Source organism: Dechloromonas denitrificans (assembly GCF_020510685.1).
Lineage (GTDB): Bacteria > Pseudomonadota > Gammaproteobacteria > Burkholderiales > Rhodocyclaceae > Azonexus > Azonexus denitrificans_A.
This window is the reverse complement of record NZ_CP075185.1, coordinates 3,233,957-3,344,476: the sequence shown is the minus strand read 5'-3', so window position 1 is coordinate 3,344,476 and position 110,520 is coordinate 3,233,957. Positions and strand designations below refer to the sequence as shown.

Here is a 110,520-nt window from a genome sequence, read left to right as displayed (position 1 = left end):
GCCGATCGCATGCTGCGCGAAGCCATGTCGAAGCTCTTCCGCGAGGAGCCGGATGTGCGCCAGGTGGTCAAGATGAAGGAAATCTACGAACTGCTCGAGTCGGTCAGCGATCGTTGCAAGGACGTCGCCGGCACGATAGAGGCCATCGTTCTAGAAAACTCCTGAGCGGGTAGCTCGGTATGGATACCGTACAAATCAGTCTCGGCGTCGTCGTTACGCTGGTCATCGTGGCTTTGCTGTTCGATTTCATGAATGGCTTTCACGATGCGGCCAATTCGATCGCCACCATTGTTTCAACCCGTGTTCTCAAGCCGTATCAGGCGGTAATCTGGGCCTCGGCCTTCAATTTTCTCGCCTACTTCCTGTTCAAGCTGACGGTGGCCACGACCATCGGCAAAGGCACCATCGACCCGAGCATCGTCGATCACTACGTGATTTTCGGTGCACTGGTCGGGGCGATCGTCTGGAACATCATCACCTGGTACTACGGCATTCCGTCGTCGTCCTCGCATGCCTTGGTCGGTGGCCTGGTCGGCGCGGCAATCGCCAAGGCCGGGCTGGGCGGCCTGATTTCGGCCGGCGTGCTGAAGATCATCGCGTTCATCTTCATTGCCCCGCTTCTTGGTTTCGTGATCGGCGGCAGTTTGATGGTGGCCGTCTCGTGGATCTGTCGAAACATGGCGCCGCGCAAGGTGGACAAGCATTTCCGCCGCTTTCAGCTGCTCTCGGCGGCGGCCTACAGTCTCGGGCACGGCGGCAATGACGCACAGAAGACGATCGGCATCATCTGGATGCTGCTGATCGCTGCCGGCATGTCGAAATCGACCGAGGCGATTCCGTCCTGGGTGGTCTTCTCCTGCTACACCGCCATGGGGCTTGGCACCATGTTTGGTGGCTGGCGCATCGTCAAGACGATGGGCAACCGCATCACCAAGCTCAATCAGCCGCGCGGTTTCTGTGCCAATACCGGCGGCGCGATTACCTTGTTCCTGGCGACGGCGCTCGGCATTCCCGTCTCGACGACGCATACCATCACCGGCGCCATTGCCGGCGTCGGCTCGACGCGCGGTGCGCGTCGCGTCCGCTGGGGGGTGGCGCGCGGCATCGTCTGGGCGTGGATCCTGACCATTCCGTGCAGTGCGGCGATGGCCGCGCTGGCCTGGTCCATCGGCCGGCAGGTTCTCTGATTTGAAGTTCCTGCGCTACCTGCTTCTGCTGGCGGTGCTGGCAGGGGTGGTCTGGCAGTTGCCGATACTCTGGGAGCTTGCCGTGGCGGCAGCCATCGGCGGCGTTTACTGGATTTTCTTTCGTCTTCCGCCGCCGGCCGACTAGGCTGGGATATCCGGCACCAGCATTGCTTCCAGCAAAAGAATGCGGTCTTTCAGTGCCAATTTGCGTTTCTTGATCCGGCGCACGAGCAGATCGTCGGGCGGCGGGTTTTCAACCAAGTGAGAAATGACCTGGTCGAGATCACGATGTTCGACCTGCAATTCCTGAAGCTGGTGACGGATATCTTCCTGCTCCTCGTCGGTCAATGTTTCAATGGCCATGGACTCTTCCTGACAGCATGCGATGTTTTGCTAGAATAACCCGAACAATTCATTGGAGGAGAGAGAAATGCAACATCATGTGATCGTGTCTTTTGGCCGCGACAGGGAATTCGATTTCAAGGTTTTCGGTGGCGCTCCGGCCGATGAGGCGCGGCAATGGTTTGACCACGAATTCACCGTGCTTGAGTGCGATGTGGCGACCCCGACCGGCAAGATCCTGGCGGTCGATCGTATCCTCAGTGTTGCAAAATACGCTGGCGAAGAGCGTTTTCGCGACCAGAAGATCTGGGCCGAACAGTTCGCCAAGAATACTGCCGCCATCCTTGGTCGCGACCTGATCCGGGTCGATGTCGAGCACTACAGTATCGGTTATTGATGAACAAGGCGTTTGTCCGGGAAAGTGACGGCGATGACGATGAGGAACTCGAACCATCGCTGAAGCTGCCCAGCGGAACGCGCAATTACATTACGCCGGGTGGTCATGCCCGGCTGAAGTCCGAACTCGAGCACCTCGTCAAGCGCGAACGACCGCAGGTCGTTGAAATCGTTGCCTGGGCCGCCTCGAATGGCGATCGTTCGGAAAATGGCGATTACATTTATGGCAAGCGGCGCCTGCGCGAAATCGATCGGCGCATCCGTTTCCTGACCAAGCGCCTCGAAATTGCCGAGATCGTCGACCCTCTGCGCCAGGGGAGCAACGACCAGGTATTTTTCGGGGCCCGCGTGACCGTCGCCGATGCCGACGGCGCTGAAAATACCTACACCATTGTCGGCGTGGACGAAGCCGACGTGGCGCACGGTCGAATCAGCTGGATTTCGCCGCTCGCCCGGGCGTTGATCAAGTCCCGCGAGGGCGACAGCGTGCGGTTCCAGAGCCCGGTCGGTATCCGGGAAATCGATATTGTCGAAGTCATCTACGAAACGCTCGATTGAGCCGGAAACGTTTCGGGGTGTCAGGTAGCGGCTGCCATGGATTGCCCATGCGGTGTGCCGGGCGGATTTTGCCGGACTCGTTCGACAATGTCTTAGAATCGTCTCTTCACTGATTTTTTCTCGGATAGATCGTTATGTTTGCTTTGAAAGTCCCCGTTCGCGCCTGGTTTGCTACCTTGTCACTGGGCTGTCTGGGTCTGGTCGCTGCAGGTATGGTGCTGCAGGATCTGTTTCGTCTGGCGCCGTGCCCGCTGTGTATTTTCCAACGCCTGCTCTATATCGTGATTGGCGGGCTGGCCCTGCTCGGGGTCTTGTGGCCGCTGGCTCGCCGTGGCTGGGCGGCGTTGATCGGCGGACTCGCCTTGCTTGGTGCGGGAGTGGCCGGCTACCAGACGTGGATGCAGGCTTTTCCGGAGTTGGCCACCGAGTGCGGCTATGCCGAGCCCAATGTGATTGAGCGTCTTGTCGACTGGCTGGGCATGCAATGGCCGTCGATGTTTCTGGCTACCGGCTTTTGTTCCAGCCGCGATTGGGTTTTCCTCGACCTGTCGATGGCCAACTGGTCGTTGCTGGTGTTTGCCGGCATCCTTGTTTACGCCGGTTTGTTGATCGTTCGCCGGCCCTAAAAAAACAAAACCCGCCGAAAGGCGGGTTTGTCGAAAGCTGGAGAAAGCCGAATTACTTCAGCTTCACTTCCTTGTAAGCAACGTGCTTACGGGCCTTCGGATCGTACTTGTTGAACTCCAGTTTGCCAGGCGTTGTGCGCTTGTTCTTGGAGGTGGTATAGAAGTGTCCGGTACCAGCTGTGGATTCCAGCTTGATTTTTTCGCGACCGCCTTTAGCCATTTTATTTATCCTTCCTTAATCAGACTTCGCCGCGGGCACGCAGATCGGCCAGGACGGTTTCGATGCCGTTCTTGTCGATAAGGCGCAGGCCGGCGTTGGAAACGCGCAGGCGGATGAAGCGGTTTTCACTTTCGACCCAGAAGCGGCGATACTGCAGATTCGGCAGGAAGCGACGCTTCGTTCTATTGTTGGCATGGGAAACTTTGTTCCCAACCATCGGGGCTTTACCCGTTACTTGGCAGACTCGCGCCATGATTGGTGCTCCAGAATTCGCTAGAAGAAAGCCCGTGAGTATAACCAAAACTCCCTAATCATTTCAAGGGGTTTCACTATTTTTATAGCAATCCCCGCTCGGCGAAGGAGAGCGGGGGGGTATTGCCGGCGACAATGAAGTGGTCGAGAACTTTGACATCGACCATGGCCAGCGCCTCTTTCAGCACGCGCGTGAGCATTTCGTCGGCCCGCGAGGGTTCGGCAACGCCGGACGGGTGGTTGTGCGCCAGGATGACCGCAGCGGCATTGTGGGAGAGGGCGGTCTTGACCACTTCGCGCGGGTAAACCGAGGTCTGCGTCAGTGTCCCGGTGAATAATTCGTCCGCTTTCAATAGGCGATTCTGGGCATCGAGCCAGAGCGCCATGAAGACTTCGTTCGGTCGCGTTGCCAGCTTCAGGCGTAGCCAGTCGCGTACCTTGCCGGGTGAGGAAAAAGTGTCGCGTGCCGACATTTCCTGGGCCAGGGCGCGGCGGGCCAGTTCAAAGCTGGCCTTGAGCTGCGCCGCCTTGGCCTGGCCGATGCCGGAGACACTGGCCAGTTCTTCCAGCGAGGCGTCGAGCAGCGTGCTTAGGCGGCCGTCGAACCGTTGCAGCAGATCGCGCGCCAGATCGACGGCGCTTTTGCCGCGGATGCCCACACGCAAATAGATAGCCAGCAATTCGGCATTGGAAAGGGCCGCCGGACCATGTGCCAGCAGCCGTTCGCGCGGTCGTTCGCCCTCCGGCCAGTCGGTGATCGCCATGCTATTTCCAGTAGAATGGATGAGCTCATATTCTAATGGCGATGACAATGGAATTACAGGGAAAGCGTATCGTTCTTGGCGTGACCGGCGGCATTGCCGCCTACAAGGCAGCCGAACTGGTTCGATTGCTTGGCAAGCAGGGCGCCGACGTGCAGGTGGCGATGACCGAAGGGGCAACCCATTTCGTGACCACCACCACTTTCCAGGCGCTCTCCGGCAAACCGGTGTTCACCGACCAGTGGGATGCCCGCATGCCGAACGCGATGGCGCATATCGATCTGTCGCGCCAAGCCGATCTGATTCTGGTTGCGCCGGCCTCGGCCGATTTTCTCGCCCGTATCGTGCATGGCCTGGCCGATGATCTGCTGGCGACCATGGTGTTGGCGCGCGATTGCCCGCTGCTGGTGGCCCCGGCGATGAATCGCCAGATGTGGGAGAACCCGGCAACGCAGCGCAATGTGGCGCAATTGAAGGCTGACGGCATTCAGATCCTCGGCCCGGCCAGTGGCGAGCAGGCCTGTGGCGAAGTCGGCGCCGGCCGCATGCTGGAACCGGCCGATATTCTTGAAGAAGTGATCGCCAGCTTTTCGCCCAAGCTGCTGCTCAGCAAAAAGGTGCTGATTACCGCCGGCCCGACATTCGAGGCCATTGACCCGGTGCGCGGCATTACCAATCTGTCGTCCGGCCGCATGGGCTATGCCGTGGCGCGCGCCGCCCGGCAGGCTGGGGCGAGTGTCACGCTGGTCTCCGGACCGGTCGGGTTATTGCCGCCCCAGGGTGTCGACCGGATCAATGTGCGCAGCGCGCTGGAAATGCATGCGGCGGTGATGGCCGAGGCGACCGCTGCCGATATTTTCATTGCCGTTGCCGCTGTGGCCGATTATCGGGTCGCCAGCGCAGCGGAACACAAGTTGAAGAAAGATACGGGCGGCATTCCGGCGCTTGAACTGATCGAGAATCCGGATATTCTGGCCGAGGTCGCCGCGTTGCCTGATGGCCCGTTCTGCGTCGGGTTCGCCGCGGAAAGCCGGAATCTGGAGGAGTATGCCCAGGCCAAGCGGCGCAAGAAGAATGTGCCGCTGATCGCCGGCAACCTGATCCAGGAAGGCTTTGGCGGTGAAGACAATCGTCTGGTGCTGTTCGACGATGCCGGTGTGCATCCGTTGACGCCCGCCCCGAAAGCCTTGCTGGCCAGGCAGCTGATTGAACATATTGCAAATTTGACAGGGAAAAGCTGATGCATCGTATTGATGTCAAAATCCTCGACAACCGCCTGCGCGAGAGTCCGCCGCATTACGCGACCCCGGGCTCGGCCGGCCTCGATCTGCGCGCCTGCATCGCGGCGCCGCTGCATCTGGCACCAGGCCAAACGGTGCTGGTTCCGACCGGGATGGCCATTCATCTGGCCGACCCGGGGCTGGCGGCGATCATCCTGCCGCGCTCCGGGCTGGGCCACAAGCACGGCATCGTGCTCGGCAATCTGGTCGGCCTGATCGATTCCGACTATCAGGGCGAGTTGATGGTGTCGACCTGGAATCGCAGTCACGAGAGCTTCACGCTGAATCCGCTGGATCGGATTGCCCAGTTGGTGGTGGTGCCGGTGCTGCAGGTCGCCTTCAATATTGTCGACGACTTCGATGCCAGTACGCGCGGCGAAGGCGGGTTCGGCAGTACCGGAAAGTCCTGAGTTCGCTCTGGCCGGGTCAGACCCGGTCAGAAGAGCTCGATATCGCCATCGCGGTTGTTGTTTGCCGCATTGCCTGATTTGACGGCATCGGCCTTGACGTGCGAATTGACCAGCAATTCGACCAGCCGCTGGCTGCGCTTGCGGAAGCGTTGTAGTCCATCCGTCTCGCCCTGGTCGTGATGCAGGCTGAGGAAGGCGTGCATGTATTCGCCGACGTTGGTGGTCCGCTGGCTAATCCGGCTGATCATTTGCGTCACGATGTCCTCGAACTGCATCGCCATGACCCCTTCCTGGGTCAGGTTGTGCATTTGCTCGGTGACTGCGGTGATGTGGCTCGAATGTTGGCGGGCCCGATCGGTTAGCTCCATCAATTCGCTGCCTAGTTCATGCAGCGTCGCCTGCGATTTCTCGGCAATGCTCATGTCGATATTGGCGGCTTCCGATATCCGAACGCCGACGTCGCGTAGCGAGTTCAGGATGTCGGCCAGCGCCTTGCGGATATCGACATTGAAATCGCCGGTGCGGGCCGCCAGGTTGCGCACTTCGTCGGCGACGACGGCGAAACCGCGGCCGGCTTCACCGGCCCGTGCGGCCTCGATCGCGGCGTTGAGCGCCAGCAGATCGGTTTGCTTGGTGATGCCGGCGACATCGTTGAGCGTCGTGTTGATCTGGCCGACCTGATTCTGCATCAGCTCGAAACTGTGGGCGACGCCCTGACTGGTGGCTCGCAACTGACTCATCTTGTTGACGAACTCGCCAATCAGCGCGTTGGTTTCGTCGAAAAAGCGCTGCAGGCCGGCTTGTTCCTGGATATGGCTGTCGTCCGAGCCGGTCATTTGCAGCATTTCATCGATCAGCGACCGCAGGATCTGACGTTGATCGGAAGACTGGGATTCGAGGCCGGTCAAGCTGCCGGAAAGCTTGTTGACTGACGTGCGGATGATTTCCTGCGCTTCCAGCGTGTCCTTTTCGAGCGAAGTGAACTGCAGTTCCGCATGGGCCATCGCCTCGTTGGAGAGGACATGGTATTCGGACATGACATTTTTCAGTTCGACGATATAAGCCTCCTGGCGACTTTTCCAGTGCTTTCGCTGGCCGAAGGAAAGGATGATGGCAAGGGCCGACAGGGCCGCGACGAGCAGGAAAAAATGCCCCGAAACCGGGCCGGCGATCAGGAACCAGAGCCACAGCCCGAGGCCGGTGGCGACCGACAGCCAGATCAGCAGGTCATCTATTCTTTGCATGGCGGGGTCCCTGAAACGTCTTAATCCGGCATTGTACGGTGGGGGATGCCCACCGTGACACGGATATTGCTGCTTTCGGCCTGCTGTGTGCAGCCTTACCCCATCGTCTTCAGATGCTGGATGATCTCGCCGGCCATCGGTTGGGCGTCGCCGTAGAGCATGCGGCAATTGTCGGTGTAGAACAGGGCATTCTCAACCCCGGAATAACCCGTACCCTTGCCGCGCTTGATCACGATGACGTTGTGCGCCTGATCGGCGTTGAGGATCGGCATGCCGTAGATCGGGCTGGCCTTGTCGGTGCGGGCGCTCGGATTGACCACGTCGTTGGCGCCGATGATCAGCGCGACGTCGGCCTGGCCGAACTCGCCGTTGATTTCCTCGAGATCGAAGATCTTGTCGTAGGGCACGCCGGCCTCGGCCAGCAGCACGTTCATGTGGCCCGGCATGCGCCCGGCCACCGGGTGGATGGCGAACTTCACCTCGACCCCGGCTTCCTCGAGGATCGAAGTCATTTCCCAGACCTTGTGCTGGGCATGCGCCACCGCCATGCCGTAACCGGGCACGATGATGACCTTGCCGGCGTAGCGCATCAGCGCCGCGGCATCGAGGGCGGAGAGTTCCTTCATCGTCCCTTCGATCGCTTCGCCACCGCCACTCGCCACCATCGGGGTGAACAGGATGTTGGAGATCGGCCGGTTCATCGCTTTGGCCATCAGCTGGGTGAGCAGCGTGCCGGCGGCGCCGACGACGATGCCGGCAATGATCAGCGCCGGGTTGCCGAGGACGTAGCCCTCGAAGCCGACGGCCAGGCCGGTAAAGGCATTGAACAGCGAGATCACCACCGGCATGTCGGCGCCGCCGATCGGCAGCGTGACGATCAGGCCGAGGACCAGCGCGACGGCGAAGAAGATGTAGATCAGCTCGGGGTTGGCCGGAGCCAGCGCGATCATCGCCGCGCCGAGGCCGAGGGCACTGAGGGCGAGGACGACATTGACGACGTTCTGGGCCGGCAGCCGGTAGGCTTTCTTCATCAGGCCCTGCAGCTTGGCGTAAGCGACACAGGAGCCGGTGAAGGAGACCGAGCCGATCAGCGCGCCGAGCACGGCCAGCGTCGTGGCGACCGGGCTATGCACGTCGCCCTTGGCGAACTCGATGGCGGCAATCGCCGCCGCCGCCCCGCCGCCCATGCCGTTGTAGATGGCGACCATCTGCGGCATGTCGGTCATCTTGACCCGTTTGCCGGAAATCCAGGCACTGGCGGCGCCGAGGCCGAGGGCCAGGGCCATCAGCGCGAGGTTCTGCAGGCCGGGCACGAGGAAGGTGCCGGCGATGGCGACGAGCATGCCGTAGCCGGCCCAGACGATGCCTTTCCGGGCACTGGCCGGGGAGCTCATGCCTTTCAGGCCGAGGATGAAGAGCAGTGCGCCGACAAACCAGGCGCCTTGGACGTAGATCGGGAGCGTCATGCTCAGGCTTCCTTTTTCTTGAACATGGCGAGCATGCGCTCGGTGACGACGTAGCCGCCGGCGGCATTGGCGGCGCCGAGGGCGACGGCGAAGAAGCCGATGGCCTGTTGCACGACAGTATCGGCGGTGCCGAGCATCAGCATGGCGCCGACGACGACGACGCCGTGGATGAAGTTGGAACCGGACATCAGCGGCGTGTGCAGGATGACCGGCACCTTGGCGATGATCTCGTAGCCGGTGAAGGCGGCGAGCATGAAGATGTATAAGGCGAGCAGGCCGTCCATCAGGCTTCTCCAAAAACTTGTTTGACGGTTGGATGAACGGTGACGCCGTCCTTGCAGAGCAGCGTGCCGGCGACGACTTCGTCTTCCCAGTCGAACGCCAGTTCGCCGTCCTTGATCCATGGCGAGAGGAAGTTGTAGAGGTTCTTGGCGTACAGCTCGGAGGCGTGGGTCGGCATGCGGGACGGCAGGTTCAAGGGGCCGTGGATGTTCACGTCGTTGGCGATGACGTGCTCGCCGGGCTGGGTCAGCGCGCAGTTGCCGCCGGATTCGGCGGCCATGTCGACGATGATGGCGCCGTATTTCATCCGGCCGATCATCTCGGTGGTGATGATGATCGGCGCTTTCTTGCCGGGGATGGCAGCGGTGCTGATCACCACGTCGGCGGCGGCGACGGCCTTGGCGAGTTTCTCGGTCTGCTGCGCCTTCTCCTCGGCGGTCAGGTCGCGGGCGTAGCCGCCGGCGCCGTCGGCCGAGACGCCGGTATCGACGAACTTGGCGCCGAGCGATTCGATCTGTTCCTTGGCGGCGGCGCGCACGTCATAGGCTTCGACCATCGCCCCGAGGCGCTTGCAGGTGGCGATCGCCTGCAGGCCGGCGACGCCGGCGCCGATCACCAGCACGCGGGCCGGCCGGATGGTGCCGGCGGCGGTGGTCAGCATCGGGAAGAACTTGGTACAGCGGGCAGCGGCGATCAGGCCGCATTGGTAGCCGGCACAGGCGCCCTGGCTGGACAGGGCGTCCATGCTCTGGGCGCGCGAGATGCGGGGGAGCAGTTCGAGGGAGAAGGCGGTGATCTTGCGGGCGTTGAGGGCGGCGAGGCGGGCCTTGTCTTCGAAGGGCTTGAGCAGGCCGATCAGCACCGCGCCTTCCGGCAGCGCGGCGATTTCGTCCGCCGACGGCGGCGTGACGCGCAGGATCAGTTGGGCCGGGCCGTAGGCTTCGGTTATGCCATTGACCAGGCTGACATCGGCATAGTCCGAGTCGAGGAAATGGCTGTCGGTGCCGGCGCTTTGTTCCATGCGCAGGCTGGCGCCGAGGGCGGCGAACTTCTTGGCTGTCTCGGGAACCAGGGCGACCCGGCTTTCGCCGGACGTTCGTTCCCGGGCGACCGCAATGTGCAGTGGCATGCTGTTTTCTCCAGATTGGTTTTTTTGCGATGCTATCCGGTATTTCGGATTTTTCTGATCACTTTGTTCAGTTCACATCCGGCGGGCTGTTGCAAAAGCGCAGTTCCTGCGGATAGGGAAAGAAATCCTCGACGTGGCCCTGCCGGATTTTTTGCTGGGCATCCTGCCAGAATTTGGCGGAGAGCAGGTCGGCATGGTAGTTGTGGAACACTTTGCGCAGCGTCGGCGAGGCGAGTAGGAAGGTGCTGAATTCTTCCGGGAAAACATCGTTCTTGCCGACGGCGTACCAGACTTCGCCGGACATTTCGGTCTCGAAGTCCGGGGCCGGCGGAATCTGGCGGAAATTGCAGTCGGTCATGTATTCGATTTCGTCGTAATCGTAGAAGACGACGCGACCGAAACGGGTGATGCCGAAATTCTTCCACAGCATGTCGCCCGGGAAGATATTGGCCTGGGCCAGTTCGCGGATGGCGCTGCCGTATTCCTTGATGGCGTGTTCCAGCGCCTCGATGTTGTTGGTCCGTTCGACGCGTTCGAGATGGATGTTGAGCGGTTCCATGCGGCGCTCGATGTAGAGGTGCTTGATGATCAGCGTTTCGCCATCGATTTCGAAGCAGGAGGGCGCCAGCGTTCGCAGTTCTTCCATCACCTCCTCGTCAAAACGCTTGAGCGGGAAGGCGGCGTTGGAGAATTCCAGCGTATCGGCCATCCGGCCGACGCGGTCGACCTGTTTGACCATCAGGAACTTCTTCTTGACGGTGGCGCGGTCCATGTTCTTGGCGGGACCAAAGACATCCTTGATGATCTTGAAGACGTAGGGGTAGGACGGCAGCGTGAACACCAGCATGACCATGCCGCGGATACCGGGGGCCATGATGAATTTGTCTTCCGAATGGTGCAGGTGATAGATGAAATCGCGGAAGAACATGGTTTTGCCCTGCTTGCCCAGGCCGAGCATGATGTACAGCTCGGAGCGCGGCTTGTTGGGCAGCACGGCGCGCAGGAACTGGACGTAGCCAGAAGGCACTTCCATGTCGACCATGAAGTAGGCGCGCGACAGCGAGAAGAGCAGGCCGATCCGCCAGGCATCGAGCAGTACTGTGTCGAGGTAGAGCTTGCCGTTTTCATCGTGCAGGACCGGGATGGCAAAGGGATATTCCGCGGCGCCGTTGATCGCCTTGCCTATGATGTAGGCCGCCTTGTTGCGGTAGAAGGCCGAGGCCAGCACCTGGATCTGGAAATTCACCTCGCGCGGCGGCATGCCTTTCAGAAAGGCGCGGATGGCGTGGTAAACATGATTGACGTCACGCTCGAGGTCGGCGAACGGACGGTGCCAGTTGAAGTCCTTGACGATCGCGGTGATGGCGCCGCGCACGCCGTCTTCCTTGGCGTAGTAACTGCGGTAGGTGGGATCGTTGTCGGCTTCGATATTTTCGGTGGACAAGGTCGGCCGGACGAAAATGAAATCGTTGCGGAAATAGTCGCGGTGCAGGATCCTGGTCGTCACCGAATTGAAGAAGGTCTCGGCCAGTTCGGGCTGCTTGTGGTTGAGCAGCAGGCCGATGTAGAGCAGCTTGATCTGCTGCCAGGTCGAGTCGTCGATGTGCTGGGCATCGAATTCGTCGCGCAGGCGTTCGACGCATTCGTCGACCCGGTCATCGTAAAAGCGGATGCGCTCCTTGACGGCCTTGTGTACGCCCAGCCAGTCGCCCTGTTCGAAGCGGGTCTTGGCCTGCTTGCTGGTTTCGCGGAAGAGTTTGTAGTGCTTGTTGAATCCCTGGATCAAGGCCAAAGCGATCTGGTGCGCATTGGTGCCGTAGAGGCCGACTGAGATCTTCATGCGATGTCTCTCCTGACTGGGACGGCCAGTTTAGCATTGGGCCGGGATGCACTAATGGCTGACAGGCTGGCCTCCTTTGCTTCATAATCGTGCACGCTACCGGTGGCAGGTAAGCCCTCATCCGGTAACCTGCAGAGGAGACATTCGACGCTAACCCAAGTCGTCCAATAACACGCATGGAGTGGATATGGCATCTCACATCACGGTTCCCCAAGGTGGTCAGAAAATCGTTCCGGGACAGGCTGTCCCGAACAATCCGATCATTCCCTTCATCGAGGGTGACGGCATTGGCATCGACATCACCCCGGTCATGATCAAGGTCATCGACGCCGCTGTGGCCAAGGCCTATGGCGGCGCCAAGAAAATTCACTGGATGGAAGTTTTCGCCGGCGAAAAGTCCACTCGCATCTACGGTCCGGATGAGTGGTTCCCGAAGGAAACCTTCGATGCGCTGAAGGAATACTCGGTCTCCATCAAGGGGCCGATGACGACGCCGGTCGGTGGCGGCATCCGCTCGCTGAACGTCGCCCTGCGCCAGGAGCTCGATCTCTACCAGTGCGTCCGTCCGGTGCAGTACTTCAAGGGCGTGCCATCGCCGCTCAAGCACCCGGAGCTGACCAACATGGTCATCTTCCGCGAGAACACCGAAGACATCTACGCTGGCATCGAATGGGCCGCCGAATCGGAAGGTGCCAAGAAGGTCATCGATTTCCTGCAGAAGGAAATGGGCGTCAAGAAAATCCGTTTTCCGGCGACTTCCGGCATCGGCATCAAGCCGATCTCCGTCGAAGGCACCACCCGTCTGGTCCGCGCCGCGCTCAAGTACGTCATCGCCAACGACCGCAAGTCGCTGACCATCGTGCACAAGGGCAACATCATGAAGTTCACGGAAGGCCTGTTCCGTGACACCGCCTACAAGGTGGCCCAGGAAGAGTTCGGCGCCGAGCTGGTCGATGGCGGTCCGTGGTGCAAGTTCCGCAATCCCAATTCCGGCCGCGAAGTGATCATCAAGGATTCGATCGCCGACGCCTTCCTGCAGCAGATCCTGCTGCGTCCGGCCGAGTACGACACCATCGTCACCACCAACCTGAACGGCGACTACATCTCCGACGCGCTGGCTGCACAGGTCGGCGGCATCGGCATTGCGCCGGGCGCCAACATCTCCGACCAGTACGCCTGCTTTGAAGCGACCCATGGCACCGCGCCGAAGTACGCCGGCCAGGACAAGGTCAACCCGGGTTCGCTGATTCTCTCGGCCGAAATGATGCTGCGCCATCTCGGTTGGGTCGAAGCCGCCAACTTGGTTATCAAGGCCATGGAAGCAGCGATCGGCGACAAGCAGGTGACCTATGATTTTGCCCGCCTGATGGATGGGGCCAATGAACTGTCCTGCTCGGCTTTTGGCGATGCCATGATCGAGCGCATGTGATTTTGGCGCAACAATGCTCGAGAGCAGCCCCCGCAAGGGGGCTTTTCACTTGAGGCCGGGAATTTTTGGTGCCTGGCTAGTGCCTGCAGGCCGTCCGGCTACGGCGGTACCTGATATGTTCAGCAGCTCGTTTTAGGCGTAATCGTGACGTTCAAGGATAGAAATCCCGGATTTTCAACGAAGCTGGCGCTGACGGTCGGTCTCTTGGTGGCGCTTGCCGTTGTCTTCGTGTTGTACGCCAGCGCCGAGAAACGTATCGATCGGGCCAACGAGCGGCGGCATGTTTCGATGCTGCTGGCCGATGAATTGCGTCACTCCTCGGACGATCTGACGCGCATGGCACGCACCTATGTCGTGACCGGCGACCCGGTGTACCGGCAGCGCTATCAGACTATTCTCGACATCCGCGATGGCAAGCAGCCGCGGCCGGCCGATTATCAGAATATCTATTGGGATCTGGTCGTCGGCGATCAGGTGCCGCCGGTGCCCGCCGGGAGTGCGACGATCGCGCTGCTCGACCTGATGCGGCAGGCCGAATTCGGCGCCGAGGAGTTCCGTCAACTGACGGAAGCCAAGGCAAACTCGGATCGCCTGACGGCGCTGGAAATCGAAGCGATGAATCTGGTCGAGACCGGCGGCCCCGCCGCCGAGGCCAATCGCGAAAAGGCCCGCCAGATGCTGCACGGCGCGTCCTATCATCAGGCCAAAGCCGGGATCATGCGGCCGCTGCATCAGTTCAATCTGCTGATGGGCAAACGCACGCTGGATATGGTTCAGTCGGCCGAAGTGCGGGCGACCATTTTTCGGCTGATCTTCGTCGCCTTTGGCCTCAGCGTCGTTACCATGCTGTGGCGGACCTATGTCGCCTTGCGCGAAACGCTCGGCGCTTCCGCCGAGGAAGTCCATGCCCAGATCGTCCGGCTTGGCCAGGGCGATTTTTCGCCGCCCGATCAGGTCTTGCCGACTGTTGAAGACAGCGTGATCGGCTGGCTGGCCGAGACCCGGCTCAAGCTGAACGAGCTGCAAACCGCCCAACGGCAGGCCGAGAGCGATCTGGCGCAACGGACTCGTGAATTGCTGCTGCACAATCAGGTGCTTCATCTGATCAGTAAAGGCGCGCCGCTGCCCGATGTGCTGCAAGGCTTGGCAAGTCGCGTCGAAGCCTTGCACCCGGGGGCCCTGTGCTCGATCCTGTTGCTCGATGAAGACGGTCGGCATCTGCGTCATGGCGCGGCGCCGAGCTTGCCCGACTTCTACAATCAGGCGATTGACGGCGTGGTCATCGGCGATGGCGTCGGCTCTTGCGGAACGGCGGCTTTCCGCGGCGAGCGGGTGATCGTCGAGGATATCCAGCAGCACCCGTTCTGGGCGCTTTACCGCGATCTGGCCGCCCAGGCCGGCGTCCAGTCGTGCTGGTCGCAACCGTTCAAGAACCGCGATGGGCGGGTCCTCGGCACCTTTGCCATCTATCACCAGCAAGCTACCTCTCCTTCGGCTACCGAAATCGGCCTAATCGAAGACTATGCCAGCTTGGCTGGCCTCGCTGTCGAGCGTGCCCGAACCGAAGAGGCGCTCGGCAAAAGTCAGCAACGCTATCGGCTGATTGCCGACAACAGCAGCGACGTGATCTGGCTGCTCGATCTTCCCGGCATGGAATTCTCTTATATCAGTCCGTCCGTCCAGCGCTTGCGCGGCTGGACGCCGGAGGAAATCATGGCCCAGCCGTTTGCCGCCGCCCTGACGCCGGAATCGTTGCGGCGGGTAGAGGCGGCCCTGGCGGATAGCCTCGAACGGCTCGCCCAGGGCGATCAAACGGCGCGCTCGGGAAATCTCGAGATCGAGCAACCCCACAAGGATGGCTTTGTCATATCGACCGAAGTGGTCACCACCATCCTGCTCGATGCGGCCGGCCAGCCGAAGCAGATCATGGGCATCACCCGCGACATCAGCGAGCGCAAGCAAGCCGAGGCGGAACTGGATCGGTATCGCCACCATCTGGAACGCATGGTCGAAGAGCGCACCGCTGCGCTGTCGGTCGCCAAGGAGGCGGCGGAAGCTGCCAACCGCGCCAAGAGCACGTTCCTGTCAAATATGAGTCATGAACTGCGGACGCCGATGAACGCCATCATGGGCATGACCGATCTGGTGCAGCGCCGGGCCAGCGATCCGAAACAAAGAGATCAGCTGGCAAAAGTCGCGCAGGCCTCGCGTCATCTGCTGGCCGTCATCAATGACATCCTCGATATCTCGAAGATCGAGGCGGAGCGCCTGAAGCTGGAGGTCGTCGCCTTCAAGCTGGGCGGCGTCATCGAAAATGTGCTCAGTCTGCATGCGCAGAAAGCGGCCGAAAAAGGCTTGCCGCTGCTTGTCGATATGGCGCCCGGCCTTGCCGAGCGTGAGGTGCAGGGTGATCCGATGCGCCTTGGCCAGATCCTGATCAACCTGACGACCAATGCCATCAAGTTTACCGAGACCGGAACGGTGACGATCCATGTGCGGCTGGTCGAGGAAAGTGCCGACGACGTACTGCTGCGCTTTGCCGTCAAGGACAGTGGCATCGGTATTTCGGCCGACGATCAGCAGCGCGTGTTCAGCGCCTTCGAGCAGGCCGATGGTTCGATGACCCGGCAATACGGTGGTACCGGCCTTGGCCTGGCGATCAGCAAGCGTCTGGCGCAACTGATGGGGGGCAGCATTGGGGTCGAAAGCGAACCCGGGGCCGGCAGCACCTTCTGGTTTACCGCTCGTTTGCGGCAAGGGCGCGGTCGCCTTGCCGGTTCGCCCGGTCAGCTCGAGTCGTTCGCCGAGCAGCGCATCCGCGCCGGCTATCGCGGCATTCATGTGCTGCTCGTCGAAGACGAGCCGATCAATCAGGAAGTGTCGCAGGCCTTGCTCGAAGAGGCCGGCTTTCTCGTCGATCTGGCCGGAAATGGCGAGGCCGCGGTCGCCGCGGTCAAGGCCGGCGATTACGATCTGGTGCTGATGGATGTGCAGATGCCGATCATGAACGGCATCGATGCCACCCGGCTGATTCGCGCGCTGCCCGGGCGGAGCACCCTGCCGATCATTGCCATGACCGCCAATGCCTTCGCCGAGGACCGGCAGCGTTGCCTTGACGCCGGGATGAACGATCACGTCGGCAAGCCGGTCGACCCGGCGGTGCTCTTCGAAACCTTGCTCAAATGGTTGCCGCCGCTTGAGCCGACGCGTTGAGTCCTTGCCGGGTCCGATTTTGAAGCCATTGAATCCCCATCCGATCGCCGTTTTCGATTCCGGCCTGGGCGGCCTGACGGTGTTGCATGCCCTGCGCGCCAGACTGCCGCAGGAAGATTTCTTTTACTTTGCCGATACCCGCTTTCTGCCTTACGGCGACCGGCCCGAAGCCTTCCTCAAGGAGCGTGGCGTGTTGATCGCCGAGGCGCTGGTCAGGCGCGGCATCAAGGCCCTGGTCATCGCCTGCAATACGGCCACGGCGACGGCGGCCGAAGCGATCCGGGCGGCGACCGCGTTGCCCATCGTCGCCCTCGAGCCTGGTGTCAAACCGGCGGCGGCGCTGACCAGGAGCGGGGTGATCGGCGTCCTGGCGACGACGCGAACCTTGCAGAGCGAGCGTTTCCAGCGACTGGTCGGCAACCACGCCCAGCACAGCAAGGTGGTGACGCAGGCCTGTCCCGGGCTGGCCGAAGCGATTGAAAACGGCGGCCCGGACAGCCCGGCGGTGGCCGCCTTGCTCGATGCCTTTGTCGCGCCGCTGGCGGCGGCGGGGGCGGATGTCGTGGTGCTCGGCTGCACCCACTACCCCTGGGTGGCCGAGGCCATCGCCCGGCGCATGCCGCCCGGCGTGGCGCTGCTTGATACCGGGGAACCGGTCGCCCGCCAGCTCGATCGACTGCTCGGTGCAGCCGGTCTGCTGGGCGGCGGGCATGGCCATCTGACGGTGGCGACCAGCGGTGCGCCGGCCAAGGTTAGCGCGACGGTCGACCGCCTGTGGGGGCAGCATCTGCCCGTCGAACACTGGGAACCTTGAGATCGGCGCAGGACAATGGCCGGCCCGGGTTGTCCGGTGGCAAAAAGTGCCGAACTGAAGGTCGATGGGGCGCTTTGAAAGCGCCCCGTCGGCTGGTCCTGCGGTGCTCCGTCAACGCGGAGCGGGCTGGGTCAGACGGTAAACTTGCCGATCAGCTGCTTGAGATTGGTGGCGATGACTTCCAGCTGGTGCGCCGTCTCGGCAGTGCCCCGGATCGTTGCCGTCGTTTCCTCGACCATGTTGGCAATCTGCTCGACGCGCTGGGCAATCGAGGTGCTGGCCGCGCTTTGTTCCTGCGTCGCGTCGGCCACTTCGCCCACCCGCTCCAGGGTGCGCCGGGCACCATCTTCAATGGCTTGCAGGGACTCGGAGGCCGAGGCCGACAGCTGCACCCCTTCCTGAACTTCCGGTAGCGCCGCGTCCATCGCGCCGACGGCACCGATGGTGTCGTTCTGGATGCCGTTGATCATCTGCTCGATTTCCAGCGTCGCGCTCGAGGTGCGCTCGGCCAGCTTGCGCACTTCGTCGGCAACCACCGCGAAGCCCCGGCCCTGTTCGCCGGCCCGCGCCGCTTCGATGGCCGCGTTGAGGGCGAGCAAATTGGTCTGGCCCGCAATGTCCTTGATCACGTTGGCGATCGACGAAATCTGGTTGGCCCGCTCTTCCAGCGCACGAATTCGCCCCGACGCATCGGATACCGTCGTGGAGATTTTCTGGATCGCCTGCGATGCCTGGTTTACCCGGCTGCTGCCCTGGCCGGCCAGTTCGACGGCATCCCGGGTTTCGCGTGAGGTTTCCCGGGCGCTGTCCGAAATATGGTTGGAGGTTACGGTCAGTTCCTCGATCGCTGCCGCCATCGCCGACGTCGCATCGGCTTGTTGCTCGGCTGCCTTGGCCACCTCGTCGGAGGCGCGGGCGATATCTTCCGCGTTGTTGACCAGGGTGTTGGCATCCTTGTTGATTGCGCCGACCAGCTGGCGGAGCGACCCAACCATGCTGCCCAGGGCATGGAGCAGGCTGCCGGCTGGCGCATTGTCGAGCTGCGCGGTCAGGTCGCCACCGGCGACGCGCTGCATGATTTCACTGGCGATCTGCGGCTCACCACCCAGCTGGCGCAGAATGCTTGAACTGACCTGCCAGCCGACCAGGCTGAGCAAGACCAGCAGGCCGAGCGAGATGCCGCCGAGCAGCATGGCGCCTTTCCGGTATTCGCGATCGACGTCGTCAATGTAGATGCCGGTGCCGATAGCCCAACCCCAGGGGGCAAACTCGCTGGCGTAGGACAGTTTTGGTTCCGGCACCTGCTGCCCCGGCTTGGCAAACCAGTAATCGACAAAACCGCCGCCGTTCCGGGCTGCTGCGGCAAGTTCCTTGATGATCAATTTGCCGTTCGTGTCTTTCATCTCGGCGGCGCTTTTTCCTTCAGCCTCCGGTTTGGGGGGCATCAGGACGTAGTTGAAATTGAAGTCGACGACAAAAAAGTAGTCGTTAGTGCCGTAGCGCAGCGTGCGCAAGACGCCCTTGGCCGCTTTCTTGGCTTCCTCATCGGAGAGCTTCCCGTCCTGGGCCAGTTTGTGATGGTGGGACAGCACGCCCACCGCCACTTCCACCAGGTTCTTGGTTTTGTCCTTGCGGTCTTCGAGCATGCTCGATTTGAGCTGGAACAAGGCGGTCAGACACAGGGCGATCAGTCCGATCAGCGTCAAGCCGATCAGAATCTGCATCCGTGTCGAAACGCGTAGCGAATTTATAGGATTCATGGTTTTCCCCCTGCGCAATGTTGACCGCCTTCATGAGCAGATCAGCAATTAATAATGTTCCTGGTGGATCATACACTAATGATAAATTTATCATTGGTCTGACCCGGCAGGAAATTATTTCAGGCGGAAACTGACCGGTAGCAGTGTCTCGCGTGGCGCATCGGCAGGCAGTGAGCGGAGTGATCGGACTGCCTGCAGCGCCGCCTCGTCGAGTATCCGGAAGCCGCTGCTTTGCTCAATACGGGCGGCTGTTACATGGCCATCGCGATCGAGGATCAGGAGCACCAAGGCTTCGCCTTGCAGGCCTTTTTCGATCGCTTCGGGCGGGTAGAAGAGTCCTTTGCCATGCAATTTTTGAAATTGCCGCCGGACTTCTTGCTGCCATGAATTTGGCGAATGTGCTGTAGTTAAATTTTTTATCGGTTTTGTGGTTTGCTTGGCGGTCTTCGGCTGCGCAGGCGCTTCATCGAGCCTCAGTGGTGCCTGCGGCGGTGGGGCCTGGACCGGTTGCAGGCTGGCCTGCATTGGCGGCGGGGGCGGCGGGGGTGATGGCGCGGGAATCCGTTCCGTAACAAACGGTGCCAGATGCAGCAGTAGTGATGCAGCCAAGGCCAGAGCCAGCCGGTAGCGGGTCCGGATCATGAGAAAATGCGGGCTGGCCTGAGGAGTGAGTGTGTTGATGAGACGAGCAATGAAGAGGTCGGTCGGAAGCAAACTGGCCGCCATGATAGTCGGGATAAGCCTTGGTTTACCGCTGGCGGCGCAACAGGCGGTGAGCTTGCCGACGCCGACGGCGTTTGTAAACAGCCTGGAAGTGGGCGACGTGGCCCAGGCCGAGGCTTGGCTGGCGGCCGGCCTGCCGCCTGATTTCATGGGCAGCCGGACCGGTTCCGGCCTGATGATCGGGGCCTGGGAAGGCAATATCGAATTGATGCGCTTGTTCATTTCGCGGGGCGCCGACATCAACAAGTTGAATGGCAACGGCGAAAGTGCGCTCGTTCTCGCCGCCTGGCGGGGTAACCTGGATGTCGTCCAATGGCTGGTCGACCGCGGGGCGCGTATCAATGCGCCGCGCCGGCAATGGTCGGCGCTGCATTACGCGGTGTTTGCCGGCCATGAAGCAGTGGTCGACTACCTGATGGCCCAGGGGGCCGATATCGATGCCTTGAGCACCAACGGTTCCAGCGTGCTGATGATGGCGATTTACGAGGGGCGGCAGGATCTGGCGCGCAAGCTGATCGAGAAGGGCGCCGACCGGACCCCGAAGAACGACTGGGGCGACGGGGCGCTGGAGTGGTCGATGCGCTACAACCATCTGAACATTGCCCGGATGCTGACCAATCCCGAGGAGTTCAATATTGCGGTCAGCCAGCCCAAGGAAAAATGGGGTGAGCCGAGCCGCTCCGTGCGGATGTCAAAGGAGCTTGAAACGCTGATCGACATGCGTGAGACGCTTGCCGTGCGGGGCATGTCGACCGCCAGCATCGACAAGCGGATTGCTGCCGAGCGGGTGCGTATCGTGCGTAGCGAACTGGATCGCCGCGATGCGCCAGCCCGGGCGTCGACGCTGGAAATAACGGCGAGTCGCAAAAAGCCGGATGAGCAGTCGGCGAAAATAATTTACGACGATCAGGGCAAGGCGGCCGGTTTCAAGGTTCCTGGCACGACCTATACCGGCAAGCCGAAAATGCCGCCCAAGGGGACGGTGAAGAACTACTGATCGAGCGGGCGGTTGCGTACTTCCGGCAGGAAGAACAAGCCGATCAGCGCCGCCAGTATCAGCAGCCCGGTCGGGTACCACAGGCCGGCCAGCGGGTCGCCAAAGTGCACGCCCAGCCAGCTCACCATGAACGGCGACATGCCGCCGATCCAGCCGGCCGACAGGTTGTGCGGCAGGGCAACGGCGGTGTAGCGGGTGCGGGCCGGGAACAGTTCGGGCAGCGTCGCCGTCTGCGGCCCGGTGATGCAGGCCAGCGGGATGACCAGGACGAGCAGGAGCAGCGTGATCATCATGGTGTCCGGCGTGGCTTGCTGGCCGTAATGCAGCAAGCCCTGAAACACCGGATAGATGGTGATGGCGCCACTGATCAGACCGGCCAGCAGCACCGGCCGCCGGCCGATCCGGTCGGACAGCCAGCCGCAGAACAGCGTCGCCGGGAACAGGGCGAGCGTCGACATCATCACCAGTGCGCCGGCTTGGGCGGCCGGCAGATTGACCACCGTCTTCAGGAAGACATTGGTATAGACCTGGGCCGAGAAGAAGAGCAGCGAGCCGCCGGCCGAGATGCAGAAGAACAGCAGGCCCATGCGGCCGAGCGTCTGGCGGTCGCGGAAGCAGTCGCGCAAGGGCGTCTTGGCCAGCCCGTTCTTCTCGCGCAAATGCCGGAAAACCGGCGATTCGTGCAGATTCATCCGGCTCTTGATCGAGACCACCAGCAGCAGCGCCGAGAGCAGGAAGGGGATGCGCCAGCCCCAGGCCTTGAAGTCGGCTTCGCTGAGGAAATACTGCAGGGCGATGATCTGCAGCGTCGACGCCATCATGCCGAGCGGTCCCATCAGTTGCAGTACGCTGGTGTACAAGCCGCGCCGGCCTTCCGGGGCGTGTTCGGTGAGGTAGACGGCGGCGCCGCCGATTTCACCGCCGACCGACAAGCCCTGCAGCATGCGCAACAGCAAGAGCAGGGCCGGGGCGAGCAGGCCGACCTGTTCGTAGGTCGGCAGCAGCCCGACGCAGACGGTGGAGACGCCCATCACGATGATGGTGACGAGGAAGATGGTGCGCCGGCCGTGGCGGTCGCCGAGCGAGCCGAACAGCGCGGCACCGAGCGGGCGGACGATCATGCCGACGCCGAAGGTGCCGAGACTGGCGAGCAGCGCGGCAACCGGGTCGCCGGACGGGAAGAAGAGGACGCTGAAGTAGATGGCCAGCGAAGCGAAGGTCAGGAAGTCGTACCACTCCAGGAAGGTGCCGAAACAGGCGGCGATGACCACTTTTTTCTGGATGGTTTGCTGGGTTTCGGGGCTGGACATGGGGCGGCGGCTGGACGAAAGGGCGCATTATCCCTTGCCGCAGGCTTTGCTCCAATTGCCAAGGCGGTTCGCCTGATGCAGACTGCGGCCAAATCGATCAGGAGAGGTTGGCATGCTTTACGTGGCACGAGACGGCGCTGGGCAGATTCGCGAGTTGCACCCGATGCCGCTGGGCGAGGCGCAGGAGGCCGTGGCGGCCGATAACCCGGAGGCTCTCCAGTTCATCCACGAACGCTGGCGGCAGAACGAACTTTCCGAACTCGACCGGGATTTCATCCGGGCGATCGAAGATACGATCGAACTGCTGATCGCCAAGGAAATAATCCTGTTCACCGACCTGCCGCCGCGGGTTCAGGAAAAGCTGCTGCGGCGCAAGGAAATCCGCGGCCAGACCCACTACGCCGGCAACTACGGCACGACCGACGACAGCGACATCATCCCGCTCTGAGTCGCCGGGGCACCGGTCAGCGACGACCGGCCAAGATCAATTGACGCTCATCACCGCCTTGACCAGTTCGGCCAGCGTGCGCACGCCCATTTTCTCCATGACCCGGGCGCGGTGGGCTTCGACGGTTTTCATGCTGATTTCCAGTTCGTCGGCGATTTGCTTGTTCAGCTTGCCGGCGACGACCAGGCGCATCACTTCGCTTTCCCGCTGGGTCAGTTGTTCGAGCCGGTGGGCGATGGCCCCGTCGCGCTCGCGGCGGGCGGCGAGCTGCTGGTCGAGGGCAAGGGCGCGCTCGATGCGCGACAGCAGTTCCTCGTTGTGGAAGGGTTTCTCGATGAAATCGCAGGCGCCGCGCTGGAGCGCCGAAACCGCCATCGGCACGTCGCCGTGGCCGGTGACGAAGATGATCGGCAAGCGCGAACCGAGGGCATCGAGTTTTTCCTGCAGTTCGAGGCCGCTCATTTCCGGCATCCGGACGTCGAGTACCAGGCAGCCGCGCATATCGTCATGCCGCTCGTGCAGGAAATTCTCGCCGGAAGCGAAACAGGCGACCCGGTAGCCTTCGCCTTCGAGCAGCCAGGTCATCGAGTCACGCATGGCCTCGTCGTCGTCGACAACAAAAATGGTCTGACTCAGCTCACTCATCTTCTTCCTCTATCGGAACGGTGAAACGGAATACGGTGCCGCCCTCGCGGCGCGGTTCGACCCACAACCGGCCCTGATGGAATTCGATGATCGAGCGGCAGATGGCCAGACCGATGCCCATGCCTTCCGGCTTGGTGGTGTAGAACGGGGCAAAAATCTTCTCGATATCGTCTTCGTTGAGACCGTGCCCCTGGTCGGCCACCGATATTTCGAGCATCCGCTCATCGACCGGTTTGGCCTGGATGGTCAGGCGGCGGCGCTCGAAGGGTACATCGTTCATCGCTTCAATGCCATTTTTCAGCAGATTGAGCAGGACCTGCTCGATCATGATGTGATCGACGACGATACGCGGCAGATTTTCGGGAATGTCGACGACGATCTGCGTACCGGTGCGTTGTGCCTCGATATCGGCAAAGGCGCGCGTCTCGTCAACTAGTTCCTCGAGCGAGATCGGCAGCCGGACCGGGTCGCTCTTCTTCACCATGTCGCGCATCCGGCGGATGATCTTGCCGGCCCGCTCGGCCTGTTCGGCCGCCTTCTGCATCGCGGCTAGCAGGTCGTCGAACTTGTAGTTGCCGGCCTGCATGCGCTTGACGCAGCCGGCGCAGTAGTTGGCGATCGCCGACAGCGGCTGGTTCAGTTCGTGGGCCAGCGAACTGGCCATTTCGCCCATGGTGATCAGCCGGGAGGTCTGCTCCAGGCGTTTCTGCTGTTGCAGGTTGACCTCGTCGATGTGCTTGCGATCGGTGATGTCGGCGGTGATCTGGACGCGTACCGTGCGTCCATCGACCCAGCGGATGGCCCGTTCGTGCAGGTGATACCAGTGGCCGGAGAGGGTGTGCTGGATTTCGCCATCGAACAGCTCGCAGGGCAATTCTTCGGCGCGCAGGACGGTCGGGTCGCAGTGCAGCGCTTCGGGCGGCGCCCGACAGGGGGCGGTCACCATGGCCGAGTCGCGACCGACGCTGTCGAAGCCGAAAATGTTCTGGAAGGCGCGATTGGCAAAGAGAATTTCGCCGGTTTGCACGTCGGCGACGTGTACCGCCGCATCGAGGCCGTCGATCACGGTTACGAAGCGCTCGTGGGCCCGTTCGAGTTCGACACGGATCCGTTTCGGTTCGGTGATGTCGTTCATCGAGGCCATCCAGCCGATCTGGGCGCCTTTGGTATCGATCAGCGGCGAGAAATAGAGCCGGACGTCGAAGCGCTCGCCGTTCTTGCGCATGATGCGCATCTCGAAGCCACGGGCCGGCGCCTCCCCGGCCAGCGCCTGGTCGATGTTGTGCTGTAGTTGGTCGAACTCCTCCGGCGGCCAGTAGGGGTAGGGCGGGGCGATGCCGACCAGCTCGCTTTCGTCGAAGCCGGTCATCCGGCAGAACGACGAGTTGACGAAAGTGATCCGGCCCTTGAGGTCGATGGCGCGCAGGCCGGTGACCATCGACTCCGACATGGCCTGGCGGAAGGCATAGGCGGCGCGCAGCTGTTCTTCGGTTCGCGCCCGGTGCTGGGCGTGGCGGCGCAACTGGATCAGCGTGATCGTCGCGATCACGGTGAGGATGATGATCAGCGCCGCGGGCAGGAGCGGCAACCAGGCGCCGCCGCCGCGATAGGCGATGATGTTGAGGCCGAGGCGATTGTTGGGCAGATCGAGACTGATCGCCCCGGAAACTTTCCGGTCGGTTGGTTTGATCGAGGAGTTGCTGAAAACTTCGCGATTCTCGGTGTCGACGATCGTCAGGCTGTAGCGCGCGGTAAACACCGCCGGCAGCGTCGAACGCAGCAGCGTTTCCAGCGACTGGACGGCGATGAAGGCGCCGATATCGGCACTGCCGCGCTGGACCGGGAAAATGATGTCATGGGCCGGCCGCTGGTAGGCATCCGGGTAATCGGGAGAGACCAGCTCACGGCGGATGCGCAAGGCTTCGCGCAGGGCGCTCAGGCGCTGGCCGGTCAGTTGTTCGCCGACGAAGGTGGCATTCGATTCGTTGGGTGCCACCCATTCCACCTTGCCGTCGGTATCGACCCAGATGATCGCGGCGATTTCCGGGGCGTCGCGGACATAGCGCGCCGCCCGCACCTGGAAGGATTCGTAGGTCAGTTGCTTGAATTCCTGTTCGCGGCCCAACTCGCCGAGAAAGTCGATGTGGGCGTGCAGCCGGCTCTCGATGGTCCGCTCGGCCCAGTGCATGTCGCCCTCCAGCGCAGAGCGGGCGGTATCCAGCTCGCGCCACTGGAGGAGCGCGGTAATGATCAGCATGGCCACGGCAAAAACGCCGATGGCGACATAAGGCGCGAGCCAGAGCCAGGTCTGTTTCGGGGTGGCGGGGGGCGGGCGAATGAACATGGGCTAATTCTTCGCCGCTACCCTGATCTCAGCCATAGGTACTTACCCTAAGCGCGCCTCAAGCCGCCGTCAGCCAGCCGGCGAGCAGCGGCACGAGCAGGGCAGTGAGGGCGCCGTTCAGGCCCATCGCCAGGGCGGCGAAGGCGCCGCTTTGCTCGTTGACCTGGAAGGCCCGTGCCGTGCCGATGCCGTGCGAGGCGATGCCGATGGCGAAGCCGCGGATCGCCGGGTCGCGCAACTTCATCGCATCGAAGACGTAACGGGCGCCGACCGCGCCGATGATGCCGGTGACGATGACCAGCACCGCCGTCAGCGACGGAATGCCGCCGATGCGCTCGGCAATGCCCATGGCGATCGGTGTGGTCACCGATTTGGGGGCCAGCGACAGTTGGGTAGACAGGCTGGCGCCGAACAGGCGGCCGACCAGGACGGCCGAGAGCACGGCGGTCAGGCTGCCGGCCAGCAGGCCGACGACGACCGGCAGCAGCATCGCCCGGACGCGGCGAAACTGCGTGTAGAGCGGGATGGCCAGCGCGACGGTGGCCGGGCCGAGCAGGAAGTGCACGAACTGGGCGCCGGCGAAGTAGGTTTCGTAACTGGTGGCGGTCAGCGTCAGAAAGCCGACCAGCGCGGTGACCGCGATCAGCACCGGGTTGGCCAGCGGATTGCTGCCGGACCGCTGGTAGATCCAGAAAGCGCCCTGATAGGCGAGCAGCGTGATGGTCAGGCCGAGCAGCGGCGAGGCCGAGAGATAGACCCAGATTTCGTTGATGCGCGGCGTCACTGGCTGTCTCCCGGGTGCGCTGCGCGCTGGCACAGCTTCATCGCAAGTGCCGTAACGACCAGCGTTGCCAGCGTGCTGATCAGCAAGGACAGCAGCAAGGCCGGCCATTCATCGGCGACGCGGTGCAGATGCACCATGATGCCGGTGCCGGCCGGCACGAAGAGCAGCGAAAGATGCTGCAGCAGGTTCTGGCCGGTCGTCCGTAGTCCGTCGCCGGGGCCGCCGCGCAGCAGCAGGGCAAGAAAGAGCAGCAGCATGCCGATCACCGGGCCGGGTACCGGCAGGTCCAGCGAACGGGCGAGCACTTCGCCGATCAGTTGGAAAATCAGCAGGACAGTAAGGGCAGAAATCACGGGCGGCCTCGGGAACAATTCACAATGCCGCCAGTGTATTGGCTCGGTTAAGTTTTGATAATGAGTGCCTGAGGCGATTTATCTTGTACGTTTGGTACAAGATAAATCCGCTCAGTACTCCTTGTTGTCGCTCCACATCGCCGGCGCGAAGCGGATCACCCGGTTGCGGCCCCGTTCCTTGGCCTGATACAGCGCCACGTCGGCAAACTTTACAGCCTGCCAGAAGGTGTCGCTGTCGGTCGGGAAATCGGAAATACCGATCGAGATGGTCTTCTGAATCACGATGCCGGACACCGGAACCTTCAGTTCCTCCACCGATAACCGGATGTTCTCGGCAACCTGCTCGGCCGCTTCGCCACCGCTGTCGATCAGGATGATCAGGAATTCCTCGCCACCGTAGCGAATGACCAGATCGGAGGCGCGAACCGCGCGCTTGAGCACCGTCGACAGCGCTTTCAGTACGGCATCGCCGGCATCGTGGCCGTAGGTATCGTTGACCATCTTGAAGTAGTCGAGGTCGAGCATCAGGATGGCGGCGCTGGTTCGCTTGCGCTGCACGCTGGCGACCAGCGTCTCGACATATTCCTCGAGGAAGCGGCGGTTGTTGAGGCCGGTCATCGGGTCGCGCAGCGTCGAGTCGCGCAGGCTTTCCATCAGGCGCTTGGTTTCCAGCACCGGGGCGGTTTCGCGCAGATAGACATTGATGAACGGGATCATGTCGAGCAGCTTGTCCTGCTCGTCCGGCGTCGTCAGCAGCTGGACGACGCTGCCGACCGAGCCGGACTGGTTCACCGGGAAGCAGATATGGCGGCGGGCACCCAGTTCGGCGGGTGGCCGGAAGGCATAGCAGATTTCCGGATTGGTCACGCCATCGACGATATGGCCGGTTCGGCGGACGCGGCAGGCCTCCGGGCGAATCAGGATTTCCGGATCGCACCAGCGGCAGGTATCGGCGGTTTTGCCATCGACCATGATGGTCCGGATCTGTTTCTTGTTGCTGCTGATCTCGTAGAGCGAAAACTCGTCGAGCCCGAACTCGCTGTGCAGGGTGCCAGCCAGGCGCTGGTAAATCTCGGTTTTCGACTCGTCTTCCTCGATCGCCTGCTTGAAATGAGCCGCCTTGGTCAGTCCTTCGACCATCTCGATGGTCGCCGTCAGCAAATTTTCGCCGGGCGCCGGCGTCCGTTCGGTGAGGCGGGCGACATTGCTGCCGATGCGGTTCAGGCCATCGTCGAGGAAGGTCAGCAGACGATTCATGTCGGTGGCGATCTGGCCGATTTCGTCGTTGGTCTTTTTCTCGACATGGCTCTTGAAGTCGCCGCGCAGGGCGCTCTGGACGGCCAGTTCGACGGCATTGGCCGTGTCCGAGATCGGGCGCAGCAGCCGGCGTAGCAGCAGAATCAGCAGCAGGACGAAGAAGGTCACCGCGCCGACGATGCCGGCCACGGTGTACAAGGCCTTTTCCTTGAGTCCCTCGATCGACATGGTCATATTGACCACCCCGAGCACGGCCCCCTCGCTGACCTGGTGGCACTGCAGGCAGTTCGGCGTGCCGTTGGCGGTCGCGATGTAGGGAATGGTGCCGCGAAAAACCGTCTCGCCGTCGCTGGTCTGGATGCCGAAATACGGCTTGCCTTCGGTGAGCACCCGGCGTTCGACGTCGTCGGCAGCCGATTCGACGCTCAAGCCCTGACCGAACTGCTTGATCACCTCGGGCGAGCGGACGACGCGGGCCGACTTCAGGCCCTGCACCTCGAGCATTCGCTTGAGGAAGCTTTCGCGCTTGTCGATGACGCCGTTGATCATCGATTCGGTCAGATGCACGCGGACGATTTCGCCGGCCGTGCGAATGTGCTCGGTGGCCGAGGCGATCGAAAAGCTGCGAAAGGCGTAGAGGCTGATGGCAATGAGCACCGCCAGCAAGACGGCGGCGATACTGACGAAGAAGAGCGTGACCTTGGCGTTCAGATTCACGTCGGGGCCTTCCGGAACACGGTTTCAGAAGTGGGGCATTATGTCCGAACATTTTTGCCCGGACCAAGTCAATCCGCCGGAAGTCGAAGGAGAAAGATAGTCATTTGATTAAGATCAAGTTTCCGCGTTTTTTTGGAGCAAATCGATAAATGCCCGCAGGCCGGCCGGGACCAGACGGCGACTCGGGTAATAGAGAAAAAATCCCGGTTCGGGTGGTCGCCAGTCGTCAAGTACCGTGACCAGCCGGCCGGCGGCCAGAGCCGATGCCGCCGATTGCTCATAAACGTAGGCCAAACCGACCCCATCCTCGGCGGCCCGCACCATCAGCCACATTTCGCCGACATCGAGCGGGCCTTCGACTTCGACTTCAATTTTTTCATCGCCACGGGAAAACTCCCAACGATAGATGCTGCCGTTGGGAAAGCGGATGCGAATGCAACGATGGGCCGATAGCTGCTGCGGCGCGGCGGGTTTGCCATGCTCGGCCAGGTAGGCTGGCGAAGCGACCACCACGAAACGCTGGGCCGGGCCGAAGGGCACGGCGATCATGTCCTGGGCCAGGCGTTCGCCGAAGCGCACGCCCGCATCGAAACCGGCGGCGACGATGTCGATCAGGCTGTCGTCGATGACGATTTCCAGGCGCATGCCGGGGTTTTCGCGCAGAAAGCGGCTGGCGAGGGGGGCCAGCACGTATTCGGCGGCGGCGCGCGGCACATTGAGACGCAGCGTGCCAACCGGCGAATCGCGAAAGCTGTTGATTTCGTCGAGCGCGTCGTCGAGTTCCTGCAGGGTCGGGGCAAGGCGGGCGAGCAGGCGCTGGCCGGCTTCGGTGGGGGACACGCTGCGCGTCGTGCGGTTAAGGAGGCGCACGCCGAGCCGGGTTTCCAGGCTGCGCAGCGTGTGGCTCAAGGCGGAAGGGGAAACGTGCAGCTCGCCGGCGGCGCGGCGAAAGCTGCGCAGCCGGGCGACGGTGGCGAAAGCCTGGAGGTCGGCGAGACTAGGGCGGTCCATATTGGTGAGAATTTTTCAGTAAGTCATCAAGCATTGTCCGGATTGTGGCACACCGACACTCCGCCTAATCTGATTCTTGGATTTTTACCAACCTTCAAGGAGACCCAACATGACACCTATTTCCGCCGATCTTGCCGGCCGCACCTATCTCGTGACTGGCGCTTCGTCCGGTATCGGGGCGGCGACCGCCTTGGCGCTCGGCCAAGCCGGCGCCAACGTGGCACTGGCAGCCCGGCGCAGCGCCGCCAGCGAAATTCTGGCCGGCGAAATCGAGGCAGCAGGCGGCAAGGCACTCGTGCTGCGCATGGATGTCGAAATCGAATCCGAGGTTCAGGCTGCCGTGGCCGCCACCGTTGCCCGCTTCGGCCGGCTCGATGGCGCCTTCAACAACGCTGGCCGGCTCGGCGTTGCGGCACCTCTGCACGAAATCGACACTGTCGATTTCGAGGCGGTGATGCGGACCAATGTTTCCGGCGTCTTCTGGTCGCTGAAATATGAAATCGCCGCGATGTTGGCCTCCGGCGGCGGTGCCATCGTCAACAATGCTTCCCTCGTCGCCCAGGTGGCTTTTCCCGGTCTGTCACCCTATACCGCCAGCAAGCATGCGGTACTCGGGCTGACTCGTACGGCAGCGCTGGAATACTACAAGCAGGGCATACGCATCAACGCGGTATGCCCGGGGCCGGTCGAAACGTCGATGGCGGCGCAGGGTTTCGGTAGTATCGAGAACCTCCATGTGGCGACGCTGGAGTATCCCGCTGGCTGTGTCGGGCAGCCCAGAGAAATCGCCCGTCCGGTGCTCTTCCTGCTGTCGGATGCGGCAAGTTACATCAGCGGCCAGGGTTTGATGATCGACGGCGGCTATACCGTTCAATAAGGAGCATGGATATGCAACAACGTACCCTCGGGGCCGGCGGTCCCACCATTTCAGCCATCGGCCTCGGCTGCATGGGGATGAGCGAGTTCTACGGGGCCAGTGACGATGAACAGTCGCTGGCGACGCTGGAACGGGCGCTCGAACTCGGTATCAATCTCTTCGATACTGCCGATACCTACGGCTTCGGCCATAACGAAAGCCTGCTTGGCCGCTTTCTCAAGCAAGGCGGGGCGGCCCGCCGGCCGCAGGTGGTGATCGCCAGCAAGTTCGGCATCGTTCGCCAGCCGGGTGTTTACGAGCGGCGTATCGACAACACCCCGGCCTACATCCAAAGTGCCTGCGAAGCGTCGTTGCGGCGCCTCGGTGTTGAAACCATCGATCTCTACTATTGCCATCGGCGCAATCCGGAAGTGCCGATCGAGGACATGGTCGGCGCCCTGGCCGACCTGGTGGCGGCCGGCAAAGTACGGCAGATCGGCCTTTCCGAAGTCTCGCCGGAAACCCTGCGGCGCGCCCATGCCGTGCATCCGGTGGCGGCGGTGCAAAGCGAATATTCCCTGTGGTCGCGCGACGCCGAGTCGGCCATGCTGCCGGCCTGCACCGAACTCGGCGTTTCCTTCGTCGCCTATAGTCCGCTCGGTCGCGCCTTCCTGACCGGCGCCGTGCATGGCGAAGAACTGGCCGAGGGTGATTTCCGCAAGCACAACCCGCGTTTCATCGGCGAGGCGGAAAGAATCAACCGTCAGCTAGTCGATGAATTGGGCAGCTTCGCCGCCGCCCGTGGGCTGACCAACGCCCAGGTGGCGCTCGCCTGGCTGCTCGGCAAGCATCCGCACGTTGTACCGATTCCCGGAACGCGACGCGTCGCCTATCTCGAACAGAATGCCCGGGCCGCCGAATTGACGCTGAGCGCCGCCGAGCTTGCCGAACTCGACCGGATGTTCGCCGTCGAGCGCGTCGCCGGCGCCCGCTATCCGGAGGCCGGCCTGGTCGGCATCGAGTAAGGGGAAAGCCAGGGCCTATGACATTGCCGCCGAACTGTATGTGAACGCTGCCGAGCAAGCCGCCGCGCTTGTCGCACTCGCCGCCGGCTTGTGCGAAGTACTGCGGTCGATCAAGTGCGCGTGGGCGCAGCGCGCTGATATTTTTCTTCCCGCCCGCTGTCCTCCATATTGGTTGTATCATGCAACCAATATGGAGGATGGGAGGGCCGGGATGGAGGCTTCTTCGCAAAGGCTGGCGCAAATCCGCCGCGCCTCGCGCCAACTGGTGCGCGAACTGGGTTTCATGCAGCCGACGCTGGCCGGTTCCGGGCTGCCGGCCTCGGCTGTCCATGCCTTGATCGAAATCGATCTGGCGGGGCCGCTGACTGCAGTGCAACTGGCGACACTGCTCAATCTGGAAAAATCCTCGGTCAGCCGGATGCTGGCTAAACTGATCGCTGGCGGCGAGATTGTCGAGCAAGCCAGCCCGCATGACCGCCGGATCAAATTGCTTGCCTTGAGCGAGCGCGGCCGGAAAAGCGTCGCCGCCATCCATGCCTTCGGCAATCGGCAGGTCGCCGAGGCCTTGCAGCGGATTCCGCCGCATCTCGGCGCTTCGGTCTTGTCCGGCCTGCACAGTTACGCTCAGGCCCTGGCGTCGTGCCGGAGCGGCGGTGAGGTGCTGCCGGACGAGGGCGCCGGCGTGGCGCTGCATCGCGGCTATCTGCCCGGCGCCGTCGGGCGGATCACCCAGATGCACGCCAGCTACTACGCCCGGCTGGTCGGTTTCGGCGAGTATTTCGAATGCAAGGTGGCGAGCGAGTTGGCCGCCTTCGTGCCGCGTCTGGAGCACGCCGACAACGGCCTCTGGCTGGCGACGATGGGCGACGAGATCGTCGGCTCCATTGCCCTGGATGTTACCGGCGCGGCCGAGCCGAACGCCCATCTGCGCTGGTTCATCCTCGACGACACAGCCCGCGGCCAGGGGGCCGGAAACCAACTGCTCGGCGAAGCGATCCGCCATTGCGACAGCCGGGGCATTCCCGGCATCTATCTATGGACCATCAGCGGCCTGGACACGGCGCGGCACCTGTACGAAAAGGCCGGCTTCCAACTGGTCGAGGAAATCCAGGGGACGCAGTGGGGCAAAGCGGTAACCGAACAGAAATTCGTCCGCAGCCGCTAAGTGCGCTGCTGAGGCGCCAAAATTACTCGACTGCCTCGGGCAGATCCCAATCGCCGACACGAGCGTTGTCGGTCTGGTGGAACTGACGCACCCAACTGATGAAGTCGCGGAAGTCGGTATTCTCCAGCGCCAGCCGGTTACAGGCATCCCAGTCGATATCGGGGCGTTCGCGGGCCGGAATCAATATTTCGCTCTCGCTCGGGTCCTCGGCATTGAGGCGGATCAGGCCGATGCCGTAGGAAGCGGCGAGCAGCCGCAATTCCTTCATCGCCGATTCCTGGATATCGGCGGCGACCAGATAACCGAAATTGGCCCACGATGAGTTGGACACCGCCTGGAACCAGACTTCCCGGACGTTCGAGCGGTTGACCAGCAGCTTGACCTCGAAGGACCACAGGCGGGCACGTTGGGCGCCGGCCTGCTGGACGCAGGCGCGGATTTCCCGATCCCACTCGGCGCCGATGTCCTCCATCGCCACCAGATCGGGATACAGCCATTTGTTGCCGTTCGGGCCATGCCGGTTGGTCGAGCGTTTCTCGTCGATCCGCTTCGGGTAAAGCCCTTGCTCGACATGGAGAAAGCGGCAGAGCAGCGGGTAAAGTGCATGCTCGCTCAAGGCTTTTTCGGCAAGCTCAGGCGTCGCGCTTTCCACTTTGGCGACCTCGGCCGCTTCGCTGGCTGTCGTCCAGTAATAGCGGCGCGGGCGGGTTTCGGTAGTACGCACCTGGGGGAAGCGCTTTTGGATTTCCGGGCGAATACCGCTGATTTCAGCAATCAGTTGCTGCACCAGTTCCGCGTTGTCGGAAAGATCCTGCCGGCTGTTACGCCGCTTTTCCTCGCAGGCCTCGCGCAGGTTCTCGAATATCCAGTACGCCAGCTCGCGGGCGGTGAAGCGCTCCTCGGGGCGGGCCCGGAGAAAATCGGTCACGGTCTGGCGCAGGTTCAGTGCCATCGGTCAGTCTCCTGTTCTTATTCCGGCATCCATTTCGGATTGCCCTGGTTCGATGTTGAATCAACGGGATTATTGCATGGCATTTTCTCCGGGATGCCGGTGCGTAGTTTTTCGGCATAATCCAGCCATATCCAAAATTTGCGGAAGGCATATTCATGGCACGGAAAAAGACATCTTCATTTGAAGACTTGATGGAGATAGCCGCGCAAATGCCTTGGTGGGGCGGCGTCTTGTCGGCGTTGGTTGTTTACATGGTCCTGCATTATTTTGCCGTACAGCCGAATGTCGCTCCAACCGACCTCAAAGGCATGGGAAGCTTTGCCGGCAGGGAGCTGTGGCGGACGTTCGCGCTGTTTCTCCAATATCTGGTGCCGATCGCCTTCCTGGTCGGTGCCCTGGTTTCGGCGATCCGTGCGGCGCGAGCCAGACGATTGCATGGGGACGTCAGCCGGACGCCGACGCGCAATGCGCTGGAAGCCATGTCCTGGCACGATTTCGAAGCGCTGGTCGGCGAAACCTTCCGGCTACGCGGTTTTCAGGTCGAGGCGCGTGGCGGCAGCGGGCCGGATGGCGGTGTTGACCTGGCCCTTCATCTCGGCCGCGATACCTATCTGGTGCAGTGCAAACAGTGGAAATCGCGCAGTGTCGGCGTCGCCACCGTGCGCGAACTGTTTGGTGTGATGGCCGCCGAGGGTGCCGTCGGCGGCTTCGTCGTTGCTTCTGGCTCTTTTACGGACGATGCCAGGCGCTTCGCCGAAGGGCGTGCCATCGAGCTCGTCGGTACCGATACGCTGCTCGCGCTGGTCCGGGCCGGCGGTGCTCCGGCCGTCGGCAAACCCGTAGCGCAGCCGCAGGCTTCTCCCGGGGTGGCGCCAGTTCCGGTGGAAACCGCGGCCGCCGATCCGGTCGCTTGCCCGCAATGCGGTTCGGGCATGGTGGTGCATACTGCCAAACGTGGCGCCAGTGCCGGTGAGAAATTCTGGGGTTGCAGTCGCTATCCGGCCTGCCGCGGCACACGTCCGGCATGAGCCGCCCGCGTTGTCTTGAGCAGTGACCCTCCTATGCCTGGTTTGGCCTGGATGGGGCGTGCGATCACGCGGGTTGCCATTGTTCGACGCCGGATGGCACGAATTTCCTCTACCAGATTGAGGAGGGTGGTGAGGCCGAGTCCTGGGGGGAAATTGGGCTGCAAGGCTATCAGTTTGTTGAGGGTTAGGCGCGCTGGCGGATATTGCTGGCTGGCGAGATAGGCTTGGGCGAGGTAGAGCTGTAAGTAGCGAAAATCGGGTGGTTTTGCCGGTTGACCGTAGCAAGGATGAAAATGCTGGGCCGAAGCGAAAAAGTGGATGAAACGTGGCTGCAAAAGGCGCTGAAATCCGGGGGAGGGACCGAAATTGTTGTCGCTCCCCCGGTTCGCTCAGCTTATCGCGGCTGTCCGCCAATGCGGCTTTGCATCCAGGCCCCAATAGAAGCAATGCAGCTTGGGTCCGGTTTGGTCGGCGAAGACGGAGAAGACTGGCAGATGACCGAAACTGGCCCAGCGGTAATCGGTTTCGGCTGTCGCCCCGCCCAGCGGTAGCGGCTTGCTCCAGGTGTTGCCGTCGGGGGAGGTGATCAAATGGAGCGGCGCGCCGGCATTTTCCGAGCCATAGGTGCAGCAGAGCATGTCCTTTCCCGGCGGGCCGAAGGCGGTCAGAGCTGCTCCGCCGAATGCCCATTCGCCCGGCAGCCGCACGGGTGTAGCCCAAGTCTTGCCATCTTCGGTCGAGGTCAGGTTGAGGCGCGGGGCATTGTCGCCCATGGTGGGGTAGACAAGATATAGGCGGCCGCGGAATACGGCAGTGGCGATCCGTTCGCCGACCGTGGCCACCGCGTCCTTGATTACCGATGGTGTGCCGAGTTTGTTCGGCGGAAGGAAGGGCAGGCAGGCAACCTGGTTGCTATGGGTGACGTAGAAAATCAGCAGCGTATTACCCTCACCAAACCTGGTCAGCGTGATGTAGGGACTGTCGCGGTCGGCCAGCGTGGTCAGCGGCAGCAGGTCAAGCTTGTCCAGCCCCAAACCTATAAACAGCCGGCCGTCGGAACCTTGCAGCACGATTTGCGGCAGGTTGTCGGGAGTCGGCACCGCCTGCACCAGATGCATCTTGTAACCGGCGGGGATGCCGGTTAGGGCAACCGGCTTGTTGTCGGTCCACACGCTGCCATTCCATGCCCGTCGATACACCGAGCCATCCGGGTTGATGCCGAAACAATGCAGATGGTTGTCGTAGATCACCGGCGCCACGACGTTGGTGGGATTTATGCTTGGGCGCATCTGTTCCTGTTCGATGGACCACGCCAGCGCATGGCGTTCGCGTGCCGCTGCGTCGCTGAGGATGCGTTCGAGTTCCTCGATATTTTTCGTCGTTGCCAGCTTCGCCAGTTCGGGGGCGAGGGAGGCTTTCAGGATGTCTTCCAGCCACACATCCTCGAACAAGGCGGCGAGTTGCAGCAGGGTCGGGTTGTCCGGCGCGTCGCCGTCAGCGGCCTTGGCGTCCGCGGTGCCATCGTTGGGCAGGCCGAGCCGGGACAGCGCGGTCTGGGCGATGACTTTCCAGATCGGATAGGGCGCGCTGCGCTGGATTTCGCGCCATTGCGGCGCATATTGCAGGCTGCCCAGCCACTCCTCGCGGGGCAGGCCATCGGTGCCACCGAGAATGGTCGTCGTGATGCTCACCTCGTGATTGTCCACCTCGCAGCGCAGTTCATGGCCGCTCACCTGCGTGTTTTTGATATTGCCCGTGTTGCCGGACGATACCGAGCCGGCACCGCCCAGGCCGACGTAGGAAGCGGATACCGATACCGCCCAATCCATGCCGGTGGCTACCGCCTTTTCCAGCGTGCTGCGGTCCTTGCGGCTGCTCGCCGTGGCCTTGGCCGTGTATTTGTACCAGCCACCTAGCGTGATGCGCCCAAAAACGTGGCTGCCGAACAAGCGCATGAATTCCTTGGCGCGCAGACGTTTGGCCGGTGCATCCTTGAGCAGCGAGATGGTCCGCAACTCGGTCAACGCCTCGCCGCTCAATTCGAACTGGCGCGTCGCAAAGACGATCTGGCGCATTGGCGACCAGTGATAACGCGTCTGTACTTCCATCACCGAGGTGCCGCTGCTGCTCTCGAAGGCATCGCTGCGCTCCTCCTTCGTCTGGGCATAGCGGACGGAACAGCTCATGGCGCCGATACCGGTCCCCATGAACGCCGCACCGCTCGCCTGATTGGCTGTGGCAAATGACGATCCATTGATTTCGATAGTGCGCTCGGCCCGCATCATGGCGCTTTCGCTGCGATAGGAACTGCCGAAATCAAGCGCCTCCAGCGCCGGGCCGAACAGATCGGCATCCGTGCAGCGCTTGGGCATGGCCAGCACCGCCCCGCCGGGCGCCTCGTGCAAACCCTCCGCATCGACAAAACGACCGCGCAGCAACTGATTGGCATAAATCAGGTCAATCGCCGACATCTCGTTTTTCTTCACCGCGGCCATCGTCATCTGGCTGGTCCGCTGCAGCGCTGCTTCCGTATCCTTGAGCAAAAGCGCCAGATTGTCCGCCTCCGGCTTGACCGACGGGAAGGCGCCGAGCCCCTCCTCGCGGAAGCGGGAAACCGCGGAACCCAGTAGCTCGGCTATATCCTTTTGTATCTTCTCCTTATCTGCGCCGGCCTCCTTCTCCGCCGCCTCACGCAGCTTTTTCACTTCGTCGATCGCCTTGTTGATTTTTTCCTGCTTGACCTTGACCTCGGGGTCTTCGGCTGCGGCCTTCGGCGCCGTCTTTTCCTGAGCGTCGATCCATGCCTGGACACTCTCCGCCGTAATCGACTCCACTTGATGTGCGCCCAGAGGCGAAGGCGGTCGCTTGGCATCGCCATCGCCCTTTTCGATGGCCTCTTTGACCTGCGTTTTCACCGCCTGCCCAACCGGGGCAGAAAGGTTTTTCAGCAGCTTGATCGAAGTCACCCCCTGCTTCTGGAATACCTCCTTGTACTGACCAAGGCCAACATGTGCCAGATAGCTTTCAAGCAATTCGAGTTCGGTTGGATTCGGCATCATCATCTCCCTGACGTTTGCGGAACAACAACTCGTCACGTCGATCCAGGACGCAACAGGATAGCTATACGCTGTTGGAGGCAGTGCAGCCTTGTAGCCGCGCCTGTTCTTCTTCTACATCCAGAGTAGCCACGAGCGGGGATTATGCAAGACGTATTTTTGCGTCTGGCGGCAAGCCGGTCGGCACCCCCGGTCAACCGAAAAAAAATGCTTAAAAATGAAATTGCGCCGGTTGCCCGGGCTGTCAAGCGACGGCGAATGGCGCGGGAAAATTCCGGAAATTTCATCTCCGCGCTCCACATTTTCGTCACATTTATTTGAACTGCTGGCTGTCACGACTTGCGGAGCGAAGCGTGCTTCCTGCCAGTAGCGTTCTGGGCAAGCCGTCCGTTCGGTGTCGACATACTGGCAAGGGCGGCCAAGATAGACCGGGGTCCCAGCCGGTTGTTTCAAGGCCAGTCGCAAGGCCAGCGGTTCGCGTGGCGTTGGCTCGACAGCATCGGGCCAAAAGTTATCAGCCGTTGCTAATGTTTACAATAGCTTGCAGGGAAAATGAAAATGCCGTTCAGGTTTAACTGAACGGCATTACGGTTTCCCGGGGTGTTTCGCTTACTGCTTCTCTGTCGGAGTCGGGCGTCTATGCGCCTTTTTTCCGGGGGCTGCTTATTCCATCGCTTCGTACAGCGGCAAGGTCAGGAATTCCGGGTAGTCCGGGGTCAGGGACATCTTGTCGAAGATCACGGCGGCCTGGTCGTAGGTGGCGGTGTCTTCGCCCTGGGCGGAAACCGTTGCCTTCACCTTGGCCAGTTCTTCGGCGATCATCGGACGGACCATCTCTTCGGTGACCTTGCGGCCATCGTCGAGAATGCCCTTCGGCGAAACCACCCATTGCCACACTTGCGAGCGGGAGATTTCAGCGGTGGCTGCATCTTCCATCAGGTTGTGGATGGGCACGCAGCCGTTGCCGGCCAGCCAGGAGCCGAGGTAATGGATACCGACGTTGATGTTGTTGCGCAGGCCGGCTTCGGTGATCGGGGCTTCCGGCTGGAAGTCCAGCCACTGGGCCGGGCCGAAGTTGCCGGAAACCTGCTTTTCCCACTGGTTCGGCTTGTCGCCGAGGACCTTGACGAACTCTTCCATGGCGATCGGCACCAGGCCCGGGTGAGCCACCCAGCCGCCGTCGAAGCCGTCGTTGGCGTCGCGGGTCTTGTCGTGGCGAATGCCGGCCAGCGCCTTTTCGTTGGCGACCGGGTCGTTCTTGATCGGGATCAGGGCCGACATGCCGCCCATGGCCGGAGCGCCACGCTTGTGGCAAGCCTGCACCAGAGCCAGGGCGTAGCCGCGCATGAAGGGCACTTCCATGGTGATGGCGCTGCGCTGGGCCAGGCAGAAGTCCTTGTTCTTCTTGAACTTCTTGATGCACGAGAAGATGTAGTCCCAGCGGCCGGCGTTGAGGCCCGACGAATGGTTGCGCAGTTCGTAGAGGATTTCTTCCATCTCGAAGGTGGCGAGGATGGTTTCGATCAGCACGGTGGCCTTGATGGTGCCTTGCGGCAGGCCGATGTGGTCCTGGGCCATGACGAAGATGTCGTTCCACAGGCGGGCTTCGAGGTGGCTTTCCATCTTCGGCAGGTAGTAGAACGGGCCGGCGCCGCGGGCGATCTGTTCCGTGGCGTTGTGGAAGAAGACCACGGCGAAGTCAAAAATGCCGCCGCCGACGCGTTGACCGTCAACCAGCACGTGCTTTTCGTCGAGGTGCCAGCCGCGCGGACGAATCTGCAGGGTGGCGATCTTGTCGTTGAGCTTGTATTCCTTGCCGTTTTCGTTCTTGAACGAGAGTTCGCGGCGGATCGCCTTGTACAGGTTGATCTGGCCCTGAATCTGGTTGTCCCAGTTCGGCGAGTTCGAGTCTTCGAAGTCGGTCATGTAGGAGTCAGCGCCCGAGTTGAAGGCGTTGATGATCATCTTGGCTTCGACCGGGCCGGTGATTTCGGTGCGACGGCACTCGAGGGCCTTGGGCAGCGGGGCGATCTTCCAGTCACCTTCACGGATGGCCTTGGTTTCCGGCAGGAAGTCCGGCATTTCGCCGGCGTCGATGCGGGCCTGGCGGGCAACGCGGGCCTTGAGCAGTTCCTGGCGACGGGCTTCGCAGGCGCGATGCAGCTTGGCGACCAGTTCGAGGGCTTCGAAAGTCAGGACGGATTCGTAACCGGCTTTGATCGGGCCGGTGATTTGCACGCCTTGGGGCAGGTTGAGGCTCATGGAAACTCCTTGGTTAAGGTTGAAGGTTGGCAAATGGGTGATCGGTTCAGCCGTGCAGTCCGCTGACGTAGGCCAGTACGTCGGAGAGCTGGCGGCCGGTGGCGGTGGGTGAGACATCCAGAACTTCTTCCGGTTGCTCGTTGCGGTTGACCCAGAACGTGGTGAAGCCGAACCAGGTCGCCCCGCAGGCATCCCAGGCATTGGCTGAGACGAACAGGATTTCGCTGGCCGGCAGTTGGAAGGCATCGACAGCCAACTGGTAAACCGTTGGCATGGTCTTGAAGGTTTGCACACTGTCGGCCGACAGGATGTGGGCGAATAGATTGTTCATGTCGTTGTATTTGACGGCGATGTTGAGCATCGAGTAGGTGCCGTTCGACAGGATGGCCAACGGGATGCCCATCGCCTTCAAGGCTTCCAGCGTCGCGATGTTTTCCGGGAAGGGCCGCAGGCAGGCATACTGATTCATCAGATGCTGGCGGCGAAAATCGTTGAGGTCGAGCGCCAGGCTGCGTCCGGCAAAAATCAGCGCATCGCGGGTGACTTCCCAGAAGGTCTTGAATTGTCCGCTCATGGCGCGAATGCGCGTGTATTCGATCTGCTTCTGCCGCCACAGGATGGTCAAGGCTTTTCCCTGGCCGGGGAAGTACTCCTCGGCCAGCGCCTCCATGCAATAGACGTCGAACAGCGTGGCGTAGGCGTCGAAGGCGATGGCTTTGATCGGGGTGGCAGGTGATTGCGTCATCATGGATTGGAAGTTTATTGTTACTTTGAAGATAAGATAAGCGGCGGAAAAGGCGATAATTCTTTTACTAAAAGTATCGAATCCATGGATACCTTCAAACAAATTTCTGCTTTTGTAAATGTCGCTACGCGCGGCAGCCTGTCGGCCGCGGCGCGTAGCGAAGGCGTCACGCCGGCGATCATCGGCCGGCGCCTCGATGCGCTGGAGACTCGTCTCGGCGTCAAGCTGCTGCTGCGCACGACGCGCAAGCTGACGCTGACTTTCGAGGGACAGGCTTTTCTTGAAGATTGCCAGAAAGTCCTCAACGATCTGGCCAATGCCGAAGCGGCGGTCTCGCTCGGCGGGGTGCGAGCGAGCGGCCAGTTGCGGGTGTCGGCGCCGTCCGGCTTCGGCCGCCGGCATGTGGCGCCGCTGGTTGGCGATTTCATGCAGGCCAACCCGGAGGTAACGGTCAACCTCGATTTGAGTGACCGCCTGGTCGATCTGCTCAACGAGAACATCGATTGCGCCATCCGGATCGGCGAATTGACCGACTCCAGCTTGGTCAGCGTGCGCCTCGGCGAGATGCGCCGGATGGTGGTGGCCAGCCCGGCCTATCTGGTGGCGCATGGCGTGCCGCGCGAACCGGCCGATCTGGCCGGCCACAATTGCCTGTCGCTCGGCCAGCAGCGCGGCTGGGTCTTCCGCAATCCGCAAGGGGGAGCGGTGGATACGCTTAAAGTCAGCGGTACCTTCGAGTGCAACGACGGGGCGGTCCTGCATGAATGGGCGCTGGCCGGGCGCGGGCTGGCCTGGCGCTCGCTGTGGGAAGTCGGGCAGGATCTGAAAGAGGGCCGCCTGACATCGGTACTCGATGCCTGGCAGGCGCCCCCCATGGGTATCTACGCGGTATTTCCCCAGCGCCGGCACTTGCCGTTGCGGGTGCGGCTGTTCATCGATCTGTTGAAGGAAACCTACAGCCGACCAAGTTACTGGGAACTGCGGTGAAAAAGCCGGTCTATCGGCTGCTCGGCTTTGCTGCGGTGCTGCTCGGTGTGGTCGGGGCGGTGCTGCCGCTACTGCCGACGACGCCTTTTCTGATTCTCGCGGCCTATTTCTTTTCGCGCTCGCATCCGGAATGGGAAGCCAGACTGCTGGCCCACCCGCAAGCCGGGCCGGCGATTCGCGCCTGGCGCGACCATCGGGCCATTCCGGCAACGGCAAAACGGCTGGCGACATTGCTGTTGGCGATCAGTGCGTTCGGTGGTTGGTATGGCTTGCCCGAACCGTGGCGCTATTTGCCGGCTGGCGTGGCGGTCGGGGTGCTCGGCTGGATGTGGTCACGGCCTTCGGTGTGACGGGTCGGCATCGGGGGGGCAATCCGGCACGGTTGTAAGCAAAAAGACCCGCGACGATTCGCGGGTCTTTGAACAACTGCCCAGGCGCTCAGAGTTTCCGGCGCCGCGTCGCACCCAAACCAGTCAGCGCGATGCCGATCAGGGCCAGAATCCCGGGTTCAGGAACTTGAAGCGGGTTGCTCGAGATCGTGAAACCGAATGCCAACCTGGTGGATTCGCCTTCTTCAGTAGTGAAGCCAATGCAACCAGGTGCCTGACCTGCAGCAATACAAGCCGAGTTCTGCAGGGTTCCGAGTACGCCACCGGTGACCGGGAAAATATTCACGAAGTAGGTCCGCAGCCCATCGCCGTCGAGTGCATCGTAGTTGAACGATGAGTTCAGCAAGCCGCCGGTCAGGACGAAAATGTCGTTGCACGGATTGTTGGCCGGACTGTTTGCGGCGCAGGGCGTGCTGTTGGTCGTTTCAACAAAGGCGATGTTGAAGGGGAACAGCTGAATTGGCAGTGCAGGATTGTCCGGTGACGCCGGGTTAAGCGTTACCGTATTGGTCAGTACGGCGGACAGCAGTGAAGTCCCGGTAATCGGGTTGTTGTTGTGGGTGAGCGAGGTGCTCAAGCCAAGGTAAGGCGGCGCGTTCGGCACACCAGTACCAAGATAGGTATTGACATTCCCGGTGGCCGGGCTATCACCGATCACCAGCGAGCTTCTACCCGAGCCGGTGGATGTTCCCCAGGACAGCGCACCGACACCTGCCCCCGGATTTGTTCCGCCGGGGCCGTTATAGCTTGCTGCGGTGAAAAGGCTTGTTATCGTGTAGTCCCAGTTTGTCACGATGGCGCTGGCGGATGACGACGCTAACAGGAGTGAGATTCCGATACTGCAAAACTTCGCAAGTAGTTTCATGATTGAATCCTCCGTGAAAGACACTTGACACGCAGCATCACGCATGCCAGCTCGGGCTAAGGCGATGTTTCTAATTGATTCCTTGCTGGCCGGAACCGCGGCATCCGGCATCGATGTAAAGGAATCCGACAACGATGGAACAAAGTTGGCTTTTCTTTGCCGCCGCCGCCAAGCCTTGTCTTTGTCGAGCCGCAATGAAAAAGGCCGGCCCTTTTTGGGGGCCGGCCAGTGTGCCGCCGGATAAGGCAGCAGCTAAAGCGATTAGCTTTTTAGTGGAACTGTTCTTCTTCGGTCGAGCCGGTCAGCGCGGTGACGCTGGATTTGCCACCCTGGATGACGGTGGTGACTTCGTCGAAGTAACCGGTGCCGACTTCCTGCTGGTGGGAAACGAAGGTGTAGCCACGATCGCGGGCTGCAAATTCCGGCTCCTGAACCTTCTCGACGTAGGCCGACATGCCGCGGGCGACGTAGTCCTGGGCCAGATCGAACATGTTGTACCACATGGAGTGGATGCCAGCCAGGGTGATGAACTGGTACTTGTAGCCCATGGCGCCCAACTCTTTCTGGAACTTGGCGATGGTGGCATCGTCCAGGTTCTTCTTCCAGTTGAAGGACGGCGAGCAGTTGTAAGCCAGCATCTTGCCCGGGAACTTGGCATGCACGGCGTCAGCAAAACGCTTGGCATATTCCAGATCCGGCGTACCGGTTTCACACCACACCAGATCGGCGTACTCGGCGTAGGCGACGGCGCGGGAGATGGCTTGTTCCAGACCTTTCTTGGTCTTGTAGAAGCCTTCGGCAGTGCGCTCGCCGGTCAGGAACGGCTTGTCGTTCTCGTCGTAGTCGGAGGTCAGCAGATCGGCTGCTTCGGCATCGGTACGGGCGATCACCAGCGTCGGCACGCCGCAGACGTCGGCAGCCATACGGGCGGCGATCAGTTTCTGGATGGCTTCGGCAGTCGGAACCAGCACCTTGCCGCCCATGTGGCCGCACTTCTTGACGGAAGCCAGCTGGTCTTCCCAATGGACGCCGGCGGCGCCGGAGCGGATCATCGCCTTCATCAGTTCGAAGGCGTTCAGCACGCCGCCGAAACCGGCTTCAGCATCGGCCACGATAGGCGCGAAGTGGTCGATGTAACCCTTGTCGCCCGGGTTGGCACCCTTGGACCACTGGATTTCGTCGGCCCGGGTGAAGGCGTTGTTGATGCGCTCGACAACCTTCGGCACGGAATCAACCGGGTACAGGGACTGGTCCGGGTACATGGCGGCGTATTCGTTGTTGTCGGCGGCAACTTGCCAGCCGGACAGGTAGATGGCCTTGATGCCGGCCTTGACCTGTTGCATGGCTTGGCCGCCGGTCAGGGCGCCCAGACAGTTGACGTAGGGTTCGTTGTTGACCAGATCCCACAATTTCTCGGCACCGCGACGGGCCAAGGTATATTCAACCGGGACGGAGCCGCGCAGACGGACGACGTCAGCAGCGGAGTAACCGCGCTTGATGCCTTTCCAGCGGGGGTTTTCAGCCCAGTCTTTTTCGAGGGCGGCGATTTGCTGTTCGCGAGTGCTCATGTGTATTCCTCAAGAGATTTGGTTATTGGTTTCGGCACTAGCGCCAATTGCAGTAGCGTTGTGTCGGTAGGACCAGTATAGAGATTATTCTGCATGGCAGCAATTGTCTTATATAAGACATAAGACAATATGTTTTTCAATTAAAACATGGTGTTGCATTCTGTTTTTCACAATATGAAACGGCGATCGTTTCCGTGAAATGCAGTGCACCATTTTTTCGAATGGCTCTGGGGATGGCGTGGTCCATAACCCCCAATTCTTTTGCTCAGCGGCCGGAATTGGGCTGGCCGATCTGGTTGGTGCTGGAGGCTTGTGCGCCGTGGCTGAGCAAGCACGGCTTTTTGGCAGGTAGAAAAAAACCGGGAGTTCCCGGTTTTCGTTTAGATCAGTGCCTTGCCGGAAACCAGCACACCGTCTTCATCGGCATAGAGCCAGTCGCCCGGATTGAAGGTGACGCCGCCAAAGGTAACGGCGATGTCGCGATCGCCGACATCTTTCTTGATGCTCTTTTGCGGGTGCGTATTCAGGGCGCGAACCCCGATATCGATGCCGTTGATATCGGCGGAATCGCGGATACAGCCGTAAACCACAACGCCTTCCCAGCCATTTTTCTGAGCCAGAATGGCCAACTGGTCGCCAACCAAGGCGCAACGCAGCGAGCCGCCGCCGTCGATCACCAGCACCTTGCCCTTGCCGTTTTCGGCAAAGGCGGTACGGACCAGCGAGTTGTCTTCGAAAATCTTCAGCGTAACGATCTCGCCGCTGAACGAGCTGCGGCCGCCATAGCGCTGGAACATCGGAGCGACGACGCGCAGGCTCCGGCCGAGTTCGCTTTCGAATTCGTCACACAGGTCGGGGGTCTTGAAACTCATTGTTTTGTCTCCGGAAATAAAAAAGCCGTGCAATCTTGCACGGCTTTCGGGGTGCCTGGCAATCGTCAGACGACCGCTTCGGACTTTTCTTCCTCGAAACCGAGTTTGATTTTGCCATCCTTGTCGAGGTCGACCGTGACACGGCCACCGCTGGCCAGTTTGCCGAACAGCAATTCGTCGGCCAGCGCCGAGCGGATGGTGTCCTGAATCAACCGGGCCATCGGGCGGGCACCCATCAGCGGGTCGAAGCCCTTCTTGGCGAGTAGCGCCTTGACGGCATCGGTGAAGTGGGCTTCCACTTTCTTCTCGTGTAACTGTTCCTCGAGCTGAATCAGGAATTTGTCGACGACCCGCAGGATCACGTCGTGGTCGAGCGGCGCGAAGGAAATGGTTGCGTCCAGACGGTTGCGGAACTCCGGCGTAAACATCCGCTTGATCTCGGCCATCTCGTCGCCGGTCTGCTTGGCATTGGTGAACCCCATGCTCGACTTCTGCAGATCAGCAGCGCCGGCGTTGGTCGTCATGATGATCACCACGTTGCGGAAATCAGACTTGCGTCCATTGTTGTCGGTCAGTGTGCCGTGATCCATGACCTGCAACAGGATGTTGAAAATGTCCGGATGGGCCTTCTCGATTTCGTCGAGCAGCAGCACGCAATACGGCTTCTTGGTGACCGCTTCGGTCAGCAATCCGCCTTGCTCGAATCCGACATAGCCCGGCGGGGCGCCGATCAGCCGCGATACGGCATGGCGCTCCATGTACTCGCTCATGTCGAAACGCAGCAATTCGACGCCGAGGCAATAGGCGAGCTGCTTGGCGACCTCCGTCTTGCCAACGCCGGTCGGGCCGCTGAACAGGAAGGAGCCGATCGGCTTGCCCGGGTTGCCGAGGCCGGAACGCGCCATCTTGATGGCTTGGGTCAGCGCATCGATGGCCTTGTCCTGGCCGAAGACGACCGCTTTCAGGTCGCGGTCCAGGTTCTTCAAGGCGCCACGGTCATCCAGTGTCACGTGCTGTGAGGGAATACGGGCGATCTTGGCGACGATTTCCTCGATGTCGGTCTTGTTGATGACCTTCTTCTGCTTCGACTTGGGCAGAATCCGCTGTGCCGCACCTGCTTCGTCGATGACGTCGATGGCCTTGTCGGGTAGATGGCGGTCGGTAATGTAGCGGGCGGAAAGTTCCACCGCCGAGGAAATCGCTGTCGCCGAATACTTGACGCCATGATGTGCCTCGAAACGGGACTTCAGGCCCTTGAGGATTTCGACGGTTTCGGCCACGGATGGCTCATTGACATCGATTTTCTGGAAGCGGCGGGACAGCGCACTGTCCTTCTCGAAAATTCCCCGGTACTCGGTGTAGGTCGTTGCGCCAATACATTTCAACTGACCGGAAGAAAGCGCCGGCTTGAGCAGGTTGGATGCATCCAGCGTGCCGCCGGAAGCCGAGCCGGCACCGATCAATGTGTGGATTTCATCGATGAACAGGATGGCGTTCGGGTTGTCGCCCAATTGCTTGAGCACACCCTTCAAGCGCTGTTCGAAATCGCCCCGGTACTTGGTGCCGGCGAGCAGCGATCCCATATCCAGCGAATACACGTTGGCCTTGGCCAGAATATCCGGCACTTCGCTTTCGACAATGCGCCGGGCAAGGCCTTCGGCGATGGCCGTCTTGCCCACGCCGGCTTCGCCGACCAGCAAGGGGTTGTTCTTGCGCCGCCGGCACAGGGTCTGGATGACCCGTTCGAGTTCCTTGTCGCGGCCGATCAACGGGTCGATCTTGCCCTGCAAGGCGAGGGCGTTGAGATTGATCGTGTATTGCTCAAGCGGGCCGGCCTGTTCCTTCTCGCCTTCGGTTTCCACCTGGTCGCCTTCGACCGGAGCTTTTTGCTGCGGCACCTTGCTGATGCCGTGGGCAATGTAGTTCACGACATCGAGGCGGGTGACGCCCTGCTTCTGCAGGAAATACACCGCATGCGAGTCCTTTTCGCCGTAGATCGCGACGAGAACGTTGGCGCCATTCACTTCCTTCTTGCCGGAAGACTGAACGTGCAGGATGGCCCGCTGGATCACCCGCTGGAAACCGAGCGTTGGCTGGGTATCGATGTCGTCTTCGCCGGACACGGTGGGCGTGTGTTCGTTGATGAAGTTGGTCAGATCCTTGCGCAGCGTATCGGGCTTCGCGCCGCATGCACGCAGGGCGTCGGCGGCGGACGGATTGTCGATCAGCGAAAGCAGGAGGTGTTCGACGGTAATGAACTCGTGGCGTTTTTGACGCGCCTCGACAAACGCCATGTGCAGGCTGACTTCGAGTTCCTGGGCAATCATCAGTTTTCCTCCATTACGCAAGCAAGCGGGTGGTGATGCTGGCGGGCAAATGCACTCACTTGTTCCACCTTCGTTGCCGCGATGTCGCGCGGAAAAACCCCGCACACGCCACGGCCTTCATTGTGAACTTTGAGCATGATTCGCGTCGCTTGTTCAGTATCGAGAGAAAAAAAACGTTGCAATACAGCAATGACGAAATCCATCGGGGTGTAATCGTCATTGAGCAACATCACCTTGTACATCTTTGGCGGTTCCAACTTGCTGCGTTGTGCTTCAAGCTGTTCGCCATCCTGAATCTTCGTAGCCATGCTTTCGATTCTATACAGTCCGACTCAATCTGCAACTATAAACATGGGGACGAATTCCTTGGTTTCCAGAGGGATATAAGCAATTCGCTTGCCTGTTTTTTTGCTGCGCTGCCGCATTGAATCTTGTTGACGATAAAATCCAGATCGCGTAGAAAGCAATCGTGTTTGGCTTTTAGGTGCATCAAGGCTGCTGCAACGCACCGGGTCACTGAGCTCAAACAGGGAGTCGGGGAGACCCGGAAATTTGTTCGTTTTTTGTATGAAAGTTGCAAACATGGCAATCGGTACTGTCAAGTGGTTCAATGATTCCAAGGGCTTTGGTTTTATCACTCCTGATGATGGCAGCGAAGATCTCTTCGCACATTTCTCCGCCATCAACATGAATGGCTTCAAGACCCTGAAGGAAGGCCAAAAGGTTTCCTTCGATGTCGTGCAAGGCCCCAAGGGCAAGCAGGCTTCCAACATCCAGAGCACCTAAGCGACGGATAGTTCCAAATTAAAAGCCCGTCTGGTTTCAGACGGGCTTTTTTGTTTTGGGGGCGTTTTCCGGTCAGGCGATGGTGATTTCGTCTTGCCGCTTGTCGCCGAGGTTGTCCTGCCAGTTGATCGTCAATTTGTCGCCGACCTTGATGCCGCGGGCTTTGAAGGTGAACAGCGGATTTTTCGAGATCGAGGTATTGAGCTGCCCGTCGATCATCGGTTTGCCGTTGTGGCTGACCGAGAATGTCTGGATGAAATGGACGGGCAAGGTCTGGCCCTTGTCATCCTTGCGTTGTCCGGTTTCCATCGGATGCTGCAAAAGGATGCGCAGGTCGGTAATTTCGCCCTGAATTTGTGCGCGAATCTTGATCTGTTCTGCCACGATTAACCTCCACATCCGCCGAGGGTTACCTTGATTTCACGGAAGGCAACGTAGGTCTTGCCATCGGCGGCTTTGACGACGGCCCGGATGCGTGTTGTCTCGGCCAGTTTGATTTGTACCCGGGCATACGGCAGCGCCGGGGCTGAGAAATTGAGATTGGCGCACAGCGGCATCGGGTTCTTGTCGGCGAAGAGTCCCAGGCTGCGGGTGTTCGCTATGTTGCTGGTAATCTCGACTTCGACTTTGGCGCCGTTCTCGGCGATTTCCGGCGCATTGATTACGATGTCCCGCGATTCGGCGGCGTTGCCGCTGCCGTAGGCCTTCAAGGCGTCGTTGATGGTACTTGCCGTAAAGGCGCTGCGATTCCACTCGGCAGCCAGTACGGCGGTAGGCTTGAGCAGGCCGGTGCCGAGCAGCGGCGCGAGCAGGGCGGCGGAGGCGCCACCCTTGAGCAGGCTTCTTCTCGATTCAAACATGGTCTTTCCTGTGGGGTCTATTCGGCAAGCCAGTGGCCGGATTTGCCGCCGGATTTTTCAAGCAGGCGGATGTTTTCGATGCGCATGCCGCGGTCGACGGCTTTGGTCATGTCGTAGATGGTCAGCAACCCGACCGAGACTGCAGTCAGGGCTTCCATTTCGACACCGGTTTTCCCGAAACATTCGGCGGTGACCTGGCAATGAACGGCGCTCTGCGCTTCATCGATGGTGAAATCCGCCGCCACATGAGTCAGCGCAATCGGGTGGCAAAGCGGGATCAGGTCGCCGGTTCGTTTCGATGCCTGAATGGCCGCGATACGGGCAATGCCGAGAACGTCGCCTTTTTTGGCCGAGCCGGAGCGAATCAGCGCCAAGGTTTCCGGTTTCATGAATATGCTGCCTGCCGCGCGGGCGATCCGTGCCGTTTCGGCCTTGCTGCCGACGTCCACCATGTGCGCCTGGCCGGTGCTGTCAAAATGGGTAAGGTTCTGGTTTGTCACTTGAATTTATACTGGGTTACGTCTACCCCGGGAGGCCGCCCTGAGGGCTGCGGTATCATAGCACCATGCCACTTGCTCAACGATTGATCGCCGGAATCCTGGCCTGTTCGATGGTCTTTACCCCTCTGCGCGCCGACGATCTGCCGGAGTTGGGCGATGTCGCCAGCAACGAGTTGTCGCTGAGTGCCGAGAAGAAAATAGGTACCCAGATCATGCATGAAATTCGCTGGCGAGAACCGAGCTATCTCGATGATTCGGATGTCGAGGCCTATCTCAACCAGCTGGGAGGGCGACTGGCTTCGGTCAGCAACGATCCGGGCATGGGGTTCTTTTTCTTTCCGATCAACGACGCGAGTATCAATGCTTTCGCAATGCCCGGTGGGTTCATCGGCGTGCATACCGGGCTCATCCTGTCGGCACAGACGGAGTCCGAGCTGGCTGGGGTGATGGCTCACGAAATTTCGCATGTCACGCAGCGCCATATTGCCCGCCAGGTTTTCCAGTCGAAGCAGTTGGGCATGGCCGCCATGCTGGCTATGGGGCTGGCCTTGCTGGCGGCGCGCTCAAACGGCCAGGTGGCGGGAGCCGCCATGGCGACGACGCAGGCGGGTGCAATATCCGCCCAGCTTGCCTTTTCGCGGGATTTCGAGCGTGAAGCGGATCGCCTGGGCTTCGATATCATGCGGCGGGCCGGCTTCGATGTGCGCGGCATGTCGGTTTTCTTTACTCGTCTGCAACAGGCGGTTCGCCTCTACGAGAACAACGCCACGGCTTACTTGAGGTCGCATCCGCTGACCGGCGAGCGGCTGACCGACATGCAGAATCGCGAGCAGTCGCTGCCCTATCATCAGGTGCAGGACAGCGTCGATTTCCAGTTGGTGCGTGCAAAATTGCGGGCGATGCAGGGAACGCCCGGCGAGGCAGTCCGCGATTTCGAAATGCTGCTGCAAGACAAGAAATATATCGCCGAGGCAGCGACCCGCTATGGTCTGGCCTACGCCCGTTATCGCGGACGCGATTGGGCCGGGGCCGAGCGCGATGTCCTGGCGGCACGGCGGATGAAGGTCTCGGCGGCGATGCTCGAGCGGTTGCTGGCCGATATCCACATCGCCCAGGGTGATGTCGGTGGCGGATTGCGAGTTTACCGTGATGCGATGGTCCGCTTTCCACTCAACCACGGCTTGCTCTACGGCTATGGCGGTGCGCTGATCGGTGCCCGGCACTTTGACGACGCGCTGGCTTTCGTCGAGACACAACTGCAGAGCTATCCGGAAGACGTTCGCTGGCACAAGATGCGGGCCGAGAGCTATGCCGGACTCGGCCGCAAGGCGCAGCAGCATCGGGCGCTGGCCGAAGTCTTTGCCTTGCAGGGGCAGACGGCGGGTGCTGTCGAACAACTGGAGTTGGCGCAAAAAGCGGGTGATGCCAATTTTTACGAGTTGTCGACCATCGATGCACGCCTGCGCGAACTGAAACAGCGGCGGTTCGAGGAAATGAAGGAAAAACGTAATTAGAGGTAAAATTTGCCCCCCACCCACGAAGCCAAACGACCATGGAATTTGATCGCGATCTCGACGTCAAGGGACTGAATTGCCCGCTCCCCATCCTGCGTACCAAAAAGGCGCTGGCCGAGATGGAGTCTGGTCAGGTGTTGCGTGTGCTGGCGACCGATGCCGGTTCGCTGAAGGATTTTCCGGCTTTTGCCAAACAGACCGGCAATGAATTGCTCGAGCAAAAAGAAGAGAACCGCATCTTCGAGTTTTACCTGAAGCGCAAATAACCCACTCGTTGTACGCATTTTTCGAAGATCGGCAGGCGCCGCCAGGCGAACCTGCCGCTTGGCGTTTTGAGGCGCCGATCGACTGCCTGACGGTGTGGGATGCGGCAACGCTGGCCAAGGCGCTGACGGTGCTCGCTGACGAGCCGGGCTGGGTGGTTGCCGCTCTCGATTATGAACTCGGCTACCTGCTCGAACCCAAGGCCGCACCAACTGGCTGGCAAGCCGACGAAAGCCGCCCGCTGGCGCGGTTCTGGCGTTTTACCCGGTGCCTCGAATTGAGTGCATTCGAGGCCGAGGCCTGGTTGGCCGAGCAGGGCGGTGCTGCCGCCGCCGGCATCGGCGGATTGCAGCCGGGAATTCCGGAAGATGAATACCTGGTGGCGGTCGAGCACATTAAGCACCTGATATTCGAAGGCGATTGCTATCAGGTCAATTTCACCTTTCCACTGACCTTTGAATGGTTCGGCACGCCGCTCGATTTGTATGCCCGCTTGCGCCAGCGTCAGCCGGTGCGCTATGGCGGCTTCGTCGGCGATGCGCGGCAGGGGCTGGTTTCGCTGTCGCCGGAGTTGTTTGTCGAACGGCGGGGCGATCGCTTGCTGACCCGGCCGATGAAAGGGACTGCGCCGCGCAGTTCGCCGAAGGAAGATCTGCTCGCTTCCGAGAAAGACCGGGCCGAGAATCTGATGATTGTCGATTTGCTGCGCAATGATCTCGGCAGGATCGCTGACAACGGGAGCGTGGCGGTCGAGCGACTGTTCGATATCGAGGATTATCCGAGCGTCTGGCAGATGGTTTCCGAAATATCGGCACGCGTCGGCGGGCGTTCCTTCCGTGAAGTGCTGCAGGCACTTTTCCCCTGTGGTTCGATTACCGGGGCGCCCAAGATTCGCGCCATGCAGATCGCCGCGCAACTGGAAACCTGTCCTCGTCAGCTATACACCGGAGCCCTCGGCTGGCTGGCCCCGAACGGTGATCTCCGGCTGAACGTGGCGATTCGCACGCTGGAACTGGCGGCTGGCGGCAAGGGCAAGCTCGGGGTGGGCAGCGGCATCGTCGCCGATTCCCGGCCGGCGGCCGAGTGGCAGGAGTGTCTGCTCAAGGCGCGTTTTTTGACTGATTGCGACCCCGGCCTGCGACTGATCGAGACACTGCGCCGCGAGAACGGCGACTATCCCCGGCTGGCCGGGCATCTGGCGCGCTTGCGGCGATCGGCCAAATGGCTGGGCTTTGTTCTTGACGAGGCGGCGGTCGGCGAGGCGCTGGCCAGCCAACCCGCGACTGGTCTATGGCGGGTGCGGCTGACCCTGAGCAAGGCCGGCGATATCGAACTGCAGGCTTTTCCGTTGCCTGACACGGAGGAAGACCGGCGTTACGCCCGGCTGGCTGAAGAACGTATCGACTCCGGCGATCCGTTGCGTCACCACAAGAGCACCGAACGCCGTCTCTACGATGCCGCGCTGGCTGGTCTGCCGGCCAATTCATCGATCTTCGATGTGGTATTTCTCAACGAACGGGGCGAGGTGGCGGAAGGGGCGCGGAGCAATGTTTTCGTCGAACGGAACGGACTGCTGCTGACACCGCCGCTAGCCAGCGGTTGTTTGCCGGGTGTCCTGCGCGGCGAATTGCTGGCCGGCGGTCAAGCGATCGAGGCGATTTTGCGACCGGAGGATCTACTGTCCGGTTTTTGGCTCGGCAACGCGCTGCGTGGCCTGGTGCGGGTCGAGCTGCTGGCGCCCGACACGGCCTGAAAATAGGTTTTCAGGCCGGCGAGCGGCGTGTTCAGCGGCGCAGTTTGCGCAGGTAAAGCCCGATCAGCGACAGCAAGCCGCCCGCTATGCCGTAGTAGAGCGCCTTGGCGCCGACATCCTGGTATTCAACGAGAACCGGTTTCTCATCTTCCACCTTGTAGCGGATGGTGGTCTGAAAGTGCCATGAGGACGCTTTGGCTTCGATCAGGCTCCCCACCTTCTTCCATTGCAGCCAGCCCTTTTCCTCCATCACCTCGCCGGCGTCACCCGGGATGTTGATCGAGGTGTACATCCCCTTGCTCTTGCCTTCGTCGAGGAGGCTATACGGAATGCCGCAGATTTCGCCTTTCTCGCAGACCGCCACGACGCGGAAATACGGCTTCCATTCGTCGGTTTTTTCCCAGGGCCAGAAAATGATGAAGGCAACCGTCCAGATCCACACCAGGCCACAAAAAAGCATCATGGCAAAGAAGGCCTGAGCGAAAAATCCGCGTTTTGTGTCGGACATTGAATTCCTTCGTTTAGCCGAGTTTGGCCAGTTGAGGTTTGAGTTTTTCGAGCGTCGCCGTGAAGTCGGCGACCCGTTGCTTTTCCTGATCGATCACGGCAGCCGGCGCGCGAGCGACGAAGCCCTCGTTGTTCAGCTTGCCCTGGGCGATCGAGATCTGCTTTTCCAGCTTTTCGATTTCCTTGGCGAGACGAACTTTTTCAGCGGCGGGGTCGATTTCGACCTTGAGCATGAGCCGGGTTTCGCCGACCACCGCAACCGGTGCCATCGCATCGGCCGGCATGTCGTCCACCAGTTGTACCTCGGACAGCTTACCCAGAGCTTGCAGGATGGGCGCGAACTCGGCCATGTCGTCGCCGCCGCCGGCCACCAGCAGCGGCATGCGCAGGGCGGGCGAGACGTTCATCTCGCCGCGCAGGTTGCGGCAGGCGTAAGCCAGGGCCTTCAGGCGCTCGACCTTGGCTTCGCTGGCGGCGTCGATCTTGTATTCTTCGGCGCGCGGGTAGGCGGCGAGCATGATCGAGTCGTGCGTCTTGCGGCCGGCGATCGGCGCGACGGTCTGCCACAGCTCCTCGGTGATGAACGGAATCAGCGGATGGGCCAGACGCAGTACGGCTTCCAGCGTGCGGATCAGGGTCCGGCGGGCGCCGCGCTGCTGCGCGTCGTTGCCGGTCTGGATCTCGACCTTGGCGATTTCCAGGTACCAGTCGCAGAACTCGTCCCAGACGAACTTGTAGATGGACTGGGCGATCAGGTCGAAACGGTAGTCGGTAAAGTGCCGCTCGACTTCCATCTCGACGCGCTGTAGCTGGCTGACGATCCAGCGGTCGGCGAAGGAAAATTCCAGGGGCGCCGAGCCGCCGCAGGCCGGGCTGTTCTGCTGATGCTCAAGAGCCAGGTCGTGGCCTTCGACATTCATCAGCACGAAGCGCGTGGCGTTCCACAGCTTGTTGCAAAAATTGCGGTAGCCGTCGCAGCGGCCGAGGTCGAACTTGATGTCGCGGCCGGGGCTGGCCAGCGAAGCGAAGGTGAAGCGCAGCGCGTCGGTGCCGAAGGAGGCGATGCCTTCCGGAAATTCCTTCTTGGTTTTCTTGGCGATGCTTTCCGCCTGTCGCGGGTTCATCAGGCCGGTGGTGCGCTTTTCGATCAGTTTTTCGAGGTCGATGCCATCGATCAGGTCGATCGGGTCGAGGACATTGCCCTTCGATTTCGACATCTTCTGGCCTTCGCCATCGCGGATCAGGCCATGCACATAGACGTGCTTGAACGGGATCTGGCCGGTGATCTGCTTGGTCATCATGACCATGCGGGCGACCCAGAAGAAAATGATGTCGAAGCCGGTGACCAGCACCGAGGACGGCAGGTATTGCTTGAGCAGCGGGTTGGCCGCGTCGATGGTGGCGTCGCCGGTCCAGTCCAGGGTCGAGAACGGCCACAGGGCGGAGGAGAACCAGGTATCGAGGACGTCTTCGTCGCGCTTCAGGGCGCCGGTGTAGCCTTGCTTGGCAGCCTCGGCTTTGGCTTCATCTTCGCTGTGGGCAACGAAGATCTGGCCGTTGTCACCGTACCAGGCCGGAATCTGGTGGCCCCACCACAGTTGGCGCGAGATGCACCAATCCTGGATGTTATTCAGCCACTGGTTGTAGGTATTGACCCAGTTTTCCGGATAGAACTTGATCTCGCCGGAATGCACGACGTCGAGCGCCTTCTCGGTGATCGACTTGCCGTCGTCGCCCGGCTTGGACATCGCAACGAACCATTGGTCGGTGAGCATCGGCTCGATGACGACATTGGTCCGGTCGCCGCGCGGCACTTTCAGCTTGTGCTTGTCGGTTTTCTCCAGAATGCCGAGCGCTTCGAGGTCGGCGAGAATGACCTTGCGGGCCTCGAAACGGTCGAGACCGCGATATTTTTCCGGGGCCTGGTCGTTGATCTTGGCATCCAGCGTCAGGATCGAGATCAGCGGCAGGTTGTGGCGCTGGCCGACGGCATAGTCGTTGAAGTCATGCGCCGGCGTAACCTTGACGCAGCCGGTGCCGAATTCGAGATCGACATAGCTGTCGGCGATGACCGGGATTTCGCGCTCGGTCAGCGGCAGTTTCACCATCTTGCCGATCATGTGCTTGTAGCGCTCGTCCTCCGGATGCACCATCACGGCGGTGTCGCCGAGCATGGTTTCCGGACGCGTCGTGGCGACGACCAGACTATCCGAGCCATCGGCCAGCGGGTAGCGGATGTGCCACATGAAGCCGTCTTCTTCTTCCTGCACCACTTCGAGGTCGGAGACGGCAGTGTTCAGCTTCGGATCCCAGTTCACCAGGCGCTTGCCGCGGTAGATCAGGCCTTCGTTGAACAGGCGGACGAAAGTTTCGGTGACGACCTTGTTGAGGCCGGCATCCATCGTGAAGCGTTCGCGCTTCCAGTCCGGGCTGGTGCCCATGCGGCGCATCTGCTTGGTGATGGTGTTGCCGGAGTATTCCTTCCATTCCCAGACCTTTTCCAGGAACTTCTCGCGGCCGAGGTCGTGGCGCGAGATGCCCTGCGCATCGAGCTGGCGCTCGACGACGATCTGCGTCGCGATACCGGCGTGGTCGGTGCCCGGTTGCCATAACGTATTGTGGCCGCGCATCCGGTAGTAACGGGTCAGCGCATCCATGATGGTCTGGTTGAAGCCGTGCCCCATGTGCAGCGTACCGGTAACGTTGGGCGGTGGCAGCAGGATGCAGAAGTTGTCGGTCTTGCTGGCGTCTACGCCGGCGGCGAAATAATTCTGGGCTTCCCACTCGGGATACCAGCGGCGTTCGATATCGGCTGGTTCAAAGGCTTTGGCGAGTTCCATGGGCGTGTCGGAATAGGGGAAAACCCAAAATTATACCGGAGCCCAGGCCCGGCCCCGCCGCGATCTCAGTCGCGCAGCTGTAGCGTCGCGATCTTTTCCTGTTCGGCGAGGTAGTCGCGAACGGTGGCTTCGATGATCCGGGGAAGTTCGGCGGCGAGCCGCTGTTCGATGCGGCGGGCCAGTTCGTGGGCGATGATGTCGCGCAGCCCGGCATCGAAGGCGGGCAGGGCTGCCGTTTCCGCAATGTCATCGGGCGCCGCTGGCGCATCGTCTTGGTCGATGACCGGCTCGGGCTCGGCGAGGGGGGCGAAGTGTTCGACGTCGAGCAGGACAGGGACGTCATCATCGGCGTCCGAGGTGGGGATAACAACTGCGTCGGTCAGTACCGGCAGGTCGTCGATTTCGCCATTGCTCTGCCGCGCGCGGTGCATCAGGGCATCGGCTCGGGCAAGGATGGGGCTGGTTGACACGTAGTTTCCTTAGCGGGCGCTGAGATCGAAGTAGCGGACCTCGTAACCGCGATCCTTGTAGAACTTGACGCGGTCGCGAGCGGCGCTGCGCTCGTCCTCTTCCTGGCCGACCACCTCGATCAGGCTCTGGAAACGGGAGAAGCCGGGCGGCACGACCTGGCTAAGATTCATCAGGCGCTCATCCTGCGGGATGCTGTCGAGCGAATCGGTGATGACGATCGGCGTTTCGGCGGCGACCGGTGAATCGGCCTGGCAATGTGGCACGAAGCCGAGTGCCGGCTGCGTCCAGAGCATCCGGTCGACACTGTTGGCAATGGCTTTATCCGGGGCAAAGACCAGCATCGGTTTGCGTTTGGCGTAAGCCCCGCCAAGCAGGGCGCAGGCCGCGGCGATCTTGTCGGACGCCCCGTGATAGAAGAAGACCTGGGTCAATTGAGCTTGCCAGCGAGTTGCAGGATGTAGTGGGTGAGCAGCGGTACCGGGCGGCCGGTGGCGCCTTTCTCGGCCCCCGATTTCCAGGCGGTGCCGGCGATGTCGAGGTGCGCCCAGTCGAACTTCTTGGTGAAGCGTGAGAGGAAGCAGGCGGCAGTGACCGCGCCGCCCCAGCGTCCGCCGATATTGGCCATGTCGGCGAACGGACTCTTCAGCAATTCCTGATAGTCGTCCCACAGCGGCATGTGCCAGGCGCGGTCATGCGCTTCGTCACCAGCCTCGAGCAATTCGCGGGCAAGCCCATCCTTGTTGGCGAACAGGCCACTGGCGATGCCGCCTAGGGCGACAACGCAGGCGCCGGTCAGGGTGGCGACGTCAATTACCGTATCCGGCTCGAAACGTTCGGCATAAGTCAGGGCGTCGCAAAGGATCAGGCGGCCTTCGGCATCGGTATTGAGGATTTCGATGGTCTGCCCGGACATCGAGGCGACGATGTCACCCGGGCGCGTGGCGTTGCCGCCTGGCATGTTTTCGGTGGCGGGCACAATCACCGTCAGGTTGATCGGCAACTGCATGCGGGCAACGGCCTGCATGGTGCCAAGGACGCTGGCGGCGCCGCACATGTCGTACTTCATTTCATCCATATCGGCACCGGGCTTCAGCGAGATGCCGCCGGTGTCGAAGGTGACGCCCTTGCCGACCAGGACAAGGGGTTTCTCGCTGGCCTTGCTGCCCTTGTAGTTGAGGACGATCAGCTTGGGCGGCTGGTGGGCGCCGCGCGCGACGGAGAGCAGGGAGTGCATGCCGAGCTTTTCCATGTCGTCGCGTTCGAGAATTTCGCAGCCCAGACCGAACTCTTCAGCCATCGCCTGCGCCCGTTCGGCAAGATAGGACGGATGGCAGATGTTGGGCGGCAGGTTGCCGAGATCCTTGGCCAAGGCCATGCCTTCGGCAATGGCGATTCCCTGACTCAGGGCTTCTTCGGATTGCGCCAGTTCATTGCGCCGTTCGACGCCAAGGGTCAGTTTGCGCAATGGGCGCCGAACCTCATCCTTTTTGCTCTTGAACTGGTCGAACTTGTAGGTGGCTTCCAGCGCAATCATGGCAGTCTGGCGTACCCGCCAGCCGATGCTGCGTTTTTTGACGGCCAGTTCGGTCAGGAAAATCGAGGCGTCGAAGGCGCCGGTTTCGTTGAGGGTCTTGACCGTAGTGCGGATGGCGCCGATGAATTCCTTTTCGCGGAAATCCTTTTCCTTGCCCAGACCGACCATCAGGACGCGATCGCACAGGGTGCCGGGAACGTTATGAAGCAGCAGCGTGCTGCCGGCCTTGCCTTCCATGTCGCCACGGCGAACGATGTCCGAAATGTAGCCGTTGGCGGCCTTGTCAAGCAGTTCGGCCGGCAGAGTGAGTTTCCGCGATTCGAAAACGCCGACGACGACACAGGCGCTTCGCTGCTTTTCCGGGCTACCGCTTTTTATGCTAAATTCCACAGGCTGCTCCTGATCAAGGATATTTCGGTATCTGCAGGATTATCCTCGTATTTTTTCGGTTTCGTCAAAGCATGATATTTGAGCGCGCCGCCCGGCGTGAATTCGCTCAGGCAGCGGCTGGCATTAGTGTCGCCTTGCTGGCCATCCTGACCTCCACCCAGTTGATCCGACTGCTCAAAGATGCAGCCGGCGGAACCATTGCGCCTGAAGCCGTGGCCTCGTTGCTCGGCTTTGCCGCCTTGAACTTCATGCCCGTTTTGCTCTCATTGACGCTTTTTGTCTCCATTTTGCTCAGTTTGTCGCGGGCTTACCGGGATTCCGAGATGGTCGTCTGGTTTTCCTGCGGCCAGCCATTGACCGCCTGGATGCGGCCGGTATTGAAATTCTCCTTGCCCGTCGTGCTGGCCATCGCAGTGCTTTCCGGGTTTTTGTCGCCCTGGGCGAATTACAGTACGGCCGATTACAAGCAGAAGCTGGCGGCCCGCAGCGAACTGTCGCAGGTTTCACCCGGCGCCTTCCGTGAAGCAAAGAAGGGGCAGCGTGTCTTTTTCGTCGAAGCGCTGGCCGAAGATGCCAGCAAGGTTGGTAATGTTTTCGTTGCTTCGCTCCAGGATGGCAAGCTGGGCGTGGTGATGTCGGATTCAGGTCATCAGGAAGTCGCTGAGAATGGCGACCGTTTTGTCGTGCTTGAGCACGGACGCCGGTACGAAGTCGAACCCGGAACGCCGGCCTTCAAAGTGATGGAGTTCGAGCGCTATCGCGTTCGTACCGAGGATGGCGAGGCCAGACCGGCCGAAAATTCACCGAATCGCATGCCGATTACCGAACTGGTCAGCGACCGTAGCAATCAGGCCCGTGGTGAATTGCTCTGGCGCATAGGCATGCCGGTATCGGCGTTGATTCTGGCCTTGCTGGCCATCCCTCTTTCCTACGTCAATCCGCGGGCTGGGCGCTCGATCAATATGCTTATTGCGATTCTGATCTACGCCATTTACAGCAATCTTCTGTCGGTCAGCCAAGCCTGGGTTGCCCAAGGCAAATTGTCATTCTGGGTCGGTGTCTGGGCGGTGCATGCCTTGATGCTGTTGCCTCTATTCCTGATGTTCTATCAAAGAATTGCCTTGCGGATGCCGTGGCGTCGGAGGAAGGCCTGATGTTTCGCCTGAAGCTGTACCAGCGCTACCTGATGCGCGAAATATTTGCCGCCATTTTTCTTGTGCTGGCTGCATTTATCGCGTTGTTCAGTTTTTTCGATCTGATCAATGAATTGCGCAGTATTGGCAAGAGTGGTTACCAGTTGAGCCATGCGTTGCTCTACGTAACGCTCAAGTTACCCGGGCTGGTTTACGAGTTGGTGCCGATTGCGGCGTTGATCGGGACGCTCTATGCGCTTTCTACGCTGGCGCGCCATTCGGAAATTACCGTCCTGCGGGCGTCGGGGTTAACGACGCGCGATCTGCTAATGACCTTGTTCCGGGTGGCTGGAGCCCTGGTTGTGCTGACTTTTGTAGTCGGCGAAGGTTTGGTGCCGTTTTCCGAGCGTCTGGCGCAGGAGATTCAAGCCAAGGCGATGAGCAAGGTGATTGCCCAAAGCGGTTTTGAGACGGGGTTGTGGCTCAAGGACGGGCGGGATTTCATCAATATCCAGAAGGCAATGCCTGATGCCAGCCTGGAAAAAATCAGAATTTACCGGTTTGACGGGAAGAATGCGCTCGAGTCGGTAACCGATGCCGCCGAGGCCAGTTTCCAGCCTCCTGGACGGTGGGTCCTGAAAGATGTCGTCAGAACGATACTGGTCGGCGATTCGTCGCGAGTTGAGCGAAGCGAAGCGGCTGATTGGCATTCGGCGGTTACCCCGGATTTACTGGCGCTCCTGATGGTGTCGCCGGACAAAATGTCGCTTTACGGGCTGCTCAACTACAACCAGCATTTGTCGGAAAATCGGCAAAAGACCGAACGCTATGAGATCGCCATCTGGAAAAAGCTGGTCTATCCACTTGCCGCCTTGGTCATGGTGGCGCTTGCCTTGCCGTTTGGTTACTCCCACAACCGAGTGGGTGGGGTCAGTCTGAAGATTTTCGCCGGTGTGATGCTGGGCATACTTTTCTATGCCTTGAACGGGCTTTTCTCCAACCTCGGTACAATCAACTCATGGCCGCCTTTCGCGAGCGCAACCTTGCCTTCGGCAATATTCCTGCTGGCCGCCATTGGCATGCTGTGGTGGGTTGAGCGACGTTGATCAGTCGTTGGCGCTAACGATTCGCGTGCCTGCGATCCGGTCATGCAGAAACTGCTTGTCCGGGTCGATCAAGGCCCACAGAATGCCGACGCCAAGTAGCATGACGCTCGGCCAGGCCGCCAGATAGCGCAACAGCGCTTGCAGCGGGCGGGGCGGGCTGCCATCGGGATTGGCAATGCGCAATTTCCAGGTTTTCATCGGTAGTGTTTGTCCGCCATTCAGCCAGAACCAGACAAAATACCCCATCAGCAGCACGACAACGTGCAGCCACAGCAGTTTGGCGCTCATGCCCATGCCGAAACCGGCAAGTACGATTTGCGGGAAGAGGAAGCCGACGAGCAGTACGGCGAAAACGACCAGTCCTTCATACAGCATGCTGGCCAGGCGGCGGCCAATTCCGGGTAAATTCAGAGTCATTGATTCCTGGTCGCCTCGTTGGCGGAAGGTAGGGGTAAGGCGTTGTTCTCAGGGCTCCCCCTGGAGGGGCTGTCTGATGTCGGCGCGGCTGCTTCGGGTGGCGGCGCGAGTAAGCGGGCAGACTTTCCTGTGTCGCGCAGACGCTGTTTCTCTTCGGCAGGAAGACTGGAATACGCCTCCCATTTTTGCTTGACCAATTTCTTCTGTTCAGGAGGAAGTTGTTTGAAATCCTTGTAAGTGTCGCGCACCTTCGCTCGCTGTTCAGGCGTCAGGCCCACCCACTCGCGCATCCGTTCCTGCATGCGCTGCTGCTCATCCTGTTTCATCGCCGGATAGCGTTCGGCAATACCCAGCCATTTTTTTCTGCCGATGTTGTCCATCTTGCTCCAGTCCTTGGCAAGGGGGGCGAGGATGGATTTTTGCGGCGCGCTTAACTGAACCCAGTCAGGCTGGGGAGGGGTGCCAATGATGGCCGTGGTCGGTGGCGCAGCGACCACCGAGGCCGCCAGCGCCATGCAGAGGATCACTCCGCCGACGAGTCGTCTTTTAGCCATTCGAAGAAGTCATTATCCAGAAAAGCTTCCGGTGGTAGATCGTCGGCGAGCAGGGCTGTATCAACCTGCTCCAGTTCGGTTACGTACTGAACGCTGTGCCAATAGAAGGAAAGCCACATGCCGAGCAACAGCGCGACAATCGAAAGCGTTTGCTTGAGATAGGGGATCGGTGAGCCGCTTTTGAAAGCGTAGGCGCCGAAGCCGGCCAGGGCCAGCCGCGGCTCGGCCTGTTTCTGCCTGGACAGTGCGAGGTGACGTGCCGCCTCGAGGCGCCGCGCGGCAGCCGGGGGAATGTCGTTCAGTCCGTGGTTCAGCACTTGCCGAACGTGCTGGGCATAGCGTTCTTCGTTCATAGCCTTATACCTTTCGCCGACAGGGCGGCTGCCAGCGCGTGGGTGGCGCGCGAGCAATGGGTCTTCACGCTGCCTTCTGAGCAGCCCATCGCCGCTGCGGTCTCAGCGACGTCCATGTCCTCCCAGTAACGCATCAGGAAGGCTTCACGTTGACGCGTTGGCAGTTTTTTAATTTCCGCATCAATCAGGTTCAGTGTCTGGGCCTGGAGCAATTTGCTTTCCGGCGTTCGCGGACCGGCGTCGTCTTCGTCGGCGGCCAGCGTTTCGAGCGGGTCATAGTCCTCGTCATCGTTCGGCGTGAATGCGGAGAGTAGCGTGGTCCACATCGAGCGTACCTTGCTGCGTCGGTAAAAATCGCGGATGGTGTTTTGCAGGATGCGCTGGAAGAGCATGGGAAACTCTTCCTCGGGTCGGTCGCCATATTTCTCGGCCAGCTTCAGCATCGCATCCTGGACGATGTCCAGGGCCGCCTCTTCTTCGCGGACAGCGTACATTGCCTGCTTGAATGCTCGACGCTCGACCAGTTCGAGAAAACTGGAAAGTTGTTGAGATGATGCCAGGGTAACCTCTTCCAGTAAAAGCCTTGAGCATTAAGTGGTCATACTAGGAAACCTTGACCGACAAGGGGGCGGTCGATTAAGGTTACGCCCTTTTAGGCAACAGCTTTTTGGGCTCAAGAATGATGATCAGCGGTGCGGAAATTGTAATCAGGTGCCTGCAAGAAGAAAAGGTCGATTGTGTATTCGGTTACCCGGGTGGGTCCGTTCTGCACATCTATGATGCCCTTTTCAAGCAGGATCAGGTCAAGCACATCCTGGTTCGCCATGAACAGGCAGCGGTCCATGCGGCAGATGCCTATTCGCGTTCCTCGCAAAAAGTCGGTGTCGCCCTGGTGACTTCCGGCCCCGGGGTGACCAATACCATCACCGGCATCGCGACGGCGTATATGGATTCGATCCCGATGGTGGTCCTCACCGGGCAGGTGCCGACTGGCGCCATTGGTCAGGATGCTTTCCAGGAGTGCGACACGGTCGGTATCACCCGGCCCTGCGTCAAGCACAATTTCCTGGTCAAGGACGTCAAGGATCTGGCGGTCACCATCAAGAAAGCCTTCCACATCGCGGCGACCGGGCGTCCCGGTCCGGTGGTGGTTGATATCCCCAAGGATATAACCGCCCAGATGTGCGAATTTGACTACCCCAAGACCATTCAGATGCGTTCGTATAACCCGGTGGTCAAGGGGCATCTCGGCCAGATCAAAAAAGCCGTCCAGCTTCTGCTCGAGGCCAAGCGTCCGATCATTTATGCCGGCGGTGGCGTGATTCTTTCCGATGCCGCAGACAAGCTGACGCAACTGGCCCGCAAGCTCAATTTTCCGGTAACCAATACGCTGATGGGCTTGGGTAGTTACCCGGCGACCGACCGGCAGTTTGTCGGCATGCTCGGCATGCACGGTACATTTGAAGCCAACAACGCGATGCATTATTCCGACGTGATTCTGGCGGTCGGCGCGCGCTTCGATGACCGAGTGATCGGCAATCCCGAGCATTTTGGTGAGGAAAAACGTCGCGTCATCCACATCGATATCGACCCGTCGTCGATATCCAAGCGGGTGAAGGTCGATGTGCCGATCGTCGGCAATGTTGCCGATGTGCTCGACGAAATTCTCAAACTGCTCGACGCAGGCTTCAAGTGCGATCCGGAAGTTGCTGGCTGGTGGAAGCAGATTGACGAGTGGCGCGGTCGCGACAGCCTGCGCTACAAGCAATCCGAGCACATCATGCCGCAGTACGTGATCGAAAAACTTTACGAAGTGACCGGCGGTGACGCCTTCATCACTTCCGACGTCGGCCAGCACCAGATGTTTGCCGCGCAATACTACAAGTTCGACAAGCCACGGCGCTGGATCAATTCCGGTGGTCTGGGTACGATGGGTGTCGGTCTGCCGTACGGCATGGGCGTCCTGATGGCCAACCCCGATGCGCAGGTCGCCTGCGTCACTGGCGAAGGCTCGATCCAAATGTGTATCCAGGAAATGTCGACCTGCAAGCAGTACGGGCTGCCGATCAAGATCATCAACCTGAACAACGGCATGCTGGGCATGGTCCGTCAGTGGCAGGAAATGTTCTACTCGAAACGCTATTCACAATCCTACGTCACCTCGCTGCCCGACTTCGTCAAACTGGCGGAAGCCTATGGCCACGTCGGCATGAAGATTGAGAAGCCGGAAGATGTCGAGCCGGCGCTGCGCAAGGCCTTTACCGAGCACAAGAACGATCTGGTGTTCATGGACTTCATCATCGATCCGGGTGCCAATGTCTTCCCGATGGTGGCGGCGGGCAAGGGCCTGACCGAAATGATCCTCGCTGAAGAATTGTAAGCGGGGGAGGAAAAGAATATGCGACACATCATTTCCATCCTGATCGAAAACGAATCAGGTGCTCTTTCCCGCGTGGCCGGACTGTTCTCCGCACGCGGCTACAATATCGAATCGCTGACCGTGGCACCGACGGAAGATCCCTCGCTGTCGCGGATGACCATCCTGACCCGGGGTTCCGACGAGGTACTCGAGCAGATCACCAAACAGCTCAACAAGCTGGTTGATGTGGTCAAGGTTGTCGATCTCTCCGAGGCAGCCCATGTCGAACGCGAACTGATGCTGATCAAGGTTCGCGCCACCGGCAAGGATCGCGAAGAGATGAAGCGGATGGCCGATATTTTCCGTGGCCGGATCATCGACGTTACGGAATCGACCTATGTTATCGAGTTGACCGGGTCGAGTGCCAAGCTTGACTCCTTCATTGCGGCAATCGATGCCGGCCTGATTCTCGAAACCGTCCGTACCGGTGTCTGTGGCATCGGTCGCGGCGATCGTATTCTCAAAATCTAACTATCTGTAAAAGAGGATTTCATGAAAGTTTATTACGACAAGGACGCCGATCTCTCCCTCATCAAGGGCAAGAAGGTCACTATCGTTGGTTACGGCTCGCAGGGCCATGCCCACGCCCAGAACCTCAAGGACTCCGGAGTCAAGGTTACCGTTGGCCTGCGCAAGGATGGCGCTTCCTGGAAGAAGGCCGAAGCGGCCGGTCTGAAAGTTGAAGAGATCGCCAAGGCCGTCAAGGGCGCCGATGTCGTCATGATGCTGTTGCCGGACGAGAACATTCCGCAGGTGTACAACGAAGAAGTCGCCCCGAACCTGAAGAAGGGCGCTGCCCTGGCCTTCGCTCACGGCTTCAACGTCCATTACAACCAGGTCGTGCCGCGTGCTGACGTCGATGTCATCATGGTTGCCCCGAAGGGCCCCGGTCACACCGTGCGTTCCGAGTACCTGAAGGGGGGCGGCGTGCCGTCCCTGATCGCCGTCTACCAGGACGTCACCAAGAAGGCCAAGGACATTGCCCTGTCCTACGCTGCGGCCAACGGCGGCACCAAGGGTGGCGTCATTGAAACCAATTTCCGCGAAGAAACCGAAACCGATCTGTTCGGCGAACAGGCCGTGCTCTGCGGCGGCGCCGTCGAGCTGGTCAAGATGGGCTTCGAGACGCTGACCGAAGCCGGCTACGCTCCGGAAATGGCCTATTTCGAGTGCCTGCACGAGCTGAAGCTGATCGTCGACCTGATGTACGAAGGCGGCATCGCCAACATGAACTACTCGATCTCGAACAACGCCGAATACGGCGAGTACGTGACCGGCAGCGAAGTCATCAACGACAAGTCCCGCGAAGCCATGCGCAACGCCCTGAAGCGCATCCAGACCGGCGAATACGCCAAGATGTTCATTCAGGAAGGCAAGACCAACTATCCGTCGATGACGGCTCGCCGTCGTCTGAACGCCGTGCATCCGATCGAGACGGTTGGCGGTCAGCTGCGCGACATGATGCCGTGGATCAAGAAGAACAAGCTGGTTGATCAGACCAAAAACTGATTGTTCTATGCCGGCATGGTAGCGCGAATCGCTTGCGCTACCTTGGCTTTGGGCGGTGTGGCTAGCTGCACCGCCCTTTTCATTTGAGGATTGTTGATGACGTCGGATGTACCCTTCGTCTTCTTGCCGGAATCCCGATTGCAATGACCGAACTAAAGCCCCGTAAGACCCTGTTCAATCCCGAACTCAAGCGGCGCGGTATTTACGTGCTGCCCAACCTGTTTACCACGGCGGCACTGTTTGCCGGATTTTTCGCCATCGTCCAGGCGATGCAAGGCGATTTCGAGCGGGCGGCGATGGCGATCTTTATCGCCATGGTGCTCGATGGACTGGACGGCAGGGTGGCCCGTCTGACGCATACCCAGTCGGCCTTTGGTGCCGAATACGATTCGTTGTCGGACATGGTGAGCTTCGGCGCCGCTCCAGCGCTGGTGATGTACGAGTGGGCGCTGCAGGACATGGGGCGACTCGGCTGGATTGCTGCCTTTATCTACTGTGCCGGCGCAGCCTTGCGCTTGGCGCGTTTCAATACGACGCTGGAAGTGATGGACAAGCGTTACTTCCAGGGCTTGCCTTCGCCAGCTGCCGCGGCCCTGGTTGCCGGGCTGGTCTGGGTGATGATCGTTTCCGGTGTGGCCGGCAGCGATGTCCGGGTGTTGGCCTGTGTGCTGACCATTCTGGCCGGCGTCACCATGGTGTCCAATATTCGCTATTACAGTTTCAAGGACGTCAATCTGAAGAAAAGCGTGCCCTTCTTCGTGATTGCCGCCATCGCCCTGGGTTTTGCGCTGGTGGCCTATAGTCCGGAAATCGCCCTGTTCGGGTTCTTTGTCCTTTACGGCCTGTCTGGCTACGTGCTGGCTGCCGTCGGTCTGTTCAAACGCAAGGCCCTGTAATTCCGGGAGTAGAGCATGAAACAACATTTGGTTATTTTTGACACCACCCTGCGCGACGGCGAGCAAAGCCCGGGCGCATCGATGACCAAGGAAGAAAAGCTTCGCGTTGCCCGGCAGCTCGAAAAGATGCGGGTCGATGTCATCGAAGCGGGTTTTGCGGCGGCTTCGCCCGGCGATTTCGATTCGATCCATTCGATCGCCCAGATCATCAAGGATTCGACCATCTGCTCGTTGGCTCGGGCCAACGAAAACGACATCCGGCGTTCGGGCGATGCGATCAAGCCGGCCAAATCGGGGCGCATCCATACCTTCATCGCCACTTCGCCGATTCACATGGAGAAGAAGCTGCGCATGTCGCCCGATCAAGTGGTCGAGCAGGCCGTCAAGTCGATCGGCTGGGCGCGTGAATATACCGATGATGTCGAGTTTTCGGCAGAAGATGCCGGGCGTTCGGAAATCGATTTCCTCGTCCGCATTTGCGACGAAGTGATCAAGGCGGGCGCAACGACGATCAACGTGCCGGATACGGTCGGCTACAACATTCCATCGCAATACGCCGAAACCATCCGGCAATTGATCGAACGGGTGCCGAATTCCGACAAGGTGATCTGGTCGGTGCATTGTCACAACGATCTTGGCCTGGCCGTCGCCAATTCGCTGGCCGCTGTGCTGGCTGGCGCGCGGCAGGTTGAATGCACGATCAACGGCCTGGGCGAGCGGGCGGGCAATGCTTCGCTGGAAGAAGTGGTGATGGCGGTGCGGACGCGGAGCGATGTGTTCCCGGTGGAAACCCGGATCGATACCACGCAGATCGTGCCGGCCTCCAAGCTGGTGTCGCAGATTACCGGCTATCCGGTCCAGCCCAACAAGGCCGTGGTCGGCGCCAATGCCTTCGCCCATGAATCCGGTATCCACCAGGATGGCGTGCTGAAGCATCGCGAAACTTACGAGATCATGCGGGCGCAGGATGTGGGTTGGTCGCAGAACAAGTTGGTGCTTGGCAAACATTCCGGCCGCAACGCTTTCAAGTCGCGCTTGCAGGAACTCGGTATCGAACTGGAAAGCGATGAGGCCCTGAACTCGGCTTTCACCCGTTTCAAGGAGCTAGCGGATCGCAAGCATGAGATTTTCGATGAGGACCTGCAGGCGCTGGTCTCCGACGAATTGGTCACGCCCGAGCATGAGCATTACAAGCTGGTCTATTCGCATGTTTGTTCGGAAACCGGCGAGATGCCGCATGCCAAGGTGACCATCAATGTCGGCGGCGTCGAGCAGCAGGGCGAGGCCGATGGCGGCGGCCCGGTCGACGCGACCTTCAAGGCGATCGAGCGGATTGCCGGGAGCGGGGCGGAGCTGTTGCTCTACTCGGTCAATGCCATTACCACCGGCACCGATGCCCAGGGTGAGGTGACGACGCGTCTGAGTAAGGGTGGCCGTATCGTCAATGGTAACGGCGCCGATACGGACATCGTGATTGCCTCGGCGCGCTCCTATCTCAATGCGCTGAACAAGCTGCATTCAACGCTGGACAAGGTGCGGGCGCAGGGCGATATCTGATCGTCCGCGCTCAGCGAAAGGCCGCTTCAGTTCTGCTGGGCGGCCTTTTTTTCAGGGGCGAGGCGGGTTGCCCGGATGTAGAGGATTGCCGAGAAGAAGACGACCCCGGCCAAAGCCGTTTCGCCAATGGCCAGTAGTTGCGACAGACCGGCATCACTGGTGGCGCGGGTCAGGCCTTCGAGCAGGTAAAACTGGATGAACAGCGACAACCATTTGTAGGTGTAACGCTTGCCGCGCAGGACACCGAAGAGTGGCAGCAGCAAAAAGGCGGCTTTCAGAATCAGCCATGAGCCACCGGGGCGCAACGGTGCCAGCCAGCCTTCCCAGGCCAGGCAAAGGAAAATCAGCGCGATCAGGCTGCTGCTGGTGATAAGTTGATAGCGGGTAGCAGTCACGGTCGACTCAGTTTTTGGACAAGAATGGCCAGGCGTTTGCCCTGGCTAAAGGCGAGCCGGCTTTCGGCGTCGGAAAGTAGCGGGTTGCCATCGGCGCCGGAGACGTGGCTCGGACCGTAGGGGGTGCCGCCCGTTGTTGTTCCGCCGAGATCCGGTTCGGTGAAGGGCAGGCCGGTAACCAGCATGCCGTGATGTAGTAGTGGCAGCATCATCGAGAGCAGGGTCGATTCATTGCCGCCGTGCTGGCTCGAACTGGAGGTAAAGACGCAGGCTGGTTTGCCGGCCAGTGTGCCGTTCTGCCATGCGGCGATGGTGCCGTCCCAGAAATATTTCATCGGTGCCGCCATGTTGCCAAAGCGAACCGGGCTGCCCAGCGCCAGGCCGGCACATTCTTCAAGATCGGCGGCTTCGACATAGGGGGCGCCGCTGTCGGGTACCGGGGCCTCACTGGCTTCGCAGACGGTGGAAACCTTGGGTACGGTACGCAAGCGGGCCTGCATGCCGGGCACCGATTCGATGCCGCGGGCAATGCGTTCGGCAATCGAACGCACCGAGCCGCGATGGCTGTAATAGAGGATGAGGATGTCTGACATGGTCGGCTATTATACGGCCCCATGCGAATGCACTCCCGACACCGCCGCAACGCCAGCAGAGACGTTCGAGAAGACGGTGTCTTCCGGCGTTTTCGCAGCGAGAACATGATGCAGACCAGTTCGGCGCTGGCGTTCACGACGCTGATGGCCCTCGTTCCGCTGGTCACGGTGGTGCTTTCGGTGGCCGATGCGGTGCCCTATCTGAATCTTCTGATCGTCCGTCTTGACCTGCTGGTCCGCGAGGCTCTCTTGCCGGCCGGGGCGGCCGGGGCGATCGCCGGGAGCATCGGGCGGTTTTCCCACAAGGCGCAGCAATTGACCTTGGCCGGGGTTGGTGTCCTGAGCGTGACGGCATTCCTGTTGATGAACACCATCGAGCGTGCCTTCAACCACCTGTGGCGGGTGAAACCGCGGCCGCTGCTGGCCCGTCTTCGTCTCTACGCTTTTGCCATGGCGGTGTGGCCTTTTGTTCTCGGGGCGGTGGCTGCCGCCATGTCGTTTGCCGTCAGTGCTTCGCTGGGCTTGTTTGACGAATCGGTCTGGCTTAGGCGCTTGTTGCTGAAAGCCGTCTCGCTGATTCTGTTAGGCCTGTTTTTTTCGTTTCTTTATTATTCCGTGCCGAATGCCATGGTGTCGCGCCGTGCGGCGGTACTCGGTGGTATTTTTGCAGCCCTGGCGTTTTCAGCCATGCAGAAAATATTCGAGCTTTATCTGGTCAGTTCGGCGATGCTCAAAAGCATCTATGGCGCGTTTGCCGCATTCCCGGTGTTTCTGATCTGGCTGCACCTGTCTTGGGCGATTGTCCTGTTTGGCGGGTTGATGGTTGCTAAGCTGAGTCGTCAGGCTGCACGCTGAATACCTCAATGAGGCTTGTTTGCTCGTCCAGGCTTGTGGCGTGGACCTCGCGGATTTCCAAATTGTCCTTTTCCACCAGCACGACAATGCGGCCGGTGTTTTCCTTCAGGATACCGATCGGGACGACGAGCGATTCGGCCAGGCGGAGCGGCGGTATTTGCGGAAGGATCAGGGCGGCGACACTGCCTGCGGTAAAGTCGGAGGGCTGGGTAATTTCGGCGGCGATCGCGTTGGTGGCCAGCAATTGCAGGCCAAGTTCGACGTGTTCCGGGTTTTCCGAGATGGCCCAGCGGATGATGCAGATGTGCCACTCCGACGGCGCCTCGGCCCGCTCGCCGAGGGGCTGGAGCGCGACAATGTCGCCGATCCGCAGGTCTTCCGTGGTGCCGGACATATGCATCAGCGCATAACCATCGGGGCTTTCGTTGGTTACCATCCATTCGCTGATATCGACATCTGCCTCGGGGGTTTTGATCAGCTGCCAGAGCTTGTCGAATCCAAGGCAGAGGCTGGCGCGATAGGACTGCCGTCGCCGGGGGAATTTGCGCTTGGCTGGTTGTCCCCAAAGGGTCGCAAGGCGCTGCAAAACGCCTTGGCCGGCATGGGTGTCGGCAAAAGGCGGCAAGCCCAGTGCCGAGGCCGGGATGCCTCTGGCGAGTTCGGAATGGTGGAGGATCGCCTTCTCGGCCATCGCGTCAGGCGAAAAGTAGAGGATCTGGCTATCGGCGCCGGGCATTCGACGAATCAGGGCGTGCGCCGGGAAGTCCTTGTCGAGGTCGATCCAGAATATCCCGGTGCTGCCTGGTGGCGGGGCGTCAAGCAATTCCAGGGAGAGCGGGCTAAGGTCGATATAGTCGCTGATGAACTCGAGTTCGGCCGATGAAAAGGACGCCGGCTGGGCAATCGCCGCCAGCAGTATGTTGGTGTAGGAGCGCTGGATACTGGCTTCTCCGTGCGCTCCCGGGAAGTTGTCGAGACCGAGGCGACGGGCGTTGCGGAGGGCAGCGTGCAATTGCTGCCAGAGGCCGATGCCGGTCGGTGCGGCAATCAGGTGGTAAATCCTGATCTGCCAGGCGATGGCATGCATGGCGCGGAGCAGCGAAATGTGCGGCGTGCGAAGTGTCTGCGAACCTTCCGGGTCGAAGAGGACGGCGAGCGTGTTGAAATAATCCTGAGTCAGGATGGCCAGCAGTTCGAGCATCAACTTGACGCGCTGGCGAAGTTTGCGGGACACCGGTAGCGATACCTGGTGGAGTTTGGGCAACTCGGCATTGACGATCCGCTCGGCGTGACCGTACAGCAAATCGAGAAGCTTGATGCGTTGGGGGCTCGGAATCGCTGCTTGTCGCAACAGCAGCAACTGACGGTAGAGCTGCTCGGCATCTTCGGCGCCGACACGCCCATGCGCCAAAGCCAGCCATTCAAGAATGCTCTTGATGTTGGGTTCGGTAGCGGGTAATGGGGGGCGGCTCGGCGGGGGACTCATTTCCCGGTCAGGATAACAAAAATTTACATATTCGCCACAGCGCGGCGCATTCGGCAAATATGCGGGTTTTTTTGGCCGACATGGATTCGGCATCTTCCCGATAGTGGTCTTGTTTTTCCTTGGTAAAGCGCTATAATTCCGGGTCTTTTTTCCAGCTAACGAAAGTATAACGATGGTTGTTATCCGTCTTGCCCGTGGCGGCGCCAAGAAGCGCCCTTTCTACAACATGGTTGTTGCCGATTCCCGTAATCGTCGTGATGGTCGTTTCGTTGAGCGTATCGGCTTCTACAATCCGGTTGCTTCCGGTAACGCTGAAAGCCTGCGTATTTCCGTGGATCGTCTGACCTACTGGCAGCAGAATGGCGCCCAGCTGTCCCCGACCGTCGCTCGCCTGGTCAAGCAACACGCTGCCCAGCAGGTCGCTTAAGTAGTTCCGGCTTTGGCCAGTAACGATATCGTTGTTCTGGGTCGACTGCTCGATCCTTACGGGATTCAGGGCTGGCTCAGGCTGCAAACCTTTGGCGACGATCCGCTGGCCTGGGCCGAGATGCCCGTCTGGTGGATTTGCAGGGAAGGCGAGCCGTGGCGCGAGTGCGGGCTGAAAGCCTTGAAAGCGCATAGCGGTGGCGTGGTTGTATTGCTGGACGGGGTGCCCGATCGGACGGCTGCGGAAGCCATGAAAGGGATACTCGTTGGTGCGCCGCGCAATTCGTTGCCGTCCACAAAGGACGATGAGTATTACTGGGGCGATCTGATCGGCCTGGATGTCATCAACACCGCCGACGAGCGACTGGGCAAGGTGGCCAGCCTGGTCGAAACCGGTGCGAACTCCGTTTTGCGCGTTGTGGCGGATGATGAAACCGAACGCCTGTTGCCTTTTGTTTCGGCGGTGGTGCTGACGGTAGACAAGAAGGCAGGGCTTATTCGGGTGGAGTGGGGCAGCGACTGGTGATCCGGTTTGACTGCATTACCATCTTCCCGGAGATGTTCGTTGCTGTAACAGAGAGCGGTATTACCCGCCGGGCGCTAGAAGAACAGCGCTGGGTCTGGCAAGGCTGGAATCCACGCGATTTCGCCGAGAATGCCTGGCGGCGGGTGGATGATCGTCCCTTTGGCGGCGGGCCGGGCATGCTGATGCAGCCAGGGCCGCTGGAGCGGGCGATAGCTGCAGCCAAGGCGGAGCAGCGCGAGGTAGGCTTGGCGAAGAGCCGGGTCATCTACCTTTCGCCGCAGGGCGCGCCGCTCACCCATCAGCGGGTGATGCAGTTGGCGACCGGCGAGGAGGGTTTGATTCTGCTTTGCGGTCGTTATGAAGGAATTGACGAGCGTTTGATCGAGCGCTGTGTCGATGAAGAGATATCGATCGGAGATTTTGTCCTGTCTGGCGGCGAGTTGCCGGCGATGGCCCTGATTGATGCCGTCGTCCGCCAGTTGCCGGGCGTATTGGGCGATGCCGCTTCGGCGGTGGAAGATTCGTTTGTCGGTGGTCTGCTGGATTGCCCGCACTATACGCGGCCCGAGATTTACGAGGGCGTGGCGGTGCCGGCGGCGTTGATGTCCGGCGACCACAAAAGAATTCGACGCTGGCGGCTGAAACAGGCGCTGGCTCGGACCCGGAAGCGCCGGCCGGATTTACTGGCGCACCGCGTGTTGAACGCGGAAGAAACGCAACTCCTCACGGAAATCGTCGGAGAGGAGCAATGCGGTGAGTAAGTTTTTATAAATTTAAGGATCTCACATGAATCTGATTGAACAACTGGAACAAGAAGAAATTGCCCGTCTGGGCAAGACCCTTCCCGACTTCGCACCGGGCGACACCATCGTCGTTCAGGTCAAGGTCAAGGAAGGCAATCGCGAGCGTCTGCAGGCTTACGAAGGCGTCGTCATCGCCAAGCGTAACCGCGGTCTGAACTCTGCTTTCACCGTCCGCAAGATTTCTTCCGGCGAAGGTGTCGAGCGTACTTTCCAGACCTATTCCCCGCTGGTTGCTTCCGTCGAAGTGAAGCGTCGTGGCGATGTTCGTCGCGCCAAGCTGTACTACCTGCGCGAACGTTCGGGCAAGTCCGCACGGATCAAGGAAAAGCTGGTTCGCAAGACGGTCGCTGCTGTTTAAGCGATTTCTTGGGATTGAAGAAAGGGCGCCTCGGCGCCCTTTTTTATTGCCGGCTTTTGCCTGGCATTACGGGTGTGCGGCGGGATTCTTCTTGTCGCGCTCGATCAGGGCATAAGCCGAATGGTTGTGGATAGACTCGAAGTTCTCCGACTCCACAACGTATGCGTCAATGCGGCCTTCGGCGTTGAGGCGGGCGGCAACGTCGCGGACCATGTCTTCGACGAATTTCGGGTTGTCGTAGGCGCGCTCGGTAACGTATTTCTCATCGGGGCGCTTGAGCAGACCGAATAGTTCGCAGGAGGCTTCCTGTTCGACCAGCTGGACGATTTCCTCGATCCAGACGAAATCATTGGTCCGTGCCGTCACGGTGACATGCGAGCGCTGGTTGTGGGCGCCGTATTCGGAAATCTTCTTTGAGCAGGGGCAGAGGCTAGTCACCGGTACGACGACCTTGACCGAGGTGGCGATTTCGCCGTGGCAGATGTCGCCGATGAAGGTCACGTCGTAATCCATCAGGCTCTGTACGCCGGAGACCGGGGCGGTCTTGTTGATGAAATACGGGAAGTTCATCTCGATGTGACCGGTTTCCGCTTCGAGCTTGAGCACCATGTCGCGCAGCATGACCGGGAAGTTCTCGACGGAAATCTCACGCTCGTGGCTGTTCAGTATTTCCACGAAGCGCGACATGTGCGTGCCCTTGAAGTTGTGCGGCAGGCCGACATACATGTTGAAAACGGCGATGGTGTGCTGCACGCCGGTCGATTTGTCCTGAACCTTGATCGGGTGGCGAATCGCCTTGATGCCGACCTTGTTGATGGCCAGCTGGCGTGTATCGACGGAGTTTTGAACGTCGGGGATTGGAGTAGGGCTGTTCATGTCTGTTTTTCGTTTATTGTCTGTTGGTTCGGGCGCGTATGGCACCCACGATGCCGTCCTTGTCGAGGCCGACTTCTGCGAGAAGCTGGCCTTGTTCGCCGTGGTCGATGAAACGGTCGGGCAGGCCGAGGCGGATCAACGGTACGGTGAGGCCGTGCCCGGCAAGCACGCGCTCGATTTCCGAGCCGGCGCCGCCGATCACTGCATTTTCTTCGATGCTGACGAGCAGCGAATGGTTCCCGGCGAGTTCAACAATCAGCTCGGCATCGATCGGTTTGACGAAGCGCATGTTGACCACCGTCGCGTCCAGCTCCTCGCCGGCCGCCAGTGCCGCCGACACCAGGCTGCCGAAGGCGAGCAGGGCGATGTCCCGGCCGTTACGGCGGATTTCTCCCTTGCCAACGGGCAGTGGCGTCAGATCCATCGCCGGAATTTTTCCGCTGCCACCGCCCCGCGGATAGCGCACCAGGCTTGGACCATTGTGACCGTAGGCCGTCGATAGCATCTGGCGGCATTCGGCCTCGTCGGCCGGGGCCATGACTACCATGTTCGGAATGCAGGTGACGAAGGATAGGTCGAAGGTACCGTGATGGGTCGGACCATCGGCCCCGACCAGGCCGCCACGATCGACCGCGAAAATGACCGGCAGATTCTGCAGGGCAACGTCGTGGATCAACTGGTCGTAGGCGCGCTGCAGGAAGGTCGAGTAGATCGCGACGACCGGCTTCAGGCCTTCGCAGGCGAGTCCGGCGGCGAAGGTGACGGCATGCTGTTCGGCGATGCCGACATCGAAGTAGCGTTTCGGGTATTCGTTGGCAAAACGCACCATGCCGGAGCCTTCCCGCATGGCCGGGGTGATGCCGACCAGGCGGCTGTCGGCCTTGGCCATGTCGCACAGCCAGTCGCCGAAAACCTGGGTGTAGGTCAGTTTGCCGGGGCCTTTGCTGGCCTTGATGCCTTCGTCAGGGGCGAATTTGGCGACGCCGTGGTAAAGAATCGGGTCGGCTTCGGCCAGCTTGTAGCCCTGGCCCTTCTTGGTGATGACGTGGAGGAACTTCGGGCCCTTCAGGTTGCGCAGGTTTTCCAGTGTCGGGATCAGGGCGTCGAGGTCGTGGCCGTCGATCGGGCCGTAGTAATGGAAACCGAATTCTTCAAACAGCGTGCCTGGAGCGATCATGCCTTTGACGTGCTCCTCGGCGCGCCGCGCCAGTTCGAGCAGGGGAGGGGCAAAGCCGAGCATGTGGCGACCGGCCGATCGGGCGGCGTTGTAGGTCTTGCCGGACATTAGACGGGTCAGGATGTTGTTCAGTGCGCCGACCGGCGGCGAGATCGACATCTCGTTGTCGTTGAGGATGACCAGCATGTCGGCATCGGCGACGCCGGCGTTGTTCAGGGCTTCGAAGGCCATGCCGGCCGACATCGCGCCGTCGCCGATGATGGCTATGGCCTTGCGGTCTTCGCCCTTGTGCTTGGCGGCCAGGGCCATGCCGAGGGCGGCCGAGATCGAGGTCGAGGAGTGGCCGACGCCGAAGGTGTCGTAAGGGCTCTCCGCGCGCTTGGGGAAGCCGGAGACGCCGCCGTGCATGCGTAGCGTACTCATGCCGGCGCGGCGGCCGGTCAGTATCTTGTGGGCGTAGCACTGATGGCCGACATCCCAGACCAGCCGGTCGTCCGGCGTGTTGAAAACGGCGTGCAGGGCAACCGTCAGTTCAACGGTGCCGAGATTCGACGACAGGTGGCCGCCGGTCTGCGCAACCGATTCGATCAGGAAGGCGCGCAGTTCGGTCGCTAGTTGCGGCAATTGCTTGCGATCCAGGCGGCGCAAATCGGCCGGGCTGTTGATGGTTTCAAGCAAGGCGGGGCTCATTTCAGAATTGCCGGTGGCAGATGAAGTCGGCCAGTTCGGTCAGGCGGGAGGCGCGTTCGCCGAAAATCGACAAGGCGGCGAGTGCGTCGGAGCGCAATTCGTCGGCGTAGGCGCGAGCATTTTCGAGGCCGAGCAGGCTGACATAGGTCGGCTTGGCGGCGGCTTCGTCCTTGCCGGCCGTCTTGCCGAGCGTGGCGGTACTCGCCGTGCAGTCGAGAATGTCGTCGACGACCTGGAAGAGCAGGCCGGCCCGTTTGGCGAAGCGGTCGAGATTCAGCCGCTCCGCAGCCGAGAGCGGCTGGCCGGCGAGCGCGCCGAGCAGGACGGCGGCACGGATCAGGGCGCCGGTTTTCAGCGCGTGCATCAGTTCGAGTTCCGGCTGGTCAAGCGCCGTGCCGACCGAGGCAAGGTCGATGGCCTGGCCGCCGGCCATGCCGCGCGAGCCGCTGGCGTGGGCGAGCAGGGCGATCATTTCGAGCTGGCCGGCCGGTTCGCCAATCGGCTGGCTGGCGAGCAGTTCGAAAGCCAGCGTTTGCAGGCTGTCACCGACCAGCAGGGCGGTCGGTTCGTCGTATTCAATATGGCAGGTCGGCCGGCCGCGGCGCAACACGTCATCGTCCATGCACGGCAGGTCGTCATGGACCAGCGAATAGGCATGGATCAGTTCGACGGCACAGGCGACGAGATCAAGTTTTTCCGGCGCGGCACCGGTCAGTTCGCCTGCCGCGAAGGCAAGCAGCGGGCGGACGCGTTTGCCGCCACCGAGTGCGGCATAACGCATCGCATCGTGGAGGCGGGCGGGGATGCACTCGGCGCCCGGCAGGTGACCGGCCAGAGCGGTTTCAACGCGGGCTTGCGTGGCCGCCATCCAGTCGGCGAATGGCATTGCGCTCACGGTGCCTCCTGGGTATTGCCCCCTGAGGGGACTTCTTGCAGGGCACGGTCAATGTCCTTGAACTGCCCGTTTTCGAGAACGCGGATCTGCTCTTCGGCATCGGTCAGTTGCGCCTGACAGTGCTGCATCAGTTCCATGCCGCGGCGATAGGCAGCAATGGAATCTTCGAGTTCGAGCTTGCCGCCTTCCATGCTCTGGACGATGCTTTCCAGTTCGCCAAGGGCCGTCTCGAATTTCATGTCGGCGATGGGGGGGTGATCCATGTTGTCGGGATTCTGGGAAACACGCGAAAATACTCCATCAAGGGGCTTCAGGTCAAATCGCGGGGAGGGTAAAATCCGCTCTTTTAACCCGCTGGAGGCACGGAATGTCCGACGTGGCGACCTTGTCCCGTTTGGCCCCGGCAGTTTCCCAACTGCCGGTGGACTGGTATTTCGACGAAAAGATTTTTGAGCTGGAGAAAAAGCTCATCTTCGATGCCGGTCCGGGTTATGTCGGTCATCAGTTGATGGTGCCAGAAGCGGGCGATTACCGTTCGCTGGAGTGGAAGGATCATGGCCAGATGCTGCTCAATGGCGGCAGTGCAGGCGAGCACGCCGGTGTCTGGCAGATGTCCAATGTCTGTCGGCATCGCCAGGCGATCATGTTGCAGGGATCGGGCAAGGTGGCCGGCAATATCGTCTGTCCGATTCACCGGTGGACTTACGATACCGGTGGCCAACTGATCGGTGCGCCGCACTTTCCGCAGAACCCCTGTCTGAATCTCAACAAGGCGAAGCTGGAAAACTGGAACGGCCTGCTCTTCAAGGGACCGCGTTCGGCCAATGCCGACCTGGCCGGCATGACTGTCGGCAGCCAGCTCGATTTCACCGGCTACAAGCTCGACCACGTCGAGATGCACGAGTGCAACTACAACTGGAAGACTTTCATCGAGGTCTATCTGGAGGACTACCACGTCGCGCCTTACCATCCCGGTCTTGGCAATTTCGTCACCTGTGACGATCTGACCTGGCAATTCGGCGACTGGTATTCGGTACAGCGGGTCGGCATCACTTCGTTGCAAAAATCCGGCTCCAAGGTCTATGAGCGCTGGCAGAAAGCGGTTCGCGACATCTATGGGGCCGAAGGCAAGATGCCCGAGCATGGCGCCATCTGGCTGACCTACTTCCCGAACATCATGGTCGAGTGGTACCCGCACGTGCTGGTCGTGTCGACGGTGATTCCGCAGGGGGTGAACAAGACGCTGAATGTCGTCGAGTTCTACTACCCGGAAGAAATCGTCGATTTCGAGCGCGACTTCATTGAAGCCGAGCGCGCCGCTTACATGGAAACCGCCATCGAGGACGACGACATCGGCGAACGCATGGATCGCGGTCGTTATGCGCTGATGAAGGAAGGGCGCAACGAGGTCGGGCCGTACCAGAGTCCGATGGAAGACGGCATGCAGCACTTCCACGAGTTCTATCGTCGGATCATGCAACAGCACATCGAGGTACGCTAAGGGCGTGCAGCTTCACAACAGGGCGTCGGGTTAGAATCCGGCGCCTTTTTCTATTTGAGCCGCCATGCAATCCTTGTGGATGATCGCCGCCAGTTTCCTGTTCGCCTGCATGGGCGTCTGCGTCAAATATGCAGCGGCGACGCATTCGGCAGTTGAAATCACCTTCTATCGCAGTTTCATCTCGCTGATCCTGATGTTCGGTCTGGTGCGTTGGCATGGCGTGTCGCTGAAGACGGCGCACTGGCGCTGGCAGATCAGCCGCGGCGCGGTCGGCTTCGTGGCGCTCGTCACCTACTTCTACGCCATCACCTTGTTGCCGCTGGCGACGGCGGTGACCCTCAATTACACGTCGGCAATTTTTCTCGCCATTTACCTGGCACTGGCTGGGACCCGGCTGCGCTTTAGCATGTTCGGCGCCTTGCTCGTCGGTCTGCTGGGCGTTGCCCTGCTGCTCAAGCCCAGCCTGCATGTCGAGCAACTGCTCGGCGGGCTGATCGGTCTCGGCTCCGGCGTGATGGCCGGAATGGCCTATTTCAGCGTGCGTGAGCTCGGGGCGCGGGGCGAATCGGAAATGCGCACGGTGTTTTATTTTTCACTGGTTTCTTCCGTTTGCGCCGGCGTCTGGCTACTGTTCACCGAACTGCATGCCATCGACCTGCGCAGCGGGTTGTTATTGCTCGGCGTCGCGGGTTTTGCCACGGTTGCCCAACTGGCCATGACCCGCGCCTATACGCGTGGTAAAACCCTGATGTCGGCAGCGTTGGCCTACAGTACGGTAATTTTTTCCAGCCTGTTCGGTGCGTTATTCTGGGGCGAAGTGCTCGATGCGTCGGCCTGGCTGGCAATTGGGCTGATCATCCTGTCCGGAATCGCGGCAACGCATTTTTCGCGCGGTAGCCCGGTCGAGCAGGATTGAACGTCATTAAAATGATATAATTAACAAAGGAGTCAAAAATATGATTGTTATCGACCACCAACCCAGTCGCGTCAGCATCTCCGTCTTCGGTGAATTCACGCTGGCTGACTACAAGGAATTTGAAGAAGTCGTCAATTTCAAGGTCAAGTTCGAGGGACCGGTTGACCTGCTTTTCGACCTCAGCCAGATGGCCGACTTGACCATCGACGTCGCTTGGGAAGAGATCAAGTTCTCCCGTGCCCACGCCAACGATTTCAAGCGTATCGCCGTGGTTACCGACAGCCAGTGGGTGACCTGGAGTGCCTGGCTGTCGCAGACCTTTGTCAATGCCGATGTCGAAGTGTTTGCCAATGTCGAGGAGGCCAAGCTATGGCTAGCGCCGGAAGTGTAAGTTATCCAACGCTGGTCGATCCGGCGACGCTGCAGGCTCACCTCGGTGATCCGGATTGGTTGGTCGTCGACGTGCGTCATCAATTGGCCGATACCGGCTATGGTGAACGGGCCTACGCCGATGGGCATATTTCCGGTGCCGTCTTCCTGCACTGCGACCGCGACCTTTCGGGGCCGATGACCGGCAGCAACGGTCGTCATCCGCTGCCGTCGCCGGTCGATCTGGCGGCCCGTCTGGGCGAGATCGGCATCGGCGGGGCGACGCAGGTGGTGGTGTATGACGACGCCCAGGGCATGATTGCCGGCCGTTTGTGGTGGCTGTTGCGCTGGCTCGGCCATGACCGGGTGGCGCTGCTTGACGGCGGGCTGCAAGCCTGGCTGGCGGCCGGCGGGACGCTTGATCGCCAAACGCCGACGCTGCGCCCGGCTTCCTTCGTGCCCGAAGTACGCGACTGGATGGTCGATGCCGGTTACGTGCAGGCTTTTCTGGCGACCTCGCGGATGCATCTGGTCGATGCCCGTAGTCCGGATCGTTTCCGCGGCGAGAACGAGACCATCGACCGGGTCGGCGGCCATATTCCGGGGGCGGTTAACCGGTTCTTTCGCGACAACCTGCAGGCCGACGGGCGCTATAAGCCGGCCGCCCAGTTACGGGCCGAATGGCTGGCGGTGCTCGCCGGTTCGCCAGCGAAGCAGGTTGTCCATCAGTGCGGCTCGGGGGTTTCCGCCTGCCACAATCTGCTGGCCATGGAAATTGCCGGGCTGCCCGGCTCCCGGCTCTATGCCGGTTCGTGGAGCGAATGGTGCGCCGATTCATCGCGGCCGGTGGCAACCGGCTGAACAGAGGGGGGCCGAGGTTCTTGGTTGAACCCCGGCTGTAGCAATGCTGGGCGGCGATTGACCTGCTTTTCGGGCGACCGGGCCGGCCTTGATGATTGGAATTGGAAGAAATAATGACCGGCGGCCGACGCCAGTTAGTCAGCGCTCAGACGGGCCAGCGCCCAGGCGACATGTTCGCGGACCAGCAGCGAGGGGTGGTCGCTTCTCGCGTTCAGCGCATTTTTGGCAGCGAGCGTAGCGGGTCCATTGCCCAGCGCCACGGCAATATTTCTCAGCCAGCGCTCATGGCCGATACGGCGGATTGGGTTGCCGGCCAGACGGTCATTGAATTCGGCTTCACTCCAGGCGAATAATTCGCTCAAGCAGGCGGTATCCAGGCCATGACGTGGGGCGAATTCTGCGGCGCCGATTTGCGCGAAACGGTTCCACGGGCAGCACAACTGGCAATCGTCGCAACCGTAAATGCGGTTGCCGATTAGTGGCCGGAATTCCTCGGGAATGGCCCCGGCCAGTTCGATGGTCAGGTAGGAGATGCAGCGTCGGGCATCGACCTTGTAGGGAGCGACGATGGCGCCGGTTGGGCAGGCGCCCAGGCAGGCCGTGCAGCTGCCACAGTGCTCCTTGACCGGGGTGTCGGGCGGCAGTGGTAGGTCGGTATAGATTTCGCCGAGAAAGCGCCAGGAGCCTTCCTTCGATAGCAACAGGGTGTGCTTGCCGCGCCAGCCAAGCCCGGCCTGGCTGGCGAATTCAACTTCCATGACCGGCGCCGAATCGGAGAAGACACGGTACCCGAAAGGGCCGATGATTGCGGCGATGGCATCCGCCAGCTTTTGCAGGCGATTGCGCACGACCTTGTGGTAATCCCGCCCTTGGGCGTAGCGCGAAATCGCTGCCTGTTCCGGCTGATCGACGGTTTTGCCATGCGGTAGATAGTCCACCGCCGCCGATATCACGGTCAGCGTTCCCGGGTGCAACAGGCCGGGCGCCGCGCGCAATTCGGCATGCCGAGCCATATAATCCATCTCGCCGTGGCAGCCCTCGGCCAGCCATTGCCGCAGGTGTTCGGCGGCCAGGCCGGGATCGGCGCGGGCCACGCCAACGGCAGCAAAGCCAAGTTTCTTTCCAGCCTCGCGGATATTTTCCTTAAGTGCTGCGTAATTCACAGTGGAGTCCTGATCGTGCATAGCCCCGATGTTACCGCCGTTTTCCAGTTGCCAGACGAGGCTGCCACCCAGCATCTGGGTGAAGCGCTGGCGCCTTTGCTGCAGCCCGGACTGGTGATTTTTCTCGAGGGGGATCTGGGGGCCGGCAAAACGACCCTGGTGCGCGCCTTGATACGTGCCCTCGGCCATAGCGGACCGGTCAAAAGCCCAACCTATTCGCTGGTTGAAGTTTACGTAGTTTCGAGCTTATACTTATATCACTTTGATTTTTATCGTTTCGAGTCGCCAGAGGAGTTTCTCGATGCGGGCTTTGACGAATACTTCAGCAAGACTGCGGTCTGCTTGGTCGAGTGGCCGGAACGTGCTCATGGCTGCGTTCCGCCGCCAGACCTGCGGCTGCGCCTTCATCATGCAGGTCTCGGGCGTGTCCTCGAGGCCGTGGCAGATACACCGGAAGGGACGCAATGCATAAAAGGGCTGGTCTCAGCCTCGGACGACGGCAGCTTCTCCGCTACGCCGGCGCCTCGCTGATCCTCTCTGTTTCGCCGCTGGCCGGCGCTGCCGCCAAATTGCCGGCGGTGCTCGCCGTGCGCGTCTGGCCCGCTGCTGATTACACGCGCGTTACGCTGGAGCATGACGCTCCGCTCAAATACACCCATTTCATCGTTGAGAATCCCGATCGGCTGGTTGTCGATATCGAGGGCGTTGAATTCAACAGTGTGCTCGACAGCCTCGCCCGCAAGGTGGCGACTGACGATCCTTACATCAAGCTGCTGCGGGCCGGCCGTTTCAAGCCGGGCGTCGTGCGTCTGGTCATGGAGCTGAAGACCAAGGTCAATCCGCAGGTTTTCATGTTGCCGCCGGCCGGCGAATACGGCCATCGTCTGGTTCTCGACGTTTATCCGATCAATCCGCCCGACCCGTTGATGGCTTTGCTCGAAGGTCGCAAGGATGCGGTCGAGCCGCTGCAGGCCGATCCCGATTTGCAGGTGGTCGAAACCAAGCCGGGAAAAACACCCGAAGCGCCCGAGGTGCATACCAGCAAGAAATCCGGCAAGCCCATTGTCGACCGACTGGTTACCATTACCCTCGATCCCGGCCATGGCGGCGAAGATCCCGGGGCAATTGGCCAGGGCGGCTCCCAGGAAAAGAATGTCACGCTGGAAGTCGCCAAGCGCCTGAAGGCCCGCATTGATGCGGAGCCGAACATGCGGGCGGTGATGACCCGCGATTCGGATTTCTTCGTGCCGCTGCAAATGCGGGTCCAGAAAGCGCGGCGCGTCCAGTCCGATCTTTTCCTGTCGATCCATGCCGATGCCTGGATCAAGCCGGATGCCCGTGGTTCATCGGTCTTTGTTCTCTCCGAGCGCGGCGCTTCGAGTACGCAGGCCCGGCTTCTGGCGCAGCGCGAAAATCAGGCCGACCTGGTTGGCGGGGTGAATCTCGGCAGCAAGGATCTGTTCCTGGCGCGGACACTGCTCGACCTCTCGCAAACGGCAACCATCAACGACAGTCTGAAATTGGGCAAATACCTGCTCGGCGAGCTGGGCGCGATCAATACACTGCATAAAAACTATGTTGAGCAGGCCGGTTTTGCCGTATTGAAGGCGCCGGATATTCCTTCGGCGCTGATCGAAACCGCTTTTATTTCGAATCCGGAAGAGGAGCGTCGCCTGAACGACGATGCCTATCAGGAAAAACTCGCCGACGCGATCGTACGGGGTATTCGTCAATATTTCCTTCGTCATCCGCCGGGGCCGAAAGCCAAGCTGGCTCAGCTCGGCTGATCGCCAGTTGTCTGCTGGTTGCCGGGCATATTCGGCAGCGGAAAAATGGCGATGCGGCGGTATTCAAAAAATATTCAGCACAAAGCCCAGAGATTCTCTATAATGCGCGCCCTTAGCACCTGTGCCCAGGTGGCGGAATTGGTAGACGCACTAGTTTCAGGTACTAGCGGGTAACTCCGTGGGGGTTCGAGTCCCTTCCTGGGCACCAAAATACGAAAAGGCCTTGATTATTCGAGGCCTTTTTTGTTTTTGGCCGTTGCCATCCGCGCTGAATTCCTGATCGGGGAGTGAAATGAGAACGAACTTGCAGGTTCCCTTTGCCGATAAAGACCAGGCAAAGAAACTGGGGGCCAGATGGGATGCGGCTCGGAAAGTTTGGTACGTCGAGAACAAAACCGATATGGCACCGTTCTCGCGCTGGGCACCAAGCCCGCACGTCCATTCGGGGGCCGGCGAACAACCGCCGAAGAGCATCCCCGGCAACAAACTTCAGGCGGCCGGCAAAGTCATCGTCGGCAGCGATTACGTCGTGCCAACGCGCATCTGCCAGTGCTTGCCGTGGGATGTCTGCGACAAATGCCAAGCCACGGCCCTGTCCAATTAGCCTGCGCGTCTAGACCGGGTTGTTGCGCAGTATTGCCGCATCAGGTCGGACGATTAACGATCTGTTCAGCTGGCAAACCGCTTTCCGAGGCGTAGGCAGACTCAGCGCGTTCGCTTGCTGATCTCGCCGTCGCAGCTTGCCGCAACCCGGGCGTATTCCTCGGGCGTGTCGATTAGCGCCTGGGCCAGTTCGACACGGCCGATTGCCCGCTTGATATAGGGCATCCAGCGCTCATCCAGTTCCCGCTGCAGATAGTCCCTGGTCTGGCCCGCCGGGCCGCGCCAGGGGGCGCCCGTGGCGAACCGGCGGGACAAGGCCTCGGTCAGTTCTTTCTCGATCGCGGCGATATGCGCCTGATTGGTTTGCACGTGGCGCATTTCGTGGTCGTAAATTTCCCGGTAGGCGCAGCTGCCGGCGGGAAACTCCTTGGCGACATGAACGGTCATTGGCATGAAACCGAAGGTCATGGTGAGTTGCGGGCTGGCGCACTCCCATCGCCCGGTTCGGTCGATGTGGGACGGGGTATCGATCGCAAACCTGACAATCGCGTTGCCGCGGGTCAGTCCGAGAACCTGATTGCCCTGCCGCGTCAAGGTTGTCGCCAGATTTGTCAGCGCCTTGTAGCTGTACTTGGTGCTGAGAGTGAATGGCTCCTCCAGCCGTTTGACCGTTACCGCCGGTAGCGGTAGCTGGTCGCATTCATCCGCCCAGGCCGGAAAGCATGGGAAGACGAGAAGGAGCAGGGCAAGGGCGCGCATCGGGAGGTAGGATCAATCAGGATGCGCGGACAGCGGCCTTGTTCGCGTGCCTGGCCTCGGGCAAAAAAGAGCCCGCACGGCGGCGGGCTTAATTCCATTCCAGAAGGATTGGAGGAGACAGATCCACTGTACGCCCGATATTGCTGCGGTGCAACAATATCTTGTCGAGTTGATTGCCTTGACGTCTCGATGTGCGGATATTTTCAAGGCGTGGCTGAGCAGTGCAAGCATCGGGAGCGGAGTCGAGGGGGAGTCAAGGGGAAAACGATTATAGCGAAGCAATGTCGGCCCGGAGCCGCCAATCCCAACATCACCGCTCCGGTAAGTGCCTTCGGCCGTTATAATTCAACGTTTTTCCCGACACCTAGCTCATGCGCGTATTTCGCGGTCATTCGCGTCCCGTCCCTGCTCCAGTTGTGCTTGCCATTGGTAATTTCGATGGCGTTCACCTCGGGCATGCCGTCCTTCTCCGGCAACTGGTGAATTCAGCCAAGCGACTCGAGTTGGCACCGACCGTGCTGACCTTCGAACCACATCCGCGCGAGTTCTTTGCCCCTGAGTCTGCCCCGGCGCGTCTGACCACGCTGCGTGAAAAGCTGGAGTTGCTGGCCGACCTGGGCGTCAGCCAGAGCATGGTGTGCCGCTTCAATGCAGCTTTCGCGGCGCTGACGGCCGATCAGTTCATCGAACAGGTGCTGGTTCGCGGCTTGCAGGTCAAACATCTGATCATCGGCGACGATTTCTGTTTCGGTCGCGGCCGGACCGGGAATTTCGCATTGTTGCAGGCGGCCGGGCAGCGCTTCGGTTTCACCGTCGAAGCGATGCAGAGCGTGACGCTGGATGGCGAACGCGTTTCCAGTTCCGGGGTGCGGCGGGCTTTGGCGATCGGTGACATGGCGCATGCGGCGCGCCTCCTTGGCCGGCCTTACATCATCGACGGTCAGGTCGCGCATGGCGACAAGATCGGGCGTCAGCTGGGCTTTGCCACGGCCAATATCCGCATCAAGCATAATCCGTTGCCGATGGCCGGCGTTTTCGCGGTGGAAGTGAGCGGTCTCGGCGACGGGCCGCTGCCCGGTGTGGCCAATCTTGGTATCCGGCCGACGGTCGGCGGTACCCGGCCGCTGCTGGAAGTCCATTTATTCGATTTCGACCGCGACATTTATGGCGCGCACATTTCCGTTCGTTTCGTCAATAAACTGCGGGACGAGCAACGCTTTCCCAATTTCGATGCCCTCAAGGCGCAGATCGCGGCTGATGCCGCGGCTGCCCGGGCCTACTTCTCGCTGTGAGCACGCAAAATGGCTGATTACAAAGACACCCTGAACCTGCCGGATACCGCTTTTCCGATGCGCGGCGATCTGCCCAAGCGTGAGCCGCAATGGGTCGGCCAGTGGCAGCAGAACAAGCTCTACGAGCGCATCCGCGAAGTTTGTGCCGGCCGTCCGCGTTTTGTCCTGCATGACGGCCCGCCTTACGCCAATGGCGATATCCACATCGGTCATGCGGTCAACAAGATTCTCAAGGACATCATCGTCCGCTCGAAAACCCTCTCCGGTTTCGATGCGCCCTATGTGCCGGGCTGGGATTGCCACGGCTTGCCGATCGAGCATCAGATTGAAAAACTGCACGGCAAGAACATTCCCGCCGACCAGGTGCGCGAACTGAGCCGTGCCTACGCGGCAGAACAGGTCGAACGCCAGAAGAAGGATTTCATCCGCCTCGGTGTGCTGGGTGAATGGAACAATCCCTACCTGACCATGAATTTCAAGGCCGAAGCCGATGAAATGCGGGCGCTCGGCAAGATCCTCGAACAGGGCTACCTGTATCAGGGCTTGAAGCCGGTCAACTGGTGTCTGGATTGCGGTTCGGCGCTGGCCGAAGCCGAGGTCGAGTACGAGGACAAGAATTCGCCGGCCATCGATGTGGCGTTTGCCGTGCATGACAACCATGCCGACAAGCTGGCCGCCGCCTTTGGCCTGTCTCATCTGCGCGGCCCGGCTTTTGCGGTGATCTGGACGACAACGCCGTGGACGCTGCCGGCCAACGAAGCGGTCAGCGTCCATCCGGAACTGACCTATGATCTGGTCGAGACGGAGAAGGGCGCGCTGATCCTGGTTCGCGAACTGGCCGAAGCCTGTCTCAAGCGTTATGACCTGAACGGCACGGTCATCGGCTCCTGTAGCGGCGACCAGCTCGATCAGATTCTATTGAAGCACCCGTTCCAGAATCGGGACGTTGCCATCATCTGCGGCACCCACGTCACCACCGAAGCCGGTACCGGCCTGGTGCACACCGCGCCGGCACACGGGGCGGACGACTTCACCATCGGCAAGAAATACGGTTTGCCGGTGAATAATCCGGTCGGCAACGATGGCCGCTTCCTTGGCAATACGCCAGCGCTATCGGTTGGCGAACTGGCCGGCAAGACGGTCTGGGAAGCCAATCCGCTGGTCCTGCAGGAACTCGAATCCGCCGGCCGGCTGCTCAAGAGCGAGCGAATCCAGCACAGCTACCCGCATTGCTGGCGCCACAAGACGCCGATCATCTTCCGGGCGACGACGCAGTGGTTCATCGGCATGGAACACAAGAAGGACGAAAACGCCTCGACGCTGCGCTGGATTGCCGAGCGTGCCGTCGATGAAACCCAGTTCTTCCCGGCCTGGGGCCGCGCCCGCCTCGAGGCGATGATGCGCACCCGGCCGGACTGGTGTGTTTCCCGCCAGCGCAACTGGGGCGTGCCGATTCCCTTCTTCCTGCACAAAGAGACGGCGCAGCCGCATCCGCGCACGGCCGAACTGATCGAACAGGTCGCCCTGCGGGTTGAAAAAGCCGGCATCGAAGCCTGGTTCAGTCTGGATGCCGCCGAACTGCTCGGTGCCGAGGCCGACCAGTACATCAAGATGAAAGACACGCTCGACGTCTGGTTCGATTCCGGTACGACTCACTGGCACGTGCTGCGCGGTTCGCATGCCGCCCAGTTGGCCTATCCGGCCGATCTTTATCTTGAAGGCTCCGACCAGCATCGCGGCTGGTTCCAGTCCTCACTGCTTTCCGGCTGCGCCATCGATGGTCGGGCGCCGTACAAGGCACTGCTCACCCATGGCTTCGTGGTCGATGGCAAGGGCCACAAGATGTCGAAGTCGAAGGGCAACGTCATCGCGCCGCAGCAGGTTTCCGACAAGATGGGCGCCGACATCCTGCGCCTGTGGACCGCGTCGACCGACTACTCCGGTGAACTGACGATTTCCGACGAAATCCTCAAGCGCGTCGTCGAAGGTTATCGGCGTATCCGCAATACGCTGCGTTTCCTGCTCGCCAACGTTTCCGACTTCGACGCCACGGCAGACATGCTGCCGGTCGAGGAATGGCTGGAAATCGACCGCTATACACTGGCTCTGACGCGGCAACTGCAGGACTCTTGCCGAGGCGACTACGATCGCTACGAATTCCACCGCGTGGTCCAGGCGCTGCAGACCTTCTGCTCCGAAGACCTCGGCGGCTTCTACCTCGATATCCTGAAGGACCGCCTGTACACCACGGCACCGAAATCGAAGGCCCGCCGCTCGGCACAGTCGGCGTTGTGGCACATCACGCAGAGCTTCGTCCGCCTGCTGGCGCCGATCACCTCATTTACCGCCGAAGAAGTCTGGCAGGTGCTGGGCAGTCAGGCTGACGATTCCGTGATGTTCCAACTCTGGCACGACCTGCCGAAGCCGGAAGGCGAGGGCGAACTGCTGGCCAAGTGGGCGCTGGTCCGCACGGCCCGGGCTGAAGTCACCAAGGCGCTGGAAGCCCAGCGCGAAGCCGGCAAGATCGGTTCGGCGCTGCAGGCGGCGGTGGAAATCCATTGCGCCGGCGAGAAATACGCTGCCTTGGCGGCGCTTGGCGACGACCTGAAATTCGTCCTTATTTGCTCATCCACCGCGGTCGTCAAGGCCGAGGCCGAGCAAGTTATCGCGACGCCGCTCGAACATGGCAAGTGCGAACGCTGCTGGCATGTCCGCGAGGATGTCGGTGCCAGTACCGAACATCCAACCCTGTGTGGCCGCTGCATCAGCAACCTTTACGGGGCTGGCGAGGTTCGTGACCGTGCCTGATGCGAAGCGCTGGTATGCCCTGGCCGGGCTTGTCGTCATTCTCGACCAGCTCAGCAAGTGGCTGGTTCTGGAAAATATCCATTTCGGCGAAACGATTTACGTCGCACCTTTCTGGAACTGGGTGCTGACCTACAACCCCGGTGCCGCCTTCAGCTTCCTGGCCGACCAGGCGGGGTGGCAGCGCTGGTTTTTTACCGCGCTGGCGCTTGGCATTTCCGGCTGGATCGCCGTCATGTTGCGCCAGCATCCGCAGCAAAAGTTGCTGTCGCTGGCTTTGGCGCTGGTCATGGGCGGGGCGCTCGGCAATGTGATCGACCGTGTGCGCTTCGGGGCGGTCGTCGATTTCATCCAATGGCACGCCGCCGGCTATTACTGGCCAGCCTTCAATATCGCGGATTCGGCGATCACCGTCGGTGCAGTTTTGCTCGTTTTTGAGCAACTGACTGCCGCGGGCAAGAAAACCGAGGAGAAAAACACATGACGACCGTTCGTTCCGACAGCTATCTGACGCTGCACTACCGGATTTCGACGCTGGATGGCGATGAGTTCCTGTCCACTTTCGACATGAGCCCGGCGACGCTGCAGATGGGCAGCGGCCAACTGGCCGAGAATCTCGAATCGGTGCTGATCGGCCTGCCATCGCACGAGCGTTTTATTTTCCAGCTCGAGCCGAACGAGGCCTTCGGTCAGCACAATCCGCGCCTGGTCGAACGCATCGCCCGCAGCGGCCTGCCGGCCGAGATGGAACTCAAAGAGAATTCCGTCGTCGAATTCACCGCCCCTAACGGCGGCACGTTTGCGGGCTTCCTGCGCGAGCTGGATGCGACGCATGCCCTGTTCGACTTCAACCACCCGATGGCCGGAAAAACGATCCGCTTCGAGGTGGAAATCATCGGAATCATGTAAATGCAAGTCATCCTCGCCAACCCCCGCGGCTTCTGTGCCGGCGTCGAACGCGCCATCGCCATCGTCGAGCGCGCCCTGGAGAAATTCGGTGCGCCGATCTATGTTCGTCACGAAGTCGTGCACAACAAGTTCGTCTGCGACGACCTGCGCGCCAAAGGGGCGGTTTTTATCGAGGAGTTGAGCGAGGTACCGCCCGGCAGCACAGTAATATTCAGCGCCCACGGCGTTTCCAGGGCGATCCGTGAAGAAGCCGAAGAGCGCGGTCTGAAGGTCTTTGACGCTACTTGCCCACTGGTCACCAAGGTGCACGTCGAGGTCGGTAAAATGCGCAATCAGACCCTTGAAGTGGTGATGATCGGCCACAAGGGGCATCCGGAAGTTGAAGGAACGATGGGGCAGAGCAGGGATGGGATGTATCTCGTCGAGACTGCTGACGATGTTGAGAAATTGCAAGTGAAGTCGCCGGAGCAGCTTTCCTTTGTAACCCAGACCACGCTGTCGGTTGATGACGCTTCAAAGGTCATTGATGCTCTGAGGCACCGCTTTCCTGAGATTCAGGGGCCGAAAAAAGACGATATTTGCTATGCCACACAGAACCGGCAAGATGCTGTTAAAGCACTAACTGAACAGTGTGATTTGGTGCTGGTTGTTGGTAGCCCGAATAGTTCTAACTCCCGTCGCTTGAAAGAAGTGGCCATTGCGCGGGGGGTTGATGCATATCTAATCGATGGTCCTGACGAAATCGATGTGGCTTGGTTTGATGGAAAGACCCGGGTCGGTGTTACAGCCGGTGCTTCAGCACCTGATGTTCTTGTTTCACGCGTGCTGGAGCGAATCAAGAACCTGGCAGATGCGACGGTCGTGCAGGCGGATGGTGTCGTAGAGGGTGTTTCCTTTCCTTTGCCGCGGGAGTTGCTCAGTTAAGGCTGGTTAAGGAAGTGGTCGGGTTGTATGAGTCTACCGACATACATGATAGAAAAAAGGCCAGCATTTTAAGCTGGCCTTTTTGTTGATTTGCCGTTGAGTAATGCCTCAATCGTTGGTGATCTCCTTCCACGATACCCGGCGAGTGCTACCTCCAGTCAGGCTGACCGGCGGCTTCTTGACCAGTGTACTGCCGCCTTCTCCGCCGCCCGGGAAGTATCCCTCGGTGACGCCGGTGCCGCCCGAACCCGTACCGCCGGAACCGGTGGAGCCACCGCCGGAGGTTCGGATCAGGGCCAATACTGTTCCATCGGGTAGGCGGATCAGGACAGGGCGAGTTGCAATCACGTTACCAAGACTGATCCCGACGACCCCGCCGGAGCCGCTCACGGGGCCACCACTGCGATAGTCCAAGGTGTAAAGCCAGCTTGCCGACTGATCGCTTGATGTTGTCCCGCAGGGCTCGACACTCGCATTGTTCGGTGTATTTGTTGTGAATACGAGGCTGCCCAGAGCGAGAGTCGGGTCGGTGTTCGCCCGTTCGCCCGCTGTCAGGAAGTCCACGTACCAGCCATTTTTCGTTGTCCAATCGACATTTGCAGCGGGGGAGATTTTCCTGACGCTTTCACCTGTCGTGCAGGATGCTTCATTTGCACAGGTACCCGTCACCAATGTCTGGGCTACGAAATTGCTGCCAGTCAATCGCGGGTTACCGTAAGTTGTTGCACCAAGATTGTCTTTGACCGCGTACATGGTTTGCGACTGTGTATTGGTGACATCGCTTACGCCGAGGTAGCTGCCGGTTCCGATGAAAACGACCGGTTTGCCGTTGATCGTACTAACTATCGGCTTGGCGGTAACTGGCTGGCTGACGCCTGATGCATCAAGGAATGTCGTCAGAAGTTGGGCGTCATAACCAACCCCTCCCATATCGTTATTGATATCAAAACGCCAGAGGTTACCCAGCATATCGCCACCATAAACAGCGGAGGTCGTGTTGTTGGTGTCGGCCGTAGTGGAGTGGGCGCTGATCTTGGCCAGACCACTTGGGGTTGCTGCAGAGCCTGTATTTGTACTGATGGTTCTGATCAAGCTTCCGGTGTATGCATCAAGTACGTAGAGGCGGCCAATCCCGTCAGCATTGTTGTATCCGGAGGTCAACAAGACCACCCATTGTCCGGTCCTCAGCTTGGTAATGCGCGGGTTGCCGTAGGAGTAACCCATGCTGGCATCGGCAAACTCCCACAACATGGCAGGATTCGCCGGGTCGGTAATGTCGAGCGCGTAGTAGCCCTTGCCGCCGCGGTTCAAGCCACCGACGATAATGGTTTTCCACTGGTTGCCGGAACACGAAGTCGTTGGGGTGGTCGGGCAAACGTCGCCTGTCTCGGGTGTGCCATCGACAAAATACTTGTGGTTTTGGCTGTAGTTATTATCGGCGAGACGATAGAGCTGAGGAAGGACCATTTCCGGAACATAAGCCCAGAGCTCCTTGCCGGATTCGGCATCGAAGGCGTGCAACATGCCATCGTTACTGGCGGTATAGACTGCGCCGGAGCGTGAAGCCTTGAGAGTCTTGAAATCGCTATAACCGGCATCGGTGTAGTTGAACAGCGGTGCTTTGACATAGCGCGCTTCTGAGGAAACGATGTCGCCGAGAACATGTTTGCGCTCTCTGAAGAAAGTACCTTCGTTGGTACGCTCACCCCGCAGGTAGTTCACCAAGGCTTCACCGGCCGCACCGTTTGTGGCGACCGTTGTATTGTCTTGTGCCGTGCTGCTCAGGCAGCTGCCACCGGCTGGGCTGCAAAACTGTGAAAGACCGGTTGAAGGGGCTGTTGCAACATACGTCAGATGCGGCTTGGTGAAATAAGCTTGCTGCGCCAAGGTCAGATTGTTCCAGGTGAAACTGATCAGGCCGCTACTGCCTTTCGTGTAGATGTTTCGCGAGGTAGGCGCCCCGGCGACATAAGCTGAATTGGTGTTCTGCGTGTCCGTTGTGCTGAAAGTGGTCGTCGAAGTGTAGGCCTTCAGCACGTAGTAGCAAACGCCCGCTCGGGAATAAACGTTGCCAACGGAGTAATCGGTAGTTGCTGCCCAGGCCGTCGCACAGGCGGTTGGCGAGTGGCTCACGATGGCTGTCTTGTCGGTGTCCACCGTGCCGAATGTGCTGCCAGAAATATAGTCGGTATGGACGCGGTAACAGGTATCTCCGTTGCGATAAGCGTTGCCCGCAACATATGACTTGGAGGCAATCCATTGTGTCGTGGCGCAATCCAGCAGAGCCATCGCCGACCAGTCGATCAAGGAGGTCAGGTTCTGGGTCGTAGTGTCGAAGCGCTGGCGATAGAGTTCGCCATACCAGTCAACCGACTTGTAATAGGAACTGAAAACATAATTGTCACCGGCACTGATATTGGGGTTGCTGCTGGCGGCAGCTGCCGAAGTGCCTGGGCGCGGGGTGTCGACGATGGTTGCCAGCGTGCTGGCCAGGCCGCTGGACAGCGAACTGGGGTCGGTCGCGCTGAAGTAGGAACCGCGACCGTTGACCGCAGCGTGCCACAAGTCGTCAATATTGGCGGGATTGTCGTCCGACGGGGTTGGCCAGACACAGCGGTTGCCGGATGTCATCCAGGAACAGATGCCAGTGCTCGGGTCGGCTGTTGTTCCGGTTTTTACCGAGAAGAAATCGCCATAGGTTTCTGTCCAGTAGCTCGGAGAGAAGAGCATCTTGCCCTGCGCGCCGAGACCTAGCGTAAAGGTTGTCATGTGCTGCGTAGCAGCTACATCCCGACCGTTGGACGCTACGTTGTTCGTACAAAGATTGTTGGCAGTGGTGGCAGGCGAAATAATCGGGCCATCGCAGGTTCCGGTGCCATCGCTTGCCGTCGGACTACGCAGATCGGTGTTGTAGTAGTAGGCAGCCACGTCGGCCAAGGTGTTGGAATTCCCTCCACTGGTTGCGATGGTCTGGCATTGTTTTGCAGTTGCGACGGTGTAGTCCGGCCCGGCGGACTGATCCACAGCGGTGCAGTCAGTGACTGTTGTCCAGCCACTCCAACTGCCGTATTGGCAAGCTGTCCGTGTACCACCCGCGGTCCAGGCAGTGGTCGTGCAACTGCTGGCATTGCTCCATGTTGTACCCGTCACCGCGCAGTTTCGATACACCGTGGCATTTGTGTAATTGTTTGCCACATAACTTGGTTCGCAGGTCGATGTGACTGCCGCTGCTGCCCAGTTATACCGGCAGTCGGTGTAGTTGCCGCTCGCGTCCGGGTTGGTAACAGAGCAGGTTGCCGTATCTGTCCATGCAGTTGTCCCAATGGTTTGGCATTGCCTTCTGTTGGAGCCGCTGTTATCTGGCGTACAACTGCTCGTGCCTGCCCACGCTGACCAACTGCCGCCGCTGTTGCTACTCGTTCTGGTTTGCAGTTGGCTGGTTCGCGTCTGCAGTGTGCCCTGTTCGGCTCTCTGCGTTTCCGTTCTGGATTGGAGGGAACTGGTTCTCTGTTGCGTCTCAGCGATGCCGCCGTCGTTATACGGAGCAGCCATTGCGCCGTCCTGGTTGCCTATCGCTGTCGAGCCATCAAGTTTGAAACCGGCCGAGCCATTCCAGAAGCCATCAGTCGACAGGATGGTGAAGTTTTGTTGGCACGAAAACTGAAGTGGGTCGGTTACCGTGACGCCATTCAGTGTTGAGCCGTTATATTGTCCCGCGTAGAGGCGTCCTGCCTTGGCAAGTGCTTGGCGCAACGGTGTTCCGGAGTTCGGATTGGCAGCAAAGAGCTTTGTGTACCAAGTATTTTTATGTGAGGTCTTGAATTCATCGAGGTTCTGGAAATCTGTTCCAGTATTGTTGTTCAGGCTCATGTAACCGACCCGAAAGCGGGAAACATTGTTGGCGACGTCGGTGGCTGTGTCGATGCTGGCAAACGCTCGGCTGGCTGCTGTTTTGATCAATTGCATCCGGGTTCGGTAATAGGCGTACCAGTTGGCGTAGTTGGTCATTTCCTCCGCATAACTACATGTCGTGCCTGAACAGTCCGTCCGGCCGGCAGCCTTGCTGGCAGATCCCGGATAGGGGTAACTGGTGACGTAAGGCGTAATGGTATGGCGCAGATTCTCGCCAGGGATGGTGCTTGAACTTTGATTCGGCGATGCACTGGTATTCCGCCAGTTGGCCAACGGGATGTTGTCTTGCGCAAATGTTGTCGCGGTGAAGGTCATCGCGTTGGTTGGGTTTGGGGTGATGATCGGTGCGACGGATGTGCTTCCTGGTGCATAAATGGTGACAACCGAGCCATTGACCGTTGCGATATAGCCAACGGTAGTGCAGTTGCCGGTCTTTACGTTTGTGCAGTTGTTGATTGCCGTGCTGATGCGCGTGGCAATGTCAGAGCTGGCCGAATAGGCTCCGGTTGCCGCCGACATGATTTGTAAGCCATCGACGGTGATGCCGGTGACGCTGGTTGATGTGTTGCCGGCGACGGTAATTGTCGAAATGCGCGGGGCAGGCATGCGCGGAAACTTATTCGACGAATCCCAGGTTGCGCGACAAGAGGTCAGGTCGGCTGTAGTACACCAGCGCATTGTCGCTGGGTAGGGGTAGCTGGTGCTTGTTGAACTTGCGGTGGTGCAGGTTCGCAAATCAGGCTTGTCGCAGTACTCGCCTGGAATGGTGACGTAGGTATAGGCTGCATTCGACAGATTTGCGGTGCTGGTGCTCTGTACGCCATAGCCATCCACCTTGACGGCTTTCCAGTTTGGGGCGGCACTGGTAGCCGACGTGTCTCCGCCTGTCGCCGTCGAAATGCCGGTCATCGACGGGTAGGAAGTCGTATTCAGCGTTCCATTCGCGTCGTACATGATCGGGGGCTGGTAGCGAACCGCCGGATTGTAGGCAACCCCGTTGAATGCGCTGTTGTATCGCATGTAGGGTGGCATGCCGCTATTGACTGCACTGTTGTAATTGTTCGGCCGGTATTGGGAATTGTACGAATCGTACCAAGTGGCCTGATCCGGCATGCTCTCCCAGTCCATACTGCCCGAGTCGTCGAGCACGAACAGAATGTTTGGTTTGACGTCCACGGACGATGGTGCAAAGTAGGTACTCAACGGGACTGTCGATAGGTCGGTCTGTGCCGCTTGGCCGGTTAGAGTCAGGGCCAGGCATGCGAGCAGGAGACTGCTCTTGCTGAAGGGTAACTTGATGTTCATGACGATCTCCTGATCAATCTACGCATAGCTGAGTTGTCGGTGACGAGAAAACAAACTGGATCACATTGTCACCATTGCCTGGACAAAGCTGACGGTGTTGCGTGGGCCCGTGATACGCGCCGTAATTCGATAATAAATACCCGAGGGAGCGGTAATGGCGACCTCCCCCCCTTCTTCACCGGAGCCACCGGCTACGGCAGCCACGATTGACGATGAGCAGTTTGCCCCAGCCGTCGGGGAACCCGCATTGGCACACATGCGATCGATGATGAATGACACGGTATTTCCGGAAGCATCGGCTGCCAGGGTGCGGATTCTTGCTGCGGGCAAACTGTTCCAGTAGGCATCCCATGTTTGTCCGGCGACCGGGCTACGGTTTGGATTGTTGCCATTGGCAGAATATCCGGCATTGGCTACGTCATTGTTCAACAGGCCTGCATTGTCCTGTAGCCACTGAAATGCGGTTTCGACTCCGGTGTCGCCGGAGTGTGTCGCTGCCTGCCGGAAGGCGAGATTGCCGGCGATGATGTTGGTCAGGTCGGTTGAGCGAATCAGTGCGATTCCGCCCAGGGTCATCACAATCAATACGATCAGGGCAATCAACAGCACCACGCCCTTTTGCTCACGTGGCAGGGTGACCGATTGTTGGGGCATCTTTAGTTGGCTTAGCATCCCGCGATCGCTCCCATCCAGGCGACGTTACGAATCGGCGCAGTCGTTTCAAAGACCCGGTAGCGGTATTGCTGCCATTCGCTCTGAACCGGGAGAGTGTTGACCGAGAGATCGATTGGTGCTCCCCCTGTGCCAGTCCATATTGGTGCTGCTGCTGTTACCGCGGCCTTTTCAAATTGGCCGCTACGCGTGACCAAGGCAAAGCGTATTGCCGAAGCCCTTGCCCAGGCGCATGCCGTTGCTGGTGTGGTCTGGTCGTATGAGTCGACGATTCCATCCATGCTCCCGCTGGTATCGCGCCCGTACTGGGCGCGCAGGCTGACCACATTGCTGGCAATTGGTCGCCAGATCGCCTGGTTGGCAAGCGTGGCTGCAGTTGAATCACCACAATTGTTGATCATGTAATTGCAGACTGTCAGGTTTCCTGAGCGAATGGCATAAGCCAAAAATCGTGGGGTGCCGCCCAGGTTGTAAAGAGCGGTTCCTGCTTCGGAGCTTGAAAGTTGAATAACTGAGTTGGTTACCGATTGCACTGTCCCGAGGACCAGCGTGGTTGCGCCGCAAGCGGCTGGTGCGGCGATGGCCCGGTCATTCTGCTTCATCATTCCCGTTCCGGTAATCGTGTAGGTCGAACCGCTTTGGTTGTTCACGTTGTAGCCGTCCGGCTGGTCGTCAGCGTTCCCGTACGACACCAGGAGGGTGTCGGTGTTGGCGTCACCCACAGGAATTACGGTTGCCGCTGGATTGACGATTACTGGCGCTAAGGGGATCGTGGCGCCACTTGGTAGCTGCAGATTGCAGCCCATCAACCGGGTGTTTGCAAAGCCATGGCCACTGCGCGAAATATCCCGCTGGATTGCATCAAGTGCAATGATTGCGTTATTTTGAGCATCACTCCCCGCGGTTGTCGTTCGTTTGCGCTCTTCGGAGAGGGCATAAACCTGCATCATGACGATAATGCCCAACATCCCGATCGCCAGGCCAACCATGATTTCTATCAGGCTGAAGCCCGAGTGGCGGTGCATATAATTTTGGGTTTTCGTTTTCAATTCCAATTCCTTTACCGGATCTGGGCGATCGCCACAAAGTTATGAGGTGTCGAGCCGACGCGCTCATTGGGGGCGTTCCAGAAGAGCGTTACGGTCGCAATGCCCTGTGCATCAATGCTTATCGTCGGTGCTGTCGCAGTATTGGCCACAACCCCGGGAAGAGTGGTGCTAACTCGGTTGAACCAAGTGTTATAGCTGGCGCCACCGGTGTTGAAATTTGTTTGTAGCGTTGTCGTGGTCCTGTCGCTGACCCACATTTGGCTGATGATGTCATTGGCCAACAGCGAGGCTTCGGAGCGGTATCGGGCATCGGTCGATTGCTTGATCGCTGTTGCTTGAAGACCCACCAGGGCCAGAACACCAAACGAGAAAACCAGAATCGCCAGCAACGCTTCAAGAAGAACTACACCTGATTGTTGAGAGAGTGGCTTGGTTTGATTAATCATTTCAACATCCCTGTGGGTCGCTGGCCGCACGGGCCGGATCGCACATGCGAATCAGCCCGCCGGTTGACACTGTTACTCGCAGGCAACGCATCGCGTTAGCTGAGCAGTTGCCGCCAGTAGGATTGGTAACATCGATGGTAGCGGCGGTATTGGCCTGTCCCATGCTGTTGAAGGTGATCACGGAGGTGCCGTTTGCATTGATTACGGCATTTGGTGAACCCTCGCCGGAAGCCCTTGTTTGTACGATGCGAGGTGCGACATTGTCTGATGGTGCGTTGTCACAGGAACCGGTCGGATCATCCAGACTGATGACCCAGTTTCTTCCGGCATCCGAAAGTGCGCATGAGTCAGTTACGGTGCTGACTAATTGGAAGCGCACGCTGGTGTTGCGTCGAACGGCTTCCGCTCTGGCAAGCGTCAGACCATTTTGAATTGCTTCCGCCGAATTTCGTATCTGGCTGCTCTGAATCCAGCGGGAAAAACTGGGGGTGCCCAGCGCCAGCAGAATCCCCATGACTACCAAACTAATCATTACTTCAATTAGCGTAATTCCAGTTTGGAGTCTGGTTTTCATGAGCAGCTACCATCCCGTCTGATTGCCCAGCAGGTGTTTGGGTTGGGATTCGACCAGCCGCTTTGCGTGATGTTTGAAGTTTTTACGTTTGATTGGTCAACTGTAAAAGTGAAGTTAGCCATTGGGCCGCCAGCATTGCCGGCTGCTTGAAGTGTATAGGTCGTGGCGGTTGCGGCGGCTGGGCAGGAGAATGTGAAAAATCTGCTGGTGGCCGCGTCGTTATTGCATGCGTCGCTACCCGCGTAGGTTCGATTATCTTGAAAGTATTGTTCCAGTTGCACCCGTTTTGCCGCTAAGGCGGATGTGGCATCCGGAATGCGTCCGCGGATCATGTAGTCGGTATAGGCCGGATAGGCAACAGCGGACAGGATGCCAATTATTGCTACGACTATCATCAGTTCGACTAGTGTGAAGCCTGATTGTTTTTTCATTATGTTCCTCGTGGGCGCCAGGGATTCGAATGAGAATGGGAACGATATGCTCCGAGTAGATGAATCAATGATAGCTGGCGAATAGAACGCGATTCTCATTTCCGACGACTGGTTGGAGATTGGGTCCGAGTGGTTATCCAGTGAGGGGGGGGTAAGATCAAAATAAGAAACTACGGCTATCTGGAATTTCCCTTGACTGAGTTGCATTTTTCCCGTGGCACTACCATTGATCGAGAGTCTGCGGAGTTCAGGTCTTTGTTATTGGCTTTGGTTTTATCGATCCTTGTGCATGCGCTGGTTGCAATTGTTTCGGTGAAAGAAAGGGAAGGGGGCGATGTCGGCGCGCGAAGTGTTGTTTTTGCCCGGCTTGTCAGCAGAGCGGCGGTTGCTGTCGCTGCTGGTGAGGAGCAGATTGATAATGGGGTTGAGCCGCTTGGCATTGTTTCTGATGATCGTCCAACGAGGATCGAAGAGGGGATTGGGTCGGATGAGCAGTCTTTTCCCAAGCACGATGCCAACCCTTCATCAGGTGTCACGTTTGCTAAGCAGGAGTATTTTTCAAGTGAATCGCTCACGGTGCGCCCGTATCCGATAACCCTTCTGGCGGATGTGGAGGCGACTGAGATTGGTCCTGGCGAAATGTTTGGTAGGACTGTGCTGAAAGTCTGGATTAGTGCAACAGGAGGTGTTGCTGCGATGGAAACTGAGTTTTCCGACATGCCGGAGCCGTTTCGTCGGGCAGCGGTTGCTGCATTTGAGCGCATGCGTTTTATGCCTGGACAGGTTGATGGAAAGCCAGTAGGTAGCATCATAAAAATTGAAATTGGTGCTGAAGATTTTCGTTTACCTTTGCAGTAGTCGTATATGAAAGCCTGGTAAGGCTTAGTCACGGATCTATCTTCCAAGCTTCATTGTTGAAAGCGCCGATACTTGTTATACTTGCAAATTGTTTTAATTTATTTGGAAATTCTAATGGCCAATAGCGCACAAGCCCGCAAGCGCGCCCGTCAAGCTGACGGGCAGCGTTCCCATAACGCCAGCCTGCGTTCGACCCTTCGTACCGCGATCAAGCGCGTTCGCCAAGCGATCGAAGCTGGCGACAAGGTCGCTGCTCAAGGCGTATTTCAGCAGTCTGTTGCGGTTCTCGATCGCATTTCGGACAAGAAGATCATTCACAAGAACAAGGCTTCTCGTACCAAGAGCCGCCTGTCTGCCCAGATCAAGGCGATTGCTGCTGCCTAATCGGATTGATCCAATAAAAATGGCGCCTTCGGGCGCCTTTTTTGTTTCTGGTTTCTGTATTCGCTATGTCTATTTTTTGTCTTCGATGGAGCAGACACCGTCGGTGATTTGCAGGTCGTTGTCTTGGGCGAAGTTGAGCATGAAGCGGTAGGCCATGGGTTCGATTTCGCCGAGGCGACCGTCAACGAAGACTGCCTTTTCGCCGTTGTAGTCGCCTGGGCCAACGTAGGGGGAGTATTTCATCTTGCGTTCGGCACCAAAAGCCGACATCACGCCACAGAGTCGTTCCGCCCAGTCACTGGGGCGAAACTTCTTTCCCTGTTTGGTGAGGCCGACAATGATAAAAGTGGTCGATTCTGGTGTTGTCATTGTTCTACTCTGCGTTTTCGGGCGTTGCGACCATTGTTTTCTGCATTCTAGCAGAAGGCTACTTGCTGTGGCAGCTTTGCCATAATTCTAGAAAATCGTCTTTTGCATTAGGGCGATAGATTGTTTTTGCAGAGTTCACTACATATACTGGAGCTAGCGCATTGATCTGTGGGGGCTTTATGCAGTCGGTCTCGATCAGCAAGTATTTTTTCCGGATCCGCACGCGAAGTGGTGTGGTGGTTGAGAATCTGTCCTTTTTCGGTCGGGATGAAGATGATGCGCGGCGCAAATTGCTGCAAATTTACAACGAGTGCCAAGTCCTTGACTGTGAGCTTCGCCGGGCTGCTTTGGTTGGGCGAAATGCCCATATGAATTACGAGGACGTGGTCGATCTGATCGTCGCATCGTAGGCTACAAGTCGCCGCGACCAATCAGTTCAGCAAGCAGGTTCTTGTAATCGTTGGCGCCTGAGCTGGCGGCGTTGTGGCGGAAAACATCACGATTCAACGAAGGGCTCTCGGCGACCGTGACGTTTTCGGAAATCACCGTCTCTAGGACTTCATTACTGTAACGCTCCCGGAGTTTGTTGCGAACGTCGTCGCTCATGCGCCGCCGGCGGTCAAAGCGGGTTAGCAGGTAGCGGCGCTCGACCCGGCGTTTCAGTACCGGTTCGAGAACCTGCAGGGTGCGGGTGATGTGGTCGGCGGCCTGTAGTGACAGGTAGTCGGTCGAGATCGGAATCAGTAACCGATCGCAGGCGAATATGGCATTGAGTGCGAGAACGCCAATGTATGGACAGCAGTCAATGAGGCAGGGGCGTTCCGGGCGGCTGGTTTCCGCTGTCTCAAGGCCGAGTCGCAACTTGTTGAGAATTGCCGGGCCCTTGCCGAAAATCGAGTCCACCTTGATGAGTTGCTGGTGAGCCGGAATCAGTTGGCCTATGTCTTGCCAGTCAATTTCGAGTTCGTGCAGGCTGTGCAGGTCCTGGTAAAACGCAAAGAGGCTGCGATTGGCTTCCAGAGGAGCCTGGCCGTGGATGCCGGAAAGGTGGCCTTGGGGATCAAGGTCGAGGAGTAGTGGAGGCGTGCCGGCACGGCTCAGGGCGGCGCCAAGATTGAGCGCGGTCGTCGTTTTTCCGACGCCTCCCTTTTGATTGAAAATGGCTAAGCGCATGGTTTTGTCGTTCTATACAAGGCTCTATTTTTCACTTAACATTCAGCTTTCTGCAACTCTTTTGGGCTTTTGCGGCCTGTTTGAGTAGCGGTCGTTCCGGCGGCATTGGCCGCCGTTTTCGTTTTTTGGGGTTGCATCATGTCGCATGTCATGAATACCTATGCCCGGTTGCCGGTGGCCTTCAGCCATGGCAAGGGTAGCCGGATTATCGATGTCGAGGGTAAGGAATACCTCGATGCGTTGTCCGGGATCGCCGTTTCCACACTCGGCCATGCCCATCCCAGATTGGTCTCGGCGATTGCTGCCCAAGCTGGCCGCATGTTGCATACCTCCAACCTGTATCGTATCCGCGAACAGGAGCAGCTTTCCGACAAACTTGCCGCGCTCTCCGGAATGCAGGAGATATTTTTCTGCAATTCAGGCTGCGAAGCCAACGAGGCGGCTATCAAGCTGGCGCGTTTCTATGGTCACAAGAAGGGGGTCGAGTCACCGACCGTCATCGTCATGGAAAAGGCTTTTCATGGCCGGACGATGGCGACGCTGTCGGCGACCGGTAACCGCAAGGCACAGGCCGGATTCGAACCGCTGGTCTCAGGTTTTGTCCGGGTGCCCTACGATGACCTCGAGGCCATCAAGGCGGTCGCCGAACACAACAAGAATGTGGTTGCCGTGATGCTGGAGATCGTTCAGGGAGAAGGGGGTATTCACCTTGCTTCCATCGAATTCCAGAAAGGTTTGCGTCAGTTATGCGATGAGCAAGGCTGGCTGTTGATCTGTGACGAAGTGCAGTGCGGCATGGCGCGGACCGGCAAGTGGTTCGGCTACCAGCATGCCGGCATCTTGCCGGACGTTGCGACACTGGCCAAAGGCCTGGGGTCCGGCGTTCCTATCGGCGCCTGCATGGCAAGTGGCAAGGCTGCCGGATTGTTCGGGCCGGGTAATCACGGATCGACGTTTGGCGGCAACCCGCTGGCGTGTACCGCGGCCCTGACGACCATCGATACCATCGAACAGGATGGCTTGATGGCCAATGCCGAACGTGTCGGAGCCCTGATTCGTTCGTTGATGGCAGAGGCGCTGGCTGGCCTCAAGGGAGTGGTCGAGATTCGTGGTCACGGCCTGATGATCGGCGTCGAGCTGGATCGTCCCTGTGGCGAACTGGTCGGCAAGGCTCTGGCGGCGGGGCTGCTGATCAATGTGACGGCGGACAAGGTCATCCGCTTGTTGCCACCGTTGATCTTCAGCGAAAATGAGGCCAGAGAGTTGGTCGAGCGTAGTGCACCTCTCATCAAGGAATTTTTGGCGGCCTAATCATGGCGATCAAACACTTTCTCCAATTCAAGGATTTCACGCGCGAAGAGCTCGAGTATGTGTTCGAGCGAACGCGCTGGATCAAGAACCAGTTCAAGTCCTATCAGAAGTACTGGCCGCTCAGCGACCGGACGCTGGTGATGATTTTCGAAAAGGCCAGCACGCGGACCCGTCTCTCTTTCGAAGCCGGCGTGCAGCAGCTGGGAGGTTCGGCGATCTACCTGAATACAAGGGACTCACAACTGGGGCGGGGCGAACCGGTCGAGGATGCGGCGCAGGTGATTTCGCGGATGAGCGATATCGTGATGATCCGCACTTTCGAGCAGGACATCATCGAGCGCTTTGCGGCCAATTCGCGCGTGCCGGTGATCAATGGACTGACCAACGAATATCACCCGTGCCAGATCCTGGCCGATATCTATACCTACATCGAGCATCGCGGTTCGATTCAGGGTAAGACGGTCGCCTGGGTGGGCGATGCCAACAATATGTGCAATACCTGGCTGCAAGCTGCCGAGGTGCTGGATTTCAAGGTGCATGTTTCGACGCCGCCTGGTTACGAGATCAAGCCTGAGCAGATCGGCGTATTCGACCACTCGCATTTCCAGGTTTTTGCCGATCCGATGGATGCCTGCCGTGGCGCCGATCTGGTGACGACTGACGTGTGGACCTCGATGGGTTTCGAGGCGGAAAACGAGGCACGGATCAAGGCTTTTGCCGATTGGTGCGTTGATGCCGAGATGATGCGCGTCGCCAATCCGGGGGCGCTGTTTATGCATTGCTTGCCGGCTCACCGGGGCGAGGAAGTAACTGCCGAGGTGATCGATGGTGCGCAATCCGTCGTCTGGGATGAGGCCGAGAACCGGCTGCACGTCCAGAAAGCGTTGATGGAATATTTGATGTTAGGCCGGATCAGCGGCTAAGTGGTCGAGTTGAAACGAAACAAGGAAACGGAAATGAGCGACGTCAAGAAAGCAGTGCTGGCCTACTCCGGCGGTCTCGATACCTCGGTGATCCTGAAGTGGTTGCAGGACACCTATCAGTGCGAAGTGGTCACCTTTACCGCCGACCTCGGCCAGGGCGAAGAGCTTGAGCCGGCGCGTGCCAAAGCGCTGCAGTTCGGTATCAAGCCGGAAAATATCTTCATCGACGATCTGCGCGAAGAGTTCGTCCGCGATTTCGTTTTTCCGATGTTCCGCTGCAATACCGTCTATGAAGGCGAATACCTGCTCGGCACGTCGATTGCCCGTCCGCTGATCGCCAAGCGCCTGATCGAAATCGTCAATGCCACCGGGGCCGATGCCATTTCCCATGGCGCCACCGGCAAGGGTAACGACCAGGTCCGTTTTGAACTGGGCGCCTATGCGCTGAAGCCGGGGATCAAGGTTATCGCCCCGTGGCGTGAATGGGATCTGCTGTCCCGCGAGAAGCTGATGGCCTATGCCGAAAAGCATGGTATTCCGGTGGATATGAAGCACAAGCTGGGTGGTTCGCCGTACTCGATGGACGCCAATCTGCTGCACATTTCCTACGAAGGCCGTCACCTGGAAAATCCGGCGGCGGAAGCCGAGGAGTCGATGTGGCGCTGGACGGTTTCGCCGGAAGCGGCACCGGACAAGGCCGAATATCTCGACATCGAATATGAGAAAGGCGACATCGTTGCATTGAACGGCACGCGCATGAGTCCGGCCAAGGTTCTGGCCAAGCTCAACGAACTGGGTGGCAAGCACGGCATCGGCCGTCTGGATCTGGTCGAAAATCGTTATGTCGGCATGAAGTCGCGTGGCTGCTACGAAACCCCGGGCGGCACGATCATGCTGCGCGCTCACCGCGCCATCGAGTCCGTCTGCCTTGATCGCGAAGTCGCTCACCTCAAGGATGATCTGATGCCGCGTTACGCCAGCCTAGTGTACAACGGCTACTGGTGGAGTCCGGAACGTCAGGCCTTGCAGGTGCTGATCGATCACACCCAGCATTGCGTCAACGGTTTCGTCCGCGTCAAGCTGTACAAGGGCAACGTCATTGTGGTCGGCCGTGATTCGAAGACCGACTCGCTGTTCGATCCGACCATCGCCACTTTCGAGGACGATGCCGGTGCCTACGATCAGAAGGATGCGGCCGGCTTCATCAAGCTGAATGCGCTGCGTCTGCGCATCGCTGCCAATCTGCGCGCCAAGAACGGTAAGGCTTAAGCAATGGAAGGCAACACCCTGTTTGGTTTAACCGAAGAACAGATTGCGGATTTCGGCTCAACCTGGGGGGTCGCAGCCTTTATCATTTTCATGCTGTTCATCATCGGCGAGATCGCCTGGAAGTCGAAAGCCGGCAAGACGGGCACCTTCGTGCTGTTCTTCGTGTTGGCTTTCGGCATGGTCGGCTTTGTCGCCAAAGCAGTCATTCAGAAACTCTGGGGTATTTAAATGTCGCAATACGACAACGTTTCCGTGGTCAAAAAATCCAACGTTTATTTCGACGGCAAGTGCGTCAGCCACACGGTAGTGCTGGCCGATGGGACGAAGAAGACGGTTGGAGTGATCCTGCCGTCCAGCCTGACCTTCAATACTGGGGCGCCGGAAATCATGGAAGGCGTTGGTGGTTCCTGCCGGGTCAAGCTGAAGGGCGAGAGCGAATGGAAAACCTATGGCGATGGTCAGTCTTTCAACGTGCCGGGCAATTCCAGCTTTGAGATTGCCTGTGACGAGCCGTATCACTATGTTTGCCATTTTGGATAAGCGACATGCCCAGTTTTGACTTCACCTCCGAAACCGACATGGTGGCTTTGAAGAATGCCGTCGATGTCGTCTCACGCCAGATCGACAATCGTTACGACTTCAAAGGCACCACTGCCAAGGTCGAGCTGAACGATAAGGACAAGGTCATCACCCTGTGGGGCGATTCGGACTTCCAGCTCGACCAGATCAAGGACCTCCTCTTTCCAGCCATGGAAAAGAAGGAAAAGGAGAGCGTCAAGCGTCTCGATCACCAGAAGGTGATCAGCGTTTCCGGCAACAAGGTCAAGCAGGAAATGAAGATCAAGGACGGTATCGACAGCGAGCTGGCCAAGAAGATCGTCAAGCTGGTCAAGGATGGCAAGCTGAAGGTCCAGGCTTCGATCCAGGGCGATACGGTGCGGATACAGGGTGCCAAACGCGACGATCTGCAGGGTTGCATCGCGTTGATCACCAAATCGATTACCGATTTTCCGATCAAGTACGGCAATTTCCGCGATTAAACGATCCGGGCGCCATCAACGGAACCCGTCGATAGTCGAAAGCAGCAACAGCCGGGCGGTCTCACCGCCCGGCTTGTTTTTGGGGCTCGCTCAGCGGGTGAGTCCCTTGATCCATACCGAGTAAAGCTGGTCCGACAACTGACGCATAACCGGCAGGCGCTCCGTGATTTCCTGCCGCATTGCGTCCGGGGTTTGCACGCTGGGCTGGTCGGCGACAGCGATTGCCTCGTCGGCCCATTGGCCGCACCAGGCGGCGATCATTTCGGGTGTCATCTCGACATGACATTGCATGCCGAGGTGCGGGCCGAGGACGAACATCTGGTTGGCACAGTGCTGATTGGCGAACAAGCGGGTGGCGCCGGCCGGAATGCTGAAGGTTTCGCCATGCCATTGGAAGATGGTGCCGGTTTTTCCGGCGCTGGCGCCAAGCCAGTGCTTTGCGATGGCGCTGTCTTCACCGCCGGCTTCGCTCCAGCCGATTTCCTTGACTGGGTTTTTTGTGATCCGGCCGCCCAGCGCCTTGCTGATCAATTGCCCACCCAGGCAATGGCCGATAACCGGCACATCCTTGGCCACGGCATCGCGAATCAGCGCGCAAACCGGCTCGATCCATGGCAGCGGATCATTGACGCTCATCGGGCCGCCCATGAAGCAGAGGCCGGCGTAGCCGTCGGCCGTGGTCGGCACCGCTTCGCCTTCGTCGATGGCGATCAGGCGCCATGGAATCCCGTGCTGTTCAAGGAATATGGCAAAATAGCCTGGACCTTCAGTGGGGGAGTGGCGAAAGATGGCGACAGGTAGCATGGTGACGATAACGGCCAGAAAAATGACGGGTTATTTTACGCCCCTCACCTTGGCGCTATATCTGTTTTCTCCACTGGTCGCCGCGCAGGATGTCGGGCTGGCCGGAGTGATGGGCAGTAAGGCGATGCTGATGGTCAATGGCGGCGATCCGCAGTCGGTGATGGTTGGCCAGTCGCTCGACGGGGTGAAGGTCGTTTCAATTCAGGGCGATCAGGTCATCGTCGAAGTCGGCGGCAAGAAGCGCCCGCTGCGCGTTGGCCAGCATGCCATCGGCGCCAGTGTTGGTGATGGCTCCGGCACCATCGTGATGACCGCCGACGCCCGTGGACACTTTGTTACCACTGGCAATATCAATGGCGCTTCGGTGCGCTTTCTGGTCGATACCGGGGCGTCGATGATTTCCTTGGGGGCAAGCGATGCCCGCCGGATCGGCCTTGATTTCAACCGCGGCCTGAAGGGCATGAGCCAGACCGCCAACGGCCAGGCCGAAGTTAGCAAGGTCAAGCTCGATACCGTGCGGGTTGGCGATGTTACGTTACACAACGTCGATGCCCTGATTCACCAGACCGACATGCCCGTTGCGTTGCTCGGCATGAGCTTTCTAAACCGTATGGAAATGCAGCGCGACGGCAGTACCATGACACTTAAAAAACGATTCTAGGAGAGAGAAGATGCCCCAACGCGACGAGGAAATTGCACTATTGCGAGACGAGCTTGAAATGTTGATGACTGAGCGGCAAGCCATTTTGCGTGTGGTTGGCGCAGCGACGGCGTTGATTGCCAGTCTGGACAGCAAGCGTTTGCCGGTGGGGGCGGTCGAGGCTGCCGATATGGTGGCGACCTCGATCAATCACCTGTCGGAAGAAACCTTGCAGGATGCCCTGACGGCGGTCAATGCAGAAATCGAGGAAGACTCCACTGCGGCATGAATGTTGATCTTGAGCGCCTGAAGGCCAGTCTGCTGCCGCAGCCTCTGGCGACTCATTTCATTGAAGAGGATGGCGCCGAGCAGTTGGCGCTGACTCCGGCAGCGGTGTTGTTTCCGATTGTTCTCCGTGATGGCGTGCACACCGTGTTGCTTACGCAGCGCACCGCACATCTCAGGGATCATGCCGGCCAGATCAGTTTTCCCGGCGGGCGGGTCGAGCCCGAGGATCTGTCGCCGATGGATACGGCGCTGCGCGAGACCGAGGAGGAAATCGGCTTGACCCGCGACCGGATCGAGATCCTCGGCTTTCTACCTGAATATCGTACCGGCACGGGGTTCCGGGTGACGCCGGTGGTCGCCCTTGTGTCGCCACCTTTTGACATTCACCCCGATCCGTTCGAAGTGGCTGAAGTGTTCGAGGTGCCGCTCGCTTTTCTGCTCGATCCGGCCAATCACAAGCAGCATTCGATTCATCATCAAGGTGCCATGCGGCATTTTTTTGCCATGCCCTACGGCGATTATTTTATCTGGGGCGCCACCGCCGGAATGATCCGCTCGCTGACCGAACGGCTTGGCCTCCATCCGGCTTGAGCTTGTGGTATTGTGGCGTTTTAGTACAAGAATATAAGCCGAATACGGCAATTATTGGCCCCACATGAGCCTTCTCTCGCTGATCGCAGTTTTTCTCATCGAGCAGCTGCAACCCCTGAACTATCGTCGCGCCGTAGCGGAACCGCTTGGCGCATGGGCGGATTTCATCGAATCCCGCTTCAACGCCGGTGGTTATCGACATGGCATCGCTGCCTGGTGTCTCGCGGTGCTGCTACCGGTTTTGCTTGTTGGTG

Annotated in this window: 117 protein-coding genes and 1 tRNA gene (2 of these 118 only partly in view); 61 read left to right on the top strand and 57 right to left on the bottom strand. The window is 59.8% G+C overall.

What is annotated here, in order from left to right:
• The 3 genes in view from KI611_RS16115 to KI611_RS16105 are tightly spaced (at most 14 nt apart) and all read left to right on the top strand, a layout consistent with a single transcriptional unit that may run on beyond the window.
• Positions 1-165: the end of a DUF47 domain-containing protein gene (locus KI611_RS16115; RefSeq protein WP_226416665.1), read on the top strand. Its footprint begins 474 nt before the window's first position; 165 of the gene's 639 nt are visible here — the last part of the coding sequence; its start codon lies beyond the left edge, outside the window; the stop codon is at positions 163-165.
• 14 nt (positions 166-179) lie between these two features.
• The gene (locus KI611_RS16110; protein WP_226416664.1) at positions 180-1,187 is read left to right on the top strand and encodes an inorganic phosphate transporter; all 1,008 of its coding nucleotides are present in this window, start codon (positions 180-182) and stop codon (positions 1,185-1,187) included.
• A 1-nt stretch (position 1,188) separates the two neighbouring features.
• Positions 1,189-1,332: a hypothetical protein gene (locus tag KI611_RS16105; RefSeq protein WP_226416663.1), complete on the top strand. Its 144-nt coding sequence runs from the start codon at positions 1,189-1,191 to the stop codon at positions 1,330-1,332.
• Here KI611_RS16105 and KI611_RS16100 read toward each other — a convergent pair.
• Positions 1,329-1,550: a YdcH family protein gene (locus tag KI611_RS16100; protein WP_226416662.1), complete on the bottom strand. Its 222-nt coding sequence runs from the start codon at positions 1,548-1,550 to the stop codon at positions 1,329-1,331. The genes KI611_RS16105 and KI611_RS16100 overlap by 4 nt on opposite strands.
• A gap of 67 nt (positions 1,551-1,617) precedes the next feature.
• Here KI611_RS16100 and KI611_RS16095 point away from each other — a divergent pair, with 67 nt between their 5' ends.
• From KI611_RS16095 to KI611_RS16085, 3 genes are all read left to right on the top strand, one after another.
• Positions 1,618-1,926 (top strand): hypothetical protein, encoded by a 309-nt coding sequence (locus tag KI611_RS16095; RefSeq protein WP_226416661.1) that lies wholly within the window; start codon positions 1,618-1,620, stop codon positions 1,924-1,926.
• Positions 1,926-2,483: a transcription elongation factor GreB gene (greB, locus tag KI611_RS16090; RefSeq protein ID WP_226416660.1), complete on the top strand. Its 558-nt coding sequence runs from the start codon at positions 1,926-1,928 to the stop codon at positions 2,481-2,483. The genes KI611_RS16095 and greB overlap by 1 nt, the downstream gene beginning before the upstream one ends.
• 134 nt (positions 2,484-2,617) lie before the next feature.
• Positions 2,618-3,109 (top strand): disulfide bond formation protein B, encoded by a 492-nt coding sequence (locus tag KI611_RS16085; protein ID WP_226416659.1) that lies wholly within the window; start codon positions 2,618-2,620, stop codon positions 3,107-3,109.
• A gap of 52 nt (positions 3,110-3,161) precedes the next feature.
• Here the strand turns inward: KI611_RS16085 and rpmG are convergent, their stop codons facing one another.
• The 3 genes from rpmG to radC form a co-directional block, all read right to left on the bottom strand.
• Positions 3,162-3,329, bottom strand: coding sequence for a 50S ribosomal protein L33 (rpmG, locus tag KI611_RS16080; RefSeq protein ID WP_226416658.1), 168 nt, complete (start codon positions 3,327-3,329; stop codon positions 3,162-3,164).
• A gap of 19 nt (positions 3,330-3,348) precedes the next feature.
• A complete protein-coding gene (gene rpmB, locus KI611_RS16075) occupies positions 3,349-3,582 on the bottom strand; it encodes a 50S ribosomal protein L28 (protein ID WP_226416657.1) in 234 nt (77 codons plus the stop codon).
• Between the two features lie 82 nt (positions 3,583-3,664).
• Positions 3,665-4,345, bottom strand: coding sequence for a RadC family protein (gene radC / locus KI611_RS16070; protein WP_226416656.1), 681 nt, complete (start codon positions 4,343-4,345; stop codon positions 3,665-3,667).
• A 47-nt stretch (positions 4,346-4,392) separates the two neighbouring features.
• Here radC and coaBC point away from each other — a divergent pair, with 47 nt between their 5' ends.
• Together coaBC and dut are read left to right on the top strand one after the other, a co-directional pair.
• A complete protein-coding gene (coaBC, locus tag KI611_RS16065; protein ID WP_226416655.1) occupies positions 4,393-5,583 on the top strand; it encodes a bifunctional phosphopantothenoylcysteine decarboxylase/phosphopantothenate--cysteine ligase CoaBC in 1,191 nt (396 codons plus the stop codon).
• Positions 5,583-6,032: a dUTP diphosphatase gene (gene dut, locus KI611_RS16060; RefSeq protein WP_226416654.1), complete on the top strand. Its 450-nt coding sequence runs from the start codon at positions 5,583-5,585 to the stop codon at positions 6,030-6,032. The genes coaBC and dut overlap by 1 nt, the downstream gene beginning before the upstream one ends.
• Before the next feature lie 26 nt (positions 6,033-6,058).
• On the opposite strand, the gene KI611_RS16055 is transcribed toward dut, so the two are convergent.
• The 5 genes from KI611_RS16055 to aceK all read right to left on the bottom strand — a co-directional run bounded on the left by KI611_RS16055 (position 6,059) and on the right by aceK (position 11,993).
• The gene (locus KI611_RS16055) at positions 6,059-7,276 is read right to left on the bottom strand and encodes a methyl-accepting chemotaxis protein (protein ID WP_226416653.1); all 1,218 of its coding nucleotides are present in this window, start codon (positions 7,274-7,276) and stop codon (positions 6,059-6,061) included.
• Positions 7,277-7,371: 95 nt separating this feature from the next.
• Positions 7,372-8,742 carry an NAD(P)(+) transhydrogenase (Re/Si-specific) subunit beta gene (locus tag KI611_RS16050; RefSeq protein ID WP_226416652.1) on the bottom strand — a complete coding sequence of 457 codons (1,371 nt, stop codon included), beginning with the start codon at positions 8,740-8,742 and terminating at the stop codon, positions 7,372-7,374.
• Between the two features lie 2 nt (positions 8,743-8,744).
• Complete coding sequence (locus tag KI611_RS16045) at positions 8,745-9,026, bottom strand: NAD(P) transhydrogenase subunit alpha (RefSeq protein ID WP_226416651.1); 282 nt, start codon at positions 9,024-9,026, stop codon at positions 8,745-8,747.
• On the bottom strand, positions 9,026-10,153 hold the full coding sequence (locus KI611_RS16040; RefSeq protein WP_226416650.1) for an NAD(P) transhydrogenase subunit alpha: 1,128 nt from the start codon (positions 10,151-10,153) through the stop codon (positions 9,026-9,028). Before KI611_RS16040 ends, KI611_RS16045 begins: the two co-directional genes overlap by 1 nt.
• 67 nt (positions 10,154-10,220) lie before the next feature.
• The gene (aceK, locus tag KI611_RS16035) at positions 10,221-11,993 is read right to left on the bottom strand and encodes a bifunctional isocitrate dehydrogenase kinase/phosphatase (protein ID WP_226416649.1); all 1,773 of its coding nucleotides are present in this window, start codon (positions 11,991-11,993) and stop codon (positions 10,221-10,223) included.
• A 187-nt stretch (positions 11,994-12,180) separates the two neighbouring features.
• Between aceK and icd the strand changes: the two genes are divergently transcribed.
• From icd to murI, 3 genes are all read left to right on the top strand, one after another.
• Entirely contained in the window at positions 12,181-13,422 is a 1,242-nt protein-coding gene (icd, locus tag KI611_RS16030; RefSeq protein ID WP_226416648.1) for an NADP-dependent isocitrate dehydrogenase, read from the top strand.
• 144 nt (positions 13,423-13,566) lie between these two features.
• Positions 13,567-16,635 carry an ATP-binding protein gene (locus KI611_RS16025; RefSeq protein ID WP_226416647.1) on the top strand — a complete coding sequence of 1,023 codons (3,069 nt, stop codon included), beginning with the start codon at positions 13,567-13,569 and terminating at the stop codon, positions 16,633-16,635.
• A 28-nt stretch (positions 16,636-16,663) separates the two neighbouring features.
• On the top strand, positions 16,664-17,449 hold the full coding sequence (gene murI, locus KI611_RS16020; RefSeq protein ID WP_226416646.1) for a glutamate racemase: 786 nt from the start codon (positions 16,664-16,666) through the stop codon (positions 17,447-17,449).
• A 131-nt stretch (positions 17,450-17,580) separates the two neighbouring features.
• Here murI and KI611_RS16015 read toward each other — a convergent pair whose 3' ends face one another.
• Together KI611_RS16015 and KI611_RS16010 are read right to left on the bottom strand one after the other, a co-directional pair.
• The gene (locus KI611_RS16015; protein ID WP_226416645.1) at positions 17,581-19,209 is read right to left on the bottom strand and encodes a methyl-accepting chemotaxis protein; all 1,629 of its coding nucleotides are present in this window, start codon (positions 19,207-19,209) and stop codon (positions 17,581-17,583) included.
• Positions 19,210-19,323: 114 nt separating this feature from the next.
• A complete protein-coding gene (locus KI611_RS16010; protein WP_226416644.1) occupies positions 19,324-19,935 on the bottom strand; it encodes an energy transducer TonB in 612 nt (203 codons plus the stop codon).
• Here KI611_RS16010 and KI611_RS16005 point away from each other — a divergent pair.
• The gene (locus tag KI611_RS16005) at positions 19,934-20,929 is read left to right on the top strand and encodes an ankyrin repeat domain-containing protein (protein WP_226416643.1); all 996 of its coding nucleotides are present in this window, start codon (positions 19,934-19,936) and stop codon (positions 20,927-20,929) included. The genes KI611_RS16010 and KI611_RS16005 overlap by 2 nt on opposite strands.
• Here the strand turns inward: KI611_RS16005 and KI611_RS16000 are convergent.
• Positions 20,923-22,239, bottom strand: a complete 1,317-nt coding sequence (locus KI611_RS16000; RefSeq protein ID WP_226416642.1) for an MFS transporter — start codon at positions 22,237-22,239, stop codon at positions 20,923-20,925. The two genes, KI611_RS16005 and KI611_RS16000, sit on opposite strands and share 7 nt — an antisense overlap.
• A 112-nt stretch (positions 22,240-22,351) precedes the next feature.
• Between KI611_RS16000 and KI611_RS15995 the strand changes: the two genes are divergently transcribed.
• Positions 22,352-22,687 carry a hypothetical protein gene (locus tag KI611_RS15995; RefSeq protein ID WP_226416641.1) on the top strand — a complete coding sequence of 112 codons (336 nt, stop codon included), beginning with the start codon at positions 22,352-22,354 and terminating at the stop codon, positions 22,685-22,687.
• 36 nt (positions 22,688-22,723) lie between these two features.
• On the opposite strand, the gene KI611_RS15990 is transcribed toward KI611_RS15995, so the two are convergent.
• The 6 genes from KI611_RS15990 to KI611_RS15965 all read right to left on the bottom strand — a co-directional run bounded on the left by KI611_RS15990 (position 22,724) and on the right by KI611_RS15965 (position 29,798).
• Positions 22,724-23,332, bottom strand: coding sequence for a response regulator transcription factor (locus KI611_RS15990; RefSeq protein ID WP_226416640.1), 609 nt, complete (start codon positions 23,330-23,332; stop codon positions 22,724-22,726).
• Entirely contained in the window at positions 23,325-25,676 is a 2,352-nt protein-coding gene (locus KI611_RS15985) for a PAS domain S-box protein (protein WP_226416639.1), read from the bottom strand. Before KI611_RS15985 ends, KI611_RS15990 begins: the two co-directional genes overlap by 8 nt.
• Positions 25,677-25,734: 58 nt before the next feature.
• A complete protein-coding gene (locus KI611_RS15980) occupies positions 25,735-26,460 on the bottom strand; it encodes an LrgB family protein (RefSeq protein WP_226416638.1) in 726 nt (241 codons plus the stop codon).
• Complete coding sequence (locus KI611_RS15975; protein ID WP_226416637.1) at positions 26,457-26,813, bottom strand: CidA/LrgA family protein; 357 nt, start codon at positions 26,811-26,813, stop codon at positions 26,457-26,459. Before KI611_RS15975 ends, KI611_RS15980 begins: the two co-directional genes overlap by 4 nt.
• A gap of 111 nt (positions 26,814-26,924) precedes the next feature.
• On the bottom strand, positions 26,925-28,787 hold the full coding sequence (locus KI611_RS15970) for a GGDEF domain-containing protein (RefSeq protein ID WP_226416636.1): 1,863 nt from the start codon (positions 28,785-28,787) through the stop codon (positions 26,925-26,927).
• Between the two features lie 114 nt (positions 28,788-28,901).
• Positions 28,902-29,798 (bottom strand): LysR family transcriptional regulator, encoded by an 897-nt coding sequence (locus KI611_RS15965; protein ID WP_226416635.1) that lies wholly within the window; start codon positions 29,796-29,798, stop codon positions 28,902-28,904.
• Positions 29,799-29,907: 109 nt separating this feature from the next.
• Here KI611_RS15965 and KI611_RS15960 point away from each other — a divergent pair, with 109 nt between their 5' ends.
• The 3 genes from KI611_RS15960 to KI611_RS15950 all read left to right on the top strand — a co-directional run bounded on the left by KI611_RS15960 (position 29,908) and on the right by KI611_RS15950 (position 32,844).
• On the top strand, positions 29,908-30,675 hold the full coding sequence (locus KI611_RS15960) for an SDR family oxidoreductase (RefSeq protein WP_226416634.1): 768 nt from the start codon (positions 29,908-29,910) through the stop codon (positions 30,673-30,675).
• A gap of 11 nt (positions 30,676-30,686) precedes the next feature.
• A complete protein-coding gene (locus tag KI611_RS15955) occupies positions 30,687-31,679 on the top strand; it encodes an aldo/keto reductase (RefSeq protein ID WP_226416633.1) in 993 nt (330 codons plus the stop codon).
• Between the two features lie 211 nt (positions 31,680-31,890).
• A complete protein-coding gene (locus KI611_RS15950; protein WP_226416632.1) occupies positions 31,891-32,844 on the top strand; it encodes a helix-turn-helix domain-containing GNAT family N-acetyltransferase in 954 nt (317 codons plus the stop codon).
• A 22-nt stretch (positions 32,845-32,866) separates the two neighbouring features.
• Here the strand turns inward: KI611_RS15950 and KI611_RS15945 are convergent, their stop codons facing one another.
• Positions 32,867-33,796 carry a COG2958 family protein gene (locus KI611_RS15945; RefSeq protein WP_226416631.1) on the bottom strand — a complete coding sequence of 310 codons (930 nt, stop codon included), beginning with the start codon at positions 33,794-33,796 and terminating at the stop codon, positions 32,867-32,869.
• Positions 33,797-33,951: 155 nt separating this feature from the next.
• Between KI611_RS15945 and KI611_RS15940 the strand changes: the two genes are divergently transcribed.
• A complete protein-coding gene (locus KI611_RS15940; protein ID WP_226416630.1) occupies positions 33,952-34,824 on the top strand; it encodes a restriction endonuclease in 873 nt (290 codons plus the stop codon).
• A gap of 389 nt (positions 34,825-35,213) precedes the next feature.
• Here the strand turns inward: KI611_RS15940 and KI611_RS15935 are convergent, their stop codons facing one another.
• From KI611_RS15935 to KI611_RS15925, 3 genes are all read right to left on the bottom strand, one after another.
• The gene (locus KI611_RS15935) at positions 35,214-37,880 is read right to left on the bottom strand and encodes an MAC/perforin domain-containing protein (RefSeq protein ID WP_226416629.1); all 2,667 of its coding nucleotides are present in this window, start codon (positions 37,878-37,880) and stop codon (positions 35,214-35,216) included.
• Positions 37,881-38,543: 663 nt separating this feature from the next.
• Complete coding sequence (gene aceB / locus KI611_RS15930) at positions 38,544-40,142, bottom strand: malate synthase A (RefSeq protein WP_226416628.1); 1,599 nt, start codon at positions 40,140-40,142, stop codon at positions 38,544-38,546.
• Between the two features lie 46 nt (positions 40,143-40,188).
• Complete coding sequence (locus KI611_RS15925) at positions 40,189-40,887, bottom strand: haloacid dehalogenase type II (RefSeq protein ID WP_226416627.1); 699 nt, start codon at positions 40,885-40,887, stop codon at positions 40,189-40,191.
• A gap of 84 nt (positions 40,888-40,971) precedes the next feature.
• On the opposite strand from KI611_RS15925, the gene KI611_RS15920 reads away from it, so the two are divergent.
• On the top strand, positions 40,972-41,874 hold the full coding sequence (locus KI611_RS15920; RefSeq protein WP_226416626.1) for a LysR family transcriptional regulator: 903 nt from the start codon (positions 40,972-40,974) through the stop codon (positions 41,872-41,874).
• Positions 41,871-42,224, top strand: coding sequence for a YbaN family protein (locus tag KI611_RS15915; protein WP_226416625.1), 354 nt, complete (start codon positions 41,871-41,873; stop codon positions 42,222-42,224). Before KI611_RS15920 ends, KI611_RS15915 begins: the two co-directional genes overlap by 4 nt.
• Before the next feature lie 88 nt (positions 42,225-42,312).
• On the opposite strand, the gene KI611_RS15910 is transcribed toward KI611_RS15915, so the two are convergent.
• The 5 genes from KI611_RS15910 to clpS all read right to left on the bottom strand — a co-directional run bounded on the left by KI611_RS15910 (position 42,313) and on the right by clpS (position 48,203).
• Positions 42,313-43,128, bottom strand: coding sequence for a THxN family PEP-CTERM protein (locus tag KI611_RS15910; protein WP_226416624.1), 816 nt, complete (start codon positions 43,126-43,128; stop codon positions 42,313-42,315).
• A gap of 269 nt (positions 43,129-43,397) precedes the next feature.
• Entirely contained in the window at positions 43,398-44,696 is a 1,299-nt protein-coding gene (aceA, locus tag KI611_RS15905; protein ID WP_226416623.1) for an isocitrate lyase, read from the bottom strand.
• A 380-nt stretch (positions 44,697-45,076) separates the two neighbouring features.
• On the bottom strand, positions 45,077-45,568 hold the full coding sequence (gene rraA / locus KI611_RS15900) for a ribonuclease E activity regulator RraA (RefSeq protein ID WP_226416622.1): 492 nt from the start codon (positions 45,566-45,568) through the stop codon (positions 45,077-45,079).
• Positions 45,569-45,633: 65 nt separating this feature from the next.
• Positions 45,634-47,895, bottom strand: a complete 2,262-nt coding sequence (gene clpA / locus KI611_RS15895; protein ID WP_226416621.1) for an ATP-dependent Clp protease ATP-binding subunit ClpA — start codon at positions 47,893-47,895, stop codon at positions 45,634-45,636.
• Positions 47,895-48,203: an ATP-dependent Clp protease adapter ClpS gene (clpS, locus tag KI611_RS15890; protein ID WP_226416620.1), complete on the bottom strand. Its 309-nt coding sequence runs from the start codon at positions 48,201-48,203 to the stop codon at positions 47,895-47,897. The genes clpA and clpS overlap by 1 nt, the downstream gene beginning before the upstream one ends.
• Positions 48,204-48,477: 274 nt before the next feature.
• Here clpS and KI611_RS15885 point away from each other — a divergent pair, with 274 nt between their 5' ends.
• The gene (locus tag KI611_RS15885; protein WP_066880803.1) at positions 48,478-48,681 is read left to right on the top strand and encodes a cold-shock protein; all 204 of its coding nucleotides are present in this window, start codon (positions 48,478-48,480) and stop codon (positions 48,679-48,681) included.
• A gap of 72 nt (positions 48,682-48,753) precedes the next feature.
• Here KI611_RS15885 and soxZ read toward each other — a convergent pair whose 3' ends face one another.
• The 3 genes from soxZ to moaC are packed head-to-tail and all read right to left on the bottom strand — an operon-like array spanning position 48,754 to position 50,041.
• Positions 48,754-49,065: a thiosulfate oxidation carrier complex protein SoxZ gene (soxZ, locus tag KI611_RS15880; RefSeq protein ID WP_226416619.1), complete on the bottom strand. Its 312-nt coding sequence runs from the start codon at positions 49,063-49,065 to the stop codon at positions 48,754-48,756.
• A 2-nt stretch (positions 49,066-49,067) separates the two neighbouring features.
• On the bottom strand, positions 49,068-49,541 hold the full coding sequence (soxY, locus tag KI611_RS15875) for a thiosulfate oxidation carrier protein SoxY (protein WP_226416618.1): 474 nt from the start codon (positions 49,539-49,541) through the stop codon (positions 49,068-49,070).
• Between the two features lie 17 nt (positions 49,542-49,558).
• On the bottom strand, positions 49,559-50,041 hold the full coding sequence (moaC, locus tag KI611_RS15870) for a cyclic pyranopterin monophosphate synthase MoaC (RefSeq protein WP_226416617.1): 483 nt from the start codon (positions 50,039-50,041) through the stop codon (positions 49,559-49,561).
• A gap of 65 nt (positions 50,042-50,106) precedes the next feature.
• On the opposite strand from moaC, the gene KI611_RS15865 reads away from it, so the two are divergent.
• The 3 genes from KI611_RS15865 to pabB are packed head-to-tail and all read left to right on the top strand — an operon-like array spanning position 50,107 to position 53,572.
• Positions 50,107-51,555, top strand: coding sequence for a M48 family metalloprotease (locus tag KI611_RS15865; RefSeq protein ID WP_226416616.1), 1,449 nt, complete (start codon positions 50,107-50,109; stop codon positions 51,553-51,555).
• Positions 51,556-51,593: 38 nt separating this feature from the next.
• On the top strand, positions 51,594-51,821 hold the full coding sequence (locus KI611_RS15860; protein WP_226416615.1) for a sulfurtransferase TusA family protein: 228 nt from the start codon (positions 51,594-51,596) through the stop codon (positions 51,819-51,821).
• A gap of 8 nt (positions 51,822-51,829) precedes the next feature.
• Positions 51,830-53,572: an aminodeoxychorismate synthase component I gene (gene pabB / locus KI611_RS15855; protein WP_226416614.1), complete on the top strand. Its 1,743-nt coding sequence runs from the start codon at positions 51,830-51,832 to the stop codon at positions 53,570-53,572.
• Between the two features lie 31 nt (positions 53,573-53,603).
• Here the strand turns inward: pabB and KI611_RS15850 are convergent, their stop codons facing one another.
• The 5 genes from KI611_RS15850 to KI611_RS15830 all read right to left on the bottom strand — a co-directional run bounded on the left by KI611_RS15850 (position 53,604) and on the right by KI611_RS15830 (position 59,314).
• Positions 53,604-54,080: a hypothetical protein gene (locus KI611_RS15850; RefSeq protein ID WP_226416613.1), complete on the bottom strand. Its 477-nt coding sequence runs from the start codon at positions 54,078-54,080 to the stop codon at positions 53,604-53,606.
• 13 nt (positions 54,081-54,093) lie between these two features.
• Positions 54,094-56,919: a valine--tRNA ligase gene (locus KI611_RS15845; RefSeq protein ID WP_226416612.1), complete on the bottom strand. Its 2,826-nt coding sequence runs from the start codon at positions 56,917-56,919 to the stop codon at positions 54,094-54,096.
• 65 nt (positions 56,920-56,984) lie between these two features.
• Positions 56,985-57,389: a hypothetical protein gene (locus KI611_RS15840; RefSeq protein ID WP_226416611.1), complete on the bottom strand. Its 405-nt coding sequence runs from the start codon at positions 57,387-57,389 to the stop codon at positions 56,985-56,987.
• Positions 57,390-57,398: 9 nt separating this feature from the next.
• A complete protein-coding gene (locus KI611_RS15835; protein WP_226416610.1) occupies positions 57,399-57,821 on the bottom strand; it encodes a DNA polymerase III subunit chi in 423 nt (140 codons plus the stop codon).
• A complete protein-coding gene (locus KI611_RS15830) occupies positions 57,818-59,314 on the bottom strand; it encodes a leucyl aminopeptidase (protein WP_226416609.1) in 1,497 nt (498 codons plus the stop codon). Before KI611_RS15830 ends, KI611_RS15835 begins: the two co-directional genes overlap by 4 nt.
• A 71-nt stretch (positions 59,315-59,385) precedes the next feature.
• On the opposite strand from KI611_RS15830, the gene lptF reads away from it, so the two are divergent.
• Entirely contained in the window at positions 59,386-60,468 is a 1,083-nt protein-coding gene (lptF, locus tag KI611_RS15825; protein WP_226416608.1) for an LPS export ABC transporter permease LptF, read from the top strand.
• The gene (gene lptG / locus KI611_RS15820) at positions 60,468-61,553 is read left to right on the top strand and encodes an LPS export ABC transporter permease LptG (protein WP_226416607.1); all 1,086 of its coding nucleotides are present in this window, start codon (positions 60,468-60,470) and stop codon (positions 61,551-61,553) included. The genes lptF and lptG overlap by 1 nt, the downstream gene beginning before the upstream one ends.
• Here lptG and KI611_RS15815 read toward each other — a convergent pair whose 3' ends face one another.
• Genes KI611_RS15815 through KI611_RS15800 form a run of 4 tightly spaced genes read right to left on the bottom strand, consistent with a single transcriptional unit; the run spans position 61,554 to position 63,437 of the window.
• Entirely contained in the window at positions 61,554-61,970 is a 417-nt protein-coding gene (locus KI611_RS15815; RefSeq protein WP_226416606.1) for an RDD family protein, read from the bottom strand.
• The gene (locus tag KI611_RS15810) at positions 61,967-62,485 is read right to left on the bottom strand and encodes a DUF3106 domain-containing protein (RefSeq protein WP_226416605.1); all 519 of its coding nucleotides are present in this window, start codon (positions 62,483-62,485) and stop codon (positions 61,967-61,969) included. The genes KI611_RS15815 and KI611_RS15810 overlap by 4 nt, the downstream gene beginning before the upstream one ends.
• 8 nt (positions 62,486-62,493) lie before the next feature.
• Positions 62,494-62,877 (bottom strand): DUF3619 family protein, encoded by a 384-nt coding sequence (locus KI611_RS15805; protein WP_226416604.1) that lies wholly within the window; start codon positions 62,875-62,877, stop codon positions 62,494-62,496.
• Positions 62,874-63,437 carry an RNA polymerase sigma factor gene (locus KI611_RS15800; RefSeq protein WP_226419933.1) on the bottom strand — a complete coding sequence of 188 codons (564 nt, stop codon included), beginning with the start codon at positions 63,435-63,437 and terminating at the stop codon, positions 62,874-62,876. Before KI611_RS15800 ends, KI611_RS15805 begins: the two co-directional genes overlap by 4 nt.
• A 119-nt stretch (positions 63,438-63,556) precedes the next feature.
• Here KI611_RS15800 and ilvB point away from each other — a divergent pair, with 119 nt between their 5' ends.
• From ilvB to KI611_RS15775, 5 genes are all read left to right on the top strand, one after another.
• Complete coding sequence (gene ilvB, locus KI611_RS15795) at positions 63,557-65,257, top strand: biosynthetic-type acetolactate synthase large subunit (RefSeq protein WP_226416603.1); 1,701 nt, start codon at positions 63,557-63,559, stop codon at positions 65,255-65,257.
• Positions 65,258-65,275: 18 nt separating this feature from the next.
• The gene (gene ilvN, locus KI611_RS15790; RefSeq protein ID WP_226416602.1) at positions 65,276-65,767 is read left to right on the top strand and encodes an acetolactate synthase small subunit; all 492 of its coding nucleotides are present in this window, start codon (positions 65,276-65,278) and stop codon (positions 65,765-65,767) included.
• A 21-nt stretch (positions 65,768-65,788) separates the two neighbouring features.
• A complete protein-coding gene (ilvC, locus tag KI611_RS15785) occupies positions 65,789-66,805 on the top strand; it encodes a ketol-acid reductoisomerase (RefSeq protein ID WP_226416601.1) in 1,017 nt (338 codons plus the stop codon).
• A gap of 143 nt (positions 66,806-66,948) precedes the next feature.
• A complete protein-coding gene (gene pssA / locus KI611_RS15780; RefSeq protein WP_226416600.1) occupies positions 66,949-67,701 on the top strand; it encodes a CDP-diacylglycerol--serine O-phosphatidyltransferase in 753 nt (250 codons plus the stop codon).
• 15 nt (positions 67,702-67,716) lie between these two features.
• Positions 67,717-69,258 carry a 2-isopropylmalate synthase gene (locus KI611_RS15775; protein WP_226416599.1) on the top strand — a complete coding sequence of 514 codons (1,542 nt, stop codon included), beginning with the start codon at positions 67,717-67,719 and terminating at the stop codon, positions 69,256-69,258.
• 26 nt (positions 69,259-69,284) lie between these two features.
• On the opposite strand, the gene KI611_RS15770 is transcribed toward KI611_RS15775, so the two are convergent.
• On the bottom strand, positions 69,285-69,653 hold the full coding sequence (locus KI611_RS15770) for a DUF2069 domain-containing protein (protein ID WP_226416598.1): 369 nt from the start codon (positions 69,651-69,653) through the stop codon (positions 69,285-69,287).
• Positions 69,650-70,246, bottom strand: coding sequence for an NAD(P)H:quinone oxidoreductase (gene wrbA, locus KI611_RS15765; RefSeq protein ID WP_226416597.1), 597 nt, complete (start codon positions 70,244-70,246; stop codon positions 69,650-69,652). Before wrbA ends, KI611_RS15770 begins: the two co-directional genes overlap by 4 nt.
• A gap of 21 nt (positions 70,247-70,267) precedes the next feature.
• Here wrbA and KI611_RS15760 point away from each other — a divergent pair, with 21 nt between their 5' ends.
• Positions 70,268-71,101, top strand: coding sequence for a YihY family inner membrane protein (locus tag KI611_RS15760; protein ID WP_319002303.1), 834 nt, complete (start codon positions 70,268-70,270; stop codon positions 71,099-71,101).
• On the opposite strand, the gene KI611_RS15755 is transcribed toward KI611_RS15760, so the two are convergent.
• Positions 71,073-72,587, bottom strand: a complete 1,515-nt coding sequence (locus KI611_RS15755) for a hypothetical protein (RefSeq protein ID WP_226416595.1) — start codon at positions 72,585-72,587, stop codon at positions 71,073-71,075. The two genes, KI611_RS15760 and KI611_RS15755, sit on opposite strands and share 29 nt — an antisense overlap.
• A 172-nt stretch (positions 72,588-72,759) precedes the next feature.
• Between KI611_RS15755 and rpsP the strand changes: the two genes are divergently transcribed.
• From rpsP to rplS, 4 genes are read left to right on the top strand one after another with little or no spacing between them, the layout of a single operon-like run.
• Positions 72,760-73,014 carry a 30S ribosomal protein S16 gene (gene rpsP, locus KI611_RS15750; protein WP_226416594.1) on the top strand — a complete coding sequence of 85 codons (255 nt, stop codon included), beginning with the start codon at positions 72,760-72,762 and terminating at the stop codon, positions 73,012-73,014.
• Between the two features lie 12 nt (positions 73,015-73,026).
• Positions 73,027-73,539 (top strand): ribosome maturation factor RimM, encoded by a 513-nt coding sequence (rimM, locus tag KI611_RS15745; RefSeq protein ID WP_226416593.1) that lies wholly within the window; start codon positions 73,027-73,029, stop codon positions 73,537-73,539.
• Positions 73,536-74,300 carry a tRNA (guanosine(37)-N1)-methyltransferase TrmD gene (gene trmD, locus KI611_RS15740; protein WP_226416592.1) on the top strand — a complete coding sequence of 255 codons (765 nt, stop codon included), beginning with the start codon at positions 73,536-73,538 and terminating at the stop codon, positions 74,298-74,300. Before rimM ends, trmD begins: the two co-directional genes overlap by 4 nt.
• A gap of 25 nt (positions 74,301-74,325) precedes the next feature.
• Positions 74,326-74,700: a 50S ribosomal protein L19 gene (rplS, locus tag KI611_RS15735; protein WP_226416591.1), complete on the top strand. Its 375-nt coding sequence runs from the start codon at positions 74,326-74,328 to the stop codon at positions 74,698-74,700.
• A 66-nt stretch (positions 74,701-74,766) separates the two neighbouring features.
• Here rplS and folE2 read toward each other — a convergent pair whose 3' ends face one another.
• Genes folE2 through xseB form a run of 4 tightly spaced genes read right to left on the bottom strand, consistent with a single transcriptional unit; the run spans position 74,767 to position 78,601 of the window.
• Positions 74,767-75,576 (bottom strand): GTP cyclohydrolase FolE2, encoded by an 810-nt coding sequence (folE2, locus tag KI611_RS15730; RefSeq protein ID WP_226416590.1) that lies wholly within the window; start codon positions 75,574-75,576, stop codon positions 74,767-74,769.
• A gap of 13 nt (positions 75,577-75,589) precedes the next feature.
• A complete protein-coding gene (dxs, locus tag KI611_RS15725; RefSeq protein ID WP_226416589.1) occupies positions 75,590-77,443 on the bottom strand; it encodes a 1-deoxy-D-xylulose-5-phosphate synthase in 1,854 nt (617 codons plus the stop codon).
• A 1-nt stretch (position 77,444) separates the two neighbouring features.
• Complete coding sequence (locus KI611_RS15720) at positions 77,445-78,329, bottom strand: polyprenyl synthetase family protein (RefSeq protein WP_226419932.1); 885 nt, start codon at positions 78,327-78,329, stop codon at positions 77,445-77,447.
• 5 nt (positions 78,330-78,334) lie between these two features.
• A complete protein-coding gene (gene xseB / locus KI611_RS15715; RefSeq protein WP_226416588.1) occupies positions 78,335-78,601 on the bottom strand; it encodes an exodeoxyribonuclease VII small subunit in 267 nt (88 codons plus the stop codon).
• 104 nt (positions 78,602-78,705) lie between these two features.
• Between xseB and KI611_RS15710 the strand changes: the two genes are divergently transcribed.
• From KI611_RS15710 to KI611_RS15695, 4 genes are all read left to right on the top strand, one after another.
• On the top strand, positions 78,706-79,839 hold the full coding sequence (locus tag KI611_RS15710) for an aromatic ring-hydroxylating oxygenase subunit alpha (RefSeq protein WP_226416587.1): 1,134 nt from the start codon (positions 78,706-78,708) through the stop codon (positions 79,837-79,839).
• Positions 79,840-79,903: 64 nt separating this feature from the next.
• A complete protein-coding gene (locus tag KI611_RS15705) occupies positions 79,904-80,755 on the top strand; it encodes a DMT family transporter (protein ID WP_226416586.1) in 852 nt (283 codons plus the stop codon).
• A gap of 40 nt (positions 80,756-80,795) precedes the next feature.
• Positions 80,796-81,146: an STAS/SEC14 domain-containing protein gene (locus KI611_RS15700; protein ID WP_226416585.1), complete on the top strand. Its 351-nt coding sequence runs from the start codon at positions 80,796-80,798 to the stop codon at positions 81,144-81,146.
• Positions 81,125-81,985, top strand: a complete 861-nt coding sequence (locus KI611_RS15695; protein WP_226416584.1) for a sulfurtransferase — start codon at positions 81,125-81,127, stop codon at positions 81,983-81,985. Before KI611_RS15700 ends, KI611_RS15695 begins: the two co-directional genes overlap by 22 nt.
• Before the next feature lie 134 nt (positions 81,986-82,119).
• Here KI611_RS15695 and queG read toward each other — a convergent pair whose 3' ends face one another.
• The gene (queG, locus tag KI611_RS15690; RefSeq protein WP_226416583.1) at positions 82,120-83,169 is read right to left on the bottom strand and encodes a tRNA epoxyqueuosine(34) reductase QueG; all 1,050 of its coding nucleotides are present in this window, start codon (positions 83,167-83,169) and stop codon (positions 82,120-82,122) included.
• Between queG and tsaE the strand changes: the two genes are divergently transcribed.
• The 4 genes from tsaE to KI611_RS15670 all read left to right on the top strand — a co-directional run bounded on the left by tsaE (position 83,164) and on the right by KI611_RS15670 (position 85,539).
• Complete coding sequence (gene tsaE, locus KI611_RS15685; RefSeq protein ID WP_226416582.1) at positions 83,164-83,679, top strand: tRNA (adenosine(37)-N6)-threonylcarbamoyltransferase complex ATPase subunit type 1 TsaE; 516 nt, start codon at positions 83,164-83,166, stop codon at positions 83,677-83,679. The two genes, queG and tsaE, sit on opposite strands and share 6 nt — an antisense overlap.
• On the top strand, positions 83,613-84,935 hold the full coding sequence (locus tag KI611_RS15680) for an N-acetylmuramoyl-L-alanine amidase (protein ID WP_226416581.1): 1,323 nt from the start codon (positions 83,613-83,615) through the stop codon (positions 84,933-84,935). Before tsaE ends, KI611_RS15680 begins: the two co-directional genes overlap by 67 nt.
• A gap of 123 nt (positions 84,936-85,058) precedes the next feature.
• A tRNA-Leu gene (locus tag KI611_RS15675) sits at positions 85,059-85,143 on the top strand.
• A gap of 84 nt (positions 85,144-85,227) precedes the next feature.
• The gene (locus tag KI611_RS15670; RefSeq protein ID WP_226416580.1) at positions 85,228-85,539 is read left to right on the top strand and encodes a DUF5710 domain-containing protein; all 312 of its coding nucleotides are present in this window, start codon (positions 85,228-85,230) and stop codon (positions 85,537-85,539) included.
• Between the two features lie 101 nt (positions 85,540-85,640).
• Here the strand turns inward: KI611_RS15670 and KI611_RS15665 are convergent, their stop codons facing one another.
• Positions 85,641-86,297 (bottom strand): hypothetical protein, encoded by a 657-nt coding sequence (locus KI611_RS15665; protein ID WP_226416579.1) that lies wholly within the window; start codon positions 86,295-86,297, stop codon positions 85,641-85,643.
• A 371-nt stretch (positions 86,298-86,668) separates the two neighbouring features.
• Here KI611_RS15665 and KI611_RS15660 point away from each other — a divergent pair, with 371 nt between their 5' ends.
• The 5 genes from KI611_RS15660 to ispH are packed head-to-tail and all read left to right on the top strand — an operon-like array spanning position 86,669 to position 92,227.
• Positions 86,669-87,589, top strand: coding sequence for a bifunctional riboflavin kinase/FAD synthetase (locus KI611_RS15660; protein ID WP_226416578.1), 921 nt, complete (start codon positions 86,669-86,671; stop codon positions 87,587-87,589).
• A gap of 9 nt (positions 87,590-87,598) precedes the next feature.
• On the top strand, positions 87,599-90,397 hold the full coding sequence (ileS, locus tag KI611_RS15655; RefSeq protein WP_226416577.1) for an isoleucine--tRNA ligase: 2,799 nt from the start codon (positions 87,599-87,601) through the stop codon (positions 90,395-90,397).
• Positions 90,390-90,878, top strand: a complete 489-nt coding sequence (lspA, locus tag KI611_RS15650; RefSeq protein WP_226419931.1) for a signal peptidase II — start codon at positions 90,390-90,392, stop codon at positions 90,876-90,878. The genes ileS and lspA overlap by 8 nt, the downstream gene beginning before the upstream one ends.
• Complete coding sequence (locus KI611_RS15645; RefSeq protein ID WP_226416576.1) at positions 90,875-91,303, top strand: FKBP-type peptidyl-prolyl cis-trans isomerase; 429 nt, start codon at positions 90,875-90,877, stop codon at positions 91,301-91,303. The genes lspA and KI611_RS15645 overlap by 4 nt, the downstream gene beginning before the upstream one ends.
• Entirely contained in the window at positions 91,304-92,227 is a 924-nt protein-coding gene (gene ispH, locus KI611_RS15640; protein WP_226416575.1) for a 4-hydroxy-3-methylbut-2-enyl diphosphate reductase, read from the top strand.
• 108 nt (positions 92,228-92,335) lie between these two features.
• On the opposite strand, the gene KI611_RS15635 is transcribed toward ispH, so the two are convergent.
• From KI611_RS15635 to KI611_RS15610, 6 genes are read right to left on the bottom strand one after another with little or no spacing between them, the layout of a single operon-like run.
• Complete coding sequence (locus tag KI611_RS15635; RefSeq protein WP_226416574.1) at positions 92,336-97,444, bottom strand: pilus assembly protein; 5,109 nt, start codon at positions 97,442-97,444, stop codon at positions 92,336-92,338.
• 60 nt (positions 97,445-97,504) lie between these two features.
• Positions 97,505-98,098: a hypothetical protein gene (locus KI611_RS15630; protein ID WP_226416573.1), complete on the bottom strand. Its 594-nt coding sequence runs from the start codon at positions 98,096-98,098 to the stop codon at positions 97,505-97,507.
• Between the two features lie 11 nt (positions 98,099-98,109).
• Positions 98,110-99,165 carry a PilW family protein gene (locus KI611_RS15625; RefSeq protein WP_226416572.1) on the bottom strand — a complete coding sequence of 352 codons (1,056 nt, stop codon included), beginning with the start codon at positions 99,163-99,165 and terminating at the stop codon, positions 98,110-98,112.
• An 11-nt stretch (positions 99,166-99,176) separates the two neighbouring features.
• Positions 99,177-99,611, bottom strand: a complete 435-nt coding sequence (gene pilV, locus KI611_RS15620; RefSeq protein ID WP_226416571.1) for a type IV pilus modification protein PilV — start codon at positions 99,609-99,611, stop codon at positions 99,177-99,179.
• Between the two features lies 1 nt (position 99,612).
• Positions 99,613-100,185 (bottom strand): GspH/FimT family pseudopilin, encoded by a 573-nt coding sequence (locus KI611_RS15615; RefSeq protein ID WP_226416570.1) that lies wholly within the window; start codon positions 100,183-100,185, stop codon positions 99,613-99,615.
• Positions 100,182-100,616, bottom strand: coding sequence for a type IV pilin protein (locus KI611_RS15610; protein ID WP_319002302.1), 435 nt, complete (start codon positions 100,614-100,616; stop codon positions 100,182-100,184). The genes KI611_RS15615 and KI611_RS15610 overlap by 4 nt, the downstream gene beginning before the upstream one ends.
• Positions 100,617-100,808: 192 nt before the next feature.
• Between KI611_RS15610 and KI611_RS15600 the strand changes: the two genes are divergently transcribed.
• On the top strand, positions 100,809-101,474 hold the full coding sequence (locus KI611_RS15600) for an energy transducer TonB (protein WP_226416569.1): 666 nt from the start codon (positions 100,809-100,811) through the stop codon (positions 101,472-101,474).
• Positions 101,475-101,588: 114 nt separating this feature from the next.
• Positions 101,589-101,858 (top strand): 30S ribosomal protein S20, encoded by a 270-nt coding sequence (rpsT, locus tag KI611_RS15595; RefSeq protein ID WP_226416568.1) that lies wholly within the window; start codon positions 101,589-101,591, stop codon positions 101,856-101,858.
• Positions 101,859-101,927: 69 nt separating this feature from the next.
• Here the strand turns inward: rpsT and KI611_RS15590 are convergent, their stop codons facing one another.
• The gene (locus KI611_RS15590; protein ID WP_226416567.1) at positions 101,928-102,227 is read right to left on the bottom strand and encodes a DUF3579 domain-containing protein; all 300 of its coding nucleotides are present in this window, start codon (positions 102,225-102,227) and stop codon (positions 101,928-101,930) included.
• A gap of 179 nt (positions 102,228-102,406) precedes the next feature.
• On the opposite strand from KI611_RS15590, the gene KI611_RS15585 reads away from it, so the two are divergent.
• The gene (locus KI611_RS15585) at positions 102,407-102,637 is read left to right on the top strand and encodes a hypothetical protein (RefSeq protein WP_226416566.1); all 231 of its coding nucleotides are present in this window, start codon (positions 102,407-102,409) and stop codon (positions 102,635-102,637) included.
• Between the two features lies 1 nt (position 102,638).
• Here the strand turns inward: KI611_RS15585 and KI611_RS15580 are convergent, their stop codons facing one another.
• The gene (locus KI611_RS15580; protein ID WP_226416565.1) at positions 102,639-103,400 is read right to left on the bottom strand and encodes a ParA family protein; all 762 of its coding nucleotides are present in this window, start codon (positions 103,398-103,400) and stop codon (positions 102,639-102,641) included.
• 138 nt (positions 103,401-103,538) lie between these two features.
• Here KI611_RS15580 and KI611_RS15575 point away from each other — a divergent pair, with 138 nt between their 5' ends.
• The 6 genes from KI611_RS15575 to KI611_RS15550 are packed head-to-tail and all read left to right on the top strand — an operon-like array spanning position 103,539 to position 107,943.
• A complete protein-coding gene (locus tag KI611_RS15575) occupies positions 103,539-104,711 on the top strand; it encodes an aspartate aminotransferase family protein (protein WP_226416564.1) in 1,173 nt (390 codons plus the stop codon).
• Between the two features lie 2 nt (positions 104,712-104,713).
• Positions 104,714-105,634 (top strand): ornithine carbamoyltransferase, encoded by a 921-nt coding sequence (gene argF, locus KI611_RS15570; RefSeq protein ID WP_413463916.1) that lies wholly within the window; start codon positions 104,714-104,716, stop codon positions 105,632-105,634.
• 33 nt (positions 105,635-105,667) lie between these two features.
• Complete coding sequence (locus tag KI611_RS15565; RefSeq protein ID WP_226416563.1) at positions 105,668-106,903, top strand: argininosuccinate synthase; 1,236 nt, start codon at positions 105,668-105,670, stop codon at positions 106,901-106,903.
• 3 nt (positions 106,904-106,906) lie between these two features.
• Complete coding sequence (locus KI611_RS15560) at positions 106,907-107,131, top strand: DUF2788 domain-containing protein (protein ID WP_226416562.1); 225 nt, start codon at positions 106,907-106,909, stop codon at positions 107,129-107,131.
• Positions 107,132-107,443, top strand: coding sequence for a pyrimidine/purine nucleoside phosphorylase (locus tag KI611_RS15555; RefSeq protein ID WP_226416561.1), 312 nt, complete (start codon positions 107,132-107,134; stop codon positions 107,441-107,443).
• Positions 107,444-107,448: 5 nt separating this feature from the next.
• Positions 107,449-107,943: a YajQ family cyclic di-GMP-binding protein gene (locus tag KI611_RS15550; protein WP_226416560.1), complete on the top strand. Its 495-nt coding sequence runs from the start codon at positions 107,449-107,451 to the stop codon at positions 107,941-107,943.
• A 90-nt stretch (positions 107,944-108,033) separates the two neighbouring features.
• Here KI611_RS15550 and KI611_RS15545 read toward each other — a convergent pair whose 3' ends face one another.
• Positions 108,034-108,747: a type 1 glutamine amidotransferase gene (locus KI611_RS15545; RefSeq protein WP_226416559.1), complete on the bottom strand. Its 714-nt coding sequence runs from the start codon at positions 108,745-108,747 to the stop codon at positions 108,034-108,036.
• Here KI611_RS15545 and KI611_RS15540 point away from each other — a divergent pair.
• The 4 genes from KI611_RS15540 to KI611_RS15525 form a co-directional block, all read left to right on the top strand.
• Entirely contained in the window at positions 108,746-109,408 is a 663-nt protein-coding gene (locus KI611_RS15540) for a TIGR02281 family clan AA aspartic protease (protein ID WP_226416558.1), read from the top strand. The two genes, KI611_RS15545 and KI611_RS15540, sit on opposite strands and share 2 nt — an antisense overlap.
• Positions 109,409-109,418: 10 nt before the next feature.
• Entirely contained in the window at positions 109,419-109,676 is a 258-nt protein-coding gene (locus KI611_RS15535) for a hypothetical protein (RefSeq protein WP_226416557.1), read from the top strand.
• Positions 109,673-110,266, top strand: coding sequence for a CoA pyrophosphatase (locus KI611_RS15530; protein ID WP_226416556.1), 594 nt, complete (start codon positions 109,673-109,675; stop codon positions 110,264-110,266). Before KI611_RS15535 ends, KI611_RS15530 begins: the two co-directional genes overlap by 4 nt.
• Positions 110,267-110,330: 64 nt before the next feature.
• Positions 110,331-110,520 carry the 5' end (the start) of a CobD/CbiB family protein gene (locus tag KI611_RS15525; RefSeq protein WP_226416555.1) on the top strand. 734 nt of this gene lie beyond the right edge of the window, so the window shows 190 of its 924 coding nt (coding positions 1-190); its start codon is at positions 110,331-110,333; the stop codon falls past the right edge of the window.

What these genes read in the sequence shown, in the direction of transcription:
- KI611_RS16110 (WP_226416664.1), top strand. Translation starts at nt 180, where the DNA reads ATGGATACCGTACAAATCAGTCTCGGCGTCGTCGTTACGCTGGTCATC.
- KI611_RS16100 (WP_226416662.1), bottom strand. Translation starts at nt 1,550, where the DNA reads ATGGCCATTGAAACATTGACCGACGAGGAGCAGGAAGATATCCGTCAC.
- KI611_RS16095 (WP_226416661.1), top strand. Translation starts at nt 1,618, where the DNA reads ATGCAACATCATGTGATCGTGTCTTTTGGCCGCGACAGGGAATTCGAT.
- greB (WP_226416660.1), top strand. Translation starts at nt 1,926, where the DNA reads ATGAACAAGGCGTTTGTCCGGGAAAGTGACGGCGATGACGATGAGGAA.
- KI611_RS16085 (WP_226416659.1), top strand. Translation starts at nt 2,618, where the DNA reads ATGTTTGCTTTGAAAGTCCCCGTTCGCGCCTGGTTTGCTACCTTGTCA.
- rpmG (WP_226416658.1), bottom strand. Translation starts at nt 3,329, where the DNA reads ATGGCTAAAGGCGGTCGCGAAAAAATCAAGCTGGAATCCACAGCTGGT.
- rpmB (WP_226416657.1), bottom strand. Translation starts at nt 3,582, where the DNA reads ATGGCGCGAGTCTGCCAAGTAACGGGTAAAGCCCCGATGGTTGGGAAC.
- radC (WP_226416656.1), bottom strand. Translation starts at nt 4,345, where the DNA reads ATGGCGATCACCGACTGGCCGGAGGGCGAACGACCGCGCGAACGGCTG.
- coaBC (WP_226416655.1), top strand. Translation starts at nt 4,393, where the DNA reads ATGGAATTACAGGGAAAGCGTATCGTTCTTGGCGTGACCGGCGGCATT.
- dut (WP_226416654.1), top strand. Translation starts at nt 5,583, where the DNA reads ATGCATCGTATTGATGTCAAAATCCTCGACAACCGCCTGCGCGAGAGT.
- KI611_RS16055 (WP_226416653.1), bottom strand. Translation starts at nt 7,276, where the DNA reads ATGCAAAGAATAGATGACCTGCTGATCTGGCTGTCGGTCGCCACCGGC.
- KI611_RS16050 (WP_226416652.1), bottom strand. Translation starts at nt 8,742, where the DNA reads ATGACGCTCCCGATCTACGTCCAAGGCGCCTGGTTTGTCGGCGCACTG.
- KI611_RS16045 (WP_226416651.1), bottom strand. Translation starts at nt 9,026, where the DNA reads ATGGACGGCCTGCTCGCCTTATACATCTTCATGCTCGCCGCCTTCACC.
- KI611_RS16040 (WP_226416650.1), bottom strand. Translation starts at nt 10,153, where the DNA reads ATGCCACTGCACATTGCGGTCGCCCGGGAACGAACGTCCGGCGAAAGC.
- aceK (WP_226416649.1), bottom strand. Translation starts at nt 11,993, where the DNA reads ATGAAGATCTCAGTCGGCCTCTACGGCACCAATGCGCACCAGATCGCT.
- icd (WP_226416648.1), top strand. Translation starts at nt 12,181, where the DNA reads ATGGCATCTCACATCACGGTTCCCCAAGGTGGTCAGAAAATCGTTCCG.
- KI611_RS16015 (WP_226416645.1), bottom strand. Translation starts at nt 19,209, where the DNA reads ATGAATCCTATAAATTCGCTACGCGTTTCGACACGGATGCAGATTCTG.
- KI611_RS16005 (WP_226416643.1), top strand. Translation starts at nt 19,934, where the DNA reads ATGATAGTCGGGATAAGCCTTGGTTTACCGCTGGCGGCGCAACAGGCG.
- KI611_RS16010 (WP_226416644.1), bottom strand. Translation starts at nt 19,935, where the DNA reads ATGGCGGCCAGTTTGCTTCCGACCGACCTCTTCATTGCTCGTCTCATC.
- KI611_RS16000 (WP_226416642.1), bottom strand. Translation starts at nt 22,239, where the DNA reads ATGTCCAGCCCCGAAACCCAGCAAACCATCCAGAAAAAAGTGGTCATC.
- KI611_RS15995 (WP_226416641.1), top strand. Translation starts at nt 22,352, where the DNA reads ATGCTTTACGTGGCACGAGACGGCGCTGGGCAGATTCGCGAGTTGCAC.
- KI611_RS15990 (WP_226416640.1), bottom strand. Translation starts at nt 23,332, where the DNA reads ATGAGTGAGCTGAGTCAGACCATTTTTGTTGTCGACGACGACGAGGCC.
- KI611_RS15985 (WP_226416639.1), bottom strand. Translation starts at nt 25,676, where the DNA reads ATGTTCATTCGCCCGCCCCCCGCCACCCCGAAACAGACCTGGCTCTGG.
- KI611_RS15965 (WP_226416635.1), bottom strand. Translation starts at nt 29,798, where the DNA reads ATGGACCGCCCTAGTCTCGCCGACCTCCAGGCTTTCGCCACCGTCGCC.
- KI611_RS15960 (WP_226416634.1), top strand. Translation starts at nt 29,908, where the DNA reads ATGACACCTATTTCCGCCGATCTTGCCGGCCGCACCTATCTCGTGACT.
- KI611_RS15955 (WP_226416633.1), top strand. Translation starts at nt 30,687, where the DNA reads ATGCAACAACGTACCCTCGGGGCCGGCGGTCCCACCATTTCAGCCATC.
- KI611_RS15950 (WP_226416632.1), top strand. Translation starts at nt 31,891, where the DNA reads ATGGAGGCTTCTTCGCAAAGGCTGGCGCAAATCCGCCGCGCCTCGCGC.
- KI611_RS15945 (WP_226416631.1), bottom strand. Translation starts at nt 33,796, where the DNA reads ATGGCACTGAACCTGCGCCAGACCGTGACCGATTTTCTCCGGGCCCGC.
- KI611_RS15940 (WP_226416630.1), top strand. Translation starts at nt 33,952, where the DNA reads ATGGCACGGAAAAAGACATCTTCATTTGAAGACTTGATGGAGATAGCC.
- KI611_RS15935 (WP_226416629.1), bottom strand. Translation starts at nt 37,880, where the DNA reads ATGCCGAATCCAACCGAACTCGAATTGCTTGAAAGCTATCTGGCACAT.
- aceB (WP_226416628.1), bottom strand. Translation starts at nt 40,142, where the DNA reads ATGAGCCTCAACCTGCCCCAAGGCGTGCAAATCACCGGCCCGATCAAA.
- KI611_RS15925 (WP_226416627.1), bottom strand. Translation starts at nt 40,887, where the DNA reads ATGACGCAATCACCTGCCACCCCGATCAAAGCCATCGCCTTCGACGCC.
- KI611_RS15920 (WP_226416626.1), top strand. Translation starts at nt 40,972, where the DNA reads ATGGATACCTTCAAACAAATTTCTGCTTTTGTAAATGTCGCTACGCGC.
- KI611_RS15910 (WP_226416624.1), bottom strand. Translation starts at nt 43,128, where the DNA reads ATGAAACTACTTGCGAAGTTTTGCAGTATCGGAATCTCACTCCTGTTA.
- aceA (WP_226416623.1), bottom strand. Translation starts at nt 44,696, where the DNA reads ATGAGCACTCGCGAACAGCAAATCGCCGCCCTCGAAAAAGACTGGGCT.
- rraA (WP_226416622.1), bottom strand. Translation starts at nt 45,568, where the DNA reads ATGAGTTTCAAGACCCCCGACCTGTGTGACGAATTCGAAAGCGAACTC.
- clpA (WP_226416621.1), bottom strand. Translation starts at nt 47,895, where the DNA reads ATGATTGCCCAGGAACTCGAAGTCAGCCTGCACATGGCGTTTGTCGAG.
- clpS (WP_226416620.1), bottom strand. Translation starts at nt 48,203, where the DNA reads ATGGCTACGAAGATTCAGGATGGCGAACAGCTTGAAGCACAACGCAGC.
- KI611_RS15885 (WP_066880803.1), top strand. Translation starts at nt 48,478, where the DNA reads ATGGCAATCGGTACTGTCAAGTGGTTCAATGATTCCAAGGGCTTTGGT.
- soxY (WP_226416618.1), bottom strand. Translation starts at nt 49,541, where the DNA reads ATGTTTGAATCGAGAAGAAGCCTGCTCAAGGGTGGCGCCTCCGCCGCC.
- KI611_RS15865 (WP_226416616.1), top strand. Translation starts at nt 50,107, where the DNA reads ATGCCACTTGCTCAACGATTGATCGCCGGAATCCTGGCCTGTTCGATG.
- KI611_RS15860 (WP_226416615.1), top strand. Translation starts at nt 51,594, where the DNA reads ATGGAATTTGATCGCGATCTCGACGTCAAGGGACTGAATTGCCCGCTC.
- KI611_RS15850 (WP_226416613.1), bottom strand. Translation starts at nt 54,080, where the DNA reads ATGTCCGACACAAAACGCGGATTTTTCGCTCAGGCCTTCTTTGCCATG.
- KI611_RS15845 (WP_226416612.1), bottom strand. Translation starts at nt 56,919, where the DNA reads ATGGAACTCGCCAAAGCCTTTGAACCAGCCGATATCGAACGCCGCTGG.
- lptF (WP_226416608.1), top strand. Translation starts at nt 59,386, where the DNA reads ATGATATTTGAGCGCGCCGCCCGGCGTGAATTCGCTCAGGCAGCGGCT.
- lptG (WP_226416607.1), top strand. Translation starts at nt 60,468, where the DNA reads ATGTTTCGCCTGAAGCTGTACCAGCGCTACCTGATGCGCGAAATATTT.
- KI611_RS15815 (WP_226416606.1), bottom strand. Translation starts at nt 61,970, where the DNA reads ATGACTCTGAATTTACCCGGAATTGGCCGCCGCCTGGCCAGCATGCTG.
- KI611_RS15810 (WP_226416605.1), bottom strand. Translation starts at nt 62,485, where the DNA reads ATGGCGCTGGCGGCCTCGGTGGTCGCTGCGCCACCGACCACGGCCATC.
- KI611_RS15805 (WP_226416604.1), bottom strand. Translation starts at nt 62,877, where the DNA reads ATGAACGAAGAACGCTATGCCCAGCACGTTCGGCAAGTGCTGAACCAC.
- ilvB (WP_226416603.1), top strand. Translation starts at nt 63,557, where the DNA reads ATGATGATCAGCGGTGCGGAAATTGTAATCAGGTGCCTGCAAGAAGAA.
- ilvN (WP_226416602.1), top strand. Translation starts at nt 65,276, where the DNA reads ATGCGACACATCATTTCCATCCTGATCGAAAACGAATCAGGTGCTCTT.
- ilvC (WP_226416601.1), top strand. Translation starts at nt 65,789, where the DNA reads ATGAAAGTTTATTACGACAAGGACGCCGATCTCTCCCTCATCAAGGGC.
- pssA (WP_226416600.1), top strand. Translation starts at nt 66,949, where the DNA reads ATGACCGAACTAAAGCCCCGTAAGACCCTGTTCAATCCCGAACTCAAG.
- KI611_RS15775 (WP_226416599.1), top strand. Translation starts at nt 67,717, where the DNA reads ATGAAACAACATTTGGTTATTTTTGACACCACCCTGCGCGACGGCGAG.
- wrbA (WP_226416597.1), bottom strand. Translation starts at nt 70,246, where the DNA reads ATGTCAGACATCCTCATCCTCTATTACAGCCATCGCGGCTCGGTGCGT.
- KI611_RS15760 (WP_319002303.1), top strand. Translation starts at nt 70,268, where the DNA reads ATGCGAATGCACTCCCGACACCGCCGCAACGCCAGCAGAGACGTTCGA.
- KI611_RS15755 (WP_226416595.1), bottom strand. Translation starts at nt 72,587, where the DNA reads ATGAGTCCCCCGCCGAGCCGCCCCCCATTACCCGCTACCGAACCCAAC.
- rpsP (WP_226416594.1), top strand. Translation starts at nt 72,760, where the DNA reads ATGGTTGTTATCCGTCTTGCCCGTGGCGGCGCCAAGAAGCGCCCTTTC.
- rplS (WP_226416591.1), top strand. Translation starts at nt 74,326, where the DNA reads ATGAATCTGATTGAACAACTGGAACAAGAAGAAATTGCCCGTCTGGGC.
- folE2 (WP_226416590.1), bottom strand. Translation starts at nt 75,576, where the DNA reads ATGAACAGCCCTACTCCAATCCCCGACGTTCAAAACTCCGTCGATACA.
- dxs (WP_226416589.1), bottom strand. Translation starts at nt 77,443, where the DNA reads ATGAGCCCCGCCTTGCTTGAAACCATCAACAGCCCGGCCGATTTGCGC.
- KI611_RS15720 (WP_226419932.1), bottom strand. Translation starts at nt 78,329, where the DNA reads ATGCCATTCGCCGACTGGATGGCGGCCACGCAAGCCCGCGTTGAAACC.
- xseB (WP_226416588.1), bottom strand. Translation starts at nt 78,601, where the DNA reads ATGGATCACCCCCCCATCGCCGACATGAAATTCGAGACGGCCCTTGGC.
- KI611_RS15710 (WP_226416587.1), top strand. Translation starts at nt 78,706, where the DNA reads ATGTCCGACGTGGCGACCTTGTCCCGTTTGGCCCCGGCAGTTTCCCAA.
- KI611_RS15705 (WP_226416586.1), top strand. Translation starts at nt 79,904, where the DNA reads ATGCAATCCTTGTGGATGATCGCCGCCAGTTTCCTGTTCGCCTGCATG.
- KI611_RS15700 (WP_226416585.1), top strand. Translation starts at nt 80,796, where the DNA reads ATGATTGTTATCGACCACCAACCCAGTCGCGTCAGCATCTCCGTCTTC.
- KI611_RS15695 (WP_226416584.1), top strand. Translation starts at nt 81,125, where the DNA reads ATGGCTAGCGCCGGAAGTGTAAGTTATCCAACGCTGGTCGATCCGGCG.
- queG (WP_226416583.1), bottom strand. Translation starts at nt 83,169, where the DNA reads ATGCACGATCAGGACTCCACTGTGAATTACGCAGCACTTAAGGAAAAT.
- KI611_RS15680 (WP_226416581.1), top strand. Translation starts at nt 83,613, where the DNA reads ATGCATAAAAGGGCTGGTCTCAGCCTCGGACGACGGCAGCTTCTCCGC.
- KI611_RS15670 (WP_226416580.1), top strand. Translation starts at nt 85,228, where the DNA reads ATGAGAACGAACTTGCAGGTTCCCTTTGCCGATAAAGACCAGGCAAAG.
- KI611_RS15665 (WP_226416579.1), bottom strand. Translation starts at nt 86,297, where the DNA reads ATGCGCGCCCTTGCCCTGCTCCTTCTCGTCTTCCCATGCTTTCCGGCC.
- KI611_RS15660 (WP_226416578.1), top strand. Translation starts at nt 86,669, where the DNA reads ATGCGCGTATTTCGCGGTCATTCGCGTCCCGTCCCTGCTCCAGTTGTG.
- ileS (WP_226416577.1), top strand. Translation starts at nt 87,599, where the DNA reads ATGGCTGATTACAAAGACACCCTGAACCTGCCGGATACCGCTTTTCCG.
- KI611_RS15645 (WP_226416576.1), top strand. Translation starts at nt 90,875, where the DNA reads ATGACGACCGTTCGTTCCGACAGCTATCTGACGCTGCACTACCGGATT.
- ispH (WP_226416575.1), top strand. Translation starts at nt 91,304, where the DNA reads ATGCAAGTCATCCTCGCCAACCCCCGCGGCTTCTGTGCCGGCGTCGAA.
- KI611_RS15635 (WP_226416574.1), bottom strand. Translation starts at nt 97,444, where the DNA reads ATGAACATCAAGTTACCCTTCAGCAAGAGCAGTCTCCTGCTCGCATGC.
- KI611_RS15630 (WP_226416573.1), bottom strand. Translation starts at nt 98,098, where the DNA reads ATGCCCCAACAATCGGTCACCCTGCCACGTGAGCAAAAGGGCGTGGTG.
- pilV (WP_226416571.1), bottom strand. Translation starts at nt 99,611, where the DNA reads ATGATTAATCAAACCAAGCCACTCTCTCAACAATCAGGTGTAGTTCTT.
- KI611_RS15615 (WP_226416570.1), bottom strand. Translation starts at nt 100,185, where the DNA reads ATGAAAACCAGACTCCAAACTGGAATTACGCTAATTGAAGTAATGATT.
- KI611_RS15610 (WP_319002302.1), bottom strand. Translation starts at nt 100,616, where the DNA reads ATGAAAAAACAATCAGGCTTCACACTAGTCGAACTGATGATAGTCGTA.
- rpsT (WP_226416568.1), top strand. Translation starts at nt 101,589, where the DNA reads ATGGCCAATAGCGCACAAGCCCGCAAGCGCGCCCGTCAAGCTGACGGG.
- KI611_RS15590 (WP_226416567.1), bottom strand. Translation starts at nt 102,227, where the DNA reads ATGACAACACCAGAATCGACCACTTTTATCATTGTCGGCCTCACCAAA.
- KI611_RS15585 (WP_226416566.1), top strand. Translation starts at nt 102,407, where the DNA reads ATGCAGTCGGTCTCGATCAGCAAGTATTTTTTCCGGATCCGCACGCGA.
- KI611_RS15580 (WP_226416565.1), bottom strand. Translation starts at nt 103,400, where the DNA reads ATGCGCTTAGCCATTTTCAATCAAAAGGGAGGCGTCGGAAAAACGACG.
- KI611_RS15575 (WP_226416564.1), top strand. Translation starts at nt 103,539, where the DNA reads ATGTCGCATGTCATGAATACCTATGCCCGGTTGCCGGTGGCCTTCAGC.
- argF (WP_413463916.1), top strand. Translation starts at nt 104,714, where the DNA reads ATGGCGATCAAACACTTTCTCCAATTCAAGGATTTCACGCGCGAAGAG.
- KI611_RS15565 (WP_226416563.1), top strand. Translation starts at nt 105,668, where the DNA reads ATGAGCGACGTCAAGAAAGCAGTGCTGGCCTACTCCGGCGGTCTCGAT.
- KI611_RS15560 (WP_226416562.1), top strand. Translation starts at nt 106,907, where the DNA reads ATGGAAGGCAACACCCTGTTTGGTTTAACCGAAGAACAGATTGCGGAT.
- KI611_RS15555 (WP_226416561.1), top strand. Translation starts at nt 107,132, where the DNA reads ATGTCGCAATACGACAACGTTTCCGTGGTCAAAAAATCCAACGTTTAT.
- KI611_RS15550 (WP_226416560.1), top strand. Translation starts at nt 107,449, where the DNA reads ATGCCCAGTTTTGACTTCACCTCCGAAACCGACATGGTGGCTTTGAAG.
- KI611_RS15540 (WP_226416558.1), top strand. Translation starts at nt 108,746, where the DNA reads ATGGTGACGATAACGGCCAGAAAAATGACGGGTTATTTTACGCCCCTC.
- KI611_RS15545 (WP_226416559.1), bottom strand. Translation starts at nt 108,747, where the DNA reads ATGCTACCTGTCGCCATCTTTCGCCACTCCCCCACTGAAGGTCCAGGC.
- KI611_RS15535 (WP_226416557.1), top strand. Translation starts at nt 109,419, where the DNA reads ATGCCCCAACGCGACGAGGAAATTGCACTATTGCGAGACGAGCTTGAA.
- KI611_RS15530 (WP_226416556.1), top strand. Translation starts at nt 109,673, where the DNA reads ATGAATGTTGATCTTGAGCGCCTGAAGGCCAGTCTGCTGCCGCAGCCT.